This window comes from Lysobacter solisilvae (genome assembly GCF_016613535.2).
GTDB lineage: Bacteria > Pseudomonadota > Gammaproteobacteria > Xanthomonadales > Xanthomonadaceae > Agrilutibacter > Agrilutibacter solisilvae.
On the sequence record NZ_CP071518.1, the window covers coordinates 230,383 to 345,194 of the forward strand.

Annotated in this window: 91 protein-coding genes, 1 tRNA gene, 7 pseudogenes and 4 riboswitches (1 of these 103 running past the window's edge); of the genes and pseudogenes, 36 read left to right on the forward strand and 63 right to left on the reverse strand. The window is 69.7% G+C overall.

The features are described 5' to 3' along the window. Positions 1-98 precede the first annotated feature (98 nt). The 5 genes from I8J32_RS01045 (at position 99) to I8J32_RS01065 (ending at position 6,103) form a co-directional block, all read left to right on the forward strand. Positions 99-1,484 carry an FAD-binding oxidoreductase gene (locus tag I8J32_RS01045; RefSeq protein ID WP_200614244.1) on the forward strand — a complete coding sequence of 462 codons (1,386 nt, stop codon included), beginning with the start codon at positions 99-101 and terminating at the stop codon, positions 1,482-1,484. Positions 1,485-1,714: 230 nt separating this feature from the next. Further along, complete coding sequence (locus I8J32_RS01050; protein ID WP_200614246.1) at positions 1,715-2,707, forward strand: patatin-like phospholipase family protein; 993 nt, start codon at positions 1,715-1,717, stop codon at positions 2,705-2,707. A 252-nt stretch (positions 2,708-2,959) separates the two neighbouring features. After that, a complete protein-coding gene (locus I8J32_RS01055) occupies positions 2,960-3,346 on the forward strand; it encodes a BlaI/MecI/CopY family transcriptional regulator (protein ID WP_200614248.1) in 387 nt (128 codons plus the stop codon). Beyond that, on the forward strand, positions 3,346-4,938 hold the full coding sequence (locus I8J32_RS01060) for a cytochrome c oxidase assembly factor Coa1 family protein (protein ID WP_200614249.1): 1,593 nt from the start codon (positions 3,346-3,348) through the stop codon (positions 4,936-4,938). The genes I8J32_RS01055 and I8J32_RS01060 overlap by 1 nt, the downstream gene beginning before the upstream one ends. Positions 4,939-5,011: 73 nt before the next feature. Next, positions 5,012-6,103 (forward strand): S41 family peptidase, encoded by a 1,092-nt coding sequence (locus I8J32_RS01065; protein WP_200614251.1) that lies wholly within the window; start codon positions 5,012-5,014, stop codon positions 6,101-6,103. Between the two features lie 54 nt (positions 6,104-6,157). Here the strand turns inward: I8J32_RS01065 and I8J32_RS01070 are convergent, their stop codons facing one another. Together I8J32_RS01070 and I8J32_RS01075 are read right to left on the reverse strand one after the other, a co-directional pair. Further along, entirely contained in the window at positions 6,158-7,213 is a 1,056-nt protein-coding gene (locus tag I8J32_RS01070; RefSeq protein ID WP_200614252.1) for an NAD(P)-dependent alcohol dehydrogenase, read from the reverse strand. Between the two features lie 97 nt (positions 7,214-7,310). Then, complete coding sequence (locus tag I8J32_RS01075) at positions 7,311-8,213, reverse strand: LysR family transcriptional regulator (protein WP_200614254.1); 903 nt, start codon at positions 8,211-8,213, stop codon at positions 7,311-7,313. Between the two features lie 189 nt (positions 8,214-8,402). Here I8J32_RS01075 and I8J32_RS01080 point away from each other — a divergent pair, with 189 nt between their 5' ends. Further along, positions 8,403-9,116: a pirin family protein gene (locus tag I8J32_RS01080; RefSeq protein ID WP_200614256.1), complete on the forward strand. Its 714-nt coding sequence runs from the start codon at positions 8,403-8,405 to the stop codon at positions 9,114-9,116. A 55-nt stretch (positions 9,117-9,171) separates the two neighbouring features. Here I8J32_RS01080 and I8J32_RS01085 read toward each other — a convergent pair whose 3' ends face one another. Beyond that, a complete protein-coding gene (locus I8J32_RS01085; protein ID WP_200614258.1) occupies positions 9,172-9,480 on the reverse strand; it encodes a hypothetical protein in 309 nt (102 codons plus the stop codon). Between the two features lie 220 nt (positions 9,481-9,700). Between I8J32_RS01085 and I8J32_RS01090 the strand changes: the two genes are divergently transcribed. Then, positions 9,701-10,633, forward strand: coding sequence for a sensor domain-containing diguanylate cyclase (locus I8J32_RS01090; protein WP_200614260.1), 933 nt, complete (start codon positions 9,701-9,703; stop codon positions 10,631-10,633). A gap of 268 nt (positions 10,634-10,901) precedes the next feature. On the opposite strand, the gene thiL is transcribed toward I8J32_RS01090, so the two are convergent. The 14 genes from thiL to glyA form a co-directional block, all read right to left on the reverse strand. After that, positions 10,902-11,849, reverse strand: a complete 948-nt coding sequence (thiL, locus tag I8J32_RS01095) for a thiamine-phosphate kinase (RefSeq protein WP_200614262.1) — start codon at positions 11,847-11,849, stop codon at positions 10,902-10,904. Between the two features lie 3 nt (positions 11,850-11,852). After that, positions 11,853-12,314 (reverse strand): transcription antitermination factor NusB, encoded by a 462-nt coding sequence (gene nusB / locus I8J32_RS01100; RefSeq protein ID WP_200614263.1) that lies wholly within the window; start codon positions 12,312-12,314, stop codon positions 11,853-11,855. Beyond that, positions 12,311-12,778: a 6,7-dimethyl-8-ribityllumazine synthase gene (ribH, locus tag I8J32_RS01105; protein ID WP_200614264.1), complete on the reverse strand. Its 468-nt coding sequence runs from the start codon at positions 12,776-12,778 to the stop codon at positions 12,311-12,313. The genes nusB and ribH overlap by 4 nt, the downstream gene beginning before the upstream one ends. Before the next feature lie 7 nt (positions 12,779-12,785). Next, positions 12,786-13,697 carry a phytanoyl-CoA dioxygenase family protein gene (locus I8J32_RS01110; protein ID WP_200614265.1) on the reverse strand — a complete coding sequence of 304 codons (912 nt, stop codon included), beginning with the start codon at positions 13,695-13,697 and terminating at the stop codon, positions 12,786-12,788. Positions 13,698-13,914: 217 nt separating this feature from the next. Next, on the reverse strand, positions 13,915-15,045 hold the full coding sequence (gene ribB, locus I8J32_RS01115) for a 3,4-dihydroxy-2-butanone-4-phosphate synthase (RefSeq protein WP_200614267.1): 1,131 nt from the start codon (positions 15,043-15,045) through the stop codon (positions 13,915-13,917). Between the two features lie 38 nt (positions 15,046-15,083). Continuing rightward, positions 15,084-15,686 (reverse strand): riboflavin synthase, encoded by a 603-nt coding sequence (locus I8J32_RS01120; protein ID WP_200614268.1) that lies wholly within the window; start codon positions 15,684-15,686, stop codon positions 15,084-15,086. Positions 15,687-15,832: 146 nt separating this feature from the next. Then, positions 15,833-16,032: riboswitch (FMN riboswitch) on the reverse strand. Positions 16,033-16,230: 198 nt separating this feature from the next. Next, positions 16,231-16,755 carry a hypothetical protein gene (locus I8J32_RS01125; protein ID WP_200614270.1) on the reverse strand — a complete coding sequence of 175 codons (525 nt, stop codon included), beginning with the start codon at positions 16,753-16,755 and terminating at the stop codon, positions 16,231-16,233. A 3-nt stretch (positions 16,756-16,758) separates the two neighbouring features. Beyond that, the gene (locus tag I8J32_RS01130) at positions 16,759-17,823 is read right to left on the reverse strand and encodes a hypothetical protein (RefSeq protein ID WP_200614271.1); all 1,065 of its coding nucleotides are present in this window, start codon (positions 17,821-17,823) and stop codon (positions 16,759-16,761) included. 132 nt (positions 17,824-17,955) lie between these two features. Further along, complete coding sequence (locus I8J32_RS01135) at positions 17,956-18,882, reverse strand: class I SAM-dependent methyltransferase (RefSeq protein ID WP_200614272.1); 927 nt, start codon at positions 18,880-18,882, stop codon at positions 17,956-17,958. A gap of 11 nt (positions 18,883-18,893) precedes the next feature. Beyond that, complete coding sequence (gene ribD, locus I8J32_RS01140) at positions 18,894-19,961, reverse strand: bifunctional diaminohydroxyphosphoribosylaminopyrimidine deaminase/5-amino-6-(5-phosphoribosylamino)uracil reductase RibD (RefSeq protein ID WP_245156380.1); 1,068 nt, start codon at positions 19,959-19,961, stop codon at positions 18,894-18,896. A 62-nt stretch (positions 19,962-20,023) separates the two neighbouring features. Beyond that, positions 20,024-20,224, reverse strand: a complete 201-nt coding sequence (locus I8J32_RS01145) for a hypothetical protein (protein WP_207526717.1) — start codon at positions 20,222-20,224, stop codon at positions 20,024-20,026. Positions 20,225-20,461: 237 nt separating this feature from the next. Then, complete coding sequence (gene nrdR / locus I8J32_RS01150; protein WP_200614274.1) at positions 20,462-20,983, reverse strand: transcriptional regulator NrdR; 522 nt, start codon at positions 20,981-20,983, stop codon at positions 20,462-20,464. Between the two features lie 109 nt (positions 20,984-21,092). Next, positions 21,093-21,509: a hypothetical protein gene (locus I8J32_RS01155; protein WP_200614275.1), complete on the reverse strand. Its 417-nt coding sequence runs from the start codon at positions 21,507-21,509 to the stop codon at positions 21,093-21,095. Between the two features lie 15 nt (positions 21,510-21,524). Next, on the reverse strand, positions 21,525-22,793 hold the full coding sequence (glyA, locus tag I8J32_RS01160) for a serine hydroxymethyltransferase (protein WP_200614276.1): 1,269 nt from the start codon (positions 22,791-22,793) through the stop codon (positions 21,525-21,527). Between the two features lie 326 nt (positions 22,794-23,119). Between glyA and ettA the strand changes: the two are divergent. The 4 genes and pseudogenes from ettA (at position 23,120) to dusB (ending at position 27,383) form a co-directional block, all read left to right on the forward strand. After that, positions 23,120-24,782: pseudogene (ettA, locus tag I8J32_RS01165) on the forward strand (energy-dependent translational throttle protein EttA). A gap of 188 nt (positions 24,783-24,970) precedes the next feature. Next, positions 24,971-25,444, forward strand: coding sequence for a cupin domain-containing protein (locus I8J32_RS01170; protein ID WP_200614278.1), 474 nt, complete (start codon positions 24,971-24,973; stop codon positions 25,442-25,444). Positions 25,445-25,497: 53 nt separating this feature from the next. Beyond that, positions 25,498-26,310 (forward strand): orotidine-5'-phosphate decarboxylase, encoded by an 813-nt coding sequence (pyrF, locus tag I8J32_RS01175; RefSeq protein ID WP_200614279.1) that lies wholly within the window; start codon positions 25,498-25,500, stop codon positions 26,308-26,310. Between the two features lie 74 nt (positions 26,311-26,384). Next, positions 26,385-27,383: a tRNA dihydrouridine synthase DusB gene (dusB, locus tag I8J32_RS01180; protein ID WP_200614281.1), complete on the forward strand. Its 999-nt coding sequence runs from the start codon at positions 26,385-26,387 to the stop codon at positions 27,381-27,383. Positions 27,384-27,422: 39 nt separating this feature from the next. On the opposite strand, the gene I8J32_RS01185 is transcribed toward dusB, so the two are convergent. Beyond that, a complete protein-coding gene (locus I8J32_RS01185) occupies positions 27,423-28,451 on the reverse strand; it encodes a metal-dependent hydrolase (RefSeq protein ID WP_200614282.1) in 1,029 nt (342 codons plus the stop codon). Positions 28,452-29,032: 581 nt separating this feature from the next. On the opposite strand from I8J32_RS01185, the gene metK reads away from it, so the two are divergent. Both metK and ahcY read left to right on the forward strand, forming a co-directional pair. Continuing rightward, the gene (gene metK, locus I8J32_RS01190) at positions 29,033-30,250 is read left to right on the forward strand and encodes a methionine adenosyltransferase (protein WP_200614283.1); all 1,218 of its coding nucleotides are present in this window, start codon (positions 29,033-29,035) and stop codon (positions 30,248-30,250) included. Between the two features lie 264 nt (positions 30,251-30,514). Then, positions 30,515-30,602, forward strand: a riboswitch (S-adenosyl-L-homocysteine riboswitch). A 45-nt stretch (positions 30,603-30,647) separates the two neighbouring features. Further along, the gene (gene ahcY, locus I8J32_RS01195) at positions 30,648-32,093 is read left to right on the forward strand and encodes an adenosylhomocysteinase (protein ID WP_200614284.1); all 1,446 of its coding nucleotides are present in this window, start codon (positions 30,648-30,650) and stop codon (positions 32,091-32,093) included. A 115-nt stretch (positions 32,094-32,208) separates the two neighbouring features. Here the strand turns inward: ahcY and I8J32_RS01200 are convergent, their stop codons facing one another. The 3 genes from I8J32_RS01200 to I8J32_RS01210 all read right to left on the reverse strand — a co-directional run bounded on the left by I8J32_RS01200 (position 32,209) and on the right by I8J32_RS01210 (position 35,030). Continuing rightward, entirely contained in the window at positions 32,209-32,961 is a 753-nt protein-coding gene (locus I8J32_RS01200; RefSeq protein ID WP_200614285.1) for a LytR/AlgR family response regulator transcription factor, read from the reverse strand. Beyond that, positions 32,958-34,007, reverse strand: coding sequence for a sensor histidine kinase (locus tag I8J32_RS01205; RefSeq protein ID WP_245156381.1), 1,050 nt, complete (start codon positions 34,005-34,007; stop codon positions 32,958-32,960). The genes I8J32_RS01200 and I8J32_RS01205 overlap by 4 nt, the downstream gene beginning before the upstream one ends. A 75-nt stretch (positions 34,008-34,082) precedes the next feature. After that, positions 34,083-35,030, reverse strand: coding sequence for an alpha/beta fold hydrolase (locus tag I8J32_RS01210; RefSeq protein WP_200614287.1), 948 nt, complete (start codon positions 35,028-35,030; stop codon positions 34,083-34,085). A 198-nt stretch (positions 35,031-35,228) separates the two neighbouring features. On the opposite strand from I8J32_RS01210, the gene metF reads away from it, so the two are divergent. The 5 genes and pseudogenes from metF (at position 35,229) to I8J32_RS01235 (ending at position 40,331) form a co-directional block, all read left to right on the forward strand. Then, a complete protein-coding gene (metF, locus tag I8J32_RS01215; RefSeq protein ID WP_200614494.1) occupies positions 35,229-36,053 on the forward strand; it encodes a methylenetetrahydrofolate reductase [NAD(P)H] in 825 nt (274 codons plus the stop codon). 109 nt (positions 36,054-36,162) lie between these two features. Next, positions 36,163-36,777, forward strand: coding sequence for a hypothetical protein (locus I8J32_RS01220; RefSeq protein WP_200614288.1), 615 nt, complete (start codon positions 36,163-36,165; stop codon positions 36,775-36,777). Between the two features lie 190 nt (positions 36,778-36,967). Beyond that, positions 36,968-37,633, forward strand: coding sequence for a DUF4124 domain-containing protein (locus tag I8J32_RS01225; protein WP_200614290.1), 666 nt, complete (start codon positions 36,968-36,970; stop codon positions 37,631-37,633). Positions 37,634-37,925: 292 nt separating this feature from the next. Continuing rightward, on the forward strand, positions 37,926-39,197 hold the full coding sequence (locus I8J32_RS01230; protein WP_200614291.1) for a M12 family metallo-peptidase: 1,272 nt from the start codon (positions 37,926-37,928) through the stop codon (positions 39,195-39,197). A 215-nt stretch (positions 39,198-39,412) separates the two neighbouring features. Continuing rightward, positions 39,413-40,331: pseudogene (locus I8J32_RS01235) on the forward strand (branched-chain amino acid transaminase). A 179-nt stretch (positions 40,332-40,510) separates the two neighbouring features. On the opposite strand, the pseudogene I8J32_RS01240 reads toward I8J32_RS01235, so the two are convergent. From I8J32_RS01240 to I8J32_RS01265, 6 genes and pseudogenes are all read right to left on the reverse strand, one after another. Next, positions 40,511-41,840 (reverse strand): annotated as a pseudogene (locus I8J32_RS01240) (sensor histidine kinase). A 142-nt stretch (positions 41,841-41,982) separates the two neighbouring features. Further along, on the reverse strand, positions 41,983-42,663 hold the full coding sequence (locus tag I8J32_RS01245; RefSeq protein ID WP_200614293.1) for a response regulator transcription factor: 681 nt from the start codon (positions 42,661-42,663) through the stop codon (positions 41,983-41,985). 445 nt (positions 42,664-43,108) lie between these two features. Beyond that, complete coding sequence (gene rimK, locus I8J32_RS01250) at positions 43,109-44,026, reverse strand: 30S ribosomal protein S6--L-glutamate ligase (RefSeq protein ID WP_200614294.1); 918 nt, start codon at positions 44,024-44,026, stop codon at positions 43,109-43,111. A gap of 61 nt (positions 44,027-44,087) precedes the next feature. Next, positions 44,088-44,537, reverse strand: a complete 450-nt coding sequence (locus I8J32_RS01255; protein ID WP_200614295.1) for an ATP-dependent zinc protease family protein — start codon at positions 44,535-44,537, stop codon at positions 44,088-44,090. A gap of 168 nt (positions 44,538-44,705) precedes the next feature. Next, positions 44,706-44,779: transfer RNA gene (locus I8J32_RS01260), tRNA-Gly, on the reverse strand. Positions 44,780-44,906: 127 nt separating this feature from the next. Beyond that, positions 44,907-46,748, reverse strand: coding sequence for an autotransporter domain-containing protein (locus tag I8J32_RS01265; RefSeq protein WP_200614296.1), 1,842 nt, complete (start codon positions 46,746-46,748; stop codon positions 44,907-44,909). A gap of 202 nt (positions 46,749-46,950) precedes the next feature. Here I8J32_RS01265 and thiS point away from each other — a divergent pair, with 202 nt between their 5' ends. The 4 genes from thiS to I8J32_RS01285 all read left to right on the forward strand — a co-directional run bounded on the left by thiS (position 46,951) and on the right by I8J32_RS01285 (position 51,165). Further along, a complete protein-coding gene (gene thiS / locus I8J32_RS01270; RefSeq protein WP_200614297.1) occupies positions 46,951-47,148 on the forward strand; it encodes a sulfur carrier protein ThiS in 198 nt (65 codons plus the stop codon). 179 nt (positions 47,149-47,327) lie between these two features. Continuing rightward, positions 47,328-47,416: riboswitch (cyclic di-GMP riboswitch) on the reverse strand. A gap of 236 nt (positions 47,417-47,652) precedes the next feature. Next, entirely contained in the window at positions 47,653-48,480 is an 828-nt protein-coding gene (locus I8J32_RS01275) for a thiazole synthase (RefSeq protein WP_200614298.1), read from the forward strand. After that, on the forward strand, positions 48,480-49,208 hold the full coding sequence (trmB, locus tag I8J32_RS01280) for a tRNA (guanosine(46)-N7)-methyltransferase TrmB (RefSeq protein WP_200614300.1): 729 nt from the start codon (positions 48,480-48,482) through the stop codon (positions 49,206-49,208). The genes I8J32_RS01275 and trmB overlap by 1 nt, the downstream gene beginning before the upstream one ends. A 112-nt stretch (positions 49,209-49,320) precedes the next feature. Continuing rightward, positions 49,321-51,165 (forward strand): SLC13 family permease, encoded by a 1,845-nt coding sequence (locus I8J32_RS01285; RefSeq protein WP_200614301.1) that lies wholly within the window; start codon positions 49,321-49,323, stop codon positions 51,163-51,165. A gap of 728 nt (positions 51,166-51,893) precedes the next feature. Here I8J32_RS01285 and I8J32_RS01290 read toward each other — a convergent pair. Next, positions 51,894-52,226: a Rieske (2Fe-2S) protein gene (locus I8J32_RS01290; protein ID WP_200614304.1), complete on the reverse strand. Its 333-nt coding sequence runs from the start codon at positions 52,224-52,226 to the stop codon at positions 51,894-51,896. Between the two features lie 114 nt (positions 52,227-52,340). On the opposite strand from I8J32_RS01290, the gene I8J32_RS01295 reads away from it, so the two are divergent. The 7 genes and pseudogenes from I8J32_RS01295 (at position 52,341) to I8J32_RS01325 (ending at position 57,152) form a co-directional block, all read left to right on the forward strand. Continuing rightward, the gene (locus I8J32_RS01295; RefSeq protein WP_407060981.1) at positions 52,341-52,670 is read left to right on the forward strand and encodes a hypothetical protein; all 330 of its coding nucleotides are present in this window, start codon (positions 52,341-52,343) and stop codon (positions 52,668-52,670) included. A gap of 3 nt (positions 52,671-52,673) precedes the next feature. Further along, entirely contained in the window at positions 52,674-53,402 is a 729-nt protein-coding gene (locus tag I8J32_RS01300) for a fumarylacetoacetate hydrolase family protein (RefSeq protein WP_200614305.1), read from the forward strand. A 2-nt stretch (positions 53,403-53,404) separates the two neighbouring features. Continuing rightward, on the forward strand, positions 53,405-53,752 hold the full coding sequence (locus tag I8J32_RS01305; protein WP_200614306.1) for a hypothetical protein: 348 nt from the start codon (positions 53,405-53,407) through the stop codon (positions 53,750-53,752). A 461-nt stretch (positions 53,753-54,213) separates the two neighbouring features. Beyond that, a complete protein-coding gene (locus I8J32_RS01310; RefSeq protein ID WP_200614307.1) occupies positions 54,214-54,678 on the forward strand; it encodes a hypothetical protein in 465 nt (154 codons plus the stop codon). Further along, entirely contained in the window at positions 54,675-55,037 is a 363-nt protein-coding gene (locus I8J32_RS01315) for a hypothetical protein (RefSeq protein ID WP_200614309.1), read from the forward strand. The genes I8J32_RS01310 and I8J32_RS01315 overlap by 4 nt, the downstream gene beginning before the upstream one ends. A 106-nt stretch (positions 55,038-55,143) precedes the next feature. Then, on the forward strand, positions 55,144-55,545 hold the full coding sequence (gene mscL, locus I8J32_RS01320) for a large-conductance mechanosensitive channel protein MscL (RefSeq protein WP_200614310.1): 402 nt from the start codon (positions 55,144-55,146) through the stop codon (positions 55,543-55,545). 196 nt (positions 55,546-55,741) lie between these two features. Continuing rightward, positions 55,742-57,152: pseudogene (locus I8J32_RS01325) on the forward strand (M28 family peptidase). 437 nt (positions 57,153-57,589) lie between these two features. On the opposite strand, the gene I8J32_RS01330 reads toward I8J32_RS01325, so the two are convergent. From I8J32_RS01330 to I8J32_RS01340, 3 genes and pseudogenes are all read right to left on the reverse strand, one after another. Next, complete coding sequence (locus tag I8J32_RS01330; protein ID WP_245156465.1) at positions 57,590-58,552, reverse strand: TrmH family RNA methyltransferase; 963 nt, start codon at positions 58,550-58,552, stop codon at positions 57,590-57,592. Positions 58,553-58,774: 222 nt separating this feature from the next. Then, a pseudogene (locus I8J32_RS01335) lies at positions 58,775-61,898 on the reverse strand (efflux RND transporter permease subunit). A gap of 89 nt (positions 61,899-61,987) precedes the next feature. Beyond that, complete coding sequence (locus I8J32_RS01340; protein WP_200614315.1) at positions 61,988-63,043, reverse strand: efflux RND transporter periplasmic adaptor subunit; 1,056 nt, start codon at positions 63,041-63,043, stop codon at positions 61,988-61,990. 163 nt (positions 63,044-63,206) lie between these two features. On the opposite strand from I8J32_RS01340, the gene I8J32_RS01345 reads away from it, so the two are divergent. Further along, positions 63,207-63,737 carry an O-acetyl-ADP-ribose deacetylase gene (locus I8J32_RS01345; RefSeq protein WP_200614316.1) on the forward strand — a complete coding sequence of 177 codons (531 nt, stop codon included), beginning with the start codon at positions 63,207-63,209 and terminating at the stop codon, positions 63,735-63,737. A 107-nt stretch (positions 63,738-63,844) separates the two neighbouring features. On the opposite strand, the gene I8J32_RS01350 is transcribed toward I8J32_RS01345, so the two are convergent. Both I8J32_RS01350 and I8J32_RS01355 read right to left on the reverse strand, forming a co-directional pair. Then, on the reverse strand, positions 63,845-64,855 hold the full coding sequence (locus tag I8J32_RS01350; RefSeq protein ID WP_200614317.1) for a class I fructose-bisphosphate aldolase: 1,011 nt from the start codon (positions 64,853-64,855) through the stop codon (positions 63,845-63,847). A gap of 491 nt (positions 64,856-65,346) precedes the next feature. Continuing rightward, a complete protein-coding gene (locus I8J32_RS01355) occupies positions 65,347-66,486 on the reverse strand; it encodes an OprO/OprP family phosphate-selective porin (RefSeq protein WP_200614318.1) in 1,140 nt (379 codons plus the stop codon). Between the two features lie 236 nt (positions 66,487-66,722). Here I8J32_RS01355 and I8J32_RS01360 point away from each other — a divergent pair, with 236 nt between their 5' ends. After that, positions 66,723-68,099, forward strand: a complete 1,377-nt coding sequence (locus I8J32_RS01360; RefSeq protein WP_200614319.1) for an SH3 domain-containing protein — start codon at positions 66,723-66,725, stop codon at positions 68,097-68,099. A gap of 89 nt (positions 68,100-68,188) precedes the next feature. On the opposite strand, the gene pyk is transcribed toward I8J32_RS01360, so the two are convergent. From pyk to I8J32_RS01375, 3 genes are all read right to left on the reverse strand, one after another. After that, positions 68,189-69,655 (reverse strand): pyruvate kinase, encoded by a 1,467-nt coding sequence (gene pyk, locus I8J32_RS01365; protein WP_200614320.1) that lies wholly within the window; start codon positions 69,653-69,655, stop codon positions 68,189-68,191. An 86-nt stretch (positions 69,656-69,741) separates the two neighbouring features. Continuing rightward, positions 69,742-70,380, reverse strand: coding sequence for an HAD hydrolase-like protein (locus I8J32_RS01370; protein ID WP_200614322.1), 639 nt, complete (start codon positions 70,378-70,380; stop codon positions 69,742-69,744). Between the two features lie 127 nt (positions 70,381-70,507). Beyond that, a complete protein-coding gene (locus I8J32_RS01375) occupies positions 70,508-71,683 on the reverse strand; it encodes a phosphoglycerate kinase (RefSeq protein WP_200614323.1) in 1,176 nt (391 codons plus the stop codon). A 291-nt stretch (positions 71,684-71,974) separates the two neighbouring features. Then, a riboswitch (cobalamin riboswitch) is annotated at positions 71,975-72,133 on the forward strand. A gap of 203 nt (positions 72,134-72,336) precedes the next feature. On the opposite strand from I8J32_RS01375, the gene metE reads away from it, so the two are divergent. Next, positions 72,337-74,655 (forward strand): 5-methyltetrahydropteroyltriglutamate--homocysteine S-methyltransferase, encoded by a 2,319-nt coding sequence (metE, locus tag I8J32_RS01380; RefSeq protein ID WP_200614325.1) that lies wholly within the window; start codon positions 72,337-72,339, stop codon positions 74,653-74,655. Positions 74,656-74,768: 113 nt separating this feature from the next. On the opposite strand, the gene I8J32_RS01385 is transcribed toward metE, so the two are convergent. From I8J32_RS01385 to gap, 3 genes are all read right to left on the reverse strand, one after another. Then, positions 74,769-76,226, reverse strand: coding sequence for a DUF3999 domain-containing protein (locus I8J32_RS01385; RefSeq protein WP_245156382.1), 1,458 nt, complete (start codon positions 76,224-76,226; stop codon positions 74,769-74,771). Then, the gene (locus I8J32_RS01390) at positions 76,223-78,997 is read right to left on the reverse strand and encodes a DUF2339 domain-containing protein (RefSeq protein WP_200614327.1); all 2,775 of its coding nucleotides are present in this window, start codon (positions 78,995-78,997) and stop codon (positions 76,223-76,225) included. The genes I8J32_RS01385 and I8J32_RS01390 overlap by 4 nt, the downstream gene beginning before the upstream one ends. 1,419 nt (positions 78,998-80,416) lie before the next feature. Continuing rightward, complete coding sequence (gap, locus tag I8J32_RS01395; RefSeq protein WP_200614329.1) at positions 80,417-81,421, reverse strand: type I glyceraldehyde-3-phosphate dehydrogenase; 1,005 nt, start codon at positions 81,419-81,421, stop codon at positions 80,417-80,419. Positions 81,422-81,602: 181 nt separating this feature from the next. Here gap and I8J32_RS01400 point away from each other — a divergent pair, with 181 nt between their 5' ends. Both I8J32_RS01400 and I8J32_RS01405 read left to right on the forward strand, forming a co-directional pair. Further along, positions 81,603-82,526: a S1/P1 nuclease gene (locus I8J32_RS01400; protein ID WP_200614330.1), complete on the forward strand. Its 924-nt coding sequence runs from the start codon at positions 81,603-81,605 to the stop codon at positions 82,524-82,526. Continuing rightward, entirely contained in the window at positions 82,523-83,416 is an 894-nt protein-coding gene (locus I8J32_RS01405; protein ID WP_245156383.1) for an MBL fold metallo-hydrolase, read from the forward strand. The genes I8J32_RS01400 and I8J32_RS01405 overlap by 4 nt, the downstream gene beginning before the upstream one ends. A gap of 119 nt (positions 83,417-83,535) precedes the next feature. On the opposite strand, the gene I8J32_RS01410 is transcribed toward I8J32_RS01405, so the two are convergent. The 17 genes and pseudogenes from I8J32_RS01410 to I8J32_RS01490 all read right to left on the reverse strand — a co-directional run bounded on the left by I8J32_RS01410 (position 83,536) and on the right by I8J32_RS01490 (position 103,013). Next, positions 83,536-83,769, reverse strand: a complete 234-nt coding sequence (locus I8J32_RS01410; RefSeq protein WP_207526718.1) for a hypothetical protein — start codon at positions 83,767-83,769, stop codon at positions 83,536-83,538. 429 nt (positions 83,770-84,198) lie between these two features. Next, complete coding sequence (locus I8J32_RS01415; RefSeq protein WP_207526719.1) at positions 84,199-84,636, reverse strand: hypothetical protein; 438 nt, start codon at positions 84,634-84,636, stop codon at positions 84,199-84,201. A 295-nt stretch (positions 84,637-84,931) separates the two neighbouring features. Then, positions 84,932-86,536 carry a TonB family protein gene (locus tag I8J32_RS01420; protein WP_207526720.1) on the reverse strand — a complete coding sequence of 535 codons (1,605 nt, stop codon included), beginning with the start codon at positions 86,534-86,536 and terminating at the stop codon, positions 84,932-84,934. Further along, a complete protein-coding gene (locus tag I8J32_RS01425; protein ID WP_200614334.1) occupies positions 86,523-86,894 on the reverse strand; it encodes a BlaI/MecI/CopY family transcriptional regulator in 372 nt (123 codons plus the stop codon). The genes I8J32_RS01420 and I8J32_RS01425 overlap by 14 nt, the downstream gene beginning before the upstream one ends. A gap of 180 nt (positions 86,895-87,074) precedes the next feature. Next, on the reverse strand, positions 87,075-89,078 hold the full coding sequence (gene tkt, locus I8J32_RS01430) for a transketolase (protein WP_200614335.1): 2,004 nt from the start codon (positions 89,076-89,078) through the stop codon (positions 87,075-87,077). 228 nt (positions 89,079-89,306) lie between these two features. Further along, a pseudogene (locus tag I8J32_RS01435) lies at positions 89,307-90,629 on the reverse strand (dicarboxylate/amino acid:cation symporter). Between the two features lie 195 nt (positions 90,630-90,824). Then, on the reverse strand, positions 90,825-92,552 hold the full coding sequence (locus tag I8J32_RS01440; protein WP_200614337.1) for a BatD family protein: 1,728 nt from the start codon (positions 92,550-92,552) through the stop codon (positions 90,825-90,827). An 11-nt stretch (positions 92,553-92,563) separates the two neighbouring features. Further along, positions 92,564-94,312 carry a VWA domain-containing protein gene (locus I8J32_RS01445; RefSeq protein WP_200614338.1) on the reverse strand — a complete coding sequence of 583 codons (1,749 nt, stop codon included), beginning with the start codon at positions 94,310-94,312 and terminating at the stop codon, positions 92,564-92,566. Beyond that, positions 94,309-95,322, reverse strand: coding sequence for a vWA domain-containing protein (locus I8J32_RS01450; RefSeq protein ID WP_200614339.1), 1,014 nt, complete (start codon positions 95,320-95,322; stop codon positions 94,309-94,311). The genes I8J32_RS01445 and I8J32_RS01450 overlap by 4 nt, the downstream gene beginning before the upstream one ends. Then, on the reverse strand, positions 95,319-95,819 hold the full coding sequence (locus tag I8J32_RS01455) for a DUF4381 family protein (protein ID WP_200614340.1): 501 nt from the start codon (positions 95,817-95,819) through the stop codon (positions 95,319-95,321). Before I8J32_RS01455 ends, I8J32_RS01450 begins: the two co-directional genes overlap by 4 nt. Further along, positions 95,819-96,760 carry a DUF58 domain-containing protein gene (locus I8J32_RS01460; protein ID WP_200614341.1) on the reverse strand — a complete coding sequence of 314 codons (942 nt, stop codon included), beginning with the start codon at positions 96,758-96,760 and terminating at the stop codon, positions 95,819-95,821. The genes I8J32_RS01455 and I8J32_RS01460 overlap by 1 nt, the downstream gene beginning before the upstream one ends. A 2-nt stretch (positions 96,761-96,762) precedes the next feature. Then, positions 96,763-97,776 (reverse strand): AAA family ATPase, encoded by a 1,014-nt coding sequence (locus tag I8J32_RS01465; RefSeq protein ID WP_200614342.1) that lies wholly within the window; start codon positions 97,774-97,776, stop codon positions 96,763-96,765. A gap of 235 nt (positions 97,777-98,011) precedes the next feature. Continuing rightward, positions 98,012-99,790, reverse strand: a complete 1,779-nt coding sequence (locus I8J32_RS01470) for a type IV pilus secretin PilQ (RefSeq protein WP_245156466.1) — start codon at positions 99,788-99,790, stop codon at positions 98,012-98,014. Between the two features lie 170 nt (positions 99,791-99,960). Further along, on the reverse strand, positions 99,961-100,512 hold the full coding sequence (locus I8J32_RS01475; RefSeq protein ID WP_200614345.1) for a pilus assembly protein PilP: 552 nt from the start codon (positions 100,510-100,512) through the stop codon (positions 99,961-99,963). Between the two features lies 1 nt (position 100,513). Then, positions 100,514-101,224: a type IV pilus inner membrane component PilO gene (locus tag I8J32_RS01480; protein WP_200614346.1), complete on the reverse strand. Its 711-nt coding sequence runs from the start codon at positions 101,222-101,224 to the stop codon at positions 100,514-100,516. Continuing rightward, on the reverse strand, positions 101,221-101,955 hold the full coding sequence (locus I8J32_RS01485) for a PilN domain-containing protein (protein WP_200614348.1): 735 nt from the start codon (positions 101,953-101,955) through the stop codon (positions 101,221-101,223). The genes I8J32_RS01480 and I8J32_RS01485 overlap by 4 nt, the downstream gene beginning before the upstream one ends. Next, positions 101,955-103,013: a pilus assembly protein PilM gene (locus tag I8J32_RS01490; protein ID WP_343225245.1), complete on the reverse strand. Its 1,059-nt coding sequence runs from the start codon at positions 103,011-103,013 to the stop codon at positions 101,955-101,957. Before I8J32_RS01490 ends, I8J32_RS01485 begins: the two co-directional genes overlap by 1 nt. A gap of 463 nt (positions 103,014-103,476) precedes the next feature. Between I8J32_RS01490 and I8J32_RS01495 the strand changes: the two genes are divergently transcribed. Next, positions 103,477-106,050: a penicillin-binding protein 1A gene (locus tag I8J32_RS01495; RefSeq protein ID WP_200614351.1), complete on the forward strand. Its 2,574-nt coding sequence runs from the start codon at positions 103,477-103,479 to the stop codon at positions 106,048-106,050. Between the two features lie 206 nt (positions 106,051-106,256). Continuing rightward, positions 106,257-106,922, forward strand: a complete 666-nt coding sequence (locus I8J32_RS01500; RefSeq protein WP_200614352.1) for a hypothetical protein — start codon at positions 106,257-106,259, stop codon at positions 106,920-106,922. Between the two features lie 90 nt (positions 106,923-107,012). On the opposite strand, the gene I8J32_RS01505 is transcribed toward I8J32_RS01500, so the two are convergent. The 7 genes and pseudogenes from I8J32_RS01505 to I8J32_RS01535 form a co-directional block, all read right to left on the reverse strand. Beyond that, entirely contained in the window at positions 107,013-108,317 is a 1,305-nt protein-coding gene (locus I8J32_RS01505) for a citrate synthase (RefSeq protein WP_245156384.1), read from the reverse strand. Between the two features lie 712 nt (positions 108,318-109,029). Beyond that, positions 109,030-109,275, reverse strand: a complete 246-nt coding sequence (locus I8J32_RS01510; RefSeq protein WP_200614355.1) for a type B 50S ribosomal protein L31 — start codon at positions 109,273-109,275, stop codon at positions 109,030-109,032. A 69-nt stretch (positions 109,276-109,344) separates the two neighbouring features. Further along, positions 109,345-110,280, reverse strand: coding sequence for a nucleoside hydrolase (locus I8J32_RS01515; protein ID WP_200614357.1), 936 nt, complete (start codon positions 110,278-110,280; stop codon positions 109,345-109,347). A 7-nt stretch (positions 110,281-110,287) separates the two neighbouring features. Next, the gene (locus tag I8J32_RS01520; protein ID WP_200614359.1) at positions 110,288-110,884 is read right to left on the reverse strand and encodes a DUF4166 domain-containing protein; all 597 of its coding nucleotides are present in this window, start codon (positions 110,882-110,884) and stop codon (positions 110,288-110,290) included. A gap of 3 nt (positions 110,885-110,887) precedes the next feature. Further along, positions 110,888-113,023, reverse strand: a pseudogene (gene recG / locus I8J32_RS01525) (ATP-dependent DNA helicase RecG). A gap of 108 nt (positions 113,024-113,131) precedes the next feature. After that, positions 113,132-113,983, reverse strand: a complete 852-nt coding sequence (locus tag I8J32_RS01530) for a TonB-dependent receptor domain-containing protein (protein WP_207526722.1) — start codon at positions 113,981-113,983, stop codon at positions 113,132-113,134. Positions 113,984-114,059: 76 nt separating this feature from the next. After that, positions 114,060-114,812 carry the 3' end of a TonB-dependent receptor gene (locus I8J32_RS01535; protein ID WP_207526723.1) on the reverse strand. 783 nt of this gene lie beyond the right edge of the window, so only the last 753 of its 1,536 coding nucleotides appear in the window; its start codon lies beyond the right edge, outside the window; its stop codon occupies positions 114,060-114,062.

Genomic DNA, 114,812 nt, shown 5'->3' on the forward strand with positions numbered 1-114,812 from the left:
ACGCCATTGCAGGCATCGGCGGTGTTCGTGCCCGATGTTCCTGCCCGATGTTCGTGCCGGATGTTCGTGCCCGATGCTCAGGCCCGATAATCCCCGCCATGCCCGCCCTCCCCGCCGCACTGGTCCGCGACCTGTCCGCCCTGCTCGGGAATGCCTGGCTGACCGATCCCAGCGAACGGCTGGCCTACGCCTACGACAACTCGCGCCGACAGGCGCTCCCCGATGCGGTGGCCCTGCCATCGACGGCCGAGCACGTGCTCGCCCTGGTCCGCGCCTGCCGTGAACACCGGGTGCCGCTGGTGGCGCGCGGGCGCGGCACCAACACCACCGGGGCCGCGGTGCCGGTCGCGGGCGGACTGGTGGTGTCCTTCGAACGCATGCAGCGCATCGTGGCGATCCGTCCCGGCGACCGCTGCGCCGTCGTAGAGCCGGGCGTGCTCAACGGCGACCTGCAGGCCGCGCTGCGTCCGCACGGCCTGTTCTGGCCGGCCGATCCCACCAGCGCCGCGTACAGCACGATCGGCGGCAATCTCGCCTGCAACGCCGGTGGCCCGCGCGCGGTGAAATACGGCGCCAGCCGCGACAACGTGCTCGCGCTCACCGCCGTCACCGGCGCGGGCGAACTGGTCCACTGCGGCAGCGCGACGACGAAGGGCGCGACCGGTTACGACCTGCAGCGACTGCTGGTGGGCAGCGAGGGCACGCTGGCGCTGATCGTGGAAGCCACGCTTCGACTGACGCCGCTGCCGCCGCAGCGCCGCGTGCTGCGTGCCGTGTACCGCGATGTCGCCAGCGCCGCGCAGGCGGTGGCACGGCTGATGGCCCAACCGGTCACGCCCTCGATGCTGGAGTTCATGGATGCGCACTGCGTTGCGCTCAGCCGCGACGTCGGCGGCGTCGACCTGCCGCGCGAAGCCGGCGCCCTGCTGATGATCGAAGCCGACGGCGACGCGCAGACGCTTGCCCATGCCGTGGAAACGCTGATGGCGGTGGCCGGAGGCGATGGCCTGATCGCCATCGACGACGCGGCCTCTGCCGAGGCCGCCGAACGGCTGTGGGCCGCGCGCAAGGCCCTCTCTCCGGCGCTGCGCACGCTGGCGCCCGGCAAGATCAATGAAGACGTGGTGGTGCCGGTCTCGCGCATTCCCGACCTGGTCGAAGGGGTGCAGGCCCTGGCGGCGGAGTTTGCGTTGCCCATCGTCTGCTTCGGCCACGCCGGCAACGGCAACCTGCACGTGAATCTGCTGTTTGATCCGGCGCAGCCCGACCAGGCCGCGCGCGCGCAGGCGGCCCTGGCCAAGGTGTTCGAGCTCACCCTGGCGCTGGGCGGCACGCTGTCGGGCGAGCACGGCATCGGCCTCGCCAAGCGGGAATTCATGCCGCAGGCGATCGATGCGGCAACGCTGGCGCTGATGCGCCAGGTCAAGGCCGCGTTCGACCCCGACGGCATCCTCAATCCCGGCAAATTGTTGCCCGACGGCTAGGCGCGCGCCTGCGGCGGTTGCGCGGCCTGATCCGACCTCGCGCCAGGCGCGCCGTCGGTAGCCACTTCCGGGAAGGAGTGCGGCCGACCGCAGGCCGGCAGCCGCGCAGCTGAACGCCGCCCCTGCACCGGTGGCGGCCGGCTTTGGAATCCGTGCATGGCGCGAAAAAATGGGCGCGGTCGTGCGGGTATCCTGCGCGCCCCGCCCGCCTCTCTTCCGGTCCCGTCCGCATGTCCGTATTCCGCCGCGCCGTCCTCCTCGCCTCCAGCGTCGTGCTGGCCGCCTGCGCCAGCACCGGGCAGGTGCCGACCGCGGCGGAGGTGGCGCCGATGCCCAAGCCCAGGCCGGTGGCGCCGGTGCGCGTGGGCATCGCGCTGGGCGGCGGCGCGGCCAAGGGCTTCGCGCACATCGGCGTGATCAAGATGCTCGAGGCCAGCGGCATCCAGCCGGTCGTCGTCTCCGGCACCAGCGCCGGCAGCGTGGTCGGCGCGCTCTATGCCAGCGGCATGGACGCCTTCCAGATGCAGAAGACTGCCTTCGCGCTCGATGAAGCGAGCATCCGCGACGTGAGCCTCTTCTCGGGCGGTCTGGTGAAGGGGCAGAAGCTGCAGGATTACGTCAACGAGCTCGTCCGGCAGCGCCCGATCGAGCGCATGAGCAAGCCTTTCGCCGCGGTGGCCACGCAGCTGGAAACCGGCGAACGCACCGTCTTCGTGCGCGGCAATACGGGTCAGGCGGTACGCGCCTCCAGCAGCATCCCCGGCGTGTTCGAGCCGGTGGTGATCGGCAGCCGGCATTTCGTGGACGGCGGCGTGGTCAGCCCGGTGCCGGTCGACGCCGCGCGCCAGCTGGGCGCGGACTTCGTCATTGCCGTGGACATCTCCACCAAGGTCGACGGCCGCAATCCCGGCAGCCTGCTGGGCAACGTGAACCAGTCGATCACGATCATGGGGCAGAAGCTCGGCCAGCAGGAAATGGCGCGCGCCGACATCGTCATCCGGCCCCGGGTCAACGACATCGGCGCGGCCGACTTCGAACAGCGCAACATCGCCATCCTGGAGGGCGAACGTGCCGCGCTGGCGGCGATGCCGCAGATCCGCGCGAAGCTGGCCAAGCTGAAGACGGCGCGCGAGGCGGCCGCCCGCCCGCGCGTCCCGGCACCGGCCAAGGGAGCCTGCAAGGAAGGTCGCCTGGGGCGCCTGCTGGGCCAGGGCTGCGACTGAGCCCCACGCCCGGGTACGGGCGCCGTCCCCGGTCCCACCGGCGGCCTCACCCCCGGGCGGCGCGCGAGGTGCCAGCGCCCGACGAAGGCGGCCGGGCCACCCCGCACCACGCCGCCGGGCCGTTTCCCCTCCCGCCCAGGCTGCTGCCGGACCCGCTGGAACCCAGTTGAACCCGCCCCTGCCGAAGGTTGGGTTGACTGGCTACTAACACCTTAGTACTAATACCTGCGTACACACTCCGGCGCAGGCGACATGACGACTCCCCATCCCACCGAAGGCGAACTGGCCCTCCTGCGCGTGCTGTGGTCCGGCACGGCGCCCATGACGGTGCGCGAGGTCCACGCCGTCCTCTCGCGCGACAAGGACACCGCCTACACGACGGTGCTCAAGATGCTCACGATCATGGCCGACAAGGGCCTGGTGCGCCGCGACGAGTCCGAGCGCAGCCACACCTACGCCGCGGTGCTGGCCGAGCCGGTGGTGCAGAGCAACCTGCTCAGGGACCTGATGCGCCGGGCGTTCTCGGGGTCGGCACTGACCCTGGTGCAGCGCGCGATCGACGACAACGTCGCCACGCCCGAGGAGCTGGACCAGATCTCCACGCTCATCGCCCAGGCCAAGGCCCGGCGGAAGGACTGATGGACGCCCTGGCCACCCTGCAGCTTGGGCTGGCGCCGGCGATGGCCTCGGCGCTGGTGCATTCGCTGTGGCAGCTGGCGTTGCTGGCGGCGGCCGCGTGGCTGGTGCTGGCCTCGATGGCGCGTTCCAGTGCATCGGCACGCCATGTGGTCGCGATGGGTTTCCTTGTGGCGATGGTCGCGGCCCCCGCGCTCACCTTCCTGCGCTTCTGGCAGGAACCGTTCTGGCAGGGACCCGGGCTGGTCGTCGATACCGGCTGGCTGCAGGCGTTCACCGCGCCGCGGCAGGCGGCGGTGGACGGCGGCTTCGTGCAGGAGTCCAACCCCATCGCGGCGCTCTTCACCATCGTCTGGCTCGCCGGGGTCGGCCTGATGCTGCTGCGACGCTTCGGCGGCTGGCGCGTGGTCAGCTCGCTCGAGCGGCTGCCGCACCAGCCGCTGCCGGCGGACTGGCAGCGCCGCGTGGACGCGCTGCGCCATTCACTGCGCATCGGGCGCGAGGTCGCGGTGCGGCTGTCGGCCGATGTCGTCGCGCCGTTCACCGCGCGGCTGCTGCGTCCGGTGGTGTGGCTGCCGCTGACCCTGCTGACCCGGTTGCCGCGCGAACAGGTCGAAGCCCTGATCGCCCATGAACTGGCTCACGTCGCACGCATGGACTGGCTGTGGAACGGCGTGCAGTGCGTGATCGAAGCGCTGCTGTTCTTCCACCCCGCGGCCTGGTGGCTCGGCCGCCGCATCCGGCAGGAACGCGAGCACGCATGTGACGACCTGGCGGTGGCGGCGAGCGGGAACGCCATCGCCCTGGCCGAAGCGCTGGTGACACTCGAGCGCGAGCGGCATTCCATCCCGCAACTGGTCCTGGCTGCCCAAGGAGGCACGCTCATGCAACGCATCACCCGACTACTCACATCACCACCCGTGCAGGGTCGTTCGCGCACGCTGGCCGTCTTCGGCATCGTGCTCACGGCAGGCGCGCTGCTCGCCGTCCAGGTCTTCGCATCGGGCAACTGGAAGCCCGACCTGATCGTGCACGCCAGCACCGATGGCGCGCTGGGCCCGGGCGACTACCGCGAGGTGTCCGCCCATGGCGTCGACGGGGACCGCTACTACCGCGCGTCCGTCGATGCGAACGGAACGCTGAGCGAGGTCTACATGAAGGACCAGCAGCGCCGGCCGATCGATGCCGGTGTGCGCGGCTGGCTGGCCGAAGTGGACCGCATGAGCATTGCACCGCCGCCGCCGCTGCCGCCCCTGCCGCCGCTGCCGCCCGGCGCGCCGGGTGCGCCGCCCGCACCGCCCGCGCCACCCGCCCCGCCCGACATCGCCGACCAGCCCGCGTTCAAGTCGCTGATGCGGCAGGTCGCGGCCGACCCGCGCGTCGTCGCCAGGCTGGGCACGCCCGTGGTGCGCGCGTCCAAGCAGATCGATGGAAACATCTCCATCAGCACCGACGACTCGTCCAAGGGCGATGGCGACGCCGATCTCGACTTCGAACTCGCCGGTCCCAAGGGGCGCGCCAGCGTCCACGTCGAAGCCGAACTGGTCGACGGCGTGTGGTCGATGGCGCCGATCGAGATCGAAGACACGCGCTGAGTTTTTTTGCCCATCAGTACTAAACCGTTAGTAGGTCACCGCGGCGCCGCCGCCCCCAATCGAAAGGAACTCCATGAAACCGCGCACCCTCACGCTCTGCCTCCTGCTGTGCCTGGCGCCGTTCGCCCACGCGCAGCAGCCGCCGCCCGCCGTGCCGATCACCGCCGCCCAGCGCGCCACCGTGATCGAAGGCCTCGCCACGCAGCTGCAGGCGAACTACGTATTTCCGGACGTCGCCGGGCAACTGGCGAAGACGCTCCGCGCACGCAACGCCAGCGGCGCCTACGCGGCCGCCAGCGACAGCCGGGCCTTCTCGGAGCTGTTGTCCACGGACCTTCGCCGCCTGGGCAAGGACGGCCACTTCAACGTCGACTACGACCCGGAATTCCGCGAGCAGCCGCCGGGCAAGCGCCCCCTGCCCAGCAAGGAGGAAATCGAACAGGGACGCCAGCAGTTCGCCAGCCGCGGCTACGGCATCGACAGCCTCGCGCGCCTGCCGGGCAACGTGGGCTACATGGAACTGCGCGGCTTCGGCCCGACCGAACTGGTAGGCGAAGCGCTGTCGGCCGCGATGACGCTGCTGTCCGGCACCGACGCACTGATCCTCGACCTGCGCCGCAACGGCGGCGGCGAACCGGCGACCGTCGCCTACCTGATGAGCCACTTCTTCGCGCCGGGCGACGAACGCCACCTCAACGACATCTACAGCCGCACCGACGACACCACGCGCCAGTACTGGACCGACCCCAGCGTCGGCCCGCGGTACACGAAACCGGTCTACGTGCTGACCTCCAAGCGCACGTTCTCCGGTGGCGAGGAATGCGCGTACGACTTCCAGACCCAGCAGCGCGGCACGCTCGTCGGCGAATCCACCGGCGGCGGCGCCAATCCCGGCGACCCGTACGCCCTGGGCGCCGGCTTCGTTGCCTTCATCCCCAACGGCCGCGCGATCAACCCGGTCACGCACACCAACTGGGAACACGTGGGCGTCAAGCCGGACATCGAAGTGCCGGCCGCGCAGGCCAGGCAGGCGGCGCATGCGGCGATCCTGCGTGGCCTGCTCAAGGAGGCCAAGGACGCCGAGCGCCGGCAGGAGCTGGAGGAAGTGCTGGCCAAGGTGGAAGCCGGCACGGTCGACGCGCCGGTGTACACGCCCAGGCGGTGAAGCACTCGCCCGGGGCCGGTCCAGCGGCTCCGGGCGAAATCCTCCAACCAGACGTCAGCCCGTGGCCAGCGTCGCGTTGTCGATCACGAACCGGTATTTGACGTCGCTGCGCTGCATCCGGTCGTAGGCCTCGTCGATCTTCTGGATCGGGATCATCTCGATCTCCGACACGATGCCGCGCTCGGCGCAGAAGTCCAGCATCTCCTGGGTTTCGGCGATGCCGCCGATCAGCGAGCCGGCGATCGCGCGACGGCCGAAGATCAGCTGCGCCACATTGGGGGCCGGATGCGGATGCTCCGGGACGCCGACCAGGCACATCGTGCCGTCGCGCTTGAGCAGGCGGGTGAAGGCATCCAGGTCATGGCTGGCGGCCACGGTGTTGAGGATGAAGTCGAAGGTGCCGATGTGCTGCTTCATCTGGTCGGCGTCTTTGGAGATCACGACGTCGTCCGCGCCCAGGTCGCGCGCGTCCTGGCGCTTGCTCTCGCTGGTGGTGAACGCCACGGTGTGGGCCCCCATCGCGTGCGCCAGCTTGATGCCCATGTGCCCCAGGCCGCCGATGCCGACGATGCCGACCTTCTTGCCAGGACCGGCTTTCCAGTGGCGCAGCGGCGAATACGTGGTGATGCCCGCACACAGCAGCGGCGCGACGGCCGCGAGCTGGGCTTCGGGATGGCGCACCTTCAGCACGAACTGGTCGTCCACGACGATGCGCTGCGAATAGCCACCCAGCGTGTGCCCGGGAGCATCCTGCGTGGGGCCGTTGTAGGTGCCGACGAAACCGACTTCGCAGTACTGCTCCAGGCCTTCGCCGCAGGCGCGGCAGTGCTTGCAGCTGCCCACCAGGCAGCCGACCGCCACGGTCTCGCCCACCTTGAAGGCCGTGACCCCGGGCCCGACCGCGGTGACGTGCCCGACGATCTCGTGGCCCGGCACGCAGGGGTAGCGCGTGCCGCCCCACTCCGAGCGGACGGTGTGCAGGTCCGAATGGCAGACGCCGCAGAACGCGATCTCGATCTGCACGTCGTGGGCGCCCGGTACGCGGCGCTGGATGTCCATCGGCTCCAGCGGCTTGTCGCCGGCGTGCGCACCGTAGGCTTTCGTATTCATTGCGGGCTCCTGGGTGGGGGATGGCACAGGTTGCAGCAGCATGGTGACGCAGGTCGCCCGGGGCCACCATCACCCCGGTTGATGACCGGCCTGAGACTCAGGGGACCGGCGGCTCGCCGTCGCCCAGTCGCTCGCCGAGGAAGTCGATGAAGCGGCGGGTCTTCTGCGGCAGGCGGCGGGTGGCGGCGTAGAGGGCATTGACCGCGATGGGAGGCGCCTTCCAGTCCTCCAGCACGACCTGCAGCGCGCCACTGCGCAAGGCCTCCTGGACGATGAAGCGCGGCAGCAGGGTGATGCCCATCCCGCCCTCCGCCAGCGCCGCAAGCAGGTCGCCATTGTCGGCCGTGGCCGGGCCGACCGGCTGCACGCGAGCGGTCCTGCCATGCCGGGTCAGCGGCAACGTGACGCTGCCCTGCAGGAGGCCGTAGTTGAGGAAGGCATGCTGGGCGAGGTCGTCGGGCACCTGCGGGGTGCCGCGCGCGCGCAGGTAGGCCGGCGAGGCCACGAACACCCGCTCGGCCGGCATCAGCCGCCGCGCGGCGAGCGTGGAGTCGATGAGGTTGGCGATGCGGATGGTGACGTCGAAACCGCCCTTCACCGGGTCGATGAGCTGGTCGTTGAGCGTCACGTGCACTTCCACCTGCGGGTGCAAGGCATGGAACTGCGGCAGCAGGCGGCCCAGCACGCGGGTTCCGAAAGAGACCGGAGCGTTCACCCGCAGCAGCCCCTCGAGGCGGCCGGCGCCGGTGCGGGCGCGTTCCTCGGCATCGTCGAGCGTGGCCAGCACGTCCTGCGCCGCTTCGAAATACTCCGCGCCCGCCTCGGTGAGGTGCAGGCTGCGCGTGGTGCGCATCAGCAACTGCACGCCCAGCATGTCCTCCAGCGCCTGGATCTGCTTGCTCACCTTGGAGCGCGGCACATCCAGCCGGCGCGCCGCCGCCGCGAAGCCATTGGCGCGCACCGCCTCGACGAAAGCACGCATGCATTCGATGCGGTCCATGAGGCGACTCCCGGGACGGAAGCGCGAATATAGCGCCAGTGCGGCGCCATTGTCCCCCGATCGGAAACAGTCATTCTCCGGCGTCCGGCTATTTCCGGCACCCCGCAATTTCGATACTTCGCTCCGGGCCGCAAGGTCCAGATCGCCGGATCACGCTGACCCGGCCACATCCATATCCAGGAGCCTTCCATGATCACCCTGCGACGCGCCAACGAACGGGGCCATGCCAACCACGGCTGGCTCGACTCCTGGCACAGCTTTTCCTTCGCCAATTACTTCGACCCGGAGCACGTGCAATGGGGCGCCCTGCGCGTGATCAACGAGGACCGCGTGCGCGCCGGTGCCGGCTTCGGCCAGCACGGGCACCGCGACATGGAGATCATCAGCTACGTGCTGGACGGCGCGCTGGCCCACGAGGATTCGCTCGGCAACCGCGCGAGCATCGTGCCCGGCGAAGTGCAGCGCATGAGCGCAGGCACGGGAGTTGTCCACGCCGAGTTCAACCATGACAAGGCCAACACCACGCACTTCCTGCAGATCTGGATCGTGCCGTCGGTCACCGGCGTCGCGCCCTCGTACGAACAGAAGTCCTTTGCGGACAGCGACAAGCGCGGCAGGCTGCGGGTCGTGGTGAGCCCGGATGGGCGCGACGGCTCGGTCACGATCCACCAGGACGCGCTGATGCTGGCCGGGCTGTTCGACGGCGACGAGCACGCGCGCCACGAGTTCGCTGCGGGCCGCCTGGGCTACGTGCATGTGGTCCGCGGGCAGGTCACGGTCAACGGGCAGGCGCTGGTCGCGGGCGACGCACTGCGGCTGCAGGATGAAACCGCGATCACGCTGGACCAGGGGCGCGACGCGGAAGTGCTGGTATTCGACCTGCCGCCGATGCCTTTGCATTGACGGACATCGCGGCGCAGGAACGACTTTCCCCGGTGAACCTGGGGCGCCGGCGGCATCACCCGATCGGGTGGGCCAGGCCTGCGAAAGTCCGGACGTCCCGCACTTCCGTCGCCCCGGGCGGGAGTGCGCGGGCGGCCGCGGCAGTGCTGCGCACCCGGCCGCTGCGGCGACGGGATCTGCCTGCGCTGGGCAACAGATCGTGCTTGCGCATCAGGCAGTGGATGGCCAGCCCGATCACGGCCTCGTCCGCCGGCCCGGCATCGCCCTCGATCTGCCGGCAACGATCGATCAGTCGCGGGATCGCCTCGCGCATGGAGGCGCGGGCGTCGGACAGCTCCCGATCCAGCTCGGCAATCTGCTGCATCAACTCAACCCTGCTGGCCATGGTTCTCCATCGCGACCGGCGCTCCCCGGGATGGGCTTGCATTATTGAACGCAGAGCGGCGCGCGAAGCGGAAACGGGCCCATTCCAGCCACGTTTTTCCGGTCCGGGCCGCTTGCACCTGAAGCGTTCAGCGTGCGCATTTCACGTGCCCGTGGCCCGTCGGCGAGAACCATCGAACCGACATCCACGGAGCGAGCGCATGGACGATCGTGCACTCATGCAGGCCCTGCTGGACACGCCCATCAGGCACGGCATCGTGGTCACCGACCTGCAGGGAAAAATCATTCTCTGGAACCGTGGCGCGGAAGCGATCTTCGGTTACTCCGCACAGGAGATCATCGGCGCGAGCGCCGAGAAGCTTTTCGTGCCGATCGATCGCAGCAACGGCATTCCCGGCCGGGAGATGAGCAAGGCAAGGACGCAGGGTTGCGCGGGAGATTTCCGCTGGCACCTGCGCAAGGACGGCACGACGTTCTGGGGCGACGGAATGATGTATCCGGTCCGCGTGGAGGGCGCCGACATCGGTTACATGAAGGTCCTTCGCGATGCGACCGACCTCAAGCTCAGCCAGGAAGAACACCGGCGCCTGGCATTCGTCGACGTCCTGACCGGCATGCCCAACCGGGCCGAACTGTTCCGGCGGCTGGTCGACATGATGGGTACCGCGCAGCGGCATCGGGAGATGCTGGTGCTGCTGCTGGTGGACCTGGACCATCTCAAGGACGTCAACGATTCGCTCGGCCACGCGGCGGGCGACGCGATGCTGCGCAGCGCCGCCCAGCGCATGCGCGACGTGCTGCGATCCAATGACCTGCTGGCCCGGCTTGGCGGCGACGAGTTCGCCATCCTGCAACCCGGTGCGCAGTCCCTGGACGACGCGGTGGTGGTCGCCGAGAAGCTGCTCGAAGTGCTGGCACAGCCCATGGACATCGGCGGCCGCGAGGTGCAGGTCACCGGGAGCATCGGCATCAGCGCCTATCCCCTCGACGCGGCCACCACCGAGCAGCTGCTGGGCAATGCCGACGTCGCGCTGTACCAGGCCAAGGCGGGCGGCCGCAACCAGTATCGGGTGCATGAGGCCACGATGAAGCACGCGCATACGGCGTCGGCGTCGACGGCTGGGCAGGGATAGGCGCCACCGTTCGGCGCCTCAGTTTCAGACGAGCCGCCATCAGCCACCTGCCTGACAGGCGTTGGCCCGTGTCATCCAGCAGGCGGCATCGAACCGGACTTCATCACCCTGCACGAACGGTTCGAAGGCCTTGCGTGTTCGATGCGTGCGACACGGGATGAGCGCCGATTCGGGGAGCGTGCATGCCACCCGGATCGGTGCGGCGCTGGATTGCGCCACCTGCCGCCGGACGGCGCGTCACACGACTCCAAGACGCCGGCGGCGCCCGTCAGGTGAAGTGCACGTACCCGGTCGTCGTCGGCATCCACGGGCTGCCATCGCCCATGTGCGCGCGCACGCTCGTGCCTTCGACGATGGTGCCGATCATGGTGAGCGGGACGGCACAGGCTTCGGCGACCGAGGCCAGCTGGCTGCGCGCGCTGTGCGGAGCGGTGAAACACAGTTCGTAATCGTCGCCGCCGGTGGCCTGCAATGAATGGCGCCACGCGACGTCGAATCGGTCGCGCAGTGCGTTCGACAGCGGAAGCGCGCTGACGTCGATGCGCGCGCCGACCCGGCTGGCGCGGCAGATGTGGCCCAGGTCGGCCATCAGTCCGTCGGAGATGTCGATCGCCGACGTCGCCACGCCCACGAGGGTCTGGCCGAGGTCGACGCGCGGCGTGGGCCGGTCCAGGCGCAGGCGCAGCGGCGCGGCGACCTGGGCGCCCGAACGCCATTGCGCCAGGGCGCCGGCGGCGTCGCCCAGCGTGCCGCTCACCCAGATCTCGTCGCCGATTTCCGCACCCGATCGAAGCAGCGCCTGGTCCGGAGCGGCATGGCCCACCAGCGTGAGGCTGACCGACAACGGGCCACGCGTGGTATCGCCGCCGATCAGCGCGACCTCGTGCAGGCGCGCGAGTTCGACAAAGCCGTCGAGGAATGAATCCAGCCACGCCATGTCGGCCTGCGGCAGCGACAGGGACAGCGTGCACCAGGCCGGCGTGCCGCCCATCGCGGCAAGATCCGACAGGTTCACCGCCAGCGCTTTCCAGCCGATGTGGGCCGGCAGGGTGTTTTCCGGGAAATGCACGCCGCGGTTGAGCGTGTCGGTGGCCACGAGCAGTTCGCGGCCGGCAGGCACCCGCACGATGGCGGCGTCGTCCCCGATGCCCAGCACGACGTCGTCACGCCTGGCAGCGCGCGCGCGGATGCGTTCGATCAGGTCGAACTCGGACACGGCCTATTTCGTTCGCGCGGACTGCACTTCCACCGCGCGCCACTGCGCCGCCGCGTGGTCGAGCACGCCGTTGACATAGGTGTGGCCGTGCTCGGCCCCGAAGCGCTTGACGGTCTCGATGGCCTCGTTGAGCACCACGCGGTAGGGCACGTCCCGGCGCTGGCGCAGTTCGTAGGCGGCGATGCGCAGCGCAGCGCGTTCGATCGGGTCGACCTGCTCGATGTCTCGGTCCAGGAACGGCTGCAGGGCGTCGTCGAGTTCGTCGCAGTGCTTGTCCACGCCGCTGACGAGGTCCTCGAAGTAGTCCAAGTCCGCCACTTCATGCGCCTGTTCGTGGGCGAACTGCGCGATCACGTCGCGCGCGGTGGCGCCGGACATCTGCCAGGCGTACACGGCCTGCAGCGCGCGGCGGCGCGCGCGCGAGCGGGCGACGGGATCGATGCCATCGTTGCGGCGGCGGTTCATACGAGTTGCTCCAGCAGGTTCGCCATTTCCAATACCACCAATGCGGCTTCCTCGCCCTTGTTGCCATGGCTGCCGCCGGCGCGCGCCTGCGCGTCCTCGAAGCGGTCCACCGCCAGCACGCCGTTGGCCACCGGCAGGCCGTGGTCCAGCGATACGCGCATCAGGCCATTGGAGCAGCCGTCGGCCACCTGTTCGTAATGGCGGGTATCACCGCGCACCACGCAACCCAGCGCGACGATGCCGGCATGGCGGCCCTTGGCGGCCAGCATCGCCGCGGCGACGGGAACCTCCCACGCGCCGGGCACGCGGACGACGTCGAGCGAGCTCTCGTCGACACCGTGCTCGGCGAAGGTACGGCGCGCGCCTGCAACCAGCGCATCGGTGATGCGCGGATTCCAGCGGCTGGCGATGATCGCGAAACGGGCGCCTTGCGGGGCACGCATGTCGCCTTCGAGATGGGGCATGGTGGGGTCAGTCCTGCGGCGGCAGCCGCGCGTCGGGCGGCAGGGGCGGCGCCGGGGATTCACCCAGCCCGGGCACCGCCTGATGGGGCCGGTGCATCCAGAAACCACCCTGGTAGGGGACGATCGTGCACCGCTGGGCGATGCAGTCTTCCTGTGAATAGTAATGGAAGACCACGCTCTTGCGGGTCCGGGCCGGGTCGCGGATGGGGCTGCCGCCGTGCAGCAGGTAGGCGCTCCAGATGAAGACGTCGCCTCGCCGGGCCGGGAAGGTCTCCGGCTGCAGGCCGCGCTGGGCGACCTGCTGGTCCATGTATTCGCGCCAGGCCGGCATCTCGTCCAGCACGAAGTGATGGCTGCCGGTGCTGAACACATACGGCTCGATGCGGTGGCTGCCCGCGAAATACTTCAGCGGCCCCGAGTCGGGGTGACAGTCCTCCAGCGCCACCCAGATCGCCAGCAGGTGGTGGGGCGTACGCGGCGTCATGAACAACGCGTCGACGTGGTCGGTCTGCGCGCTGCCCTGCTCGAAACTGAGCGAATTGCACAGCACCGGAACGCGGCCCAGCAACGCGGTGAGGATCGGCGTGATGCGCTCGTTCAACGCCAGGCGGCGCACGGCCTCCTGCTCGAGGTACAGGTCATTGGTCTTGAAGCGGTGCTTGCTGCGCGCCTCGTCGCTGACGTCGGACAGGCGCAGGCGCTGGCCGGTCACCAGGTCGTCGACGACCACCCGCGGCGCTTTTTCCTCCCAGGCCCGGCGCACAGGCGCTTCGGCGGCAGCCAGTTCGGCTTCGTCGTAAAACCCGGGAAGCACGACGAACCCCTGCTCGTCCCAGGCCTGGCGCAGCTCGGCGTGGGGGTCGGGTACGTCGGGCGCGTCAGCGGCGCGCGGCCATGGCCATCGGAAACTGAAACCCATGCAAGTCACGGTTCGGGGGGTGAGGCCAGTCTAGGGCCGGTGCCCGTGGATGAGTAGCAAGGCCGCACGGGCGGGCGCGCGTCCCGGCGGCGTCCACGGGATGCGGGCAGCGGGACGGTGGGGTGCCGACGCCTGGTGGGGCTCCCGGCGTCCGAGGGCGTCTCCCCACCCTGCCCCGGCTCTCAGATCCTCAGCCGCCCCGAAGCCCCTGCCCGGGTCAGTGCGCCAGCTCCACGTATTCGACGACCTCCAGCCCGAACCCGGCCAACCCCACCTGCCGCCGTGGCGTGCCGATCACGCGCAGCCGGCCCAGGCCCAGGTCGGCCAGGATCTGGCCGCCGGCGCCATTGCGGCGCCACTCGGCCAGGGCATGGCCGCGGCCCGCGGGTGGCGAGGGGTCATGGTCGCCCGGGTCTGCCGGCGGTTGCGCGCGCACGCGCGCCAGCAGTGCGTCGGCGTCCGCGTGCTCGCCCAGCAGGACCAGTGCGCCCGTGCCTTCGCGGGCAATCATCCCCAGCACGTCGCCGACTGCGGGACCGAAGTCCGGGCGGCGCCAGTGCACGGCATCGGCCAGCGGGTTCTGCACGTGCACGCGCACCAGGGTGGGCTGGTCACGCTCGACCTGGCCACGCACCAGCGCGAAGTGCAGCGCGTGGTTGAGGCGATCGCGGTAGCTGACCAGCTCGAACTGGCCGTGCTCGGTCTCGATCGGCCGCGCGTCGACGCGTTCGATGGTGTGTTCGGTCGCCAGGCGATAGCGGATGAGTTCCTCGATCGAGCCCATCTTCAGGCCGTGCTCGCGTGCGAACTGCTCCAGCTCCGGCCGACGCGCCATCGAGCCGTCGGGATTGAGGATCTCCACCAGCACGCCCGCCGGCTCCATGCCCGCCAGCAGCGCCAGGTCGCTGGCCGCCTCGGTGTGTCCGGCGCGGTTGAGCACGCCGCCGGGCTGGGTCATCAGCGGGAAGATGTGGCCGGGCTGGCTCAGGTCGGCGGCCGAAGCGTCGGGCCGCACCGCGGTGCGGACGGTGTGGGCGCGGTCATAGGCGCTGATGCCGGTGGTCACGCCCTCGGCCGCCTCGATCGACACCGTGAAGTTGGTGTGGTGCGGGGAGGTGTTGTCGCGGACCATCGGCGGCAGGCCCAGCTGGCGGCAGCGTTCGCGCGTCAGCGACAGGCAGACCAGGCCGCGCGCATGCGTGACCATGAAGTTGATGTCCTGCGGCCGCACCAGTTCGGCGGCCATGATCAGGTCGCCCTCGTTTTCGCGGTCTTCGTCATCGACGATGACGACCATGCGGCCGGCGCGGATCTCGTCCAGCAGTTCGGGGATCGGGCAGAAGGACATTGGGGGTTCCGGTCTGGGGTTTGAAACGTGGGGGGCGATCAGGTCGCGGAACGGCCAGCGAGCAGCCGCTCGACATAGCGCGCGACCAGGTCGATTTCCAGGTTCACGGCATCGCCCGCGGCGGTGGCGGAGAACGCGGTATGGGCGATCGTGTGCGGGATCAGCGCGACCTCGAAGCCCGCGTCATCGACCGCGTTGACCGTGAGGCTGACGCCGTCGACGCAGATCGATCCCTTCTTGGCGATGTAGCGCAGCAGGTCCGCCGGGGCGCCGAAGCGCCAGCGCTGGGCGCGGGCGTCGTCCTCGATGGCGTGCACCACGCCGACGCCATCGACGTGGCCGCTGACCATGTGTCCGCCGAGGCGGTCGGTCGGTCGCATGGCGCGCTCCAGGTTGACCGGAGCGCCTGGCCGCAGGCGGCCGAGCGTGGTGAGGCCCAGGGTTTCATTCGACGCGTCGGCCTGGAAGGAGTTGTCGTCGAACGCGATCACGGTCAGGCACACACCGTTGACCGCGATGCTTTCGCCCAGCTGCACGGCCTGGAACGGCAAGGCACCGACGTCCACGTGCAGGCGAACGTCGCCCCCGCGCGGTTCCAGTGCGCGCAGGCGGCCGACGCCTTCGATGATGCCGGTGAACATCAGCGCGCCTCCGCGAGGGTGGCGGCCACGATCGACAGGGATGGCTGGAGCATTGGAACGTTTCCCGCGGATGGTCAGCGAAAAACGCCTCCGGGCACGAAGGCAGGCGCACGGCGGACCTCGATGTAGTGAGATCGCCGCGCGCTGGCCGTCTTCTTTCATCCGGACTGTGTGCCACCGGTCGCCAGGGCGACTGGAAGCAGGACCGTCGGCTCCGGCATTGGACCGGATCTGCTGACCCTGCTCCGGGGAGCAGGCGCTCGCGGGCTCGTGCACGCCACCGGTCCGAAACCGAGGCACCGCACCTACCGCCGGTGGGGAATTCCACCCCGCCCTGAAGACGTTACGAATTGTGGCCTGCAGGCAGGCGGACGGCAGTTTACCACCCGGGGCACTGACGGTCGGCCGCCGGCTGGAACGGCGCGTCACGCGGCCACGGGGCTGCACCTGGCGAACGGCAGGCCACCAGGATGCGCACGCCCCCAAAAAACAAGGGACGGGGAGCTGCTCCCCGTCCCTTCGGCCCTCGACCCTGTCGACCGGACTAGCCGGCCTTGGTGCAACCGGCGTTGAGGCGGGCGACGACCTGTTCGGTTGCGTCGGCCAGCGCGCTGGCATACGCCCCGTAGGCCTCGTTCTCCGAGCCCCAGTTGTTCATCGAGGCCAGCTGCGAGCGCACCCGGAAGGGCGCGCCGCCGTCGACGCGCACTTCGTACACGGCCACGGGCACCTTGGTGATGGTGTTCTGCGACAGGTAGAACTGCAGCACGCGCACGTCCACGACGCGGCCGACCTGGGCCGCCATGCCCGCCTGTTCGAACTGCCGGCGTACCGCGCCGGGCACGTCGTCGAAGACGAACATGTGCACGCCCAGGCCGCCGGCCCGTTCGCTCGTGGGACGCGCGTCCACCACCTCATGCAATTGGTGTTCGCAGGCCAGGCGAGCCTCCATCGGGACCACCAGCCGGGACGGATCCACGGCGACGCGATGGACCTTCGGGGTGCACGCGACAAGGCCGGTGCAGGCCACGGCCAGCGCGAGCGATCGCAGCAGCGAAGACGACGCCATGACTTACTGGCCGCTTCCGACGGGGGCGCTGGCGGCTTCGGCCGGCGCGGCAACCGGCGCGGCATTGACCGGCGCCGAAGCGGCGGCCTGCGCATCGGCCGCCGGGGCGGAACCCTCGGCCTGCGCGGGCACCGAGGCCGGAGCAGCAGCGGCGGTCGAGGAAGCCGGAGCAACCGCGGCAGGCGCGCTCAGGGCGGCGACCGCGGCTGCATCGAGCGTGCGCACGCCATAGAACTGCTGCAGGCGGCCCGAACCGGAACGGATCCACACCCAGCCTTCACCCTGCTGGATCTGGCGACCGGCTACCTTGCGACCATTGACCTCCACGAACGGCGCCTTCTTGACCGGCTTGCTGGTCCACTGGCTACGCCCAGCGGCGGAGAAGTCGTGCACCAGCATGTCGGTGGTCTGCTGGATGCCCTGGTCGAGCAGGGTCGACAGGCCCGTGCGGCCCATTCCGGCCCAGCGCTGCGACATCTCCTCCTTGCCCTCCGAGGCCGTCATCGGGAACTCGAAACGGTAGTTGCGGTTGAACAGGACCTGGGTCTTGTACTTGCCGTTGGACTTGCGCGTGCGCTCGACCAGCGAAGTGGCCAGCGAAACGGTCATCTGCTGGAAATCATTGGTGACCGCGTAACGGGGAACCAGCACCAGCGCCTGCATGGTCGCCGGAGCGGCGTTGGCTTCGGCGGCGTCCCAGACCGACTGGCGGACGGTGATCCGCGGGTTGGGCGAAATGCCCTCGGACGCGAGCTTGGCGCGCACGGCGGCTTCGATGCGTTCGTTGAAGTGGTACTCGACCAGCTGGTCGCGCATGGCGGTCACGCGCTGTTCGGCGTTGGTGGCCTGCGCGTTCTGCACGGCGCCGCCAATCAGCGCGCCGATCAGGCCGAACTGCATGCCCACGGCCATGGCGGTGGCGGGCACCTCGACGGCAAGTTCGTGCTGGGTGAGGATCAGCTCGACCGGCAGCTCCTGGGCCACCGGCGAGGGGATGGCGGGCGCCTTGGCGGCGGCGTTGAAGCACAGCGAAGCCAACCCGAGGGTCAGGCAGATTCGACGAAACATGTTTTCCCCTGTTTTGTAGTACTGAGCCGGGAGCCCGGCGTGCGCGATGGCGCGGTGCATTGTCGCGGGCCAACCCGCGCTGGCAAAAGGGGCCGCTGAGGTGCTAGGCGGGCAGACCCTGTTCAGCCAGGGCTAGCCGGGTTCCGGCGGCCCGGCCCGGTCCGGCTTGCGACGCAGGTGCAGGAACAGGGGCCAGCGGATCGTCCGGACCCGCTCCGGCGCTCCCCATTCGAGCGCGAGGGCCGGGGCGTGCGTCGCGAGCAGGTCCTGCCCAGTGGTCTCGCCGTAGCGGGCCACCGCGGACATGCTGGCCAGGTAGCGCAGGAAATGGGCGAAGGTCCATTGCGCCTCCAGGCACAGCGCAGGCGCCTCCAGGGCAGGAAACGGCCATTGGAAGTCGGCATACGCGCGGTCGACCAGCGCGCGCTCGGCCGGCCAGTGCGGGTGGATGCGGGCGCGGAAATCGCCGATTGCCTCGTCCATGCCGTCAGGCGTCAGGAAATCACCGTAGCCCCAGGCGGCCAGCACACCGCTGGGCGCCAGGACGCGCGCGCACTCGGCGAAGAACGCCGCGCGGTCGAACCAGTGCAGCGCCTGGGCGACCGCGACCAGTTTCACGCTGCCGTCGGCCAGCGAGGTGTGTTCAGCGGGCTCCACGGCGACGGTCACACGGGCGCAGGGACCGGCGTCCGGTTCCCTCGTCGCGACCGGCAGCGTGTGCAGGGGGTCGCCGTGGAAGAAGGCACCGCCCTGGCCGCGGGGGACGGAGGACGACGACAATTCCACGCCCGGCCCCACCTCTTCGGGTATCCCCGGGTCGTGCGGGGCGGCCCAATGGCGGGCGATCTGCTGCGCGCTGGCATCGGTCGCGTGCACGTGTGCGAACCGGGCCGCCAATCCGCGCGTGGCCTGTCCGCTGCCGCAGCCCGGTTCCCACACCTGCCCGCTGGCCGCGACGTGCGCGGCGATCGCATCGAACAGCGCGTCGGGATACTCGGGACGCGCGGCGGCGTAGGCGTCGGCGACGCCGGAAAAATGGTCCTTGAAGCCGGTGCCCATCGCGACCCGGGTCAGGCCGACGGCGCCTGGGGTTGCAGCAGCAGCCGGACGTCGTCGCCGATGCGGCGGGTGTCGACGATCTGCACGTTCAGGCGCTGGGTCATCTCATCGATGTGCAGGCCGTCGAACAGCGGACGCGCGCGGTCGCCCAGCAGCACGGGCGCAACGTACAGCAGGATCTCGTCGACAAGATGGGCCGCCAGGAAGGCGCCGGCCAGCGTCGCGCCGGCTTCCACCTGCACTTCGTTGATCTCGCGCTGGGCGAGCAGGCGCAGCACCGCGTCGAGGTCGAATCGTCCTTCGTGTACGGGCGCCACCGCGGTCTGCGCGGCCATGCCTCGGGGCGGCTTGGCATCGGGGGCGTGCAGGTAGAGCGTGGGGGCGCCGCCTTCACGCACGCGGCCCCGCGCCACGGTGGCCAGGCCCGGATCGAGCACCACGCGCATCGGCGGCTCGAACGCGGTGTCGTCTTCGAAACGGACGGTCAGGCTGGGGTCGTCGATCAGCACCGTGCCGGCGCCGGTGAGGATCGCCCCGGCGCGTGCGCGCCAGCGGTGCACGTCCAGACGCGAGGCCTCGCCGCTGATCCACTTCGATTCGCCACTGGCCAACGCGCTGCGACCGTCCAGGCTGGTGGCGAGCTTGATGCGCAGCCAGGGCCGCCCGCGTTCGAGGCGCGAAAGCCAGCCCCGATTGAGCGCGCGCGCCTGCGACTGCATCAGCCCGCTTTCGACCCGGATGCCTGCGGCTTCGAGCTTCGCGAATCCCTCGCCGTCGACCTGGATGAAGGGGTCGCGCATCGCGGCGACCACGCGCGCCACGCCGGCCTGGATCAGCGCATCGGCGCAGGGCCCGGTGCGGCCCGTGTGCGCGCAAGGCTCCAGCGTCACGTAGGCCGTCGCACCACGCGACTGTCCACCCGCCGCAGCGAGCGCATTGACTTCGGCATGCGGCTCACCCGCGCGGACGTGGAATCCCTCGCCCACCACCACCTCACCCTGGGTCAGCACGCAGCCGACCATGGGATTGGGCCGCGTGGTGTAGGCGCCCTTCTCCGCCAGGCGCAAGGCGCGCGCCATCATGGCGTGGTCGAAGCTGGAGAAGGACGGCGCGGGTGTCGAAACGTCGGGGGGGTGCGGGATCAGTCACGGGTATAGCGTCCTCGTTCGGCGCCGTCGTCCCAGGGCCAGGCGGGGATCAGGTCCGCGCCGTCGGTCCGCAGCTTCAGCTGCTGGAACTTCATCGCCTCGTAACCCGGCGGTGCCAGGAATTCCTCGGTCTCCAGCAGCACGTCGGCCCCTTCGTAGCGCCAGCGGCCACGCGCCGCCAAGGTCAAGCGCACCGTAGGTGAAGTACCACTGGAACGTGCCCTGCTCCGTCAGCAGCAGCTCCGAACCGGTTTCCATCACGCCCTGCAGGTAGTAATGGCCGGCGCGGGCCGCATCAGCAGCTGGCGCTGCGATGCTCGTCGCTGCAGGCGCAGGCGGCACGGGTGCTGCTGGCCGGGGCTTGTCGTGCGCGGCCGTGGCCGCGGCGGCCAACGCCAGGGCCAGCGCCGCTGCCACTGGAGCGCGCGCGTTCACCGCCGGCGCCTCTTCCCGGTGTCGGCTTCCTCGTCCAGCAACGTCAACTGGCCTTCGGTGGGCGGCGTCTCGTGCTCGAGCCGGTCGAGCACTTCGCGGAAGTCCGCCACGTCCTCGAACGCGCGATACACCGAAGCGAAGCGCACGTAGGCCACGTGGTCCAGCTTGCGCAGCTCGGCCATCACGAACTCGCCGACGCGTCGCGAATCCAGCTCGCGCTCGGCGGTCATCCGCAGGTGATGGACCACCGCGCGCACCGCGGTCTCGATCTGTTCCTCGGATACCGGCCGCTTCTGCAGCGCGCGATCGAAGCCCGAGCGCAGCTTGCGCGCATCGAAAGCCTCGCGCCGCCCGTCGCTCTTCACGATGACTGGCAGCTTGAGTTCGACGGTTTCCAGCGTGCTGAAGCGTTCGCCACAGGCTTCACAGACGCGGCGCCTGCGGATCGTGGCGCCATCGTCGGACACCCGCGAGTCGATCACGCGGGTGTCGGTGTGCTGGCAGAACGGACAATGCATGGGGGCACCGGGCCGGGGATCCTGGCTGGATTGTAGGCAGGTCCGGAGGCGGCGTCGCCCTTGGTCACGGTTCGACGCCGGGCAGAGGCGTTTGAACGGGCAAGTCAGGTCACTTGCGGAACTTCAACCAGAGCAGGTGGAGGCTGGGCAGCAGCAGCAGGGCCGGCGTTCCCATCCATCGACTGGCGGCGGACGGATCGACCAGCGGTGCCAGGAAGACCAGCGCAACCGCCATTCCTGCCAGCAAACCCAGCCACCAGTGCAAGGGCGTGAGCCGCAGGGCACCGTGTCCTTGCACCACATACGTGCCCGAGAGGACGCACCACGAGGCTATTCCGCCACCTCCCGCAACCACCATCAACCAGACGAAGAAGGTCGGGCCCGGGGTCTGCGGCAGGTCGGCCAGGCTTACCCATCCCAACATCGAACCGAGAATGACACCGGGCACGGCTACGAGCAGCGCAGGCAGTCCGAAGGCGACCGCCTCCAGCACATACACCCAACGCTCGATACCGGCCCGGCTCATCGGGTCAGCGGTTGATCAGCCGTAAACCGGGAACGTCCGGCACTGTTCCGTGACCAGGCCACGCACGCGGTCGAGGACCGCCTCGTCCTTCGGGTTGTCCAGCACGTCGCAGATCCACTCGGCCAGCGCGACGCAGTCGGCTTCCTGGTAGCCGCGGGTGGTGACCGCCGGGGTACCGATGCGCAGGCCGGAGGTGACGAAGGGCTTCTGTGGATCGTTGGGCACGGCGTTCTTGTTGACGGTGATGTGCGCCTTGCCCAGCGCGGCTTCCGCGTCCTTGCCGGTGATGCCCTTGCCGATCATGTCGACCAGCATCAGGTGGTTCTGCGTACCGCCGGAGACGATCTTGTAGCCGCGGGCAATGATGGTCTTCGCCATGGCCTGCGCGTTCTTCACCACCTGCGCCTGGTAGGCCTTGAACTCGGGGGCAAGCGCTTCCTTGAAGGCCACGGCCTTGGCCGCGATCACGTGCATCAGCGGGCCGCCCTGGATGCCAGGGAAGACGATCGACTGCATCTTCTTCTCGATCTCCTCGGCCGCATCGCCCATCGCGGCGCGGCTGGCGACGATGATGCCGCCACGCGGGCCGCGCAGGGTCTTGTGCGTGGTGGAAGTGACCACGTGGGCGTGCGGGACCGGGTTCGGATAGACGCCGGCCGCGATCAGGCCGGCGACGTGGGCCATGTCGACGAACAGGTACGCGCCGACCTTGTCGGCGATGGCACGGAAGCGCGCCCAGTCCACCACCTGGGAATAGGCGGAGAAACCGGCCACGACCATCTTCGGCTTGTGCTCCAGGGCCAGGCGTTCGACTTCGTCGTAGTCGATCAGGCCCCGGTCGTCGACGCCGTACTGCACGGCGTTCATCAGCTTGCCCGAGATGTTGACCTTGGCGCCGTGGGTCAGGTGGCCGCCGTGGGCCAGCGACATGCCCAGAATCGTGTCGCCCGGGTTTAGCAGCGCGAAGTACACGGCCTGGTTGGCCTGCGAGCCCGAATGCGGCTGCACGTTCGCGTAGTCCGCACCGAACAGCTGCTTGCAGCGATCGATCGCCAGCTGCTCGGCGATGTCGACGAATTCGCAGCCGCCGTAATACCGCTTGCCCGGATAGCCTTCGGCGTACTTGTTGGTGAGCTGGCTGCCCTGGGCTTCCATCACCCGCGGGCTGGCGTAGTTCTCCGAGGCGATCAGCTCGACGTGGTCTTCCTGGCGGCGGGTCTCGTCGGCGATGGCCTGGGCGAGTTCGGGGTCAAAACCTTCGATACGGGCGTCACGCGGGAACATCGGAACTCCAGCGGTGGGGGGATGGGGAGGGAAGGCCAAGTTTAGCGGGCAATCGCGGCCCGGCCCGCCCGCCCAACGAACCGTCATGAGCGAGGGCCTTCCTGGGCCCGGGGGCTTTCGTGAGCCCGGGCCCTCATGAGCTGGGGCCGTGGGTCCGGGGCATGACGAGCCCGGCAGCCGGGTTCAGGCCGCCGCGCCGCCTGCGCCCGCTATAATGTCGCGATCCCGATGACCCTCCGGCCCCTGCCGCGCGCAGGCCGCCGCCGTTTGCCCCCCGGGTGCCCCGCGCGCCGCGCGCGTCGGCGCCACGTTCGACCGGAGCTTCCATGCAATACATCTACACCATGAACGGCGTCAGCAAGACCGTGCCGCCGAAGCGCCAGATCATCAAGGACATCTCGCTCTCCTTCTTTCCGGGCGCGAAGATCGGCCTGCTCGGCCTGAACGGCGCCGGCAAGTCGACGGTGCTGCGGATCATGGCCGGCGTCGACCAGGATTTCGTGGGCGAGGCCCGCCCGCAGCCCGGCATCAAGGTCGGCTACCTGGCGCAGGAACCGCAGCTGGATCCGGAACATACGGTTCGGCAGGCGGTGGAAGTCGGCCCTGGGCGAGATCATCAACGCGCAGGCCGCGCTGGACGCCGTGTACGCGGCGTATGCCGAGGAAGGCGCCGATTTCGACAAGCTGGCCGCCGAGCAGCAGCGGCTGGAGGCCATTCTGGCCGCCGGCGACGCGCACACGCTGGAAAACCAGCTGGAAGTGGCGGCTGACGCGCTGCGCCTGCCGCCGTGGGACGCCGTGATTGGCAAGCTCTCCGGCGGCGAGAAGCGCCGCGTCGCGCTCTGCCAGCTGCTGCTGCAGAAGCCCGACATGCTGCTGCTCGACGAACCGACCAACCACCTGGACGCCGAGTCGGTGGAGTGGCTGGAACAGTTCCTGGCGCGCTACACGGGCACCGTGGTGGCCGTGACCCACGATCGCTACTTCCTCGACAACGCCGCCGAGTGGATCCTCGAACTCGACCGCGGCCGCGGCATTCCGTGGAAGGGCAACTACACCGACTGGCTGGTGCAGAAGGACGAGCGCCTGAAGCAGGAAGAAGGCCAGGAGAAGGCGCGCCAGAAGGCCATCCAGAAGGAGCTCGAGTGGTCCCGCCAGAACGCCAAGGGCGGTCGCTCCAAGGGCAAGGCGCGCCTGGCGCGCATCGAGGAGCTGCAGTCGGTCGACTACCAGCGGCGCCAGGAAACCAACGAGATCTTCATCCCGCCGGGCGAACGCCTGGGCAACAAGGTCATCGAGTTCAAGAACGTGTCGAAGAAGTTCGGCGATCGCCTGCTGATCGACGACCTCAGCTTCTCCGTCCCCCCGGGCGCGATCGTCGGCATCATCGGCCCCAACGGCGCCGGCAAGTCGACGCTGTTCAAGATGATCATCGGCAAGGAAAAGCCCGACACCGGCACGATCGAAACCGGGCAGACGGTGAAACTGGCCTATGTCGACCAGAGTCGTGAAGCCCTGACCGGCAACCACAACGTGTTCCAGGAAGTCTCCGGCGGCCTGGACATCCTCAACATCAACGGCATCGAGATCCAGTCGCGCGCTTACATCGGCCGCTTCAACTTCAAGGGCCAGGACCAGCAGAAGATGGTCGGCTCGCTGTCCGGCGGTGAGCGTGGCCGCCTGCACATGGCCAAGACCCTGTTGCAGGGCGGCAACGTGCTGCTGCTCGACGAACCGTCCAACGACCTGGACATCGAAACCCTGCGTGCGCTGGAAGACGCGCTGCTGGAGTTCCCCGGCAACACCTTCGTCATCTCGCATGACCGGTGGTTCCTGGACCGCATCGCCACGCACATCCTCGCCTTCGAGGGCGACTCGCACGTGGAGTTCTTCCAGGGCAACTATCGCGAATACGAGGAAGACAAGAAGCGCCGCATGGGCGTGGAAGGCGCGGCGCCTCACCGCCTGAGGTTCAAGGCGCTCAAGTGACGATCTGGCCCGTGCCCGCGCAAGCGGGCACGGCGTTGCCAGATCGTCATCCCCGCATCCTTCAAGCGGGGATCCAGGGACGTTGCTCCTTGCGGTTGCGGTTGCGGTTGCGGTTGAAGATCAACGCCCATGGGTTCCCGCCTGCGCGGGAATGACAATCAAGAGCCCAGTTCGAGACCGGACGGATCATGACCCCACCCCGCCCCACCGCCCTCTCCCCGGATGAACTCGTCCCACGCATCGGCTCCGGCTACCCCGAGCCCTTCGCGCAACGCGTCGCCGCACGCGAGAAGCGCGCCCTGGGCGACGCCTTCGGCCTGACCGGCTTCGGCGTGAACCTCAGCCGCCTGCCACCGGGGTGCGCCTCGGCGCTGCGGCACAGCCACCTGCATGAGGACGAATTCGTCTACGTGCTCCAGGGCACGCCGACGCTGGTCACCGACGCGGGCGAAACCCCGCTGGCACCTGGCATGTGCGCGGGCTTCCCGGCAGGCTCCGGCGACGGCCACCACCTGGTCAACCGCAGCGATGCCGACGTGCTCTACCTCGAGGTTGGCGACCGCCAGCCGGAAGAGGCGGTGGATTATCCGGACGACGACCTGGTCGGCCGAACGGTCGACGGCAGCTGGCGCTACTTCCACAAGGACGGCCAGCCGTACTGAACGGCCGGCCGTCAGCGACACGCGCACCCACACACGACAACACGAGGCACCCGATGACCTTCATGCAGGCACTGCGCGCACGCTGGAACGACGCCGCCACCCTGGTCTGCGTCGGCCTCGATCCCGAGCCCGCCAGGTTCCCCGCGCACTTCGCCGCCGATCCCGACGCGGTGTTCAACTTCTGCCGCGCGATCGTCGATGCCACCGCGCCGTACGTGTGCAGCTTCAAGCCGCAGATTGCCCACTTCGCGGCACTGGGCGCGGAAGACGCGCTGGCGCGCCTGATCGCCCATGTCCACGCCATGCATCCTGGCATCCCCGTGATCCTGGACAGCAAGCGCGGCGACATTGGCAGCACGGCTCAGCACTACGCTTCCGAAGCTTTCGACCGTTACCTCGCCGATGCCGTCACCGCCAACCCGTACCTGGGCCGCGACTCGGTGCAGCCGTTCCTGGACCGCGCCGACCGCGGCGTGGTGGTGCTGTGCCGCACGTCCAACCCGGGCGCCGGGGACCTGCAGGACCTGCTGGTGGCTGGACAGCCGCTGTACCAGCACGTGGCCGCCAAGGTGGCCAACGAGTGGAACACGCACGGCAACTGCGCCCTCGTCGTGGGTGCGACCTGGCCGGAGCAACTGCGCGAAGTGCGCGCCATCGTTGGTGACCTGCCCTTCCTGGTGCCTGGCGTGGGCGCGCAGGGCGGCGACGTGGCGGCAGTCGTCGGCAACGCGAAGACCGCTGACGGCACGGGCCTGATCGTCAGCTCGTCACGTGCGATCCTCTACGCCTCGCGCGGCGACGATTTCGCGCAGGCCGCGGCCGATGCGGCCCGTGCGCTGCGCGACGAGATCAACCGCTACCGCTAGGCGCCGGCGCCCTGGGGCTCCGATGCGTCCCCGGCCGCATCGCGCCGACAGGAACGCGCCGGTAGAATCGCCACATGCAGATCGGCGCCTACAGCCTCGCCCCGCGCGTGATCCTGGCTCCCATGGCCGGCGTCACCGACAAGCCTTTCCGCGTGCTGTGCAAGCGACTGGGCGCGGGGCTGTGCGTGTCGGAGATGACCACCAGCGATCCGCGCTTCTGGAACACCAGCAAGTCGCTGCACCGGATGGACCACGATGGCGAGCCGGCGCCGATCAGCGTGCAGATCGCCGGCACCGTGCCGGAGGTGATGGCCCACGCGGCCCGTTACAACGTGGAGCACGGCGCCCAGATCATCGACATCAACATGGGCTGCCCGGCCAAGAAGGTATGCAATGCCTGGGCGGGATCGGCGCTGATGCGCGACGAACCGCTGGTGGCGCGCATCCTGTCGGCGGTCGTGCAGGCGGTCGACGTGCCGGTGACGTTGAAGATCCGCACCGGCTGGGACCATGACCAGCGCAACGCGCCGCTGATCGCGCGCATTGCCGAGGACGCAGGCATTGCCGCGCTCGCCGTGCACGGCCGCACGCGCGACCAGCAGTACACCGGCATGGCCGAGTACGACACCATTGCGGCGATCAAGGCGGCGCTGTCGATCCCGGTGATCGCCAACGGAGACATCGACTCGCCCGCCAAGGCGGCCTACGTGCTGCGCCACACCGGCGCAGACGCGGTCATGGTTGGCCGCGCCGCGCAGGGCCGGCCATGGATCTTCCGCGAAATCGCCCACCACCTGGCCACCGGCGACTACCTGCCGGAACCTTCGCTCGGAGAGATCCGCGAGATCCTGCTCGGTCACCTGCGGCACCTCCACGCCTTTTACGGCGAACGCGCCGGCGTGCGCATCGCGCGCAAGCACCTGGGTTGGTATGCGAAGGACCGGCCTGAAAACGCCGCATTCCGCGCGGTGGTGAACCAGGCCGAGACGGCAGACGCACAACTGGCGCTGACCGGCGCGTATTTCGACGCCCTGGTGGCGGGCGTGCGTCCACAGATGCCCGAAGCAGCCTGAGGCCACGCCGCCGCGGCTTTTCCCACACTGCCCGCGGGTTCACTCCGCCGCGGCACGACGCGGCACAGCCGGCTCGCGCCAGATCCGCCGCCACATGTCCTTCAACCGCCCGCTGGCTTCCCACGGCCAGCGCAACTGCTGCACCGGCACCTCGCGCCAGGCCTGCGCCTGCCGCGCGGCCACGACGAAGCGGAAGCTGTAGTCCGGCTCCAGGCCCATGCGGATGTCCGACAGGACCAGTTGCCCGTCGTGTTCGTGGGCCTTCATGAAGCCGCGATTGAACCAGGCCAGGCGCTGCACCGCGCGATAGTCGCCGACGGCGGCCAGGGCCTGCACGTCGGACTGGAAGCGGGCGAATCGCATCTCCCCCCGGTCGGCGACGAGCGAGCGCTGTCCTTCGACGAAGCCTTCGGGCGTCATCGCGACCACGCGCCACAGCAACAGGTTGAACGGCATCGGCGCGGACATCCGTGGGGCGTCTGGCAGGCCCATGGCCACCAGCGCGTGGTCGGCCGCGCGCTCGACCTGCCACTTGGCCCCCAGCGACAGCGCCAGGTACAGCGCCGCCGTCGACACCCCCACGTGCAATGCACGGCTGCCCAAGGGCCGCTCCCGCGCGAACCAGGCGAACAGGCAGGCCGCCATCAGGATCAGGGTGAACACCGGATCGATGATGAAGATGCTGGACAGCGCCACCGGCGGCAGCGGCAACGGCCAGAACAGCTGCGTCCCGTAGGTGGTGAACGCGTCGACCAGCGGATGGGCGAGCAGCGTGGCCTGGAAAAGCCAGAACCAGCGCCGGGGAAACTGCGCCACGCGCCCGCCGCGCCGTTTGAAGAAGGCCCACAGCGCCCAGCCCAGCAGCGGCAGCAGGAACACCGAATGGGTGAGGCCGCGATGCCAGAGCAGGCGGTCGAGCGGATCGTCGGCGAGCAGCAGGGGCAGGACGTCCACGTCTGGCAGCGAGTTGATCAGGGCGCCGGCCATCAGTGCGGCGCGACGGTGCTGCGCGGGGGCGATGGCGGCGGCGATCGCGCCGCCGAGGAACAGATGGGTGATGGAATCCACGGGGCCACGTGCGAGGGAGGATTCAGGGCTTATGGAGGCCGGCGCGTGGGGATGCAAGTCGGCGGTCTAGCTGCGAGCACCCGATCGGGGGGCGCTGCACCGCGGCCTGGGATGGGCGCGAATGCGTTGTTAGTAGCAGGAGCGACACGCGCCGGTCTTTGGCCCTCCCCCGCCATGGCACGTGTTCGTTCCTGTTCCAGACCGGGCTCTGTCCCGCCAGACCCGGATGCGAAACCCGTCCCGACGGGGCGCGAAACGACACCCCCCGTTTCGTGACCCCGCGGCGACGGGCAAGCGCAGGTCGGAGCCCCGCGCAACCGACAGCGCGGCGTCGCACCTGCCGCGGCAGCTTTTTACCCACTCCCCGTGAGCCTCCACTGAGGCATTTGCCTGCGCCCGTCCCGACGCGGCAGGGCCGCCGCCAAGGCCTACAGCCCAGCCAGCGGGGCGCTTTCGCCCGTTCAGGCAGGTTCCGTACTTCACGGAAAGGGGCACAATGCCCCGGCACGATGCACGGGCCGGACCGACGCGCTATCATGGTCGGCCATCTTTTCATCCGAATTGAAGGATAGACCCCAGACATGTCCACCAGCTACCTCTTCACCTCCGAATCCGTCTCCGAAGGCCATCCGGACAAGATCGCCGACCAGATCTCCGACGCCGTCCTCGACGCGATCCTCGCGCAGGACAAGCGCGCCCGCGTGGCCTGCGAGACGCTGGTGAAGACCGGCGCGGCCATCGTCGCCGGCGAAGTGACCACCACCGCCTGGGTCGACATCGAAGGCCTGGCGCGCAAGGTCATCAACGACATCGGCTACGACAATTCCGACGTCGGCTTCGACGGCCACACCTGCGCCATCATCAACATGCTCGGCAAGCAGTCGCCCGACATCAACCAGGGCGTCGACCGCAAGAAGCCGGAAGAACAGGGCGCTGGCGACCAGGGCCTGATGTTCGGCTACGCGTGCAACGAAGCGCCCGAGTTCATGCCGGCGCCGCTGTACTACAGCCACCGCCTGGTCGAACAGCAGGCCAAGGTGCGCAAGAGCGGCAAGCTGGCATGGCTGCGCCCGGACGCCAAGTCGCAGGTCACCCTGCGCTATGAAGGCAACAAGATCCTCGGCCTCGATGCGGTGGTCCTGTCGACCCAGCACGACGAGGACATCAAGCAGAAGGACCTGATCGAAGCGGTGCGCGAGAACATCCTGCGCCCGGTGCTGCCGAAGAAGTGGCTGGACGCGCTGGCCAAGAACAAGGTGCACATCAATCCGACCGGCAAGTTCGTGATCGGTGGCCCGGTGGGCGACTGCGGCCTGACCGGCCGCAAGATCATCGTCGACAGCTACGGCGGCATGGCCCGCCACGGTGGCGGCGCGTTCTCGGGCAAGGATCCGTCGAAGGTCGACCGCTCCGCCGCCTACGCCGCGCGTTACGTGGCCAAGAACATCGTCGCCGCGGGCCTGGCGGACAAGTGCGAAGTGCAGGTCTCCTACGCCATCGGCGTGGCCGACCCGACTTCGATCTCGGTCACCACCTTCGGCACCGGCCACATCAGTGACGACAAGATCGAGAAGCTGATCCGCAAGCACTTCGACCTGCGTCCGTACGGCATCACGAAGATGCTCGACCTGCTGCACCCGATCTACCAGCCGACCGCCAGCTACGGCCACTTCGGCCGCAAGCCCAAGGAAGTCACCTACACCGACGGCGCCGGCAAGAAGCAGAAGGCGACCGCCTTCTCGTGGGAAAAGACCGACCGCGCCGAGGCGCTGCGCAAGGACGCCGGGCTGAAGAAGTAAGCCGGACTCCCTGGTGACGAAAACGGGCCGCTGATGCGGCCCGTTTTCTTTTGCGGGGACTGGGGCGCGCTCGTCCGATGATCTCGATCACGCGTGTGAATGCCCGTTCCCAGACGCGCGGATGCATGCCGTGGGTCCCGGGATCGGCTTTTCCCGCTGGCTGAACATGGAAATGCACCGGCCAGGCTAAACAGTCACCCCATGGCACGACCCGGCGCGTCCGCCGTAGTGGGCTGGACCGGCGCGGGCCGCTACAATGGCGCTCCCACCGAGGGGCGCTGCATGCCGGTCCGCACAGGACGTCCGGCTCAGGCTCGGGGGGCCTTACAGATCAGAACGGCGCCCGTTAATGCGAGTCCCCGCACGCGCGGCCCGACTCCCAACAACGGAGCAACACATGAACGCTGTCGCAAAACCCGCCGCTACCAGGCAGTTCTCCACCGAGGGCGACTACAAGGTTGCCGACATCTCCCTGGCCGACTGGGGCCGCAAGGAGATCGACATCGCCGAGCAGGAAATGCCTGGCCTGATGTCCATCCGCAAGAAGTACGCCGCCGCGCAGTCGCTGAAGGGCGTTCGCGTCACCGGTTCGCTGCACATGACCATCCAGACCGCCGTCCTGATCGAGACGCTGCGCGACCTGGGCGCCGACGTGCGCTGGGCCTCGTGCAACATCTTCTCGACCCAGGACCACGCCGCCGCCGCGATCGCCGCCAGCGGTACGCCGGTGTTCGCCTGGAAGGGCGAGTCGCTGGAGGAGTACTGGGACTGCACGCTCGACGCGCTGACCTTCCCGGGCAACAAGGGCCCGCAGCTGGTCGTCGATGACGGCGGCGACGTCACCCTGCTGATCCACAAGGGCTTCGAGCTCGAGAACGGTTCGGACTGGGTCAACACCCCGTCGGGCAACCACGAGGAGCAGGTGATCAAGAACCTGCTCAAGCGCGTCCACGCCGAGCGTCCGGGCTTCTTCGCCGGCGTCGTCAAGGACTGGAAGGGCGTCTCGGAAGAAACCACCACCGGCGTGCACCGCCTCTACCAGCTGGCCGAACAGGGCAAGCTGCTGGTGCCGGCCATCAACGTCAACGACTCGGTCACCAAGAGCAAGTTCGACAACCTGTACGGCTGCCGCGAGTCGCTGGCCGACGGCCTCAAGCGCGCGATGGACGTGATGCTGGCCGGCAAGGTCGCCGTGGTCTGCGGCTACGGCGACGTGGGCAAGGGCTCGGCCCACTCCCTGCGTGCCTACGGCGCGCGCGTGGTGGTCACCGAGATCGACCCCATCAACGCCCTGCAGGCGGCAATGGAAGGCTTCGAGGTCAACACGGTCGAGTCCACGCTGGGCCGCGGTGACATCTACGTCACCACCACCGGCAACAAGGACGTGCTCACGCTCGAGCACATGCAGCAGATGAAGGACCAGGCCATCGTCTGCAACATCGGCCACTTCGACAACGAGATCCAGGTCGACCGCCTTGCCGCCTCGGGTGCCAAGCACCTGAACATCAAGCCGCAGGTGGACAAGTACACCTTCGCCGGCGGCAACTGCATCTACCTGCTGGCCGAAGGCCGCCTGGTGAACCTGGGCTGCGCCACGGGCCATCCGAGCTTCGTGATGTCCAACTCGTTCTCCAACCAGACGCTCGCGCAGCTGGACCTGTGGGCGAACAAGGACAGCTACGAGGCCAAGGTCTACATCCTGCCCAAGAAGCTGGACGAGGAAGTGGCCCGCCTGCACCTGGAGAAGATCGGCGTGAAGCTGACCACCCTGACGCAGGACCAGGCCGACTACCTGGGCGTCAGCGTGGACGGCCCGTACAAGCCGGAGCACTACCGCTACTGATGGCCCTCACGGCCCTGGCTTGACGGCCACGGCCAGCCACATGAAAACGGGCGCTTCGGCGCCCGTTTTCGTTTCCGGGCGACACGCGCGGTGTCGCCCTTCGAGCGGGGTTGCGCTACAGCGCAAGCCGCTCGCGCAGTTCCTTGGCCTGCCGGCGCGAGACTTCCACTTCCTGCCCGTCCTTGAGCGTCAGCAGGTAGCCCTCGCCCACCGCCAGGTCGATCGCCTTGATCATGCGCAGGTTCACCAGCGTGTTGCGGTTGGCGCGGAAGAACAGCGCAGGATCCAGGCGCGCCTCCAGCGCGCTGAGGCTGCGCGCGATCATCGCCTTCTGGTCGCGGAACCACACGCTGGCGTAGTTGCCGTCGACGACGATGCGGCTGACCTCGCCCAAGCTCACGAACCAGCAGCGTTCGCCGTCGCGCAGGAACACCTGGTCGCCCGGGCCGAGCGGTCCGCGGGGCTGCGCATCCGGCGCAGGCGACCGCCCACGCTGGACCACGCGCTCGCGCACGCGGGCCAGCGCCTCGGCCAGCCGCGCCGGCGCCACCGGCTTGAGCAGGTAATCCAGCGCGTTGGCCGCGAAGGCCTGCAGTGCGTACTGGTCGTAGGCGGTGGTGAAGACGACCGGCGGCGCGCTTTCGAGCTTGTCGAGCACATCGAAGCCGGTGCCCGATGGCATCTGGATGTCGAGCAGCACCAGGTCCGGCTGCAGGCGTTCGATCGCCTCCACGGCCGCGGGCACGTCGTCGGCCTCGCCCACGATGTCGACGTCGCCATGGGCCGCGAGCAGCGTGCGCAACTCCTGCCGCGCCAGGCGGGTGTCGTCGACGATCAGTACGCGCATGGCCGGGGCTGGCACGCTCATCGGACGCCCCCCTGCGGGATCTCCAGCCTGGCCCGGACGCGCGCGCCCTCCTGGATCAGGGCGAAACGGCCCGGCGCCTCGCCGCGCGCGAGCCGCGTGCGCAGGTAGGCCAGGCCGACTCCGTGGCCGGTGTCGTGCTGGCCCAAGTGGCCGGGGTTGCCCACTTCGACCACCAGGCGATGGTCGTCGCGGCGCGCCGAGAGCGTCAGCGTGCCACCGCCGGGCGTCAGCGCGATGCCATGCTTGATCGCGTTCTCCACCAGCAGCTGCAGCATCATCGGCGGCACCTGCGCGTCGAGCGCGGCATCGTCGACGTCGCGCTCCACGCGAAGGCGTTCCTCGTAATGCACGGCTTCGACCGCGAGGTAGTCGTCGACCACCGCCAGTTCCTCGCCCAGCGGCACCGTTTCGCGCTGGCTGTGCTCCAGCGCGTGGCGCAGGATCCCCGACAGCCGGGTGATCAGTTCGCGCGCACGCTCGGTGTCCTCGTTGATCAGCGCGCGTGCGTTGTTCAATGCGTTGAACACGAAGTGCGGGTTCAGCCGCGCGCGCAGGGCATCGAGTTCGAGCGCATTGCGCTGCGCCTCCGCGCGCAGGCGCGCCATCTCGCTCTGGCGGCGGTGCCGCAGCAGGTGCCAGCCCGCCCAGCTCGCCGTCCACAGGCCCAGGATGATCGCGACCTGGGCGCTGTACATGGCCATCGCATGCAGCCCGTAAGGATCACCCGGCATCGGGATGATCCCGGCGAGCCCGCACAGCACCAGCCCCAGGCGAGCGCCGCCCTGCACCAGGAAGGACCCCAGGGCGATCGCCCCTGCCAGCCGCAGCAAAAGGGGGGCGGCGGCCAGGGCGAACCAGCCGCGACGCAGGGCACGGGTGCGCAAGGCGCAGGTGACGATCCAGAAGCAGGCGGCCAGTCCCGCGGCCAGGCACCACACCGTCGCCGGCAGCGGGCCCATCACCGAGAAGCTCAGCAGGATGAGCCCGCCATAGGCCAGGCTGGGCAGCAGGTTGAGCAGGGCGAAGCGCAGGTCGGTGCGGGTCATCGGCAAGGACATCCGGGGGCGAAGCGGAACGTGACACGACGACGGCCGGTATGGACCGGCCGTCATCGAGGCATCTCAGTGGGTTTGCGTCCCCAGGAACTCATGCACCTGGGCCTGCAGCCACTGCGGATCGTCCCACATCAGGAAATGGTAACCGGCCTGGCTCATCTCGATGCGCACACCCGGCAGCGCGGCGTACTGGGTGCGGAAGATCGCGGCGGTGGATTCCAGCGTCGAACCGAACGGCGCGTAGGCGGCCCAGGAGCCCAGCACCAGCGTGGGCGTGCGCAGCTGCGCCAGCTCGGCGCGCAGGTCGGTCACCATCATGGCGTGCATGGCCTCGGCGGTCGTCGAGCGGTCGCTCGCCCTGCCCCAGTCCGTGATCTTCTGCGTGTGGGCCGCGTCGTGCACCATGCCGCGGGCGGTGGCTGCGATGCCCTGCTCGTAGGCCGCGGCATCCTGGGCCAGCATCTGCGCCCGCATGGCGTCGGCCATCGGCCGCGCGGTGGCTGCCGTGGTCGCCGGATCGCGCAGCGCCGGGAAGAAGGGCAAGGAGTCGACGATGACGAGGCGTTCGAACGCCGCCGGCTGCTTGAGCGCCATCTGCAGTGCGAGCACGCCGCCCAGGCTGTGGCCTACGACCACGGGCCGCTCCAGGCCCCGGTCGGCCACGTAGGCCAGCAGGCGATCGCGCATGTCGGCCAGGAAGTCGCCCTGCCGGTCGGGTGCGGCGGCGCGGCCGGCAAAGCCCGGCAGGTGCACGAGGTGGCATTGCACGCGCTGCGCCTGCAGGGCGGCGCAGGTGTCGCGCCAGGTATCGGCGCCACTGTTGAGACCGGGGATCATCAGCACGGGCCGGCCCTGGCCGATGACTTCGACCTGCACGTCCCGGAACTGGCTGACGCTGGCGGCGGCCTCCCCGCCCCAGCCGGCGGCCGCAACCAGGCCGACGATGAACGTCGCGATGGACCACCGGTAGGCGGCGGCGATGAGGCGTTGGGCGATGGGACGCGGGCTGGTCATTGCGGGCTCCGTGCAGCAGTGGGTGTGGACGTAGATTCCGGGCCTCTCGCCGCGCGCGGGGACGAAAAATGAGGAACGGCGGCTGTCCGCCCGGGAGCGGCGTCGGGGCAGGACGAGCGGCTCTGGCCGATCTGCCTTCAATCCATCGCGATGAAGCGATATGATCCGGGCACGCCCAACGCGGACCGATGCATGTCCCTGCCTCCGATCAGTTTCGAGTTCTATCCGCCCAAGACCGACGAACAGCGCACCCAGCTCGACAAGACCGCGGCCCGGTTGTCCCGGCTGTCGCCGCAATACGTGTCGTGCACCTTCGGCGCCGGCGGCTCGACGCTGTCGTATACGCCCGAAACGGTCGAACGGCTCTATCGGACGCACGGCCTGGATGCCGCCCCGCACATCTCCTGCGTCGGCGGGACCCGCGCAGAACTGAGCGAACTGATCGCCAAGTACAAGGAGATGGGTTGCCGGCGCGTCGTCGCGCTGCGCGGCGACCTGCCCTCGGGCATGGGCCATCCGGGCGAGTTCCGCTACGCCTGCGACCTGGTGGAGTTCATCCGCCGCGAGCACGACGGCTTCTTCCACATCGAAGTGGCCGCGTATCCCGAATGCCATCCCCAGGCCGACGATGCGCTGGCCGACCTCCGGCATTTCAAGCGCAAGGTCGATGCCGGCGCCAACGGCGCGATCACGCAGTACTTCTACAACGCCGACGCGTACTTCCGCTTCGTCGAGGACGCACGCCGGCTGGGCATCGACGTGCCGATCGTGCCCGGCGTGATGCCGATCTCCAACTTCACCCAGCTGCGACGTTTCTCGGAAACCTGCGGCGCCGAGATCCCGCGCTGGATCGGCAAGCGCATGCAGGCATTCGGTGACGATGCCGAGGCCGTGCGCGACTTCGCAAGCGACCTTGTCGCGGCGTTGTGCCAACGCCTCGTGGACGGCGGCGCACCCGGTTTGCATTTCTACACACTTAATCTTTCCAAACCGACGCTGAGCGTATTGAGCCGATTGCAGTGATTGGCGCAGTCATGTTCGGAGCCGATTAAGTTTCGAGTGTATTTCACACATCGCGTTGACTGCGCGGTGCGGACCATGCGTGCGTGTCCACCACCACGCTGCATTCGCCATGAAACCCCTCGCAATCGTCGCTGCCGCCGCCGGACTGCTCGTCACCAGTTTCTCCACGGTCGCCACTTCCGAAGGGATCCAGCGCTGCCAGACCACCGACGGAACCTCGATCTACAGCGACAAGGCCTGTGGCAATTTCGGTGCCCGGCCTTCGCCGATGTCGGGCGAACTGCTAACGCGGCTGGCGCGGGCCGATGCATCGTCGACGTCGACCAGCACGCTCGCCATGCGCGATGCTTCCGAACTGATCCCCGAACCCGTGCCAGCACGCCGCTCGCTGTCGGGCGGCTGCGCGCGCAGTCCGCGCCAACTGTCGGCCGACCTCGTGGGCGCGTTCGCCCTGGGTGACGTCAATCGCATCGCCGAGAGCTATTACTGGACCGGCATGCAGCACCGCCAGGCGATGGGCGTCATGGAGAGACTCGAGCACCTGTCGTCCAAGCCCCTGTCCGAGGCGAAGTTCCTCGCGGCGTGGGTCGGCTCGGGCGATACCGCCGCCGATGAGATCCCCGCCGATTCCGGGCTGATGCAGCTGGTGTTCGCCGGTGACGGCATGCGCGTGGTCGATGTGCAGGTGCGTCGCTACTCGGGGTGCTACTTCATCCGCATGTGAGTCCCCGGCGCGACGAGCGCCGCCACTGGTTGCGCACGGCCTCGTCTCCAATGCGCGCAAGCTGCCATCGGGCAGGCCGGTTCCGCCGGGCACCACCTCCGATGAATCCCCCCAGCGGCCCGCGGACCTGCGCGGCCGTTCTGCGCACTGCGTGCTTTGCCCGGCCAGCCCTCCGGCGTAGGCTGCGGTCATGACCCTGCGTGCCACTGCCCCGCTTGTGCTGCTGTCGCTGTCCCTGGGCCTGCTGACCACCTCGGCGGCGAAGGCGGAAGTGCGTCGCTGCGAGACCCCGTCGGGCCAGACCGTCTTCACCGACCGCAAGTGCACCGACATCGGCGCGACGCAGCGCGTTCCCAACGTTGCCGGCAACACGCCAGCGCGCATGTACCGCGGCGGCTGCGCCCGCAACCTGCAGGACCTGGTGTTCGAGATCACCACCGCGATCGACGCGAAAGACGCCAACCGCCTGGCCGGCGTGTATCACTGGGCCGGCATGTCGGGCACCGCCGGCTACCAGGTGTGGTCCCGGCTCGACACCATCGCGCGCCGACCACTGGTGGACATCGTGCCGGTCATGCCGTCCGCGCCGCCGGTATCCATCCCGCTGCCGCCCCCGCCCGCCGAATCCGCCGCCGCCCCAGCGGATCCGCTGTCCTATTCGTCTCCGGACGCACCGGCTCCCGCCGCGCCCGTGACCACGAATTCCGCGCCCGACCCGCAGCTCTACCCGCAGACCACCATCCGCCGCGCTCCCGTCGCGCTGCGCCTGGAGCAGACGCTGGGCGCCACTGCGACGCCGGCCCGCACGGTGTTCGGCCTGGTCCGCCACTTCGGCTGCTGGTGGGTGCGCCTGTAGGTCTGTTCCGACGATCCATGCCGGCGCGGCCATCCGCGGCGGATCGATCACATCGGCAGTTCACCGCTGCAGGCTCCGGCAGGCCGCCACTTCTGCATCCCCGCGAACCAGGTCGGCCCTGACACGCGGGCGGCGCTTCGTCGACCTGACTGGTTCATCCCCGTTGCGTACCGGCGCGGATTGATGCGATGCCGCGTGCACTTGGCCGCGTCCGCCGCGACTCTCCTCGATCGTGCGCCGCAAGGCGTCGCTGCGCCGGCCCGGCGTAGTCCACCTGAGGAACTTCGAGCCCATGACCCGATCGCTTCCCCTCGTCGCCGGCATCGCCGGTCTCCTGCTGGCCACCAGCGCTGCCGCCGCCGGCAAACCGCTGTTCGTCGGTGTCAACGCCAAGGCCGACGCACGCAACGACCGCGCCCTGCAGACCCTGCTCGCCAACCCCAGCACGCGCGAGGTCAAGCTCCTGCGCGCCGACGCCAGCGCCACGCAGTCCGCGCAGGTCGAACTGATGCTCGGTGGCCGCAAGCTCACCGTCGACCGTTCGCGCAGCGAGCGCACCCCGACGGGCAGCGACGTGTGGTACGGCCGTGTCCAGCACGCCAAGTCGACCCGCTACGCGCCGCGCGAGACGGCCGCCGACCCGCTCAACGACGTCGTCCTGGTCCGCCGCGGCAACGCGATCACCGGCACCGCGCGCGTGGACGGCAAGCTGTACCGCATCCGCCCGATGCCCAGCGGCGCGACCGCCGTGGTCGAGGTCGATGAGAACCGCATGCCCAAGGACCATCCGGTCGACGCCTACCGCCAGATATTCGACGCGGCGATGCGCAAGGCGGTCAGCGCCAAGGGGAAGCCCTGCCGCACCAACTGCGGTGGCGGCGGCACGCCGGTCGATCCGGGCCCGACGCAGACCATCCGCGTGATGGTGGTCGCGACCAACGACGCCATCGCCGCGTACGGCGGCGACATGCAGGCGCTGGTCGAACTGGCGGTGGCCGAGTCCAACCAGGGCTACGTCAATTCGAACATCGGCATCAACATGGTGCTGGCCAACTACTCCACCACCACCTATGCCACCGCGGGCATGAGCACCGACCTGAGCCGCTTCCGCGGCACCAGTGACGGTTACATGGACACCGTCCACGCCACGCGCGATGCCAATGCCGCGGACGTGGGCATGCTGGTGGCCAACGACGCCTCGGCCTGCGGCCTGGCCTCGGGTATCGGCTCCACCGCCGCCACCGCGTTTGCGACGGCGTACTGGGACTGCATCACGGGCTACTACAGCTTCGCCCACGAGATCGGTCACCTGCAGTCGGCGCGCCACGACCCGGCCAACGATCCGACCACCTCGCCGTACGCCTACGGCCACGGCTACCAGGCACCGGGCAACGCCTGGCGCACGGTCATGGCCTACAACTGCACCGGCGCCGGCTGCCCGCGCATCAACTACTGGTCCAACCCGTCGGTAACCTACGGCGGCGTGCCGATGGGCACCTACGACAAGAGCCACAACCAGCGCGTGCTGGTCCAGACCAAGGCAACGATCGCCGGCTTCCGCTGATCCCATCTGTCGATGACACCAGGGCCGCGCGGGCAACCGCGCGGCCCTGTTGTTTCCGGGCACCGGAAGGCGCCGCCGTCGCGGCAAGGGCCGACCAAGGGCTGCACGCGGCCGGGACAGGCGGACATGGCCGGACGGAATACCCCGCCGGCCGGCCCCGCTCCGGGTGGGGCGCTAAACTAGTGGTCTTTTCGTCCCCCACCCGAGCATTGACGATGGCCATGCAATACCCCGAATGGATCTGGCACAACGGCGCGATCAAGCGCTGGGCCGAAGCGACCACCCACGTCATGGCGCACGTCGTGCACTACGGCTCCTCCGTTTTCGAGGGTATCCGCAGCTACCAGACTCCGGACGGCCCGGTGATCTTCCGCCTCACCGACCACAACAAGCGCCTGTTCGCCTCGGCCAAGATCTACGACATGGCCATCCCGTACTCGGTGGACGACATCAACGCCGCCTGCCGCGAAGTGATCCGCGCCAACGACAACACCACCGACTACCTGCGTCCGGTCGCGTACCGGGGCCTGGGCGGGTTCGGGTTGTCGGCCGACACACCGGTGGAAGTGGCGGTCGCGACCTGGAAGATGGGCCAGTACCTGGGCGCGAGCGTCGTCGAGCAGGGCATCGATGCCTGCGTGTCGAGCTGGCAGCGCTTCGCCCCCAACACGCTGCCGGCCGGCGCCAAGGCCGGCGGCAATTACCTGTCGGGCCAGCTGGTCGCGCGCGAGGCACGTCGCCTGGGCTTCGGCGAAGGCATCGCGCTGGCCTCCACCGGCCTGCTCAGCGAGGGCGCGGGCGAGAACCTGTTCCCTGGTCTTCGACGGCGCGCTGCACACCTCGCCGGTGAGCGCCGCGCTGCTCAACGGCCTGACCCGCAACACCATCATCACCCTGGCCCAGGACGCTGGCCTCAAGGTCGTCGAACGCGACCTGCCGCGCGAATACCTCTACCTGTGCGACGAGCTGTTCATGTGCGGCACGGCGGCGGAAATCACCCCGATCCGCTCGGTCGACGGCCGCCAGGTCGGCACCGGCAAGCCCGGTCCGGTCACGCGCCAGATCCAGGAACTGTTCTTCGGCCTGTTCGACGGCTCCACCAAGGACACCTACGGCTGGCTCGAGCGCCTGTAACCGGGCGGCGCTTCGTTGACCCCGCGGTTGCCGCGTGGTCAACCCCATGCAGCCGTGCAGCACGCAGCCGTGCAGCACGCCGTCGCCCGGTTCGCGCTTGTCCAATGGCTCGCGGGACGACGATGCGTTCGCCGACGCTTCCCGGCAGGCAGAGGACGGCCTGCCGAGGCGCCGCGCCGTCAGATGGTGGTGCGCGATCCGAAGGTGAGGATCGCCACCACGCCGCGGTCTTCCCCCGGGCCGCACGCGCACGTCCCAGCCGTAGAGTTCGCACAGGCGGCGCACGATCGACAGGCCGATGCCGCCGCCCTGGGAATGGCCCGCATGGGTGCCGCGATAGCCGCGTTCGAACAGGCGCGCGGCGTCCTCGGCGCTCAGGCCCGGGCCGGAGTCCACGACTTCCACCGCCTGCGGATGCAGGCGGACGATGACCTCGCCGCTGGGCGTGTACTTCACGGCATTGCCGATCAGGTTGCCCAGCGCCACGGCGACGGCGGCCTCGGGGGCGTCCACCACCAGCCCGCGTTCGCCTTCGATCGACAGCGTGAGCGGCTTGCCCGCGAGCTGCGCGCGATGACCGTCCAGCAACTGCTCGCCGACCTTGCCCACGTCGGTGGCGCCATGGCCCCGTTCGTTGCGCGACAGCAGCAGCAGCGCACTGATCAGGTCGGTGCACTGCTGCTCGGCGCGCTGGATGCGCAGCAGGCGCGCACGGGTCTTCTCGTCCAGCTCGGGCCGGGAGAGCAGCAACTCCACCGCGCCGCGGATGACCGCCAGCGGGGTGCGCAGTTCGTGGCTGACGTCGGCGTTGAACTCACGGTCGCGCTGGACGACGTGGGTGAGCCGCTCGGCGTAGTCGTCCAGCGCCTCGGCCAGCTGGCCCACCTCGTCGTCGGGAAAGTGCGAGGCCAGCGCCTCGGGTTCGGCGTGGCGGCCGGACTCCTTCAGGCGGTTGGCCAGTTCCGACACCGGGCTCATCACGCGCTTGGCCGCCCACAGGCCCACGACCAGCGACAGCAGGGTGAACAGGATCACCGAGGCGTACACCGCACGGTTGAACTGCTCCTCGCCGCGCATCGTCTGGCTCATGTCGTAGGCCAGGAAGAACCACGCCTGCGGCGTCTTGCGCACGGCCAGTTTGTAGTTGAGCGGCTGGCCGACCTCGTCGGTACCGGTGATGCCGTGGATGCCGTCTGGAAGGTCGTACCACTCGGGGCGGTTGATACGCACGGAGTCGAACTTGTCAGGCGTGTAGGCGAAGGCGCGTACTTGCCTGAACGCGAATTCCGGGTTGCCAGGATCGCGCGCGAACGCCTCGGCGTAGGCGTTGATGTTGCGGTTCATCACGTCCTCGACCAGCGCGTTCTCCACCCGCGACCGGGTCCAGTTGGTCGCGTAGGCGAACAGCGCGGTCAGCCCGAAGCCGAGCAGGACGAAGGCCAGGATGATGCGGCTGCGCAGCTGCCGGCGGAAACGCGTCTTGTGCGCGGGGCGGGTGTCCGGCGGCATCGGGGATTCGGCGGGGCGCCGCGGCGCGGTCAATGACATGGGCGCGATGCTGTCATGAAGCAGGGGGTCGCGTCGCCGTCCGGCGCCGGGCGCCGGTAGTGCAGCCCGGGCCGGGGAGCAGGCGGCGGCCCGGGCGCGCGGATCAGCTGCCCTCGGGCGGCGCGATCCGGTAGCCGATGCCGTGGCGGGTCTGGATCAGGGGAATCTCGAAGGGCTTGTCGACCACGGCGCGCAGCCCATGGATATGCACGCGCAGCGAGTCCGAATCGGGCAGTTCCTCGCCCCAGACGCGCGTTTCCAGTTCCTGCCGCGTGACCACCGCCGGCGAGGCTTCCATCAGCGCCTGCAGGATCTTCAGTGCGGTGGGGTTGAGCTGCAGCAGCTTGCCCTGGCGGCGCACTTCCAGCGTGTCCAGGTTGTACTCGAGGTCGGCGGTGGTGAGCACCCGCGTCTGCACGCCGCGGCCCCGGCGCGCCAGGGCGTTGAGGCGGACCTCGACCTCCTGCAGGGCGAAGGGCTTGATGAGGTAGTCGTCGGCGCCCGAATCGAAGCCGGCCAGCTTGTTGTCGAGCGAGTCGCGGGCGGTCAGCACCAGCACGGGGGTCTGCTTGCGCGCTTCGTTGCGCAGCTTGCGGCAGACCTCCAGGCCGTCCAGGCCCGGCAGGTTCAGGTCCAGCACGATCGCATCGAAGTCGTGGACGACGGCCAGGTGCAGCCCGGTGATGCCGTCGGCGGCGAAGTCCACCGTGTGGCCGCGGTCTTCTAGGAAGTCGCCGAGGTTGGCGGCAATGTCCTGGTTGTCTTCGATGACGAGGATGCGCATGTGTCCGTCCTGTTGATGAGGCTTCGACCGCACGGGGGCGGCCGGGTTCGCGATCCGCGCTTGCGGCGGGCGGCGGCGGTGAGTTGTCGCCGAAATTAACAAATCCGATGCAAACGGTGTCATCACTGCCCCCTACGGGTGCTGGCGGCGCGCCTGCGAGGAGCGCCGGCCGGAAGTGCCGACCAGGAGTGCCGGTCAAATCTCCGGGCAAAGAAAAGCCCGGATGCGGGGCCTCCGCATCCGGGCCAATAAGGGTGTTGCCCCGATTACCGTCACCACTGCGACCGACTGCTGACGAGGAAGCGGCAGGGATTCCGGTCCGCTCAGGCTACGCCTCCCGGGACTGAAAAGTCCGTTAAAAACGCGTTGAGGGGCGAAGGAAATTCGCCAGGCCGGGGCCGGCTGGGCGCCAACGTTTAACAATTATGTGATTGATTTAAAAAGACTAATGCCGCAGGGCTACCCGGGCGGTCCGGCGTGTCCGACGGGGCGGGAAGCGGCTGGCGATGTGCTGGATGATCGACCCGGCCACGTCCACCCGGCTGGCCGCCTCGATCCCCTCCAGACCCGGCGAGGCATTGACCTCGAGCACCAGCGGACCGCGCTCGGAACGGATCAGATCGACGCCCGCGATCCCCAATCCGACGACCTGCGCGGCGCGGATGGCGACTTCCTGCTCCATGGCCGAAGGCTTGATGCCCTTCGCACTTCCCCCGCGATGCAGGTTGGAACGGAAATCGCCCGAGGGCGCCTGCCGCCGCATCGCCGCCACCACCCGATCGCCGACCACGAAACAGCGCAGGTCCGCGCCCTTGGCCTCGGCGACGAACTCCTGGACCAGGAAATTGGCGTACAGGCCACGCAGGGCCTCGATGACGCTGCGCGAGGCCGAAGGCTTCTCGGTCAGCATCACGCCGGCGCCCTGGGTGCCTTCGTTGAGCTTGATCACGTGCGGCGGCGGACCGAGCATCGCCAGCAGGTCCTGGGTGTCGTCCGGGTTGTCGCCGAACACCGTCACCGGCAGGCCGATGCCTTCAGCGGCCAGCACCTGGTGGCAGCGCAGCTTGTCGCGCGCGATCAGCACCGCGTCGGACGGGTTGGGGGTGTAGCTGCCCATCAGCTCGAACTGGCGCAACACCGCCGAACCGTAGCGCGTGATCGAGGCGCCCACGCGCGGGATCACCGCGTCGTACTCGCCGATGGTCATGCCCTTGTAGTGCATGCCGAAGCCTTCGCTGGTGATGCGCATGTAGCAGCGCAGCGGGTCGAGCACGCGCACCGTGTGGCCCTGCTCGCGCGCGGCCTCGACCAGGCGGCGGGTGGAATAGAGCTTGCTGTTGCGCGAAAGGATCGCAAGTTTCATGGGGGAGATTCGGTAGGCGGGGGAACGGTTCGCGCCGGAGTGCGTCGCGGCCGGACAGGGATTACGCCGTGGCCGCGCGTCGGCGGCCGTGAAGGAAGGAGCGGGCGGGGTCGACGACGAACACGCGCGCCATCGCCGTCCGGCCCAGCAGCATCGGGAACAGCATGGCCTGCCGGTCGGACAGGTTTATTTCGATCTCGCGTTCGATGCCGGCCAGCCGCAGCGGCGTGCGCAGGAAGATGCGCCGGGTACGGTGCCCTCCTGAATCGGTCACCTCGCGCTCGTCGAAGATCGGTGCGGACGCTTCCAGGCCGCCTTCGCCGCCGTGCAGGCCGTTGCTCAGGGCAAAGCCCACCCAGGGCGCCCCACCCTCGCTGAAACGCCACTGGCGGTCCACGTGCAGGGCCGAGGTGCGCGCACCCGAATCGATCTTGGCGCGGACCGACAGGCCCAGCCCCGGAAGGGAGGCCCATTCGCGCCAGCCAAGCACGATGCGTTCACGGTGCGCCATTGCCGCCAAGTCACCACCAGGAAACGACCACCAGAGCGGAAAGGAAAGACGGCGGTCGGCCTTTTCGGCACCGCCGTCGCAGGTGTCGTGCCGGCGCGGGCGCAGGTCACGGGAAGACGGTGCGCCAGGTAGCCGGCGGACGTGCCGTCCGCGCCGGGGCGCAATGCATGGAGCGGGTGATGGGAATCGAACCCACGCTATCGGCTTGGGAAGCCGAAGTTCTACCATTGAACTACACCCGCGCTGCGGAAAGTCTATGCCCGCGCGGCGCGTGTTGGCAACGCGGGGGTCGCGGATAAGACGAAGGGCCCATTGGGCCCTTCGCGTCGTGCAAGTGAACCGGCGCGGTTGCGCCGGCCGGGTGAGGGGTCAGAAGGCTGAACCCAGCTGCAGGAAGACGGTGGAGTTGTTGCCGTTCTTCTGCGCGGCGGTGACCATCGCGCCGACGTTGGCGTTCAGGCCGAACACCTGCGTGCGCACGCCGAAGGTCAGCGTGGCGTAGTCGTCGTCAAACCACACGCCCGGCACGGCGTACGGCGCGGTGCCCGGCAGCGACTGCGACTGCGCCCAGGCCTGGCTCGCCGCGTCCTCGAACTCGCGGTCGTAGGTCAGGCGTGCATACGGACGCACGTGCTCGTTGATGACCGTGTGCGCCTGCCAGCCCACCGAGGCGATGAGCGAGTCGAAGTTCTGCTCGGGGAAGGCCAGCGAAGTGGACAGCGTCGGGTCGCTCTCGGAGAAGCCGTCGATCTCGATGCGCTGTGCCAGCACCGAGGCCACCGGGCCGTGGCGCAGCGGGGACTCGCCGGCGTTGAACTCGAAGCCGGCGTTGACGCCGATGCTCAGGTTGTCGCCGTTGGCCGAGCCGTGGTGGGTGCGGCTGGCCTGGCCGAGCTGGACGCTGCGATCGGTGTCGAAGTCCAGCTGGGCGTAGCTGATCTGCGCCGAGACGTTCGCGTGCTCGCCGTACCAGCCCGCGAAGCCACCCAGGGCCAGTTCCTGCTGGTCGAAGCTGCCACCGCGATGGCCCCAGTCCAGGTCCTGCTGGCCGTAGCCGCCGAACGCGCCCCAGACGAAGTTGTCGTTCGACCAGTCGACGCCGCCGACGATGGACGGACCGGCGCCGTCATACAGGTTGCCGTCGTCGTAGCGCTGGAAATCGCCGCCCACGTCGACCCACCAGCCCAGCTTGCCCTCGTCGCCCGACAGGTTGTCGACGTGCATGGCCACGCGCTCGGCACGCGAACGGCCGGTCATCGCGGCCGAATTGGGCAGCACGGCGATCTGGCGCGGCGCTTCGAGCACCGACACCGCGTACGAGGCGATGATCGAGTGCGCTTCCGTGCTCGGATGCACGCCGTCGGCGAACGCCCGGCCGCTGCCGGTGCTCACGCAGGTCAGCGAGGTCCCGGTGCAGGCCGGGATCACCGCGCTGTTGAAGCCGTAGGCGCCCGGATCGGCGCTGATCTCGCGCAGCAGGTGGTAGGTATCGAGCGGGATGACGCGCAGGTTGTTGGCGGACAGGCCGCCGAACAGCGTCTGGTTGTAGCCGTCGACGAGCTGGGTGATGCCGGCCGAACCGGCCGGGCCCTGCGACACGCCGAAGGGCGTCAGGCCCACGTCGGGCATGGTCGGGACCAGGATGTACTGCGCGCCTGCATTGGTGAGGGTGGCCACCAGGCCGACCTGCGCCTGCGCCGAAGCCAGGAACTGCGCCGGGGTGATCGCGCCGCCGAGGGCGAAGAACAGATCGTTGGCGCCGCCCCACACGGTGAACAGGGCATTGGGGTCGGCACGGCCATTGTTGCGGGCCAGGTACGCGTTGACCTGCGTGGTCAGCGACGGGGCGAACTGGGTCGGGATCTGCGGCGGGTAGCCGGGGCCCGGCACGATCGTCGCGCCGCCGGCGGCGAAGTTGGTGCCGTCAGCCGGGGTGATGACGCCGGTGGCGTGCAGGTTCCAGGCCGAGTCGGCGTTGGTGCCGTAGAAGTCGGCCAGGTACTCCGACCACACCAGGCCCGGGTTGGTGGTGAAGCGGCCGGTCAGCGCGGCGCTGGGGTTGCCACTGAATTCAACCAGGAAGGGCCGGTAGAAGCCCGAGTCGGTGAGGCTGTCGCCGAAGAACACCGTCTCCGAATAGGTCTGCGCGAAAGCGGGGACCGATGCCAGCGCCAGAGCGGCGGCGAGCAGGCGGCGGACGGGCTTGTTCATGCGTGGGTCTCCCTGGGGTGTCTGGTGTTCCGGCACCGCGGCGCCTGGAGGCATACGCGGCCGGATGGAGGCGGCAGGAAACCACGCCGCCGATTCATGCACAAGGGGCGAAGGCCCTGCGCGCGCTGGCTCGCAATAGCCCGCACTGGCCGCGCCGTAGCCGCGCACTGGCCGCGCACGGGGCCAGCGGGGACAATGGCGCATGGATATCGTGATCAACGGGCAGGCCCAAGACGTGGCCGCCACGACCGTACTGGAACTGCTGCAGGCCCAGGGCCTGGCCGGGCGCCGCGTCGCGGTGGAGGTCAACGGGGAGATCGTGCCGCGCAGCCAGCACGGTGAATGCGCCCTGGCGCCGGGCGACCGGGTGGAGATCGTGCACGCGCTGGGCGGCGGCTGACGGATCGGCGGGCTGGAAGGATCAGCGGCGCGGCGGGAAAAAATCCGCAGCGCGGGCCGGCGGGGGAGAGAGGCCCACCGGGCCGCACTGCGCATCTGACCCTCGGACGCGGGAGGCTGCACTTCCCTTCCCGCGTGACCATCCCTCACCCCCTCACAACGCACGACCGCCACCGCCGGTAAGGCAACCTGGCTGTCGCGGGCGGAGGGAGGCGCCCGGACCCTGGGCTTTGCGGCCCCGGCTCGCGCCGGGTGTGCTCTTTGCGTACCCGCGCGGTGGAAGCCGTGCGTGACCGCCGGAGGGAGTCCGGCTGCCAATCAGGCCAACGGCGAGGACGCCGCGCGGCGGCCACGCGACCGCGAAGCCACATGACCGCGTCAGGCCACATGACCGCGAGGCCCATGATCGCGAGGCCGGACCGCGAGGCCCCACCGCGAGGCCCGTGACCGCGAGTCCGATGACCACGCGCCCCGCCCGGCGCCGCGCGCGCGTTAAAATCCCGCCATGACCTCTCCCCTCTACGCTCCGCCCGCGGACCCGCTGGTCATCGCGGGCCAGGTTTATGGCTCCCGCCTGCTCACCGGCACCGGCAAGTTCAAGGATCTGGACGAAACCCGCCGCGCCACCGAGGCCGCCGGCGCCCGCATCGTCACCGTGGCCATCCGCCGCACCAACATCGGCCAGAACCCCGGCGAGCCCAACCTGCTCGACGTCCTCCCGCCCGACCGCTACACCCTGCTGCCCAACACCGCCGGCTGCTACACGGCCGACGACGCGGTGCGCACCTGCCGCCTGGCGCGCGAACTGCTCGACGGCCACCGGCTGGTGAAACTGGAAGTGCTCGGCGACCAGAAGACGCTCTACCCCGACGTCGTGCAGACGCTGGCCGCCGCCGAGATCCTGGTCAAGGACGGCTTCGACGTCATGGTCTACACCAGCGACGACCCGATCCTGTGCAAGCGCCTGGAGGAGATCGGCTGCGTCGCCGTGATGCCGCTGGCCGCGCCGATCGGCTCGGGCCTGGGCGTGCAGAACCGCTACAACCTGATGGAGATCGTCGAGAACGCGCGCGTGCCGATCATCGTCGACGCCGGCGTGGGCACCGCCTCGGACGCGTCCATCGCCATGGAACTGGGCTGCGACGGCGTGCTGATGAACACCGCCATCGCCGGCGCGAAGGATCCGGTGCTGATGGCCCACGCGATGAAGCTGGCCGTCGAGGCCGGGCGCGCGGCCTTCCGCGCCGGACGCATTCCACGCAAGCGCTACGCCAGCGCGTCCTCGCCCGTGGACGGGCTGGTCGGCGGTACTGACGCATCCCACTCAAGCTGATGGCGGACCAGGAACAGAAGAAGGCCCCGCCCAAGCCCTTCACCATCGAGGAAGGCCACCGCCGCGTGCGCAGCTTCGTGCTGCGGCAGGGCCGCTTCACCCCCGCGCAGCAACGCGCCTTCGACGAACTGTGGCCGCGCTTCGGCCTGGACTACACCGGTACGCCGCGCGATTTCGACGCCGCGTTCGGGCGCCACGCGCCGCGCGTGCTGGAGATCGGCTTCGGCAACGGCGAGGCCCTGCGCTTCGCCGCCCAGCACGACCACGCCCGCGACCTGATCGGCATCGAAGTGCACGCACCCGGCGTGGGTCGCCTGCTCAATGCACTGGCCCAGGACGGCAGCGACCACGTGCGCCTGTACCACCACGACGCGGTCGAAGTGCTCACCCACGAGATCGCCGACGGCGCCCTCGACGAGATCCGGATCTATTTCCCCGATCCGTGGCACAAGAAGCGTCACAACAAGCGCCGCCTGGTGCAGCCGGAGTTCGCCAATCTGCTGGTGCGCAAGCTCGCGCCGGGCGGACGCTTGCACCTTGCCACCGATTGGCACGACTATGCCGAGCAGATGTGGGACGTGCTTGACGCCACCGCGGGCCTGGTCAACCGCGCCGGACCGCGCGGCTCCGTGCCCCGCCCCGAGTGGCGGCCGCAGACGCATTTCGAGACGCGTGGCCAGAAGCTCGGCCATGGCGTGTGGGACCTGCTGTACGACAAGCCCGGCTGACCGGCCACCGGCGCGCGAGGGCTGAGCGCGCGCGCCGCACCGGAATCGCCGACCCCGCGCAGCCCGCTGCGCGCGTTACGAGAACCAGCGCCAGAGCACCCGATCCCACTGCATGGATACCGCCCTCCCGCTCACCACCGACATGAAGCTCGTGCTCGGGCTGGTGGTGTTCACGATGGTGATGTTCCTGTTCGAGCGGATCCGCGCCGACGTGGTCGCGCTGGTGGTGCTGGTGCTGCTGGGCCTCGCCGGCCTGGTCGAACCCGAACTGCTGTTCAACGGCTTCTCGGGCAACGCGGTGATCAGCATCGTCGCCACGATGATCCTGGGCGCGGGCCTGGACCGCACCGGCGCCCTCAACCGCCTGGCCGGCTGGCTGCTGCGACGCGCCAACGGCGTGGAACAGCGATTGCTGCTGTACACCACGGCCGTCGCCGGCCTCAATTCCTCCTTCATGCAGAACCCGTCGGTGATGGCGCTGTACATGCCCGTCGCCTCGCGCCTGTCCTCGCGCACGGGCCTGTCGCTGCCGCGCCTGCTGCTGCCCATCGCCGCGGCGATCGTGATGGGCGGCGCGCTGACGATGGTCGGCAACTCGCCGCTGATGCTGCTCAACGACCTGCTGGTCGCGGCCAACGCCAACCTGCCCTCCGGCGCGGCCACGATCGAGCCGCTGAAGATGTTCGCGCCACTGCCCATCGGCCTGGTGCTGGTCGGGGCGAGCCTGGCGTACTTCCACTATTTCGGCGACCGCCGCCTGCGCGACAAGGAAGACGAAGGCCCCGGCGCCACGCCCGCGCGCACGCAGAGCTACTTCGCCAAGACCTACGGCATCGACGGCGACGTGTACGAGCTCACCGTCAGCGCCGACAGCCCGCTGGTGGGCATGTCGCTGGGCGAGGCCGAGGCCCTGCGCGGCGCGCCGCTGCTGCTGGCCCTGAAGACCGGCGACGAGTCGCGACTGGCGCCGCCGGCCGACGCCCGCATCTGGGTGGGCAGCGTCCTGGGCGCCATGGGCGACAAGCAGGTGGTCGCCGACTTCGCGCAGAACAACTTCCTGCGCCTGAGCGCGCGGCTGCGCAACTTCGCCGACCTGTTCAACCCCAGCCGCGCGGGCATCTCCGAGGCGGTGGTGCCGCCGACCTCGAAGTTCCTGGGCAAGAACGCGGCCGACCTGGGCCTGCGCAAGAACCTGGGCCTGAGCCTGCTGGCGGTGAACCGCGACAAGCAGGTGCTGCGCGAGGACCTGCGCAACATCATCCTGCGCTCGGGCGACATGCTGGTGCTGCACAGCATCTGGACCGACCTGGCCGAAGCCTCGCAGAGCAAGGACCTGGTGGTGGTCACCGACTACCCCAAGGGCGAACAGCGCCCGCACAAGCTCAAGATCGCGCTGGCGATCTTCACCGTGGCGATGCTGCTGGCCCTGTCCTCGCGGCTGCCGGTGTCGATCGCGCTGATGACCGGCGTGGCCGGCATGCTGATCGCCGGCGTGCTGCACATCGACGAGGCCTACGCGGCGATCAACTGGCGCACGGTGTTCTTGATGGCCTGCCTGATCCCGCTGGGCTGGGCGATGGACTCCAGCGGAGCCGCGGCGTGGGTGGCCGGCCACAGCCTGGAGCAGCTGCCACGCGGCACGCCGATCTGGATGCTGGAGATCCTGGTGGGCGTGCTCACCACCGCGTTCTCGCTGGTCATCAGCCACGTGGGCGCGACGATCGTCGTGGTGCCATTGGCGATCAACCTGGCGCTCGCGGCCGAGGGCAATCCCACGGCGTTCGCGCTGATCGTCGCGCTGTCGGCGTCGAACAACTTCATGACCGCGTCCAATCCGGTCATCTCGATGGTCACCGGCCCGGCGGGCTACACCGCGCGCGATCTGTGGCGCATCGGTGGACCGCTGTCGATCATCTATACGATCGTGATCGTGGCGATGGTGGAGTTGATGTTCTGATTGCTTAGCGCCTTCCCCCGCTCCGCGGGGGAAGGTTGGGATGGGGGGCGACGATCGCCGCGCCCTCAACCCAGGCCGCGCGGTCCATTGAGAAGCCGGACCACCGTCGAGGCGACGGCGGATCAAGACCCGCCCTATGCGCCGTGTCTTGCGTTTGCGGTTGCGGTTGCTCCCACGCATACCAACATCCAGCTTCAACCGTAGACCCGGAGGGCGGCCGGCATGGATGCCGGACGTTTTTTGCCGCGCCATGGATGGCGCGTTGGAAAATCCCGGCGTCGATGATGCGGCCGGTTAGAGTTGGACGTATCCGCACTTTCTTGGTTACTTTCTTGATGAGCGCCGTTGGCGCTCACCCCTTCGGGGCCGGCTCCGCCGTTCGCACTTCGTGCGTGTGCGAGCAAAGAAAGTAACCCGCCGCAAGGCGAGGCGCTTTTCGACAGCGAAGCTGGTCAAGCCTTTGAACTGGCCTGTCCACTCTTTTGCATTTGAACTTGAGAGGCACAGTGTGCGGCGTGGGTTGAGGGCGCCGCGATCGTTGGCCCCCATCCCAACCTTCCCCCGCGCAGCGGGGGAAGGGGCTGATGCGCGGCGATCGTCGGCCCCCCATCCCAACCGTCCCGGCCAGCAGGCACAGCCTGCTGGCGTTCGATGACGCGCGGACCAGTGGTCCGCAAACGCGTCCTCTCAACCCCCGCGAAGCGGGGGAAGGGGCTGATCCGCGCCAATCACTCCGCCAAATACACCCCACCATCCCGCACTTCCACCGCCACCGCACGCAACGACGCTCCACGACACGGCCCCGCCACGCATTCACCGCGCGACAGTTCAAAACTCGCCCCATGCGCCGCGCACACCAGCAGGCCTTCCTTCGTGCGCAGGAACTGCCCTGGCGCGTAATCCAGCCGGCGACCCGCGTGCGGACAGATGTTGAGCCAGGCCTGCACGGCCTCGCCGCGGCGATACAGCAGCAGGGATTCGGCGTCGCCGTCGAGCGTCGCCTCGTGTTCGGCAAACCCGCCGTCCTCGATTCTGTCAAGCGGCAGCAACAGCGTGCTCATATGCGCCAACCTGCCAAACCGGTCTCATTGCTTAACGGAGTTCTCACACTCTGCCCTGTAGCCCGACCGATACTGCGTGCCCGGTCCTCATGCCGGATTGTGTCATCACAGGGGATGTCAGTCGAAATGTTTGCCCACGCCTTCCGCTTCGAGCCGTTCAAGACCGGTGCCTTCCAGGCCCGGATGCGCAGCACCTTCGCGCCGCGCAAGCCGCGCCATCGCGTGCTGCGTATGGTGTTCGGTTTGATCGGCGTGGCGCTGCTCGCGCTGCTGGTGATGTTCGGCCTGTTCGTCGGCGCGGCCATGATCGCCACCGGCATCGCCTACAAGCTGTGGAAGCAGCGCGGCAAGCCTGTCGCGCGCGTCGACGCGCGCCGCGGCGCACTCGACGGTGAATACCGCGTGGTCGGCAGCTCCGCCGCTGCATCGCTCCCGCTGCGCTGACACATGGGCGACGTCATTGCCGCACATGCGGCGCCGCGCGTTCCGGTGCGTGGCGCCGGCCTGGCCGCTGACAGCGCCTTCCCCGTCCACCGCATCTACTGTGTCGGCCGCAACTTCGCCGACCACGCGCGCGAGATGGGCGCCACCGCCCCGACCTCGGCCGCCGATCGCGGCCAGCCGACCTTCTTCCTCAAGCCCGCCGACAGCCTGGTGACCGACGGCGTCGTGCCGTATCCGCCGGGCACGAACGACCTGCACCACGAAGTCGAACTCGTTGTCGCGCTGGGCCGCGACGCGCCGGCCGGCGTGCTTGCGCGCGAGGACGCGATGGCGCTGGTGTACGGCTACGCCGTCGGCCTGGACCTCACCCGCCGCGACCTGCAGGCCGCGGCCAAGGCCAGGAGCCTGCCCTGGGATACCGGCAAGTCCTTCGACCACGCCGCGCCCATCGGCGCCATCGTGCCGGCGGCGGAACTGGGCGAACTCGGCGGCCGCACGCTGTCGCTGCAGGTCAACGGCGCCACGCGCCAGTCGGCATCGCTCCACGACCTGATCTGGTCGGTGCCCGACATCCTCCACGAACTCTCGCGCCTCTACGCGCTGCGCGCCGGCGACCTGGTCTTCATGGGCACGCCCGCGGGCGTGTCGGCGCTGCAGGTGGGCGACGTGTTCGAAGCGCGCCTGGACGACGTGCTGTCGCTGTCCGGCCGCATCGCCCCACCCGTCGCCTGACCATGGCCGCCACCACCGCCGAAGCGGCGCCGCAGCGTCGCTGGCTCGTCGCCGGCGGCTGGGGCCTGGCCATCGCCCTGCTGGCCCGCGTGGCGATGCTGGCCTGGAGCGCCCCGCACTCCGTGCTGCTGTTCCTGTTTCCACTGCCCGCCTGGCACGTGCCGGTGGCAGGCGTGCTCGGCCTGGTGACGGGCCTGTGCGTGTTCTTCCGCTGGCGACGCCCGGGCCGCAGGGCCGTCGTCATCGCCATGGCCATGCTGATCCTGGCGCTCGTGGCGCACCGGCTGATCTTCGACGTGGATCTGGTCAACGGCTGGTGGCCGGGGTTCTGGACGCAGGGGCAGGGTTGAGCCCAGTACCTGGCTGGGTGCTCGAATCCAGTTTTTGTCTTCCCGAATCCAATTCCGGTCTTCCCGAATACTGCTTTGGTCTTCGCGAATCCAATTTCGGTCCTCCCGAATCCAATTCCAGCCTTCCCGAAGCCTGCAGAGGATTCCCGAAGACCGAATCGGTCTTCGGGAAGGCAAATTCCGGATTCCGGAAGACGAAATCTGGATTCGCGAATCCTGTTTCGGGCTTCCGGAATCCGTGACGGCTTGCGGGAGTGCTCCACAGCCTTCCAGAGTCCTCCCCAGCCTTCCGGAGTCCTCCCCAGCCTTCCGGAGTTCTCCCCAGCCTTCCGGAGTGCTTCCGGCCCTTCGGGAATCCTCCCCAGCCTTCCGGCAAGGACTCCAGCCTGCTGGGATGCTCCCACCCGCGGGAAGTCCGTCCCCATTTGCTAGGCTGCGGGCAACGACCGGGAGCCGAGCCGATGGACCGCGACCCCTATGCCGCACCGGACAGCGGCCCCCCTCCCCAGGCGCTTGCCGCGGCGGCGCCTGCGTTCACCCCGCTGCTGCTGCGCGCCATGCTGGCCACGATCGGCGGGCTGCTGGTCGGCGGTCTGTTGCTGGTCGCGGCGATGGTCGCCTACAGCGCGATGGGGCCGGCACAGGGCCAACCGGTCGACGACCCGGTCCTCCTGGGTTTCTTCGCCGTGCTGATCGGCGGCCTGCCGCTGCTGCTGGTCGGCGCGCCCGGGTACGCGTTGCTCGTGCGCTGGGGTCGCGCCAGCGTGCCCAGCGTGGCGCTGCTCGGCGCCGCACCCGGATTGATGTTGCGGGCGCTCGGCGTGCCCGCCGGGCTGGTGCTCATGGTCCTCGGCGTCGTCGTGGCCCTGGCCGCGCATGCGCTGTTCCGGTGGCAGGCCCACCGCGCGAAGGGGAAATCGGCATGAAGACCACGCATCACGTGCTGGCGTTGCTGCTCGCCGCTGCCTGGCCGGGCGCGGCGTGGGCCAGCTGGACACTGGACTTCGGTGTCGGCGGCTACTGCATCGAGATGGAAGTCGGCGACGACGCCGCGCCGGTCGTCGGCCGCGTGCGCTTCTTCGCGCCGGGCGACAGCACCGGGATTCCGCTGCGGCCGCAGGACGTCCGCGTGGATGCGTTCGACGTCGACCGGCGCCAGCTGCACCTGGAGCACAAGGGTTCCGGCGCCGGCGCGCCGGCCTTCGACCTGCGCGTGGACGGCGAAAGCGGCGTGCTCGAGATCGACGGCCAGCAGCTGCCCGCGCCGTTCGACTGGCAGATGTAGCACGCGCTCCAGCGCGTGGACCGGGCCGCTTGCCGGCCCCTGCGGCGACCGGAGTAGAGTGACCGCGACCCGCCCCGCGGCGGCCACCCCCGATGGGAGCACCCCGATGAGCCTGATCTCGGAATTCCGCGAATTCGTCCTGCGCGGCAACGTCATCGACCTGGCCGTCGCCGTCGTCATCGGCGCCGCCTTCGGCAAGATCATCACCGCGCTGGTCGACGGCATCGTCATGCCGGTGATCAGCATGCTCACCGGCGGGGTCAGCGTGGCGGACTGGAAGTTCGTGATCACGCCGGCGCAACTGGATGCAGCCGGCAAGCAGGTCGCCGCCGAAGTCGCGATCCGCTACGGCATGTTCTTCCAGACCGTCATCGACTTCGTGCTGATCGCGCTGGTGATCTTCATGGTGCTCAAGGCCTACAACCGGATGCGTGCGGCGCCCGTCGCGGCGCTGCCGCCGGAAGACGTCCTGCTGCTGCGCGAGATCCGCGACAGCCTGCGCAAGTAGGCCACCCAGGGTCCCGCGCGGCCCGGCATCCCAAACGCCACGTTCGGCAAGCCACAAGCGTGGCTGCGGCCTGTCGCCAAAAATCCTCATCGCAGGCGTGACCGTGCGCGCGCCGCAAGCGGGCCCGGCGCGGGTAAGCTCGCCGCTTCCTTTTCTAGCCGGGACCCGGAAACCATCATGCGTATCGCGCCGGTCGTTGCTACCTCCGTGCTGTTGGCAGGTTCGTTGTTCGCCGGTTCGCCGCACGCGGCGGCGCCCCGCGCCCACGCGCATCCCGCAGGCCGCGATCGATGCCTCGCAGCAGCTGCGCGAACGCGCGCTGGACAGCCGCCTGGCCTACGAGATCGTGGCGTCGCTGACCAGCGAAGTCGGCCCGCGCATGGCCGGCAGCGAGGCCGACGCGCGCGCGGTGGCCTGGGCGCAGGCGAAGTTCAAGGCGCTGGGCTTCGACAAGGTGTGGCTGGAGGAAGTGCGCTTTCCCAAGTGGGAACGGCGCAGCGAACACGCGGCGATCGTGGGCCACTACGCGCAGCCGCTCACCATCGCCGCGCTGGGCGGCAGCCCGGGCGGTACGGCGCAGGGCGAGGTCGTGCGCTTCGCGGACCCTGGCCGCGCTCGAAGCCGTCCCGGCCGGCTCGCTGGCCGGCAAGATCGCCTTCATCGACAACGTCATGGAGCGCGCGCGTGACGGCGCGGGTTATGGCACGGCCTCGCGCATCCGCTCGCGCGGCCCGTCCGCGGCGATCCGTGCCGGCGCCTCGGCCTACCTGATGCGCTCGGCCGGCACGGACTGGCACCGCAATGCCCACACCGGCATCACCCGCTTCGATGAAGGCCTCACGCCGATCCCGTCGGCGGCGTTGTCCAATCCCGACGCCAGCCAGCTCGCGCGCCTGCTCGCGCTGGGCCCGGTCACGGTGCGCGTCGCGCTGGACTGCGGCTGGGATGGCGAGGCGGTGTCGTACAACGTGATCGGCGACATCCGCGGCGCGAAGAAGCCGGGCGAGATCGTGCTGATCGGTGGTCACCTGGATTCCTGGGACCAGGGCACCGGCGCGATCGACGACGGCGCGGGCGTCGGCCTGACCATGGCGGCCGGCGCGCTGATCGGGCAGATGAAGAAGCGCCCGGACCGCACCGTCCGCGTGGTCGCCTTCGCCAACGAGGAACAGGGCCTGCTCGGCGGCAAGGCCTACGCGCTCAAGCACGCCGACGAGATCACCCGCCACGTGATCGCCGCCGAGAGCGACTTCGGCGCCGGCCGCATCTATGCCTTCCGCAGCGGCGCGCCCGAGCGCGCGCAGGGCGCGATCGCGCAGATCGTGCAGGCGCTGGCACCGCTGGGCATCGAGCACAGCCCGACCGAGGGCGGGCCGGGGCCGGACATCAGTCCCTTCGCCGAGAAGGGCATGGCCTGGGCCGCCCTGCGCCAGGACGGCTCGGACTACTTCGATTTCCACCACACGCCCGACGACACGCTGGACAAGATCGACCCGGCGGCGCTGGCGCAGAACGTCGCGGCGTATGCGGTGTTCGCGTACCTGGCGGCGAGCGCGCAAGGCGATTTCGGGAGTGAGGCGAAGGCGGTTGTGACGCCGGATGAGTGAGGGGGGATGCCTCCCTTCCCCGCGTAGCGGGGAAGGAGCTGATCGACGCGATCGTCGGCCCCCATCCCAACCGTCCCGGCCAGCAGGCACAGCCTGCTGGCGTTCGATGACGCGCGGACCAGTGGTCCGCAACGCGTCCTCTCACCCCCCGCGAAGCGGGGGAAGGAGCTGATTCGCGGCGATCTGTTGCCCCGATCCCAACCTTCCCGGCCAGCAGGCACAGCCTGCTGGCGTTCGATGACGCGCGGACCCGTGGTCCGCAAACGCGTCCTCTCACCCCCCGCGAAGCGGGGGAAGGAGCTGATCGACGCGATCGTCGGCCCCCATCCCAACCGTCCCGGCCAGCAGGCACAGCCTGCTGGCGTGATGACGCGCGGACCCGTGGTCCGCAAGCGCGTCCTCTCACCCCCCGCGGAGCGGGGGAAGGGGCTGATCCTCTACCGGTGTCGCCAGCGCGCCAGCAGCACGGCCGTCGCCGCGGCGACGTTGAGGCTTTCCACCGCGCCGCTGCCGGGGATGGAGATGCGCATGTCGCAGGCCTGCGCCAGGTCGCGGTCCATGCCCTCGCCTTCGGCGCCGATGACGTAGACCACGCGTTCGGGCAGGTCGGCGGTGAACACGTCGCGGCCGCCGTGGACCAGCGTGGCGGCCAGGGTGAAGCCGGCGCTGCGCAGCTGCGCGATCGCGTTGTCGGAGCGGCCCAGCCGGACCAGCGGGACGATTTCCGCGCCGCCTTCGGCCACGCGGGCGGCCGCGCCGGACAAGGCGAGCGGCGAATGCTTGGGCAGCAGCACGGCGCTCACGCCGAAATGCGCGGCCGAGCGCAGGATCGCGCCGAAGTTGTGCGGGTTGCCCACGCCATCGAGCCACAGCGCGCACTGCGGACCGGCCGGCAGGTCGCGCAGCCACGGTGACAGCGTCTGCGGTTCCTCGCGCAGCACGTCGGCCACCAGGCCCTCGTGGTGCGTGCTCGCGGCGAGGCGGTCGAGGTCGGCTTCCTCCGCCACCCGGTAACCGACGCGATGGGCGACGCACCATTTCAGCATCGGCTGCACGGCGGGGATGCGCGACTCCAGCAGATAGAGCTTGCGGATCGCCTCGGGGCGGCGGGAGAACACCGCGTTGACGGCGTTCAGGCCGTACAGGCGCAACTCGGTCTGGCGGTGGGTGCGCGCGGCGTGCGCCGCCTCGTCGCCCGGCTCCTCGTGCCGCGCGTCGTGGCGCGGCTCATGCCGCGCGTCGTCGCCATGGGCGTCGTAAGGACGCGCATCGCGTGCACGCGGTTCGTACGGGCGCGCGTGCTGGCGGGAACGCGGGTCGTGCGGACGGGCCTGCGGCGGGCGGCTGGCGTACGGCCGCCCGGCATCCGGACGGCCCTCGCCACGCCGCGTGTCGTCCACGCGCGGTGTGCGTTGCGCCTCGCGGTGTTCGGGGGCCTGCGGTCGGGCGTCCTCGCGCGGCGGGCGAGCACCCGAAGGACTGGAATCACGGCGCGGGCCCCAGGGGTTGCCGCCGCCGGTGCTGCCGCCACCGCCGGGCGGGCGGCCGGGCGGTCTGGAACGATGTTCGGTCATGCGGACAAGCTTACGCCCAATCCCCCGCAGCCCGGCCGTGCAGCGGTATCAGGCGTGGCCGCCGGCCTGCGGCGTGGCCGCTTCCAGCTTGTCCAGTTCGTGCGCCACGGCCTCGGGCGAGCGCGTGTACGGCGCCAGCAGCGTGTAGAACACCGGCACCACGAACAGCGACAGCAGGGTGGAGAACGACACGCCGAAGATCACCACGACGCCAATGGTGGCGCGGCTGGCCGACCCAGGCCCACCGGCGAGCACCAGCGGCAACGCGCCGACGACGGTGGCGATCGACGTCATCAGGATCGGCCGCAGGCGCACCGCGCTGGCTTGGATGATGGCATCGCCCACCTTGCGTCCCTCGTCGCGCAGCTGGTTGGCGAACTCGACGATCAGGATGCCGTTCTTCGCCGCCAGGCCCACCAGCATCACGATGCCGATCTGCGAGAACAGGTTCAGCGTGCCGCCGAACGCCCACAGGCCCAGCAGCGCGCCCAGCACGCCCAGCGGCACCGTCAGCATGATCACGAAGGGGTGGATGAAGCTCTCGAACTGCGCGGCCAGCACCAGGTACACCACCAGCAGCGCGAGGGCGAAGGTGACCAGCACCGCGCCGCCAGCGGCCTGGTATTCGCGCGACTCGCCCTTCCAGTCCACCTGCGCCTGCTCGGGCAGTTCCTCGGCCACGGCCTGCTGCAGCCAGGTGATCGCGTCGCCCATCCGGTAGCCCGGCGCCAGGCCCGCGCTGATGGTGATCGCGCGCAGGCGGTTGAAGCGGTTGAGGCTGCCGGGCTCGGCCATCTCCTGCAGCGTCACCAGGTTCGACAGCGGCACCAGCGCGCCACCGTGCGTGCGCACCTGGATCGCGGCCAGGTCTTCGGGTGTCCCGCGGGTGAGGCGGCTGGACTGCACGATCACGTCGTACTCCTCGCCACCGCGCACGAAAGTGGTCACGCGCCGCGCACCCATCATCGATTCCAGCGTGCGGCCGATCTCGCCCACGCTGACGCCCAGGTCGGCGGCGCGCTGGCGGTCGATCTGCACGCGCATCTGCGGCCGGGTTTCCTTGTAGTCCGAATCCGCGCCGGTCAGGCCCGGGTTCTGCTCGATGCGGGCCAGCAGCTTGTCGCGCCACTGCGCCAGCTGCGCGTAGTCGGGCCCGCCCAGCACGATCTGCACGGGCTGGCCGCGGGTGCGCACCAGGCCGCCGGTGACCTGCGCCGAGACGCGCACGCCCGGCAGCTGGCGCAGTTCGCGCTGCAGCTGCTCGGCGACCTCGGGCGTGGCCGCGTCGCGTTCGCGCCAGTCGCGCAGGAACACGCTGATGCGGCCGTTGTGCATGTCCTCGCTGGCGCCGAACGCGCCGGGCACGCGCGAGCTGGCGCGCTCGATCGGGCCGTCCCCGACGTGCTTCATCACGATCTTCTCGGCCTGGGCGACCTGCTCCACCGTGTAGTCGAAGCCCGCGCCCTCGGGCCCGTTGAACATCAGGAAGAACACGCCGCGGTCCTCGGCCGGCGCCAGTTCGGAAGGCACCAGCTTGAGCAGCCCCGCGCTGAGCACCAGCGCACCGAGCATCAGCGCGCCGAACAGCCACGGACGGCCGATGCTGCGCCCGAGCAGGCCGCGGTAGCGTCCGCTCACCCACTCCAGGCCCGCGTTGACCCGGCGCGTGAGCGGGTTGGATTTCTCCTCGCTGTGCGGCCGCACCAGCTTGGACGACATCATCGGCGTGAGCGTCAGCGCGACGAAGGCCGAGATCGCCACCGCGCCGGCCAGCGCGACCGACAGTTCGCGGAACAGCCGTCCCGTGTTGCCTTCCATGAAGCCGATCGGCAGGAACACCGCCACCAGCACCGCGGTGGTCGCGATCACCGCGAAGGCCACCTGGCGCGTGCCGCGGCGCGCGGCCACCAGGCGCGGTTCGCCCAGGGTCGGCGCGGCGCTGGATGTTTTCCAGCACGACGATGGCGTCGTCGACCACCAGCCCGATGCACAGCACCAGCGCCAGCAGGGTGAGCAGGTTGATCGAATAGCCGAACGCGTAGAGCGGGATGAAGGCGGCGATCAGGCACACCGGCACGGTCACCGCGGGGATCATGGCCGCGCGCGCGCTGCCCAGGAACAGCCAGATCACCAGCAGCACCAGCACGATGGCTTCGGCCAGCGTGTGATACACGCGCTCCACCGCCGATTCGATGAACAAGGTGGTGTCGAAGGCGACGAAGATCTTCGTGCCCGCCGGCAGCGTCGGCTGGATGCGTTCGGCTTCGGCCCGCGCGGCGCGGGCGACGTCCAGGCTGTTGGCGGTGGAGGTCTTGATCACGCCCAGGCCGACGTTCTGCTCGCCGTTGCTGCGGTAGTAGCTGCGGCGTTCGGCGGAGGCCAGCTCCACCTTGGCCACGTCGCCCAGGCGCACCACGTAGCCGTCCGCGCCCTTGCGCAGCGGGATCTGCGCGAAGTCCTCGGGCTTCTCGAAATTGCGCGCCACGCGCAGGGTGAAGTCGCGCGTCTCCGACTCGATGCGGCCGGCCGGCAGTTCCACGTTCTCGGCGCGCAGCGCGGCTTCCACGTCGCCGACGGTGACGCCGCGCGCGGCCAGCTCGTCGCGGTCCAGCCAGACGCGCATCGCGTAGCGCTGCTGGCCGCCGATGCGCACCTGGGCGACGCCGTCGATGCTGGACAGGCGGTCGACGATGTAGCGCTCGGCGTAGTCGGACAGCTGCAGCGTGTCCATGTTCGTGCTGCTCATGTTGAGCCACACGATCACTTCGGCGTCGGATTCGACCTTCTCCACTTGCGGCGGATCGGCCTCTTCGGGCAGCCGGCTCTGCACGCGGCTGACCGCCGAACGCACGTCGTTGGCCGCCGCCTCGATGTCGCGGCTGAGGTGGAACTCGATGCTGATGTTCGCGCGGCCGTTGCTGCTGCGCGACTCGATGGTGTTGATGCCCTCGATGCCGGCCAGTGCGTCTTCCAGGATCTGGGTGACGCGGGTCTCCACCACCGCCGCCGACGCGCCCGGGTAGGTCACTTCCACGCCGACCACCGGCGGATCGATCGCCGGCAACTCGCGCAGCGTGAGGCGCGAGAAGGCCATCACGCCCAGCACGATCAGCAGCAGGCTGAGCACGGTGGCGAAGACGGGGCGCTTGATGGAGGTGTCGGAGAGATTCATCGCTCAGCCTTGGTTCGGTCACGCCGCGCCAACGGCGGCGGCGCATGGGCCGGACGGCGCGCCCGCGGGCGGCGTCGCGCGGTCGCTGCCTATCTGCCCGCGGTGCCCGGGCCCTGGCCGGCCTCGACCACATTGCTGCCCGGCCGCAGCTTGCCGGTGCCGTCGACCACGATGCGGTCGCCGGCCTTGAGCCCTTCCAGGATCTCGGCCTTGCCGTCGCGGCGTGCGCCGGTGGTGACCGCGGCGCGCTGCGCACTGCCATCGGCATCGACGCGGAACACGAAGGATTCGGTGCCCACCTGCACCACGGCGATCTCCGGCACCAGCAGCGCCTGGCGCTCGGGCCGCTGCAGGTCGATCTCCAGCAGCATGCCCGGCCGCAGCGCGCGGTCCTCGTTGGGGAAATCGGCGCGCACGGTCACCGCGCGGGTGGCCTCGTCGATGCGCGCATCCACGATGCTGACCACACCCTCGAAGCGGCGGCCGGGCCAGGCCTGGCTGCGGCCGTTCACGTGCAGGCCCGGCGCGACGTGCGACAGCAGCGTCTCGGGCACGGGGAAATCGACGAAAACGCGCGCGGTGTCGTCGAGCGTCGCGATCGCGGTGCCCGGCGTCACCAGCGCACCGGGGCTGACCTGGCGGATGCCGAGCACGCCGGCGAAGGGCGCACGGATCACGCGGTCACTCAATTGCGCGCGGATCTGCGAGACACGCGCGTTGGCGGCGTCGCGCATGGCGCGCTGGGTGTCGAGCGCGGCGCGGGCGATCAGCTGTTGGCGGGCCAGTTCGTCCTGGCGGTTGAACAGGCGGGCCGCTTCCTCGGCGGCGGCCTGCGCTTCGACCAGCGCGGCCTGCTGGGCCTGGCCGCCCAGGGTCACCAGCGGGGCGCCCTTGGCGACCACGTCGCCACTGTCGAAGTGCACGGCCTGGACCAGCTCGCTCACCTTGGCGGTCAAGGTGATCGATTCACGGGCATGCACGGTGCCCAGCGCCTGCACGCTGTCGTTCCACGCCTGCGGACGCACGACCTGCAGCGTCACCGGCACCGGCCGGTCGCCACCCTCGCCACCCTTGGTCGCGGCGTCGCGACCGCAGGCCGCGAGCAGCAGGGTGAATGCGATGATGGCCGCCGTGGCTGGGCGCATGCCCCTGTGCGAAACCATGCCCCTCTCCGAAACCGTCAATCCCCGGATTCTACGGGCCCGGAGATGACGGCCGGATGGGCCAATGGTGTTGCCGGTTCGCGTTGTGCTGGATTGGGGCCGTAATTGCGGCAGAATCGGCAAAGATCGCAGGGGGTTTGCACCAGTGGACATCGAGATCCTCCAGGCCGACATCACCGCGCTCGCGGTGGATGCCATCGTCAACGCGGCCAACTCCGCCCTGTGCGGCGGCGGAGGCGTGGACGGCGCGATCCATCGCGCCGCCGGGCCGGGCCTGCTGGCCGAATGCCGCGCCTTGCCGGAGATCGAACCGGAAGTGCGCTGCCCCACCGGCCAGGCACGCATCACCCGCGGCTGCCGGCTGCACGCACGCCACGTGATCCACACCGTCGGCCCGGTGTGGGGTGGCGGCCACGACGGCGAAGCCGACCTGCTCGCCAGCTGCTACCGCGAATCGCTGCGGCTGGCCGAGGACAACAACATCGACTCGATCGCCTTCCCGGCGATCAGCTGCGGCGTGTACGGCTACCCGGTCGAGTCGGCCGCGCCGGTGGCGGTGGCGACGCTGCGCGAATGGGCGCAGACCCACGAGCGCCCCCGCCGCGTGATCCTGTGCTGCTACGACGCGCGCACCACCACGGTGTTCCGCGAGGCGCTGGGGAACGGCGGGGACTAGGCGGCGGCGCGTGCTGCGCGATGGCAGCGGTCCGCAACGAGCGACACCCCAAAACAAAGACGCCGGCCCCAGGGCCGGCGTCTGCTGTTGCGAGAGGGCGTGGTCGCTTACGCGGCCGACTTCCACTGGCCCAGCGCGGCCAGGCCGTTGTCCTTGGCGCGGGCGAACACGGTCTTCTGCGCGGCGGCGAAGTTGTTCACCAGGTCCTGCGACCACAGCTTGAGCGCGGCGGCCTGCATGGCGCGGCCGTAGGAGAACGACAGCGGCCACGGGTTGGGACCCATCTGGTTCATGGCGTTGAGGTGCGCGGTGGCGTCCTCGTCGGACTGGCCGCCCGACAGGAACACGATGCCCGGCAGGATCGCCGGCACGGTCGACTTCAGGCACTGCAGCGTGGCGGCGGCGACTTCCTCGATGCTGACCTTCTCGCCGCTGGTGGTGCCCGGGACGACCATCGAAGCCTTGAGGATGGTGCCTTCCAGCACGACGTTCTGCTCGACCAGCGAGGCGAACAGCGAACGCAGGACGACCTCGGTCACCTGGAAGCATTCGTCGATGTCGTGGCTGCCGTCCATGATAACTTCCGGCTCGACCATCGGCACCAGGCCCTGCTCCTGGCACAGCGCGGCGTAGCGGGCCAGCGCGTGGCTGTTGGCGTCGATGCAGGTGCCGGTGGGGATGTCCTCGCCGATGTTGATCACCGCACGCCACTTGCAGAAGCGGGCGCCGAGCTTGTAGTACTCCTCCAGGCGGGCGCGCAGGCCGTCGAGGCCTTCGGTCACCACTTCGCCCGGGAAACCGGCCAGGTTGTGCGTGCCCTTGTCGACCTTGATGCCCGGGATCATGCCGTTGTCGGACATGTACTTGGCGAACGGCACGCCGTCGCTGGTGGACTGGCGGATCGTTTCGTCGAACATGATCGCGCCGGAGATGTACTGGTTGAGGTTCGGCGTGGTCAGCAGCAGTTCGCGGTAACGGCGACGGTTCTCTTCCGAGTTCTCGATGCCCACGCCGGCGAAACGCTTGGCGATGGTGGCGGTGGATTCGTCGATCGCGATGATGCCCTTGCCGGCGGCGACCATGGCCTGGGCGGTTTCGGCAAGCTGTTCGATGCTCATGGAGAGAGTCCTGGGGGCCTGGGGAAACGCCAATTATAGCCCGCGCCGCCGGGGGCCCCGCTCCGGCGGGAAGGCCGCGGGGGCTGGGTTTAACCCTTCAGGTGCGGGGCCGCGGCCCGTGGTCGAGTAGCCCGGGGCTTTCAACAGCGAAGCTGGTCAAGCGAAGCGAATTCGGGAGACTTGCCCCAGATCGGGCCGGAGAGCCCCGGGTGCGCTGCGCTTACCCGGGCTACGGTCGCTGCAGGCGGTCATCCTCCGCGGGCCGTCAGTTTCTTCAGGCCGTCATCCCCGCGAAGGCGGGAAGTGCCTTTCAACAGCGTAGCTGGTCATCCAAGGACGTTGCTTGGGCCTACCAATCGCTCTTGCCGCGTATCCCGCTTCAAGGCCAGGTTCTTGGATCCCCGCCTTCGCGGGGATGACGGTTTTCTCGGGTTCGCAGCGCGCTGCGGCGCGTTCAACGCCATCGCGGCTGATGGTTGCCGGTGGCGCGGTTAGAACGCCAGCTGCGCCCGGAACTCGAACACGTCCGGCGACAGCGCCACGCCGCGACGGTCGCTGTCGACGTGGATGTAGTTCGCCTGGAACTTGAAGAACCGGGTCAGGTACCAGTTCGCGCCCAGGGTCCAGTCGCGCTGGCGGCCGCCCGCGCTGGCGCCGTCGTCCAGGTCGAGGTCGGAATAGCGCAGGCCCACCTCGACCGCGCCCGCCGCGCGCGAGGGCTTCGGGTTGCCGAAGGCGCCGGCCTTGTAGGGCCGGACTTCACCCGTCACCACCCAGGCGGTCTGCAGGTAGCCGCCGCGGGCGCGGTAGTCGCCGCCGGCGTCCAGCTCGACATCGGCCTCCAGCCACTCGGCCTGGCTCAGCCACGGGCCGCGCTGCCAGGCGCCTTCCAGGCCGATGCGGTCGATGGAATCCCCGGCCAGGCTGCCGCTGTCGACCAGGCGCACGTCGGTGATGCCCGCCTCCGGCCGCGTGCGGATGCGGTAGGCGCCGTCGTCGCGGTCCTCGCGCGAGGCCGACAGGCCCAGGTGCAGCACCTCCTGCGCGCTGTTGCGGGGCGTGAACACGGCACGGCCGCCCACGCTGTGGCCCTCGTTGAGTCCGTTGAGGTCGCCCCCGGCGAAATAGCCCAGGTTGAAGCGCCAGGCTGCATTGGGCGCGAAGGTCCAGTCGGCGCCGATGCGGCGGCCCTGGTAGACCGCGTTCACCGGGGCGGCGCGTTCCAGGAACACGGTCCCCGCCGAGGACGTCGCCGCCTCGTCCATGCCCACCGGCGTCTTGAACTGGCCCAGGCGGAACTCATGCGCCTTGCCGGCGTTGAACTTGAAGTAGTTGTCGATCCACACCTCGCCGGCGAAGTCGTAGCCCACCAGCGCCTCGAAGGCGCCCGGCTTGCGGATGAAGGCGCTCAGTTCCTCCCGGCGCCAGTCGTGCGCGTCCTCGAAGCGGTGCACGCCGCTGTCGAGCCGGTCGTTGCCGAACTCGTTCCAGTCGTACTGGAAGGCGGCCTTGAGGCCGTATTCCCAGCCGTCGCCGAACTTCCATTGGGTGGGAATGTCGTTGACGCCACCGGCGAACGCGGGCGGGGCAAGGGCGAGCAGCAGGACGGCGGCGAGGCGGGAGCGCTTCATGGGGAATCCGGTCGGGGTGGGGATCTGAGGCCGGCGCGCGCCGGCCGGCGCGGGGGCGTGGAACGATACTGATCTTACGAAGGCCACGGAGGGAATGACGGCGATCAAGAGCATGAGGTTCTGCCTGTTCCGACATGTCCCGGGGCGGGCCACCGCATGGCCGGGCCGCTGCATTGCGGGCGTGCGGCAAACGCCCTAGCCTGCCGGTGTTCCACTGCGACAAGGACCGTTTCGCCATGGCTGCACTCCGCGTCACCCTGATCGCCCTGCTGACCGTCGGCGTCGCGCTGGCCGGCCTGGTGGCGCCCGGCGCGCCGGCCTGGGCCCAGGCGTCGGGGAAGGCCGCCGACAAGGCCGCCAAGGCAGCGGATGCGGCCTGCGCGGCCCAGCCGGCGCCGTCCCGGCAATACGTCGCCACGACGTCCGCGCGGCTGCGCCGATCGCCGCGCGCCGATGCCGCGACGGTCGCCACGCTGCCCATCGGCACGGCGCTGCAGGTCGAATGCCGGGTCTCGGGCTGGGCCCGCGCGGGCAGTGGCGACCCGCCGGCCACGGGGTGGGTGCGCGAGGACCTGCTGCAGGCGGACATGCCCACGCTCGAGGCACTGATCTCGGCCCATGGCCGCGCGAAGGCCGGCGAACGCAAGGCGCTGGCCGAGCGCGCCGTGGCGCTGGCGCCGTTCGATGCGCGCAGCCACCAGCTGATGATCGAGACGCTCGCCGCGCGCCGCGACCGCAAGGGCGCACAGCAGGCCAGCGCCCTGCGCGACCGCATGGTCAACCCGAAGGGCGAACAGCTGGGCAAGGAGCCGTGGACGCTGTTTGCCGTCGAGGACGGCATGGTCAATGCGGTCGCGATCATCGAGGGCCCCGATCGCTTCCGCGACGCCTCGACGTGGACGCCGCCGGGCACCCGCGGTGCGCCCGATACCTCACCGTTCCTGTTGCCCTGGCGCGGCCTCCACTTCTATCGCCGCGGCGGCGCCGACGGCGTGGTGCAGGTGCTGCAGGCGCCTGCGGCCGAAGCGATCGGCTTCTTCTCGCCGGTGCGGCACCCGCCGGCCACGGCGCGCGAGGCCACGCTGCAGGGCCTGGCGAGCAACCGGGTCGTGACTTCGGCCGAAGCGCCGGTGGCCGCGGCCCCCAGCCGCTCCGAACGCAGCCACCTGGACCGTGCGCTGCGCGCGGCGCTCAAGCGCGAACGGGTGCCGGCCAAAGCCATCAGCGCCCTGTTCGCGGCCGGCCCGAACGACGAACGCGGCGGCGTGGAGCGCCACGTGCTGGCCGCCAGCGGCAAGCCCATCCTGCTGATCACGGCGAACTGGCGCCTGCCGGCCCCCGCCGCCGACCAGGAACCGCCGCTGCTGGACGCCGTGCTGCTGATGGAGGCCGATGGCAAGGGCAACTACAAGGTGACCCATCGCCTGGTGCAGAAGACCGTCGGCGACGCCATCGCGCACCACGACTTCGTCGACCAGCTGGACCTGGACCAGGACGGCGTCGCCGAGCTGGTGTTCCGCGTGGGCCACTACGAAGGCCACGACTACGAGATCTGGCGCTGCGACGGCGAGGCGTGGAAGACGGTGTTCCAGGGCGCCTATACGGGCGTGTAGGCCACGGTCCCGTGCGGTCCGTGTCACGTCGTCCCTGACGACCTCCTGCGTGTCGGCCCTGCGCGTGAGCGCTTATCCGCGCGGGCCGATCACAGCTCCCCGAGCCCTTCCGCGCGACCGCCCTCGCCCACCTGCAGCAGGCGCAGGGTGTTGGTGGCGCCGTGGTGCTCCATGTGGTCGCCGCTGGTGAAGATGACGCGGTCGCCGTGTTCCAGGCGGCCGGCATCGAACAGCTGTTTGATGGACTGCCGCGCGGCCTCGCGCGAGGCCATGCCGCGGCTGTCGAAATCCACCGGGAACACGTCGCGCATCATCGCCATGCGCCGGCGCGCGCCGTCGTGGCGCGACAGGCCGAAGATCGGCACGGAGGAACGGAAGCGCGAAAGGAACCGCGCCGTGCCGCCGGATTCGGTCGCCGCCAGGATCGCGCGCACGCCGATGTGCTCGGACAGGAACATGGTCGCCATCGCGATGGCCTGGTCGGCGCGTTCCAGGTTGCGCGGCGCCTTCTCGAAATCGGTGTCCGCCTCGAACTGGCGCTCGGCGCCCAGGCAGATGCGCGCCATCGCCTCGACGGCCTTGAGCGGGTACTTCCCGGCCGCGGATTCCTGCGACAGCATCACCGCGTCGGTACCGTCGATGACCGAATTGGCGACGTCCAGCACTTCGGCGCGGGTGGGAATCGGGCTTTCTACCATCGACTGCAGCATCTGCGTGGCGGTGATCACCACGCGACCGCCTTCCAGCGCCTCGCGGATGATCTTCTTCTGCAGGCCGGGCAGCTCGGCATCGCCGATCTCCACGCCCAGGTCGCCGCGCGCGACCATCACCACGTCGCTGGCCTGGACGATCTCGCGCAGGTTCTCGATCGCCTCGGCGCGTTCGATCTTGGACACCAGCGCGGCATCGCTGCCGGCGGCGCGCGCGATGCGGCGGGCCTCGTCCATGTCGGCCGCGTTGCGGCAGAACGAGACGGCGATGAAGTCCGCGCCCAGGTCGGCCGCGACCTGGATCAGTTCGCGATCGCGCTGCGTCAGCGCACCCAGCGACAGGCCGCCGCCCTGCTTGTTCAGGCCCTTGCGGTCGGACAGCGCGCCATCGTTGAGAACGGTGGTGACGATGCGCGGCCCATCGACCTGCTCCACGCGCAGCTGCATCATGCCGTCGTCCAGCAGCAGCACGTCGCCCGGAATGACGTCGCCCGGCAGCCCGAGATAGCTCACGCCGACTTCCTGCTCGGTGCCCGGCGGCGCGGTTTCGCTGGCGAGCAGGTCGAAGCGCTCGCCCGCCACCAGCTGCACCTTGCCCTGGGCGAACTTCTCGATGCGGATCTTCGGGCCGGGCAGGTCGACCAGGATCCCGACTTCCCGGCCCACCTTGTGCGCGGCTTCGCGCAACGCCTGCGCGCGCGCGACCTGCGCGGCGGGATCGCCGTGCGAGAAGTTGAGGCGGACAACGTCCACGCCGGCACGGAGGATGGCCTCCATCACGCCCGGCGCGTCGGTGGCCGGGCCCAGCGTGGCGAGGATCTTGGTGCGGCGCGATTGGTTCTGCATGGTGGCGTGCGCTGGCTGGATTGAATCACCGAACGCTAGCACAGGCCGGATACACGACAACCGGCCGTGGTGCAGTGAATACGAAGTCAGGCCGCCAGCAGCACCGGCAATTCGTCCGGCCGCGACGCGAGTTGCGCCGCGCCGGCATGGCGCAGCTCATCCGCGCCGCCAAAGCCCCACAGCACGCCGACATTGCGCATCCCGTGGTGGAGCGCGCCTTCGATGTCCATGCGGCGGTCGCCGATCATCCAGCAATCGGCCGGCGCGACGTCGAGCCGGCGCAGGGCCTCGGCGATGAGTTCGGGCTTGTGGCTGCGGCTGCCGTCCACGGTGGCGCCGACGACATCGACGAAGCGATGGCCGAAGGGCAGGTGTTCGGCGATCCTGCGGGCGTGCGGCTCGTTCTTCGCCGTCACCACGGCCAGCCGGTGGCCGGCCGCGTGCAGGGCCTCGATCGCCGCGCCGATGCCGTCGTAGATGCGGTGCTCGGCCCAGCCGTGGGTCTCGAAGCGGTCGCGGTAATGCAGCACGGCCTCTTCGACCTTCGCCTCGTCGCGCAGCAGCGGCGCGAAGCTGGTGCGCAGCGACGGACCGATCCAGGCGCGCAGTTCGTCCGCGCCGGGGACCTGCAGCCCCATCTGCGTGAGCGCGTGCGCCACGCAGCGGGTGATGCCGACCTCCGAGTCGATCAGCGTGCCGTCCATGTCGAAGAAGATCGTGGGCATGGGTTCCCTGTTTTTTTTCGAGCGGGTGGAGCGAGGAAGGCGATACGGGCGCTTCATTGTCCTCGGCCGCGGGCGCGGCCCGGACATGCCGGTTACTTCACCTCAGTCCCGGGCCGGATGCTTCACTTCAGTCCCGGGCCTCCAGCGCCGACACCGCCGGCAGTGCCTTGCCTTCCAGGAATTCCAGGAACGCGCCGCCGCCGGTGGAGATGTAGGACACGTCCTGCTCGATGCCGTACTTGTCCACGGCCGCCAGGGTGTCGCCGCCGCCGGCGATGGAGAACGCCTTCGACGCGGCGATCGCCTGCGCCAGCGCCCTGGTGCCTTCGCCGAAGGCATCGAACTCGAACACGCCGACCGGGCCGTTCCAGACCACCGTGCCGGCGTCCTTGATCATCTGCGCATAGCGCGCGGCGGTCTGCGGGCCGATGTCGAGGATCATGTCGTCGGCGGTGACCGCGTCGACGGCCTTGACGGTGGCCGGCGCATCGGCGGCGAAGGCCGGGGCGACCACCACGTCGGTGGGCACGGGGATCTCTGCGCCGCGGGCGCGGGCGTCGGCCATGATCTTCTTGGCGGTGTCGAGGAGGTCCATTTCCACCAGCGACTTGCCCACGTTGTGGCCCATCGCGGCGATGAAGGTGTTGGCGATGCCACCACCGACGATCAACTGGTCGACCTTGCCCACCAGCGACGCGAGCAGTTCCAGCTTCGTGCTCACCTTGGACCCGGCGACGATCGCCAGCAACGGCCGCGCCGGGTTGTCCAGGGCCTTGGCCAGCGCATCGAGTTCGGCCATCAGCAGCGGACCACCGGCGGCTACCGCGGCGTGGCGGATCACGCCATGCGTGGAGGCCTGGGCGCGATGCGCGGTGCCGAAGGCGTCCATGACGAACACGTCGCACAGGGCGGCGTATTTCCTGGACAGCGTCTCGTCGTCCTTGCCCTCGCCCGGGTTCATGCGGCAGTTCTCCAGCAGCACGAGCTGGCCGGGCTTCACTTCGAAGCCGCCATCCACCCAGTCGCGCACCAGCGGCACCTCGAAGCCGAGCAGCTCACCCAGGCGCTGCGCCACCGGGGCCAGCGAGTCCTCCTGCGTCCACACGCCTTCCTTCGGGCGGCCCAGGTGCGACATCACCATGACCGCCGCGCCCTGCTCCAGCGCGCGCCGCAGGGTCGGCAGCGACGCGGTCAGGCGCTGGTCGGAGGTGACCTTGCCCGCCGCGACCGGCACGTTGAGGTCCTGGCGGATCAGCACGCGCTTGCCGGCGAGGTCGAGGTCGGTCATGCGGACGATGGACATGGAACTCCTGGGGCCGTGGGGGCGGGCGAAAAAAGGGGGCACATTGTCGGTGGGGCGGGCGGGGGATTCAAACGCGACGGCACGGGGAGCGGGATTCCGCCAGGGCCCCACGGCGGTCCGCTCTGCCGGCAGGGATCTCCTTCCAGCGCGTTCCGCCGAAGTCCCCTGCCCGCTTTTCATCATTTGACTTGCCCCGGGGCCGCCCTTACGGTCCCCCGGTCGAGGTGATCATCTCCTCATTGCGATAGAGAGATGTGACAAGCGACCGCCGGGCAGCCGGTGGTTCGCCAGAGGGAATCCGGTGCGGCGCCCCGTGCGTCCATTCCGGAGCTGCCCCGCAGCGGTGTTGGAAACGACCGCCGTCTCAAGCACTGGGCGCAAGCCCGGGAAGCGACGGCCAGTAGGAGGTCCGGGCGTGTCCGCCGGGCCGTGTCCTCAGCCCGAAGACCTGCCCCGACCGGAAGCTCGCTTCCGTCCGACTCCCGGCACGCCGGTGCGCGATCGATTGAACGATCGATCGCGTCCGCAGGCGGCCGGTTCGCCCGCGGGGGCGAAGGTCGAACACCGTCGCCGTCATCGGTTCCTGCCCCACCGGGCGGGCGAGGTGTGCCTTCGTTGCCCTGCGTCTTGCCCATGCAACGCAGGAGATCACCATGCAGCAGTCGCAATCGCACTCGCACTTCCCGTCGACGGACGCCGCGCGCCCGCTCGTCACCCACCTCGGCTTTCCGCGCATCGGCGCACGCCGCGAGCTCAAGCAGGCGTTGGAGGCGTTCTGGAGCGGCGAAACCAGCGCCGGAGCCCTGCAGGACACCGCTTCGGCGCTGCGCCAGCGTCACTGGCAGCTGGCGCGCGAGGCCGGCGCCGACGTCGTGCCGTGCAACGACTTCACCCTGTACGACCACGTGCTCGACACGGCGGTGCTGTTCGATGCCATCCCGCCCTCGCACCGGGCGCTGTGCGAGGCCGATCCGCTGGCCGGGTATTTCGCCCTCGCGCGCGGCCTCCAGCGCGACGGCCACGACCTGCGCGCGCTGGAAATGACCAAGTGGTTCGACACCAACTACCACTACCTGGTCCCCGAGTTCGCAGCCGACCAGACCTTTACCCTGCGCGCCGGCAAGCCGCTGGCCGAACTGGCGCATGCGCGCGCGCTGGGACTGGAAGCCCGGCCCGTGCTGCTGGGCCCGGTGTCCTTCCTCAAGCTGGGCAAGCGCAGCGACGGCGGATGCCCGCTTGAACTGCTCGACGCGCTGCTGCCCGCCTACGCGCAGCTGCTCGAACAGCTCCGGCGCGCGGGCGCGCCATGGGTGCAGATCGACGAGCCCTGCCTGGTGCTCGACCTCACGCCGCAGGAACAGGCCGCCTATCGCCGCGCGTTCGCGGCGCTGGCGCAGGCGGACGCGCCGCAGCTGCTGCTGGCGACGTATTTCGGCGCGCTGGGCGACAACACCGCGCTGGTCGCATCGCTGCCGGTGCAGGGCCTGCACGTCGACCTGGTGCGCGCGCCGGGACAGCTGGAGACCGTGCTCGCGGCGGTACCCGAGCGAGTTGCGCTCAGCCTGGGCGTCGTCGATGGCCGCAACATCTGGCGCGCGGATCTGGACGCGGCCGTGGAGCTGGTCAAGCGCGCGGGAGCGCGGGCCCGATGGATCGCGCCCTCATGCTCGCTGCTGCACGTTCCGGTGGACCTGCAGCTGGAACGCAAGCTGCCCGACCGCCTGCGCGGCTGGATGGCGTATGCACGGCAGAAGCTGGAGGAACTGCGCGTACTGGCCGACGCGCTGGGCGGCGACGAAGCGGCCCGTGAGGCGCTGGACATCGCCGGCCGCGCGCGCGTGGCGCGGCTGCTGTCGCCGATGCTGCGCAATCCGCGGGTGCGCGAACGCGTGGAAGCGGTGACGCCCGACCAGTCGCGCCGGCTTTCCCCGTATCCGCAGCGCGCGCCACTGCAGGCGCAGCGGCTGCAGCTGCCGACGTTTCCCACCACCACGATCGGTTCCTTCCCGCAGACCGGGGCCGTGCGCCAGGCGCGCGCCGACCACCGCGCCGGACGCATCGACGATGGTGCCTACCGCGCGTTCCTGGAAGCCGAGACGGATCGCTGCCTGCTCGAACAGGAAGCCCTGGGCCTGGACGTGCTGGTGCACGGCGAGTTCGAGCGCAACGACATGGTGGAGTATTTCGGCGAGCAGCTGGAGGGCTTCGCCTTCACCGGCCATGGCTGGGTGCAGAGCTACGGCTCGCGCTGCGTGAAGCCGCCGGTGCTGTTCGGCGACGTCTGGCGCCCGGCGGACATGACGGTGGCGTGGGCGCGCTACGCGCAGTCGCGCACGCGCAAGCCGGTGAAGGGGATGCTCACCGGCCCGGTGACGATCCTGCAGTGGTCGTTCGTGCGCGACGACCAGTCCCGCGCGCAGACCTGCCGGCAGATCGCGCTGGCGCTGCGCGAGGAGGTGCTGGCGCTGGAAGCGGCTGGGGTGGGCATCATCCAGATCGACGAGCCGGCGCTGCGCGAAGGCCTGCCGCTGCGGCGCGGCGACTGGGCGGCGTACCTGGACTGGGCCGGTGAATGCTTCCGCCTGGCGGCCAATGGCGTGGGCGACGCGACGCAGATCCACACCCACATGTGCTACGCGCAGTTCAACGACATCATCGAGTCGGTGGCGCAGCTGGACGCCGACGTGATCTCGATCGAGACCTCGCGCTCGCGGATGGAACTGCTCGACGCTTTCGCGCGTTACCGCTACCCCAACGGGATTGGCCCGGGCGTGTACGACATCCATTCCCCGCGCGTGCCCTGCGCGCAGGAGATGCGCGAGCTGCTGGACAAGGCGCTGGACGTCGTGCCGTCCATGCAGCTGTGGGTCAATCCGGATTGCGGGTTGAAGACCCGCGGGTGGCCCGAAGTGCGCGATGCGCTGCGGGCAATGGTGCAGGCGGCGCAGGGATTGCGCGAGGCCGTGGCCTAGCCCGCATGCGTGGGGTGCAGGCGTGCCGCACGCGGCGCGCCTGCATGCCCGCCCGGATCAGATCAATTCAGATGTGATCAGATCAGATCAGATCAGATCAGATCACATCGGGATCAGGGAGAAGGATCGGGTTCTGGCATGGTTTCGGACCCGGGCGGGGCGGGCGCGGCGCCCACCTGCCCCGGCGGACGCGCGACGCGCAGCAGCGTCACCGCGAAGCCCGCGATCACCAGCGCGCCCAGTCCGAGCACGCTCCACAGCAGCCAGGTCTTCCAGTCCCGCTGAGGGGTCACCGCCGCGTCGCCCGCGAGCGGCACGGAGGCTCCCAGGTAAGCCGGGGCCGGCTGCCAGTCCTTGCCAAGACGCTTGCGCAGGTCCGCCACCAGTCGCGCGATCGGCGAGTCCGCGCGCGCGGCGCGCGTGCTGCCCGCGGCCAGCGCGAACGGCGGCGCCCCCTGGGCCAGGAAGACGACCACTTCCGGGCGGTAGCCCAGGCGCAGCGTCGGTGTTTCCAGCACCGGCGCGCTCGCGCGCAGGCGCCAATGGCGATCGCGCACGCGGGCGTCGAGCACGCGGGCGGGAGACTGACCGCCCGTGCCTACCTGGCCCGTGCCTACCTGGTACGCCATCCACGGACCGGCGCGCAGCTGCCAGGCCGCGTCGGCGTCGTCGCGGCTCTCCAGCCGCCATTCGACGGCGTGGTTGCCGGGCATCGCCACGTCCACCCACTGCACGGGAAAGCGGCCGGGCAACTCGAAGGAAAACTCGCGGCCCTCGCCGACGCCGCGCAGCTCCAGCCAGCTGGGCGCCGGCTGCGCGCGCGCGGCGGCGAGTTCGGCCTGCACACCGGTGATCGTGAGCGGCTGCGCGGCGCTGTCCGGCGTCAGGCGCAGGTAGCGCGCCTTCTGGTAGTGCGGCAGCAGTCCGTACAGTTCGATGCGCCGGTGCAGCAGCCGCCGGTCCTCGCGTTGCAGGTCGACCAGACGGCCACGCGTGGCCAATGGCTGCCAGTGTTCGAGGTCGTCGCTGGCTTCCACGCTGTAGCCCAGGTCGAGCGCGTCGACCGGTTGCCAGTGCAGTTCCAGGGCGACGATCGCCTCGCGCACGCGGCTGACATCGATCAGCACCGCGCTGCGCGGCAACGCCGCCACCGCGGTGTCGGTGATGCGTGCTTCCACGCGCCGCAGTCGGCCGTCGGTGTCGGCCTGGCTCACCAGTTCCCAGCCCTGCCCGGCCGCGCCACCGGGCGTGGCGGGCAGCGCGAACCACGGCAGATCGATGCGGGCCGGCGGCCTGGCCAGCGGTTCTTCCGGGATGAAGACATCAGCGGCGACGGCCTGGCCGTCGTGGTTGACCACCACCACGTCGCGCAGCGCGCGGTCGCGCGCCTGCCGGTACACGGCCTCGTCCAGGGTGATCCGGTACGCGCCGGCGTCGTCACGGCCCAGCGTGAGCGGCCACTGGCGTGCGTAGTCGTCGCGCACCGCGGCCGACACCGCCAGCGGGACCAGCGTCAACAGAATCCAGAAGCGCTTCATGCGTCCTTCCCCAGGGTTCGAGCGCGTGCTCATGCGGTTTCCTGCAGCGGATGCGCGGGCGGCGCCGGTGGCGTGCGTCCGTCGTCGGTGCCGGTGTCGGCGTCCGCACGCGGCGGCGCGGGCGCGAAGTAGCCCACGGCGGTGCACAGCAGGCCGTAGGCGATGAACGACGCGATGCCGAGCAGGTTGCCCAGGTGCGTGCGGTCCACCAGCACCAGTTTGGCCAGCACCACGCCCATCAGCAGCGCCCCGGCGAGCCACAGGCCACGCTGGCGTCGGCGCGAGCCGATGATCCAGCCCAGCACGCCCAGCACGCTCCACACGATGGTCAGGCTGGTCTGCACCAGGCTCTGGCCCGCCATGCCGCCGTTCCACGCCACGCCGCCCCAGTGGTGGGTGGCGCGCAGCGTGATCACCGTGACCAGCGCGAACGCGGCGGCGGCGATCAGCGGAATGCGCAGGCGTGCCAGGTCCTCGGGTGCGCCGGGCGACGCCAGCCAGCGCAGCAGCAGCGCCAGCACGGCCACCTGGGCCAGGTCCAGCGGATTGAGCAGCGGCAACCACGGCAGTGGTTCGCTCTGGCCCGGGGCGAACATCGCCGCCGCCGCGCCCAGCAGCAGGGCGAGCAGGATCGAGCCCTGCAGCGGCGCCCGCCATTGCGCGAAACGCGCGCCCATCGGCGCGCCCGCGAGCGTGGGTCGCCACTGCAGCAGCGCCGCGACGGCCAGCCATGGCAGGCCGAATGCCGCGATGCGCCAGCCATCGCCGAGCCGGGCCGCCTGCGTCAGGTCCAGCGCATAGATCGCCAGCACCAGCGGCCAGGTCCACAGCCAGGCCGCGTGGGCGACGGCCGGTGCGTGGCCTTCGTCCTCGCGCAGGCAGCGCAGGCTGCGCCAGCCGAGCGCGGCGAACGCCAGCCAGGCCAGCCCGCCGAGTTCACGGAAGGGATGGTCGTGCGCCGTCCACTGGACCAGGGCCAGCACGGGCGCGGCGACGAAGCCCAGCGCCGCGGTCCAGGCCAGCGCCGGCGCGCGCAGGCGACGCGACGCCTCCGCCGCGAGCCATGCCGTGGCCGTCAGGAAGATCAGCGTGGCATCGACCTGCATGGGTTCGTCGACGAAGCGCACGATCTCGGTGATGCCATTGCCCAGCCACCACGCCAGGCCCCACAGGTAATAGGGCAGCGCCGGCGCGCGCGTGCCGTCGTCGCGGCGCCAGTAGCTCCAGGCGCTGGCCAGGCCGGCGAGCGAGATCAGCAACGCGCCCATGAAGCGCGCGTTGGCGACCGCCTGCAGCGGGTCGTGCGAGTGCTCCACGCCCAGCGCGAAACTGCCGGCCGCCAGCACCTGCATCAGCAGGCCCGACAGCTGCGGCAGGCGACGTCGCTGGCGCAGGCCCAGCCAGGCCAGCGCGGCACCTTCGAGCGCGAACACGCTCGCGGTGGCCTGGGCCGACAGCGCCAGTGGCACGGCCAGGGTCGCGAAGCCCACCGCGAGCACCGCGTAGGCGGTGAGCAGCGGCGCGTAGTGGTCGCGTCCGCGCAGCAGCGCGGCCAGGCCGGCATACAGCGCGCCCAGTCCCAGCGCGCAGAAGGCCAGCGGCATGCGCGCGCCGTCTGCGCCGAAGGTGCCGTGCATGAGGCCGGCCTCCAGCGCGAAGGCCACCAGCGGCGTGCCGAACACCAGGCAGCCGTCGACCAGGTCGCGCCGGCCGGCCGCGCGTCGACGCGCGTACAGCAGCGGGAGCAGCAGGTAAAAGCCGAAGAACAGCGCCAGGAACGGCTGCGTGGTGTCGAACTTGTCGGGCGCGTAGCTCCACGCGCCCCACAGCGCGCCGATGCCGAAGGTGAAGGCAAAGCCCAGCAGGTTCAGCGCGCGCCACGGCCGGAACCAGGCAATGCCCAGGATCGCGGCATCGAGGATCGCGTAGTAGCCGAACAGCGCCACGTGGTTGCCGCTGCCGGTCGACAGCCAGAGCGGCGCAAGGAAGCCCGCCAGGCTGGCCAGCAGAGCCAGTGCGAGCGCGTTCTGCAGCACCGCCAGCACACCGGCGCCGGCGACGATCGCCACGCTCAGGCCGAACGCGGCCGGGGCGGGCAACAGGTGGTAGAGCTTGAAGGCCGCGAACACCACCAGCAGCAGGACACCGACCGCGCCGCCCTGCAGGCTGAGGGCGAAACTCCGGCGCGACTGGCGCTGGCGCCAGCCGAACACCAGGCCGGCCACCGCGGCCAGCGACACGCCGGCCAGGCGCAGTTCGATGGGCAGGGTGAACCAGCCCTGGTCGCTCGCGTACTTGAGCAGCGCGGCGACGCCGGCGAACAGCACCAGCATGCCGACCTTCACCGGCACGTTGCCTTCGGTGAACCAGTGGCGCACGGCGCGCGCGATGACGACCACCGGATCGGGCGACGAACGCGGCGGACGCGGCGACGGGATGCGAGGCAGGGCGGCGGCCGGGCGCGGGGGCAGAGGCGGCGGCGTCGCCATGGCCGGCTCGGGGCGCGGCGGCGTGGGGACGGGCCCGGGTGGGGCGGCGGCCGCAGGCGGCTGGCTGGCCTGGTATTCGGCAGGCTGGGCGCGCGGCGGCGCGGCGGCCGCGGGCGGCGCCTGCTCGCGCATCAAGTCCGCCAGAGTCGGTTCGGACGGCACGGCCTGCGGTTCGCGGGCCCCGTGCAGCTGGGCTACTTCCTCTTCCAGCAACTCCAGGCGGTGGCGCAGCCCGCTGATCTTCACCAGCGCCACGACCACCAGCACCGGCACGGCCAGGACAGCCAGCACCAGCAATACGAACAGTCCTTCCATTGCGCCATGTCCCCGGTTTGGCTGGGGGCAACGGTACACCAGACGGTCGCGGACTTTGCGGAGTCAGGCGGCGCCCCCGGCCGGGCCCAAGTGTCCCCATCCTCACCTTTCCCAGCCAGGCGGCGTCGACTCCCTCCCCCGCTTCGCGGGGGAGGGCTGGGGTTGGGGGCGACGGTCGCGGCGCATCTGAAGCGGAGGCGACTTTCGCTTGTCTCAACTACGCGGCGATCGTTTCCCCCATCCCAACCTTCCCCCGCCAAGCGGGGGAAGGGGCCCAAGCGCCCCCATCCCAACCTTCCCCTGCGGAGCGGGGGAAGGGGCCGCGCTTTGTCTCCCTCCCCCGCTTCGCGGGGGAGGGCTGGGGTGGGGGGCGACGGTCGCGGCGCATTTGAAGCGGAGGCGACTTTCGCTTGTCTCAACTACGCGGCGATCGTTTCCCCCATCCCAACCTTCCCCCGCCAAGCGGGGGAAGGAGCCCAAGCGCCCCCATCCCAACCTTCGCCCGCGGAGCGGGGGAAGGGGCCGCGCCTTGTCTCCCTTCCCCGCTTCGCGGGGGAGGGCTGGGGTGGGGGGCGACGGTCGCGGCGCATTTGAAGCGGAGGCGACTTTCGCTTGTCTCAAGTTACGCGGCGATCGTTTCCCCCATCCCAACCTTCCCCCGCCAAGCGGGGGAAGGGGCCAAAGCGCCCCCATCCCAACCTTCCCCCGCCAAGCGGGGGAAGGGGCCAAAGCGCCCCCATCCCAACCTTCCCCCGGAGCGGGAGAAGGGGCCGCGCTTTGACTCCCTCCCCCGCTTCGCGGGGGAGGGGTGGGGTTGGGGGCGACGGTCGCGGCGCATCTGAAACGGAGGCGACTTTCGCTTGTCTCAAGTTACGCGGCGATCGTTTCCCCCATCCCAACCTTCCCCCGCCAAGCGGGGGAAGGGGCCAAAGCGCCCCCATCCCAACCCGCGGAGTGGGGAAAGGGGGTTGGGGATAAGTGCTCCGCCGTCGGGGATAAGTGCTCGGGGCGCCGAGCAATCTGCTCGGCCTGCCGAACCCGGAGCTCGGGGCGCCGCAATAAATGCTCGGGCCGCCGAGCTCGAAGCTCGGACCGCCGAGTCCGGAGCTCGGACCGTCGAGCTCGAAGCTCGGACCGCCGGGCCCGGAGCTCGGGCCGCCGAGCAGATTGCTCGGGGCGCGGCCTGAATTGCTCGGCGCCCCGCCCTTTTTGCTCGGCACGCCGAGCACTTATCCCCACCGGCCGAGCACTTATCCCCACCGGCCGAGCACTTATCCCCACCGGCCGAGCACTTATCCCCACGACCGGATTTCCGGCCGTCTTCGCCGGTCCCACCCCGCTGAAACGACAAAGGCCCCGCTCGCGCGGGGCCCTTGCGTGACTTCGAGACCGGATTCGAAAACTTCGAATCGCAGCGGCTTACTTGCCCGCGACGACCTTGACCATTTCCAGGCACTTGTTCGAGTAGCCCCACTCGTTGTCGTACCAGCTCACCAGCTTGACGAAGGTGCCGTCCAGGGCGATGCCGGCCTCGGCATCGAACACCGAGGTGCAGGTCTCGCCGACGAAGTCGGTGGCGACCACCTTGTCTTCGGTGTAGCCCAGCACGCCCTTGAGCGCGCCCTGCGACTGCGCCTTCATCTCGGCGCAGATCTCGGCGTAGGTGGCCGGCTTCTCGAGCTCGACGGTGAGGTCGACCACCGACACGTCGGAGGTCGGCACGCGGAAGGCCATGCCGGTGAGCTTCTTGTTGAGTTCCGGGATCACCACGCCCACGGCCTTGGCCGCGCCCGTCGACGACGGGATGATGTTCTCCAGGATGCCGCGGCCGCCGCGCCAGTCCTTGTTGGACGGGCCGTCGACGGTCTTCTGCGTCGCCGTGGCGGCGTGCACGGTGGTCATCAGGCCGCGCTTGATGCCCCACTTGTCGTTGACGACCTTGGCGATCGGCGCCAGGCAGTTGGTGGTGCACGATGCGTTGGAGATGATCGCCTCGCCGTTGTACTTGGCGTGGTTGACGCCGTAGACGAACATCGGCGTGTCGTCCTTCGACGGCGCCGACAGCACGACCTTCTTCGCGCCGGCGTCCAGGTGCTTCTGCGCGGTGGCCTTGTCCAGGAACAGGCCGGTGGATTCGATGACGACTTCCGCGCCGACTTCGTCCCACTTCAGGTTGGCCGGGTCGCGTTCCTGGGTCAGGCGGATCTTCTTGCCGTTGACGGTCAGGGTGTTGCCCTCGACGCTCACGTCGGCCTTGAAACGGCCATGCACGGAGTCGTAGCGCAGCATGTAGGCCAGGTATTCGGGCTCGAGCAGGTCGTTGATCGCGACGATCTCGATGTCGTCGCCGAAGTTCTGCACGGCCGAACGCAGCACGTTGCGGCCGATGCGGCCGAAGCCATTGATGCCTACCTTGATCGCCATTTCGCGGGGACTCCTGGGGATGGAAATTGAACGGGGACTGGACCGGGGCGGCAGGAGGCCCTCCGTGACTGCCAACCGACCCGAAAGCCCGCTATTTTAGCCCCTCCCCCGCCCCCCCGCACTTTGGCGGGGCGAGCCCCGCTTCCGCCCCCGCCCCGACTCCGAGCCCTGCATGCGCGCTATGCCCCGCCGATTCCCCGATCGCCTCGTTTCCGCGGGCCGGCCGCGCAGCTCCAGGCGGCTGCGCGCGGCGCTCCTGCTGCTGCCGGCCCTGCTGTTGCTGGCCCTGGCCGCGCCGGTCGCGGCCTGGAGCGCGCTGGGGCACAAGCTGGTGGGCGCCCTGGCGCAGCGCCACCTGACGCCGGCGGCGCAGCGCGAGGTCGACCGGCTGCTGGCCGGCGAGCCCGACCCGACGCTGGCGGGCGTGGCGACCTGGGCCGATACCCTGCGCGACCGCGATCCGGCCCGCTTCAAGGCGACCAGCCGCTGGCATTACGTCAAGTTCGACGACGGCGGGTGCCAGTACGCGCAGGCGCGCCAATGTCCCGATGGCCAGTGCGTGGTCGGCGCGATCCAGGCCCAGCAGGCCATCCTGGCCGACCGCGGCCAGCCGGACGAGGCCCGCCGCGACGCGCTGAAGTTCCTGGTCCATTTCGTCGGCGACGCGCACCAGCCGCTGCATGCCAGTGCCCTGGAGGACAAGGGCGGCAACGACTACCAGGTGAGCCTGGCCACGCGCATGGAGCCCGAAGCCTATGCGCGCAACCGCTACACCGACGGGGTGATGGGCACCAACCTGCATTCGGTGTGGGATTACTACGTGCTCGGCGAGGCCGGGCTCAGCCTGGAGGACTATGCCGCCAAGCTCGATGCCAGGCCGTGGCCGCCGCGCCGCGAACCGCTGTCGGCGCCTGACTGGGCCGCCGAGTCCTGCCGGCTGGTGGATTCCGAACGGCTGTATCCGACCCGGCGCGGCAAGCCCGTCCACGCCTTCGCGGGCGCGGACTATTCGCTCAAGCACCGCGCGCTGGCCGAACGCCGCATCCGCGAGGCCGGATACCGCCTGGCGGAGCTGCTGAACCAGACGCTGGCGCAGACCCCATGAACGCATCCGTGCAGCCGCAGGTCCATGCCTTCCACCACGCCGACACCGGCACGTGGAGTTATGTCGTCGCCGATCCGTCGACATGGCAGGCCGCGATCATCGACCCGGTGCTGGATTTCGACGCGAAGTCCGGCCGCACCTCGGACACCTTCGCGCGCCAGCTGCTCGCCTGCGTGCGCGAGCACGGCCTGCAGGTGCGCTGGCTGCTGGAAACACACGCGCACGCCGACCACCTGTCGGCGGCGCAATGGCTCAGCGCGCAGTTGCCGGACGCCATGGTCGCCATCGGCCAGGGCATCCGCGAAGTGCAGCGCACCTTCGCCCCGGTGTTCGACCTCGAGGATCGCCTGGCCACGCCGCACGCCTCGTTCGACTGCCTGTTCGGCGACGACGACACGTTTGGCGTCGGTGCGATCAAGGCCATCGCCATCCCCGTGCCCGGCCACACGCGCGACAGCCTGGCCTACCTGATCGGCGATGCGCTGTTTACCGGCGACTCGCTGTTCATGCCCGACGCCGGCACGGCACGCTGCGATTTTCCCGGCGGTGATGCGGCCATGCTGTACCGGTCGATCCAGCGCCTGTTCCAGCTGCCGGACGACACCCGCGTGTTCGTCTGCCACGACTACGGCATCAAGGCCGACGACACCCGCCCCGGCCGCGAGCCGCGCGGGGAAACCACCATCGGCGAACAGAAGCGCGCCAACATCCACGTGCATGAAGGGGTGAGCGAAGCCGAGTACGTCGCCCTGCGGGAGGCGCGCGACGCGACGCTCGCCGTGCCGGCGCTGATCCTGCCCGCGCTGCAGGTCAACCTGCGCGCCGGCGCCCTGCCCGATCGTGCGCCCAACGGCATCCGCTACCTGCGCATCCCGCTCGACCAGTTCTGACGCGCCGGCGCGGCCAAATCTGCAAGGGATTGCGGCGCGGCGCGACACGGCGGCGCCGCGAATGTGCATCGGGACCGGCGGAGCTCCGTGCCGCTGCAGCCTTGCCGGAACTGGCCGCTTCAGGACGCTCCGCGGGCGGCATCGTCGCGCCTGCGCCGGCTGCGGCGGCGGTAGCCGATGCTGTCACGCAGCTCCTCCAGTCCGTCCTGCTTGCCGGCCCCTTCGAGCACGCTGTAGCCGACCAGCGAGGCCATGATCACGTAGTTGCCGAGCATCAGCCGCGTGTCCTGCGCCCGCTCGCCCAGCCGGTGCAGACGCTGCAGGCGGGGGCGCAGGATGTCGAGCGTGCGCATGTCCTCGTTCGCCTGCGCGAGGTCGGACGCGACTCCCCTGTCCCAGGTGCGGATTGAGCAGCAGCCGCATCAGCGTCTGCCGGCAGAACTTCTCCGTGTCCTCGCCCATCTCGTTCATGCCCTCGCGCTCGCGCGGGTCCAGGGAGATGAGCATGAAGAGGTTGGTTTCCAGCGCTTCCAGGGCGGTGTCGATCGCGGCCAGTTCGGCGGCGGTGATGCGCAGGGAGTCGGGTGCCTTGTCCATGGCGGTCCTCGTGAAGTCGGTTGTCGTATGCGATCCATGGCCCGGTCCAGCCGGGGCCGTTCGCACGGGTGTGTCGCGCAGTGGGCGCGGCACGATTGTGCCAGAGCCCGCGGCCGCGACAGGCGGCCCCCTGTCCCGGGGGGCCGGGTCAGCGCGGCCGGTCGTCGTGCCCTGCCCGGCGCGCCCTACTTGAACATCAGCTCGCGCAGCAGCTCCGAACCCATGATCGTGCGCATCGATTTGCGCTTGCCGGAGGCTTCGTCCTGCTCCTTGTAGTTCATCTTGGTCACCTTGGCGGTGATCGGATCGAACTTGGCCTCCGAATCGTCGAGCGCGGCCATGTTGGGATACATGACGACCAGATACAGGTCCGCGTCGTCGGCGTCGTGCGGGCGCGCGGCCAGGACGTGGTAGTCCAGCACCAGGCCTGCGGTCTTGGCTTCCTCCTCGACCTTCCGCCAGGTCGTGTTGAGGAATGCCATGTAGTTCTCGAACTGGCCGTCCTCCAGCTTCACCGAGGTGACTTCCACCACCGGCCCGTCCTTGTAGGGACGCTCCTGCGCGTGGACGATCGAAACGCCTGCCAGCAGCAGGGCCGCACACCATGCACATGCACTTTTCATGGGAAGTCTCCGCATGACCCGAGGGCCGCGCGGTCTGTTCCGGCGGCACGGCATTCGACGATGCCGCATCCGGGACAACGCCTTGCGAGGCGCGCGCCCGGTCAGCGTGGCGCTGACCCGATCAGGGGGAAGGCAGCGTGCACGCGGGAGTGCATGCTGGTTGGCCTTGTCCGCCGCCGGCGCTTCCGACTACCGGGGTGCCGCCACGAACGGACACGGCGCCTCGCGGGCGCCGTGTCGGTATTTGGCACGGTGCGGCCGCGCATGGAACGCGGCGCGGACCGTCGCCGCAGCGTCAGGCCTGTCCCTTGCCGCTGCCGCCATTGGGATTGCGGTGTTCGAAGCGCACCGGCACCTGCACGCGGCCGGCGACCGGCTTGCCGTCCTCGATCAACGGATTGAAGCGCCACTTCCACGCCGCTTGCGTCGCCGCATCGTCGAACACGCCGGCGGGCTCGGAACTGGCCACCGATACGGCGGTGACCTTGCCGGTCGCATCCAGCGCGACCTCGAGGACCACGGTGCCGTCGATCTTCTGCGCCAGCGCCTCGCGCGGATAGCTCGGGGCCGGCAGGTTCTCGACGCTTTCGGACTTCGCCGCACTGCGCACCGGCGCCACCTGGGTGCCGTGCTTCTCGTCGAGCACGCCCATGGCCGGCGTCGCGTCGCCCCACACCGTCACGTCGAGCTCGATGCCCTTGAAGGAACCGCCGACCGCGGTGGCGTCCTCGCCGATCTGGATGCGGCCCGGCACGCCGGGCTTCATCGCGATCTTGGGCGCGGACATCTGCTGGCCATCGCGGGTGATCACGGCTTCGAACATGTGCAGGCCGTCCTGGGTGGGCGCGACCTGCGCGGTCACCAGCCACTTGTGGCCGTTCACCGCTTGGCGCAGCACGAAGGGCGTGTTGGGCGCGGCGACCTTGGTGGCGGTGACCGCGTCCGCGTCGTCGATGCGCAGTGAGGTCTCCACGCGCAGCTGGCCCGCGGGCACCGGTCGCGCGGCGTCGGCCGGTTGCGCCGCCCAGGCGGCGTAGCCGCAGGCCAGCGCGAGGGCGACCACGCAGGTCGCGCCGGCGAGCAGGCGACGGGTGGATGGCATGGGTCGGTTGAGCATGGCGATTCTCTCCTTGAGCGGATGGCTGAAACCCCAGTGACATCCCAGCGGCAGCGGTTGGCTGGCCAGCTGGGTCTTGAGCATGGCCTCGCCATAGCGGCGGCGGGCCTGCGGATGGCGGGCGATGACGCGCTGGTCGCAGGCCAGTTCCTGGTCCTGCCGGAACCTGCGCGCGGCCCAGTGCAGCAGCGGGTTGAACCAGAACGCGCAGCGCAGCAGCGCGACCACGGCGTTGATGGCCAGGTCGCCATGGGCGATGTGCGAGCGTTCGTGCGACTGCAGCAGCGCGCGCTCGTGGGCGTCGTAGCGGCCGTCGAAATCGGCGGGCACGACGATCCGCGGCGCCCACAGCCCGACGGCCGCCGGCAGCCCCTCCATCGAACGCGCCTGGTGCATGCCGTCCTCGCGCAGCCGCAACTCCCCCAGGCCGCGCCGGAACGCGCGCTGCTGGCGGGCGAAGGCGACCACGGTGGCGGCCAGGCCCAGGCCCCATGCGAGCAGCACCAGGAACGGCCAGTCGGTCGCCGTGCGGCCGGCGTCGACCAGCACGCGCGGCGTCACGTCGACGACGAAGGCGCGCACCGGCGCGGGCACCGGCGCGCGCTCCGCGGCCGGCAGCAGGCCGGCCAGCAACGCCACCGGGACGATCCACCACGCGGCGTAGGCGATGCCGGCGCCGCCGAGCCGGCGCAGGGGCGCGCGCAGGGCCAGTGCCAGCAACGTGGCGGCGCTCACCGCCACCGTGGCTTCCAGCAGCGCGCGCAGGAATTCAGCGGCGCTCATCGTCGAGCTCCTCCAGCAGGCGGCGCAGCTCGGCGATGTCCTTGCGGCTGAGCTTGCGGTGCTGGCTGAAATGCGCCACCAGCGGCGCGACGCGGCCACCGAACATGCGCTCGAGCAGCCCCTGGCTTTCTTCCAGCATCCAGTCCTCGCGCTTGAGCAGGGGCGAGTACAGGTAGCGTCGCCCTTCCTTTTCCGCCGCCACCGCGCCCTTGTTGAGCAGGCGGTTCAGCAGGGTCTTGATGGTCGCTTCCTGCCATTGCCGGCTCTGGGCGAGCGCGGCGACGACGTCCTCGGCGCCGAGCGGATGCTCGCGCCACAGGACTTCCATCACGGCGGATTCGGCTTCGCTGATCTGCATCGTTTACATCCGTAATCTTTTCTTCAGATTACGCCTGTAATCGACGATGTCAAGCGGTCCGGGATGGGCAGACAACGGTGGCCTCGGAACCGCGGGATGTCCGGCCGCCACAGCAGCAACGCCAAACAGAAACGGCGCCCGCAGGCGCCGTTTCCAGGGTCACGCGTTCCGGCGCGCCGGTCAGGCCAAGCCGCGCGCAGCCTCCACGACCTTCTCGACGGTGAAGCCGAAGTGCGGGAACAGCTTCTCGGCCGGGGCGCTGGCGCCGTAGCTGTCGATGCCGATCACCGCGCCGTCCAGGCCGACGTACTTGTGCCAGAAGCCGGTGACGCCGGCTTCGATCGCCACGCGCCGGCGCACGCCGCGCGGCAGCACGGACTCGCGGTAGTCCGCGTCCTGGCGGTCGAACACGTCGGTGGACGGCATCGACACGACGCGGACCTTTTCACCCAGCTGCTCGGCGGCCTGCATGGCCAGGCCCACTTCCGAACCGGTCGCGATCAGGATCACTTCCGGCGCGCCGACCGCGTCCTTCAGCACGTAGCCGCCGCGCTCGATGTCGGCCACCTGCTGCGCGTCGCGCGCCTGGTGGGGCAGGTTCTGGCGCGAGAAGATCAGGCAGCTCGGGCCGTTGTAGCGCTCGATCGCCTTCTTCCAGCACACCGCCGATTCCACCGCGTCGCACGGGCGCCAGACGTCGTTGCCGGGGATGTAGCGCAGCGAGGCGAGGTGCTCGATCGGCTGGTGGGTCGGACCGTCCTCGCCCAGGCCGATGGAGTCATGCGTGTACACGTGGATCGCATGCGCGCCCATCAGCGCGCTCATGCGCACGGCGTTGCGCGCGTAGTCGCTGAAGACCAGGAAGGTGGCGTCGTACGGGATGAAGCACTCGTGCAGCCCCAGGCCGTTGCTGATCGCCGTCATCGCGAACTCGCGCACGCCGAAGTAGATGTAGTTGGCGTTCGGATCGTCGGTGGCGACCGACTTGCTGCCCTTCCACAGCGTCAGATTGGAGTGCGCCAGGTCGGCGGAGCCGCCGATGAGCTCGGGCAGCAGCGGCGCGAAGGCTTCGATCGCCATCTGCGAGGCCTTGCGCGAGGCGACCACCGGGCCCTCGGCCTGCAGCCTGGCGATGTACGCATCGGCGGCTTCGATGAAGCCGGCCGGCAGCTCGTTGCGCGAGCGGCGGGTCAGCTCGCCGGCCAGGTCCGGATGCGCCTGGGCGTAACGGTCGAACAGCTCGTTCCACTGCGCCTCGCGCTGCGCGCCGCGCTCGTTGGCGCGCCAGGCCTCGGCGATGGACTGCGGCAGTTCGAACGGCGCGTGCGGCCAGTTCAGCGCCTCGCGCGTGGCGAGGACTTCGTCCTTGCCCAGCGGCGCGCCGTGGCTGGATTCCTTGCCCGCCTTGGCGGGGGAACCGAAGCCGATGGTCGTGCGGCAGCACACCAGCGTGGGCTTGTCGGTCGAGCGCAGCGCGGTGTCGATCGCGGTGCGGATCTCGTGCGCGTCGTGGCCATCGACGGCGCGCACGACGTTCCAGCCATAGGCCTCGAAGCGCGCCGGTGTGTCGTCGGTGAACCAGCCATCGGTGTTGCCGTCGATGGAGATGTGGTTGTCATCCCAGAACGCGACCAGCTTGTTCAGGCCCCAGGTGCCAGCCAGCGAAGCGGCCTCATGCGAGATGCCTTCCATCAGGCAGCCGTCGCCCATGAACACGTAGGTGTGGTGGTCGACGATCTCCAGGCCATCGCGGTTGAAGCGCTGGGCGAGCAGCTTTTCGGCGAGCGCCATGCCCACGGCATTGGCGAAGCCCTGGCCGAGCGGACCGGTCGTGGTCTCCACGCCCGGGGTCATGAAGTTCTCGGGATGGCCGGGGGTCTTGGACTCGAGCTGGCGGAAGTTGCGCAGGTCGTCGGTGCTGATGTCGTAACCGGCCAGGTGCAGCAGGGCGTACTGCAGCATCGATCCGTGGCCGTTGGAGAGGATGAAACGGTCGCGGTTGAACCAGCCCGGGTTGTCCGGGCTGTGGCGCAGGTAGTCGTTCCACAGCACTTCGGCGATGTCGGCCATGCCCATGGGCATGCCGGGATGGCCGGAATTGGCGGCCTGGACCGCGTCGATGGCGAGGAAACGGATCGCGTTGGCGAGATCGCGGCGAGCGGGCTTATCGGCGGGCGTCGGCATGGCAGGCGGCTGGGGACTCAGGCGGGGAGAAGGGGCGGGCCCGGACTTGTCCAAGACAGGGAACCCCTGTCGGGCCGACGCAAGGCGGGCATTGTCCCACGAAGGCGGGGCCGGGGCGCCCTCCAAAGGGCGGGGCTCGACCCGCCGCCGGAGGATCCCACGGTCGGCCCCCGACCGCCTGGCGCGCGCATGGGCGCCACCGGGGCCAACGACGGCGTCCGGGCCGCCTTACGCCTGCGCGGGTGCCCCGACCGGCAGGTCCGCGGGCTCGCCCCTGGACACCATGGCCGCGATCGCCAGGTCGCCGGTGACGTTGAGCGTGGTCCGGCACATATCCAGGAAGTGGTTCACGCCCAGGATCAGGCCGATGCCTTCGGCCGGGACGTTGACCATCGCGCAGATCAGGGCCACCACCGGGAGCGAACCCGAGGGCACGCCGGCCGTGCCGATGCCGCCCAGGATGCAGACGAACATCACCATCACCTGCTGCGCCAGGGTGAGGTCGACGCCGAAGAACTGGGCCAGGAAGATCACCGTCACGCCCTCGAACAGCGCCGTGCCGTTCTGGTTGGCGGTGGCACCCACGGTCAGCACGAAGCGCGAGATGCGCCGCGGCAGGTGCAGCTTCTCTTCGGCCACGCGCAGCGAGGTCGGCAGCGTGGCGTTGCTCGAAGCGGTGGAGAACGCCAGCAGCATGGCCTCCTGCACGCCACGGAAGAAGGCCAGGGGCGACCAGCCGCTGAGCTTGAGCGCGATCGAGTAGCTCACGAACAGGTGCAGCGCCAGGGCGAGCACGACGACGCCGACGTAGGCGCCCAGCTGGATCAGCAGTTCGACGCCGAATACGACGGCCATGTTGAACATCAGGCAGGCCACCGCATACGGCGCCAGGCGGATGACGAATCCGATCAGCGTCATCGACGCATCGAACAGGCCCTGGATGCCGCGCGTCAGCGTGTCGGTGGCTTCGTTGCGGGTCGTGACCAGCCCGATGCCCAGCATGAGGGCGAAGAACATCACCGACAGGATGGTGTCGTTGCTGCCCGCGGCCTTCACGATGTTGTTGGGGATGATCCCCAGCAGCATGTCGATGCCCTGGGCTGTTCCTTGGCGGCGCTGACGACCCCGCGCGCGCTCTCCGCGTTCTCGCTCAGCAGCCTCAGCGCCAGTGATTCCTCCACCCCGGCGCCCGGCTGGAACAGGTTCACCAGGACCAGGCCCAGGACCACGGCGAGCGCCGACATCAGCACGGTGTAGAACAAGGTCCGCCAGCCGACGCGGCCGAACGAGCGGATGTCGCCCATTTCCGACACGCCGATCACCAGCGCCGAGAACAGCAGCGGGATCACCAGCATGAAGATCAGGTTGAGGAAGATCGTCTTGGCCGGCAGGGTGATGTAGGTCATCACCGCCTTCACCCACGACGCGTCCGGGCCCACCGTGTAGTGGGCGAGCATGCCGGCCAGCAGGCCGACCAGGGAACCCGATCAGCATCTTCCAGTGCAGTGGAAGCTTCCTGCGGGCGGGCGTCGCGGTGCCGGATGGGGTCATTGGTCTGGGCTCGTGCAGGTCGAGGGAGCTTAACAAAGCCGCCGTGGATCGGGTTCGGCGGCGGCGCGTTGCTGGCGATCGGTGCCGGCGCTTTCGATCGCGGTCGCGTGCGGGCGGTCGCCGTGCACGCGCATGTGCGGCAGCGCTGGCGCGGACAGGTGCTTGCCGACGCCCGGTGGCGCGTCGGCGGAAACTTCAGCCGGTGGGATAGAGCGGCGGCAGGAGCGAGGGCGCATTGACGACCGGCGCATGCCAGCGCGGACCGCGTGCGAAGGCCTCGCGGAGCAGGCGGCGTGCGCCCACTCCGTCGCCATCGCCCCAGCGTGCGCGCTGCAGGGCGTCCACCGCATCGCGCTGGGACGCGTCGGCCAGGCGCGCGCGCACGTCGTCGACATCGCGGGCCGGGGGACTGGCCATCGCGCACAGGGCCTGGGCGACGTCGCCCAGGTCACCGGTGTCCAGCGCCTGCCGCAGGTCCGCCGTGGCGGTCCCGGACGCGGCGGGCAGCGGCGCGCGGTCCGTGCGCGCAGCCGCCGGGGCGTGGGCGGCGGCGCGACGGTGCAGCCCCCACACCAGCGTGAACAACCACAGGGCCGCGAACAGCAGTGTCGCCAGGATCCAGCCGCGATTGCCGCCGATGGAATCGGCCGCGCCAGGCGACGCGCCCTCCCCGCGCAATGAGTCGAGCGCGCGCGCCGCCCGACCCGGCGCGGGCGTGGCGGCGGCGGGTGCGCCCGCGGACGCAGCCACCTGCCAGCTCATCGGCGGCAACGTGGCCTGGCGGCGCGCGCCGGCGACGACGTCCCACCAGGGCATCGTCAGGCCCGACAAGGTGATCGAACCGCTGCGCGAAGGCACCAGCGAGAAGCGCCGCAGCAGCTTCACCTGCGGCCGCCCGTCGCGGAAGGTCTCGTCGGCCTGCACCGGCTCGGCGAAGACCTGGACGCCCTCGATCGGCGGCAACTGGAGTTCGGGCATCTGCGCGGCGCTGGCGCCGTCGGCCACCACTTCGATGGTCAGTGCGCCTGCGCTGCCCACGCGCAGGTCCTGCGGCGTGCCCGCGTAGCGCAGGCGCAGGTTGCGCAGGGGCAGCCAGGGCTGGGGCGCGTTGGCCGGCGCCGGCAGCACGCGCAACCGGGTGGCGGGCGCCTGCGCGCTCAGCGATGCGCCACGCCCGCCGAACAGGTCGTCGAACAGGCCGCCTGTCCCGCGACCTTCGAACGTCGCGCCCGGGATGACGATCTCGCCGCTGCGTTCCGGAATCAGCTGGTAGCGGCGCTCGACGACCTCGTAGCGGCGACCGTTGATGACGCGCGAATAGCGCGCGTCCTCGCCCACCTGCTGCAGCGACGCACCATCGGGCGAGGCCTGGGTGAGCTGGCCGGAAATCAGCGGGGCGGCCGAGTACAGCCGGACCACCCAGCCGACGGCCTGCTGCACGTACGGATCGCGGTCGTCGGGTTCGCCACGAATGAAGACATCGTCGTCGCCGGTGGCCTGGGCGATCGTGTCGACGATCGTGTCGGTGATCGTGCCCGCCATGCCGGCGGACGCGGACTGCACCGACAGGGCCAGTTCGGACGTGCGGCCGCTGCCGCCCACGCGCAGCGCGGGCACCACCACATTGCCGGCGCGGCGCGGCCGCAGCGCGACGGCAAACAGCGTCTGCTGGCGCATGCGCCCGTTGACCGATTCCAGGCGGGCCCGGCTGCTGTACCCGCTGAGGTCGAAATCGCGCGCCAACGGTGCGTAGTCGGGCGCGCCGCCATCGTCGGACTGGATGTTGAGCGTGACTGTCTCGCCGAGCCGTATCTGGTCGCGATCCAGCCATGCGCGCTGGGCCTGCGCGGAAACCGGCAGCAGCGCCATCACCAGCAGCGCGAGCAGTGCGGCGACGACGGGACGCGCGCGGAATGAAGGCATGGATGCGGTCGTCATGGAGCCCTGCCCTGTGCCTGTCGGCGTTCGTATTCCAGCCGGAACTTGGTGCGCAGCAGGCCGCCCGGATCATCCGGCACGCGGCGCAACCACGCCTCGTTGGCCAGCCGGCGTTCGCGGTCCTGCGCGGTTTCGGTGCGCGCGGGGTCCTTCGCGTCGGCACCCTTCCCCTTGCCCTGCTGCAGCGCGCGCTGCATGCGCTCGCGCTGCGCGCGATCGGCGGCGCGCTGGGCGGTGTCGTCCGCGTTCGCCGGCGGGGACGCGGGTGGGGACTTCGCGGGCTGCCGGGCGTCGGGCGGGGATTGCCTGCGTTCGTCCGGCTCGCCCTCGCCCTTGCCTGCCGATGTGCGCGCGTCTTTTTGACCGGGTTGCCCGGGTTGCTGGCCGCGCTGGCCTTGCCCCTGCTGCCCGGCGCCGCTGCCCTCTCCCTCCGATTTGCGCTTCATCAACGCCATCACTGCGCCCTTGTTGGCCAGCGCGTCGGGCATGCCCGGCTGGCGGGCCAGGGCCTGGTCGTAGGCGGCGATGGCCTCCGGATACGCGCCGGCCTTGGCCAGCGCATTGCCGCGGTTGTATTGCGCGGTCGCATCCTTGAGCGAAGCGTAGCGCTGCTCCGCTTCGTCGTAGTCCCCGCGCCGGTAGGCCTGGTTGCCTTTCTCGAGCTGCGCATGCGCGGCCTGGTCGGCGCGCCGCCACAAGCCCTGCGCGTGCGCGGGCATCCACGGCAGGCAGAGGCCGGCCAGCAGCACCAGCGCGACCCCGCTGCGGCGGCGGAACGCGAACAGCGCCAGCAGCATCAGCGGCGGCAACAGCCAGTAGCCTTCGTCCTGCCAGGCCATTCCATTGCGTCCGTCTTTTCCGCGTCCGTCGAACTGCGTGGTCGCCTGCAGCACGCCCAGCGTTTCCAGGTCGGCGACATCCGCGGTCAACGTCGCGTAAGCGCCACCGCCGGCGCTGGCCAGGCGCTGCAGGACGTCGGCCTCCAGCCGTGCATGCCCCAGCGCACCTTCCGCCGTGGGAAACGGCGCGCCTTCCGCGGTACCCAGCCCCAGCGCGCCTACGCGGAAACCGGCACCCGCCGCCTTGCGCGCGGCATCGATCGCGGCGGGCTCCACCTGCCCGGTCATGAGCACGATGTCGCCGCTGCTGGCCCCGGCGCGTTCGAGCAGCGCGACGGCATGCTCGATGGCGCGATCGCCGCGCATCCCGTCCACGGGCATGATTTCGGGATCCAGTGCATCCAGGAACAGCGCGACGTTGGCCGCGTCGTCGGTCAGCGGCGCGACGGTGAAAGCGTCACCGGCATAGACGACCAGCGCGACAGGGCCGCCGTTGCGTGCCTGCAGCAGGGTGGCCAGTTTCGCGCGGGCCTGCGCCAGTCGCGATGGCGGCAGGTCGCCGGCGCGCATCGTGCCCGACAGATCGAGTGCGACCACCAGTGGCCGCCGGCTTTCCCACAGCGGTTGCGCGGACTGCCGCCAGCTGGGTCCGGCCAGCGCAAGCACCGCCAGCACGTACGCGAACACGGCCAGCACCAGGCCGGCTCGGCTGCGGCGGTTGGCGCCGGGTTCGATCAGATGCGCGAGCAGATGCGGGTCGACCAGCTGGCGCCATGCGCTGCGCGATTGCCAGCGGCGGCGCCACCACAACACCAGCACAGGCAACGCCAGCAGTGCCCACAGCCATTGGGGCCGCAGCAGGTGCAGCCATTGCACGGAATCACGCAGTGCGGCCAGGTCGTTCATGCGCGCCGCCCCCGCCATGCAAAGGCCAGCAGCGCGAGCACGAAGGCCGCACCCAGCGGCCAGGGATAGCGTTCCAGGCGCGGCCGCAACGCCTTGCCCGGGCGTCTGATCGGTTCCATGCGGTCGATCTGGGCGTAGATGCCTGCCAGTTCGTTGGTATCGCGCGCACGGAAGCTCTTGCCGCCGGTGAGTTCGGCCACGCGCTGGAGGGTGGCTTCGTCGATCTCGTCCCCCGCGCCCGGCATCGGCAGCCGGAAGCCGAACAGCGACAGCGAGCCTTCGCCGCCGAACGCGATCGTGTGCACGCGCACACCTTCGCTGCGCGCCAGCTCGGCGGCTTTCAGCGGGTCGAGGATGCCGGCGGTGTTGACGCCGTCGGTGAGCAGGATCAGCACGCGCTGCTCGGCCGGCTGCGAGCGCAGGCGCTTGACCGCCAATGCGATGGCATCGCCGATGGCGGTCTCCTGCCCGGCCAGGCCGACCACGCTGTCGTCGAGCTGCTCGCGCACCGATTCGCGATCCAGCGTGAGCGGCGTCAGCGCGTAGGCGCGGCGGCCGAACACGAGCAGCGCCACGCGGTCGCCGTCGCGACGGGAGAGGAAATCGGCGATCACCGCCTTGGCGGCGGTGAGGCGGTCGACGGCGCGGGAACCCAGCTCCATGTCGATCTCGCTCATGCTGCCCGACAGATCCAGCGCCAGCATCAGGTCGCGCCCCACGCGCGGGGGCTGCACCGGGTCACCCAGCACCTGCGGACGCGCAGCCGCCAGGCACAGCGCCGCCCACGCCAGCCAGGCGAGCCATCCCGGGCCTGCGCCGCGGACACCGCGGGAGGCGCCTTGCGCGACCGGGTCCAGGCGATGGCCGTACGGCACGCGCAGCGCGGGCGAGGACTGGCGCGCAGGCGGCAGCGCCCAGCGCAGCAGCAGCGGCAGTGGCAACGCGAGCAGTGCAATCGGCCAGGCGAGCATTTCCATCGCGGCCTGCCACTGGGCCAACCACGCGTTCATGCGCGGCGCATCCAGGTGAGGAAGCGCTCGCGCGCGAGCGTGCGCAGCGCGGCGACCTCGTCGGCTGGCAGTTCGCGGCGATACCCGCCTTCCAGCAGCAGGCGGCCCGGGCCCCGACTGAAGCGACCATGCTCAGGACGGACATGATCAGCACGGCTTTGATTGGAGCGGCGCCTGTCATCGCTCCCATCCAGGAACGCCAGCCAGGCCTCGCCTTCCAGGAGGTCCGCGCCACTGTCGCGGCGACGGGCCGCACGGCGCAGCAGTTCCGACATCGCCGCCACCTGCGCCGGCAGCGTGTCCGCGGCGGCAACCGCGTCATCGAACAGGGCCTGGATCATGCGTTCGCGCCGGCGGCGTCGGCGTCGCCACCATGCCAGCGCCAGCGCCGCCAGCGCGAGGACGGCCAGCAACAGCCACCAGCCCGGTGCCGGCGGCCACAACGGCGGCGCCGGCGGCTGGTGGATGTCGCGCAGCACGAGCGTGGGATCGGCCATCAGGCCACCAGCGGTCGCGATCGACCGAGCAGTGACAGCCAGGACTCGCTCGGCGCGTCGCTCGCCAGCGCCTGGATGCGGACGCCCCGGGAGGGAAGCATGTCGATGGCGGCCTGCACCGGTTGTACGAACTCCCGCTGCCAGCGTTGGTGCTGCGCGGCGCTGGCCAGATCGAGCTCGACGCGCCGTCCGCCACTGAGGAACGGCAGCGCGGCAGCGGGTGGCGAGACTTCCAGTGGATCGGTCATCAACAGCACGATGACTTCATGGTGCTGCGCGAGCGCGGGCCAGCGGCGGTCCGGGATCGACGCGATGCTCTGCGGGTCAGCCAGCACCACCAGCCGCGAACCGGGACGCAGCAGGCGCTGCGCGTGGTCGAGCGCAACCGCCAGGCCCAGGTCATCCGCAGGCGCGGCGGCATACCAGCGCACCAGCGCGTCGAGCACTCGCAAGGCGCCGCGGGCGCCGGCCGCGGGCGTGATCGGTGCCTCGCGCGTGGTGCCGCGCAAGGTCGCGACGCGATCACCGTCGCGGATGGCGGACCATGCCGCGATGGCGCCGGCGCGGGCGGCCTGCACGGACTTGAAGCGCACGCGCGTACCGAAGTACAGCGCGGGCGCGGTGTCGGCGACGATCAGGGTCAGCCGTTCCCGCTCGGCCTGGAAGAGTTTGGTGTGGGCCCGCCCGGTGCGCGCGGTGAGCCGCCAGTCGATATGGCGCGCGTCGTCGCTGTGGGTGTACTCGCGCGATTCGGCGTACTCCATGCCGCGGCCGCGCAGGGGTGACAGTGCGTGCCCCGCCACGCCGTGGCGGCCGTGGCGGGCCGCATGCCGGCCGGTCACCACGGCGCGCAGGCCCACCAGTTCGCGCAGGGAGGGCGTGACGCCGTCGGTCGCCGGACCGGCCGCTGCACTGCGATCGCCTGGCTCCGTTGCAGCCATGCTCAGGGCAGCGGCACGCGCCGCAGCAGTTCGGCGACCAGGCGATCGCCGTCCCAGCCTTCGGCGGTGGCCTCGTAACTGGGCAGGATGCGGTGGCGCAGCACGTCCGGGGCGATCGCGCGCACGTCGTCGGGCGTGACGAAGTCGCGGCCGGCCAGCCACGCGTGCGCGCGGGCGCAGCGCTCCAGCGCAATCGAGCCGCGCGGGCTCGCGCCCCACGCGATGCGGCGTGCCAGCGCTCCGTCGTAGGGCGCGGCGTCGCGCGAGGCGAGTACGAGTTCGATCAGGTAGCGCTCCACCGCGGGCGCGACATGCAGTTGAAGCACCGCCTCGCGCGCGGCGAACACCTGGTCCAGGCGGATGCGCGTTGGCTGCGCCACGGGCGCGTGCAGGGTCTGCCGGGCCCGCTCGCGCGCCAGGCGCAGGATCTGCGCTTCGGCCGCGGCTTCGGGATAGCCGATGCGCACGTGCATCAGGAAGCGGTCGAGCTGGGCTTCGGGCAGCGGAAACGTGCCCTCCTGCTCGATCGGGTTCTGCGTTGCCATCACCAGGAACAGCGCAGGCAGCGGATAGGTGTGCCGGCCGACGGTGACCTGGCGCTCACCCATGGCCTCCAGCAGGGCCGACTGGACCTTCGCCGGGGCGCGATTGATCTCGTCGGCCAGCAGCAGTGGATGGAAGATCGGGCCGGGCTGGAACTCGAAGCGGCCATCCTGCGGCCGCCACACCTCGGTGCCGGTGAGGTCCGCCGGCAGCAGGTCGGGCGTGAACTGGACGCGCGCGAAGTCCGCTTCCAGGCGCTCGGCCAGCGCGCGGATCGCGCTGGTCTTGGCCAGGCCGGGCGCGCCCTCCACCAGCAGGTGGCCATCGGCGAGCAACGCGATCAGCAGGCGCTCGATGAGGGCGGCCTGACCGACGATCTGCTCCGACAGCGCGACGCGCAGCTGCGCGAAGGCCTCATGCAGCGTACCCGCGCCCGCGGGCAAGGGGGGTGGATTGACGGGGATGGCGTCCATCGCGATCTCGTGGCCGTGCAGGGCGGCCCTTCATGGGATTCTGACCCAAGAATAGCGGCCGGGTTCACGACGCCGCGTGGAGGCTTCAGCCGCGTGACAGGCGCCCATGCCCGATCGCGAGCTCCACGTGGACGCCGGCCTCCGGCACGCCCCGCGGCATCACGCCGGCGACACATCCCCACAAATGCAAACGGGGGCCCGAAGGCCCCCGTCCGTCACTGCATGTGCGCGGCGATCAGCGCTGCGCGACCTGCAGGACCTTGGGCGTCACGAAGATGAGCAGTTCGGCCTTCTCGCGGTTCTTGCCCTTCTTCTTGAACAGGTTGCCCAGGAAGGGGATGTCGCCGAGGAAAGGAACCTTCGCGATGTCGTTGCGATCGCGGAACTCATACACGCCGCCGATCACGACGGTCTGGCCGTCCTCGATCAGCACCGCCGTGTTCACTTCGCGCTTGTTGATCAGCGGCACGCTGCCGATCGACGCGTCGACGAAGCCTTCGATCTCGTCCTTCTTGACGTTCATGTTCAGGAACACACGGCCGTCGTTGGTGATGGTCGGCGTGACCTTCATCTCGAGCAGCACGTCCTTGAACTGCACCGTCTGCTGCAGCAGGCCGCCGGCGGTCGAGTTGCCGGTCGTCGTCACGTAGCCGACTTCCTGGCCCTGGCGGATGACCGCTTCGCGCTGGTTGCTGGTGACCACTCGCGGGTTGGAAATCACTTCGCCGCGGCCTTCTTCCTGCATCGCCGACAGCTCGATATCGAGCGCGTAACCGGCGTTGAGGATCTGCAGGGCCACCGAACCGGCCGGATTGGCGACGGCGAGGTTGCTCATCGCACCCTTGAACAGCTCGAAGCCCGGGGTGCCTTCGATCGCGTTGGTCACGACGCTGTCGCGGGTGGCGTCGTTGTTCTCGATCGTGTCGTTGAAGTAGTACTTGCCGTCCTTGGTGCCGGCGATGCCGAAGCGGGCACCGACTTCACGGGCGAACGTGTCGGTGGCGATGACGATGCGGGCCTCGATGATCACCTGGTCGACCGGACGGTCGATCACGCGAACCAGTTCGCGCAGTTGGGCGACCTTCTTCGGGATGTCGCTGATCATCAGCGTGTTGGTGCGAGCGTCCGCCACGAGCCGGCCGCGCGGCGAGAGAAAGCCGTTCTCGCGGTTGCTGTCGTTGCCGGCGCCGCCGCCCTCGCCACCCTGGTTGCCGCCGATGCCCTTGGCCTCGGTCAGCGCTTTGAAGATGGCGTCGGCGTTGTGATAGTTGATCTGGATGTATTCGGTCACCAGGTCGACGCGGTTGTCGAGCGCGATGCGCGCGTCTTCCTTGTCCTGTTCGAACTTGGCGATTTCAGACTGCGGTGCGACCCAGACGACGTTGCCGCTGCGACGCTTGTCCAGGCCCTTGGCCTGCATGACGATGTCCAGCGCCTGGTCCCACGGCACGTTGACCAGCCGGAGGGTCACGTTGCCCTGCACGGTGTCCGCGGCCACGATGTTCAGGCCGGACTCCTCGGCGATCAGCTGCAGGACGGTGCGAACCGGAACGTCCTCGAAGTTGAACGTGACCGGACGACCGGTGTACGGGCGCGCAGCGGCGGCCGTGGAGGTCGTGGCGCCGACGGCGCGGTTGCTGCTGGTGGCGCCGGTCGCGTTGGCCCGCGGCAGGATCTCGACGATGTAGTCGCGGCCGCTCTGGTACGCCATGGACTCGTAGCCGCCCGCGGTGTTCAGCACCAGCTGGGTGCCGGTGCCGGCCGAGCGGGCCTCGATGCGCTGCACCGGGGTGGCGAAGTCGGTGACGTTGAGCGGCTTCTGCAGGTGTGCGGGAAGCTGGGCGTTGGCCACGTTGATCGTGACCGTCGAACCGGTGCTGCGCAGGTCCGGAACCGCACCGTCGCCGCTGAACCGAAGGATCAGCTTGCCGGCGCCGGCTTCGCCGCGCTTGAAGTCGATGTTGGCCACCGAGATCGTGCCTGGCAGCTGCTTGGCCGGGTCGTTACTCGGCATCGGCGCGGCGGCAGGAGCCACTTGCGCGATGAAGGTCGGCGTGAAACTGCCTCCCTCGGACGGGGGCGCGGCGTGAACCGCGCTGTACCCGGCGAGCAGGCCGATTGCGAGGCCGATGCCGGCGCGCTTGGAGCGTGTGGCGTTGAAAACGGTCATCGTGTATCCCCCAATCAATTATCTTCTAATGCGACCGACGCTGGACGTTCCAGCCAGCCACCCGCGCCATCCGGCACCAGTTCCACCAGTTCGATACGGTCTTCGAACACACCCGTGACGCGACCGTCGCTCTGGCCCATGTAATTGCCTGCGCGCACCCGGTAGGTCACCTTGTCGGGCGCCAGCACCAGGCCGATGACTCCACCCCCACTGCCCAGCGTGCCGACCATGTCCAGGCTGTCGAGCGGGAACTGCTCGAGCGTCTGCTTGCGGCGCTGGCGGTCAGGACGCGGACCGCCGCCCGAACCGTCGTCGGTGAACGCGTTGCTGAAGGGGTCGCGCAGCGTGTGCGCGGTGTATTCGAATGTCTCGAACTGCTGCATCACCGGCAGTGGTTCGAGCGGCGGGGCCGGCTTGGCCTTCACTTCGGCGACGAAGCTTTCCAGGTTGGGGGCGTCCCCAGGCTGGCTGGTGATGCCCCGCGCGCAACCGGTCAACGCCAGCGCGAGGGCCAGGCCCAGCGCCAGGCGCGCCGACGGGAGGATTCCGTGATTACGTCCACGCATCTCAGGTTCCCCCCTGCTTCGGAGCGGGCGGCGTGGCGGTGCCACCCTTGCCCGCAGCTTCTGCGGCCGCTGCTTCCTGAGCCGCCACTTCCTCTTCGTCCAGGTAACGGTAGGTTTTCACCGTACCGGCCAGTTCGAGCGGGCTGTTGGGCGTGATCGGAATGGCCTTGTTGTTCCGGTCCTTGTTGCGTGGCTGCAGCTGGATGTCGTGCATGGTCATGATGACCACGCGCGGCAGCGTGGCCACGCCGCTGACGAAACCGCCGAACTGGTGGTAGGTCCCCACCATGCGCAGCGCGATCGGCTTCTCGGCGTAGAACTCCTTGGGCACTTCCGGACCAGGCTGGAAGAGCTCGTTGGTGATGCCGGTGGCCAGTGCGGTCTGCGAGATGTCCACGATCAGGTCGGGCATTTCGGTCTTGCTGGGCAGCTGGCGGAGCATCTGCTTGAGCTGCTCTTCCATCTGCGCCAGCTGCTGCTTGAGCGGCTCCAGGTTGGAGGCCCGGCCCTGCTTGGTTTCAAACTCCTCGCGAAGCTCGGATTCCGTCTTTTCCAGGGTCTGCAGCTCGCGCAGCTTGTCGCGCACGAAGAAGAACCAGCTCAGGCCGATGATCAGCAGCGCGATGATGACGCACAGGCCGATCTTCGCCTGCTGCGGCCACGCGCCGATGTTGTTGATGTCGAGGTCCCGCAGCGAGATTTTCTTGCTCACGACGAGGCTCCTTGAGTCGCGGAAGCCGCGGATGGGGCGGGAGGTGTGGTGTTGGCCGGAGCCGGAGCCGGAGCGGGAGCCGGAGCCGGGCTGCCGGGCGCGGCCGGGGCGGTACCCGCCGGAGCCGTGCCAGCCGGGGCCGCGGCCGGTGCGTCAGGCACGCCGTCGCCGTCCTCGTCCTTGGGCGCGTTCGGGTTGGCCAGCTTCACCGAGAGCTTGAACTCGTTCGGCAGCGCCCGGTCCTCACCCTTGGCCTCGATGATCGACAGGTCCGGATTGGTCATCCAGCCCGAGCTTTCGAGGTTGCGCATGTAGGTACTGACGCGGGCGTTGGACTGCGCGCGGCCTTCCAGGGTCAGCGTTTCCTGGTCCTGCTTGATGGAGGTCAGGATCACGCCGTCGGGAATGGTGCGGACCAGCGAGTCGAACAGGTGGACCATCTGCGAGCGGTTGGCCTGCAGCTTCTCGATGATTTCCTTGCGGGCGAGGAGCTTGGCCTTCTTCTCGTCCAGCAGCTTGATCTCGTCGATCTGCCGCTGGACCTGCTCGATCTGCGTGGTCAGATAGGCGTTGCGTTCCTTCTGCCCGCTGATCTGGCTGTTGTAGTAACCGACCATCAGGACGGCAATCAGCACGGCGCCCATCGCGGAAAGGCCGAGCAGGATGCCGAACTCCTTCTGCCGCTGCTTGCGGCGTTCGGCACGCCAGGGGAGGAGGTTGATCCGTGCCATCAGTCGAAGCTCCTCAGGGCCAGGCCGCAGGCAATCATCAGGGCGGGCGCGTCCTGCGCCAGCGCGTGCGCCTGCACGCGCGGACCGAGCGTCATGTGGGCCAGCGGGTTGGCCACCAGGGTGGGCACGCCCAGCTGCTCCTCGACCATCTGCGCGATGCCCGGGATGGCCGCGTTGCCGCCGGCCAGGACGATCTGGTCGACCCGGTTGAATTCACTGCCGGCATAGAAGAACTGCAACAGTCGGCTGACCTGCTGGACCATCGCTTCCTTGAACGGCTCCAGCACTTCGTTGGCGTAACTCTCGGGCAGGCCGCCCTGGCGCTTGGCCAGTCCGGCTTCCTCGTAGCTGAGCCCGTAGCGCCGCATGACCTCGTCGGTCAGCTGCTTGCCGCCGAATACCTGTTCGCGGCTGTACAGGCTGCGGCCCGTACGCAGGACATTGAGCGTGGTCATCGTCGCGCCGGAGTCGATCAGCGCGGTCAGGCCGTCGCGCGGCCCGCTGAGCTGGTTGGCCAGCAGCGAGAAGGCGTTCTCGATCGCGAAGGCCTCCACGTCCATGACCCGCGGGGTGAGCCCGCCGATCTCGAGCGCGGAGGACCGCAGCTCCACGTTCTCCGACCGCGAGGCGGCCAGCAGGACCTGGAGCGTGCCGGGATTGTTCGGCATGGGACCCAGCACCTCGAAATCGAGGTTCACTTCCTCGATCGGGTACGGGACGTAGTTGACCGCTTCCAGTTCAACCTGGGATTCCAGGTCGTCCTCGTCGAGATCGGCTGGCATCGGGATCACTTTGGTGATCACCGAGGACCCCGCGACCGCTGCCGCGGCGAACTTGACCTTGGTCCCCGAGCGGTTGACCGCGCGCCGGATGGCCTCGCCCACCGCCTCGACCTCGACGATGTTCTTTTCGACCACCGCATTGGGCGGCAGCGGCTCGACCGCGTAGTGCTCCACCCGGTAGCGGTCGCCCGCACGGGAGAGCTGCAACAGCTTGACGGCCGTCGAGCTGATGTCCACGCCGACGAGGGCCGGCTGGCTTTTTGTGACTATCCCCACGATTTTTCTCCCCATGCCACAAGCGCTTACGCGCAATTCGTGTGGCCCCGCCTTAAATATCGGACTTTTAACGGGCTGGCAACACCCCGGTGACACGAATTGCCAAACCAGACCGCTTTTGAGCACCCAACGGGGAACTCAGGGTCGAGCGGCCGCCGGCCTCATACCCCACCCGGACCCCCGCCCCACCCCAACCACCCCAACACCTTGACTGGCCCCTGCACCGTCCCGCCCGGGGCCGACCCCGCAGCAGTCTGAGACATGCGACGGACACGATCGGGACCAGAACGGGAGACCGGGGCCCGGACTGCGCAGACCGCGCCGTCCGCCCCCCCGGCACGCGGCTCCGGTGCGGAACCGCATCGACGCTGCGGGTTCCATACGTACCGGGGCGCTCACTCGCCTCCTCTATACTCCTCGCCCACAACACCCGCAATCCTCGCTGCACAGGAATCCTGCTTTGATGCCCCGTTTGAGACGCTTGCTGCGCTGGACGCTTATTGCGGTTGCCAGTGTGGCCCTGCTTGGCGCCATTGCGCTGGGCATTCTGTACTACCTGATCGCGCCGAAACTGCCGGACGTCGAGACCCTGCGTGCTGTCGAACTGCAGGAGCCGATGTACGTCTACGCGCGCGAAGGCAGCCTGATCGGCCTGTTCGGCGAGACCCGCCGCTATCCCAGCGACATCAAGGAAGTGCCGCTGCGGCTCAAGCAGGCCTTCCTTGCGGCCGAGGACGCGCGGTTCTACCAGCACCATGGCGTCGACTACAAAGGCATCGCGCGTGCCGTCTGGCTGCTGGCCACCACCAGCGACAAGCGCGTGCCGGGCGGGTCGACCATCACCCAGCAGGTCGCACGCCAGTTCTTCCTCAGCCAGGAATACAGCTACAAGCGCAAGCTGGCCGAGATCCTGCTGGCAATGCGCATCGAGCGCGAGCTGAGCAAGGACGAGATCTTCGAGCTGTATCTGAACAAGAGCTTCTTCGGCCACCGTTCCTACGGCGTGGCCGCCGCGGCGGAGTTCTACTACGGCAAGAAGCTCGGCGAACTGACCCTGGACGAGATGGCGTCGCTGGCGGCGATCCCGAAATTCCCGTCCACCGCCAACCCGCTCAGCAACCCGGTCCGCGCCAAGGAACGCCGCGACGTCTACATCCTGGAGCGGATGGCGCAGCTCAAGTACGTCACCCACGCCGAGGCCGACGCGGCCAAGGCCGCGCCCATGCACGCCTCGCCGCACGAGCGGCCGATCGAGGTCTACGCGCCCTACGTCGCCGAGATGGTCCGCCAGGAGATGGTGGCCCGCTATGGCGCCGAGGCGCTGACCAAGGGTTACCACGTCATCACCACCATCGACCCGGTCCTGCAGACCGCCGCGGATGCGGCGGTGCGCGACGGCCTGCGCGTCTACGACAAGCGACACGGCTGGCACGGCGTCGAGGAACACTTCGACCTGGCCACGGGCGAGGATCCGGCCATCACCCGTGGCCGCATGCGCGACATCCCGCCGCAGGCCGGCCTGCTGCCTGCGGTGGTGCTCGCCACCGATGGCGGCAAGGCCTCGGTGATGCTGCGCGACGGCACGACGGTCGACTTCGCGGCCTCGCAGGGCTGGGGCGGCCGCAGTCCGGGCAGCCTGGTCAAGCGCGGCGACCTGGTCCGCGTGCGCCTGGTCGAGAAGAAGGCCGACAAGGACGCCAAGGACGCCAAGGCCGCTCTCGCGGCCGCCGCCGCGTCCGACGCCGCACCCCAGTACGAGTTGGACCAGCTGCCGCAGGCGCAGTCGGCGCTGGTCTCCCTGGAAGCATCCACCGGCGCCCTGCGTGCGCTGTCGGGTGGTTTCAGCTTCGCTGGCAACAAGTTCAATCGCGCCACCCAGGCCCGTCGCCAGCCCGGCTCCAGCTTCAAGCCCTTCCTGTACGCGGCCTCGTTCGAGCGCGGGTTCAATCCGGCATCGATCGTGCTCGACGCACCGGTGGTCTTCCAGGATCGCCGCGGGCACATGTGGCGTCCGCAGAACGACTCGGGCAACTTCGCCGGCCCGATGCGCCTGCGCGAGGCGATGGTGCAGTCGCGCAACCTGGTGTCGGTGCGCCTGCTCGACGCGATCGGCGTGGACTTCGCCCGCAAGTACATCAGCCACCTGGGCTTCGAGGAGAAAGAACTTCCGCCGAACCTGTCGATGTCGCTGGGCACCGCTTCGCTCACGCCGATCTCGGTCGCGCGCGGCTTCGCGGCGTTCGCCAACGGCGGCTTCCGCATCACGCCGTGGTTCATCGACGAAGTGCGCGATCGCGACGGCGCGGTGATCTTCAAGGAAAAGCCGCCTACCGCCTGCCCGGGCTGCGCGCTGGCGGGCACCGCCGGCCAGCCGGTGCAGACCACGGCCTCGACAGTCGTCGATGGTTTCGACCTCGGACCTGGCGCCGACGCCGCCGCCAGCCAAGCCAAGCCCGGCAAGGGCGGCAAGGACAACAAGGACAGCAAGGACAAGGCCGCCGAAGCCGCCAAGCCCAAGCCGCTCAAGGCCGTACCGGCGGACATGGTGGTGGCGCCCAAGGCGATGGACGGGCGCATTTCCTACCAGATCACTTCGATGCTGCGCGACGTCGTCCAGCGTGGCACGGGCACTGCGGCCAAGGTGCTCGGCCGCGAGGACGTCGGCGGCAAGACCGGCTCGACGAACGACCACCGCGACGCCTGGTTCTCGGGCTTCGGCGGGCCGTACGTGACCACCGTCTGGGTCGGCCGCGACGACTTCAAGTCGCTGGGCTACCGCGAGTACGGCGGCAAGGCCGCGCTGCCGATCTGGATCGACTACATGCGCGTGGCACTCAAGGACCAGCCGCTGGCGATCAACGAGCCGCCCGATGGCATGGTCAAGGTGTCGGTAGGCGCCAACGGCAGCCTGCTGCCCGAGGGCAGCGGCGGCGTGGTCGAATGGGTCAAGGCCGAAGACCTGGATCGCATGGAGACGTCGGTCGACTACGGACCGGAAGAGTCGACGCCGGCCGAGGAATCGTTCGACATCTTCTGATGCCGGAGCGGCCGGGATCCACGAGGATTCCGGCCGCAGACCCCGGGGCGGAGCCGCTGGAACCCCGCGCCGCCGGCGCGGCCGCGGCAAGGCCCTGAGGCGGCGATGCCGGGTTCACTTCGCCCGTGATAGCGTCTGTTCCTGCCGGCGCTCGCCGGCCGCGGCGGAGTGCTTCGCCGTCGTCGTGCCAGCCGCGGAGGACGTTCATGCGCCACGCCCGACAGCACGCCCACCTGCACGCCCAGACCCGCACCAACGAACGCCGGCGCAGCCTGGCGCATGAAGCGGCGCGCCTGATGGCCGAGGGTGGCGTCCGCGACTACCACCAGGCCAAGCTCAAGGCCGCCCAGCGGCTGGGCATCTTCGACGACGCATCGTTGCCGCGGAACCGCGAGATCGAGGACGCCCTGCGCGAATACCAGCGGCTGTTCCAGCGCGAGAACGTTGGCGAGCTGCGCCAGCGCCGCGAGGCCGCGCTGCGCGCCCTGGAATTCTTCGCGCCATTCGACCCGCGCCTGGTCGGCCCGGTGCTGGAAGGCACCGCCGATTCACGCACGCCGGTGAGCCTGCACCTGCACACGGACGACCCCGAGGCCGCGCACCGTTTCCTGGACCAGCAGGGCATTCCGGCCGAATCGCGCAACCGCCGGGTCCGGCTGGACCGCGAGCGCAGCCAGGATGTGCCCGTCTGGGTGTTCGCGGCCGAGGAACTGTCCTTCGACCTCACCGTCCTGCCGCACGACGTGTTGCGCCAGGCGCCGCTGTCCAACGTCGACGAGAAGCCGATGAAGCGCGCTTCGCTGCCACAGCTGCGCCAGTTGCTGGCCGACGAGGAAATCGAAGCTTACGTGGGGACAGCTCCGCCAAGCTGATGCCCGGCGGCTTTCCCGTCCAGCCCGGTAGCCCGGAAACGAAAACGCCCCGCGATGCGGGGCGTTTCCATGACTGCCGGTGACAGGCGATCAGCGGCGGTCGATGCCGACGTAATCGCGCGTGGGTGCACCCGTGTAGATCTGGCGCGGACGGCCGATCTTGTTTTCCGGATCGTCCTGCTGTTCCAGCCAGTGCGCCACCCAGCCGGCGGTGCGCGCGATGGCGAACATGACGGTGAACATCTCCACCGGAATGCCCAGCGCCTTGTAGATGATGCCCGAGTAGAAATCGACGTTCGGGTACAGCTTGCGCGAGACGAAGTAGTCGTCCTTCAGCGCGGCCTCTTCGAGCTTCATCGCCACGTCCAGCAGAGGGTCGTTGATGCCCAGGCTGCCCAGCACGTCGTGGGTCATCTTGCGGACGAGCGCGGCGCGCGGATCGTAGTTCTTGTAGACGCGGTGGCCGAAGCCCATCAGGCGGAAGCCCGATTCCTTGTCCTTGGCCTTGTCGACGGCGGACTTCACGTTCTCCGGGCGGCCGATCTCGGCCAGCATCTTCAACACGGCCTCGTTGGCGCCGCCGTGGGCGGGACCCCACAAGGCCGCCACGCCGGCGGCCAGGCACGCGTAGGGATTGGCACCGGTGGAGCCGACCATGCGCACGGTCGAGGTGGAGGCGTTCTGCTCGTGGTCGGCGTGCAGGATGAAGAGCAGGTCCATCGCCTTGGCGGCGACCGGGCTGAGCTCCAGCGGCTCGCTCGGCACTTCCTTCATCATGTGCAGGAAGCGCGTGGTGTACTCGAGGTTGTTCTTCGGGTACCGGATCGGCCAGCCGATCGAATAACGATGGCAGGCGGCGGCGATCGTGGGCACCTTGGCGATCAGGCGGATCGCGGCCAGTCGACGCTGCACCGGATCTTCCAGATCCAGGTCGTTGTGGTAGAAGCTGGCCATCGAGCCCAGCATGCCCACCAGCATGGCCATGGGGTGCGCGTCGTGGCGGAACCCGTACAGGAACGTGCGGAAGGCCTCGTGCATCATCGTGTGATGCGTGACCTCGTGCTCGAAGCTGTCGAATTCGGCGGCGTTGGGCAGCTCGCCGTTCATGAGCAGGTACGCCACTTCCAGGAAGCTGGAGTTCTGCGCGAGCTGCTCGATCGGGTAACCGCGGTAGAGCAGCACGCCGGCGTCGCCATCGATGTAGGTAATGGCCGAGCGGCAGCTGGCGGTGGCGGTGAATCCGTTGTCGTAGGTGAAGCAGCCGGTTTCCTTCGGCAGCTTGCCCACATCGATGCACGGCGCGCCCAGCACGGGGTGGTGAACGGGCAGACTGACGGTCTTGTCGCCCGCGGTCACGGTGACCTGGTCAAGGCCGGACTTGGTGGACTCGGTCACGCAAAGCTCCTGAAAAAAGCACGCCACAGGGAGGGCCGCGACGTGGTGGGAGAACATCTGGAGGATTCGCGGTGCGCCGCCGCGACATGCGAATTATCGCATAAGCGTTCGGGCACGCAGCCTGGTTTGCAGGTCGCGGCGCCCCACGCGAATAGAGCGACTGCTCCAAAAAACGCCGTGCGGCCAACCATCTCCAGCAGGCGCGCAGCCGCATTGCTGGCCTGCTACGGACCGGGAAGCCGCGGCCCTGCGTTGATGCGCCCCGGCGCATGGGCCGTCCGCCCCACCTGGGAGTTGCCGCCGCCCACGGCAGGTGGCGCGGCGATTGCCGAGCCGGCAAACGACGACGGCCGCCGGACGGCGGCCGTTGAGGACCATCCGGGCGTGCAGGTCAGGTCCGGGGCGGAGCAGCCGTGATGATGGCGAGGTCGAGCCGCACTGACCGACCGGGATCACTCAGGGACTAGCGCTTGCTGCGCTGTACCGGGAGACCGCATCCCGTGTCGCTGCGTAATGGCGAGGGGGCGGCCAGGGTGCCGCGGTCTGCCGGGTGGGCGGCCCGATGGCCGTACCGGCACGCAAACGACAACGGCCGCCTGACGGCAGCCGTTGAGGACCATCCGAACCGGAGCGCGCGGGTCGCGAAGGCGACTCGGTGCGGACGGCCGTGGATGGCGTGGGCGATCCGCGCGGATGCGCGGACCGACCGGGATCACTTCTGGGAGTAGCGCTTGCGGAACTTGTCCACGCGGCCGCCGGTATCCATGATCTTGTGCTTGCCCGTGTAGAACGGGTGCGACGCGGACGAGATGTCCAGCTTGATCAGCGGGTATTCGTTGCCGTCTTCCCACTTGATCGATTCCTTGCTGCCAAGGGTCGAGCGGGTGAGGAACGCGAACTCGGTGGTCACGTCCTGGAAAACGACTTCGCGGTATTCGGGATGGATGCCGGCTTTCATGGCAACGCACCAATTCGTTCGGGAAAGCGGAGCAGTATAGCGGCCCCTTCCGGCGGGGGCAAGTCGAATTCAAGCCGCCGTCAGGGCCGCCTGGATGAGGGCCTCGAACCGGGCCTGGTCGTAGCGCATCAGGATGCGGACGTGGTCCGGCCGACCCTCCTCGCGCCGCCAGTCGACCACGGTCGCGCCGCGGGCATGCCGGCCCTGCAGTTCCACGGCCAGGGCCCGCTCTTCGACCTCCAGCGCCGCTTGGGGGTCCAGCGCATACGCCATGGCCAGGCCGTCGGCCGATTGCCAGTGCGAACCGCGCCGCTCGCCGGCCCAGGCCCGCGTCTGGCGGGAAATGGCTTCGTAGAAGCGCGCCCGGGGCGCGTCGGCGGCCAGCCAGGCGTTGACGTGCGTGTGCGCCAGGCCGTGGGCGAGCGTGGCTTCCCAGTCGCACAGGTCGATCATCGGGAAGGCCTCGAACACAAGGTGGGCGGCCTCCGGATCGAAGGCGATGTTGAACTCGGCGGCCGCCGTGATGTTGCCGTGGGCGGTAACCGCGCCGCCCATCACCACGCAGCGCGCCACGCGCGAGGGCAGCGTCGGATCCAGCTTGAGCGCGAGCGCAAGATTCGTCAGCGGACCCAGCGCCACCAGCAGCAGTCGCCCGGCATGCTCGTGCGAGAGCCGCAGGATGGCCAGTGCGGCGTGTTCGGCCTCGGCCTGGCGGGTGGCCGGTTCATAACCCGTGTCGCCGAACCCGTCGCGGCCGTGCACGTAGGCGGCGTCGCGCGCCGGATGCAGCAGGGGCGCGGCGCAGCCGGCGAACACCGGCGTGTCCACGCCCGCGACCTCGCACAGCTTGAGCGCGTTGGCGACGGTGTGGACCAGACCCACGTTGCCCGCGGCGATCGTCAGCCCGACCACTTCGTGGCGCGGGTCGTTGAAGGCCATGAGCAGGGCCAGCGCGTCGTCCACGCCAGGGTCGGTATCGATCAGCAGCGGGATGCGGGGATTCATGCCGCCATTATGCCGCCGCGACGCCATTGGACGCGGCGGCCGCGCCAACGCGATGCAGGACGCCCTCATAGCGCAGGAGCGTGCCCAGCCCCGGCCAGGCGACGCCGACCTCGAAGCAATAGCGGCCACTGGAATCGATGCGCTTGCATGCGCGCATGCGCGGACGCAGCAGCGCGGGCAACGGCAGCGGCCCGATCCGGGCAGCTTGAAGCTGCCAACACCATCCGCCCCCTGCCTGGATCGACACCGCCAGTTGCAGACGGATGGCACCGGTCTGCTCGATCCAGTGCCCACCGGGAAAATGGCCGACCGGAAGGAACACTGAGCACCGCTCGCTGCCATCGTCGAACGCACGTCCCCAGCGCATGCCGTCGGGCCCGTGGCTCACCCGCACGCGCATTGTGGCCTCGCGGCGATCCAGTGGGAGGCCCAGCCCGCGCGCGAGACGACGCCCGAACAGCCCGGCCAGGCCGCGGCCCAGGGTGATGCGCGCGGGGCCCTCGAGACACCCGCCTTCGCGATGCAGCGCCCGCAGCGCCGGATGCAGGCGGCCCAGATCCGGGCCGAACCAGGCGGCGGCGCTCGTGACCGGCCGGACGGCCATCGGTCAGGCCGACGCGTAGCGCGCGGCGCCACCGACCCAGCGCGCGACGATGCGCTCGGCCAGTACGGGCGCCTGCTCGAGCAGGCGCGCACCGACCTCGTGCACCAGCGGGAGCAGGTCGGCGTCGCGGGCGAGGTCGGCCACGCGGAACCCGGCCAGGCCAGTCTGCCGCGTGCCCAGCAGTTCACCAGGGACCGCGCAGTTCCAGGTCCTTTTCCGCGATGACGAAACCATCGTTGGTCTCGCGCATCGTTTCCAGCCGCTCCCGCGCCAGCTGCGACAAGGGCGACTGATACAGCAGCACGCAGCTGGAAGCCGCACTGCCCCGCCCCACCCGGCCCCGCAGCTGGTGCAGCTGCGCCAGCCCCAGCCGCTCGGCGTTCTCGATGATCATCAGCGATGCGTTGGGCACGTCGACGCCGACCTCGATCACGGTCGTGGCCACCAGCAGGTCGATCGCGCCGTCCTTGAAGGCGCGCATGGTGGACTGCTTCTCCGCGCCCTTCATGCGGCCATGGACGAGGCCGACTCGCACACCGGCCAGCTGCCGGGACAGGTCCTCGAACGTGGTCTGCGCCGCCTGCGCCACGACTTCGTCGGAGTCGTCGATCAGCGTGCACACCCAGTAGGCCTGCCGCCCCTGGGCGCAGGCCTCGCGGATGCGCTCGACCAGTTCCGGGCGCCGCTGGCCGCTCAACGCGACGGTGTGGACCGGGGTACGGCCCGGCGGCAGCTCGTCGATGGCCGAAACGTCGAGGTCGGCATAGGCGGCCATCGCCAGGGTGCGGGGGGATCGGTGTGGCCGTCATCACCAGCTGGTGCGGCACGACCGCCGCCGCGCCCACCGTTCCACCGGCGCCCTTGTCGCGCAGCGCGAGCCGCTGGTGCACGCCGAAGCGGTGCTGTTCGTCGACGATGGCCAGGGCGAGATCATTGAAGGCCACGCCTTTCTGCATGAGCGCGTGCGTGCCGACGACCACCTGGGCCTCGCCGCTGGCGACCGCTTCAAGCGCGCGAGTTCGGGCCTTGCCGGTCACCTTGCCCGCGAGCCAGGCGACGCGCACGTCCAGCGGTTCCAGCCAGACGCGCAGGTTGTTGAGGTGCTGCTCGGCGAGCAGTTCGGTCGGCGCCATCAGCGCCGCCTGCCGGCCCGCGTCGACGGCGTGCATTGCGGCCAGGGCGGCGACGACGGTCTTGCCGCTGCCCACGTCGCCCTGCACCAGCCGCAGCATCGGCGAGGGCCGCGCCAGGGTCCGCACGGATCTGCTCGTACACGCGCTGCTGCGCGCCGGTGAGCGCGAACGGCAACGCCCGGCGCAGGCGGGCGGCGAGCGCGGTGGCCGGCAGTGCGTGCGCGGCATGCGCCTGCTGGGCCAGCCGCTGCCGGCGCAGGCTCAGGTGATGGGCCAGCAGTTCCTCCAGCGCCAGTCGCCGCTGCGCGGGGTGGCGACCGGCCAGCAGCGCGGCAATGTCGTCGCCGGCCTGCGGACGATGCACCGTCAGCAGCGCCTGGCGCAGCAGTGGCAGGCGCAATGATTCGCGCAGTTCCGCCGGCAGCAGCTCCAGCACGTCGTCGCCGGGCAGCCGGTCCAGGGCCAGGCCGATCAGCCGTCGCAGTGAAGCCGGGCCGACGCCTTCGACCGCCGGGTAGACCGGGTCCAGCGCCTCGCCCAGTCCCTCCGCGGCCGCGTCATCGAGGATGCGGTAGCTGGGGTGCACGATCTCCAGGCCATGCTGCCCGGGCCGCGGCGTGCCGTAGCAGCGCACACGGGCGCCCGGCGTGAACTGCGCCACCTGCGTGGCGCGGAAATGGAAGAAGCGCAGCACCACGGTGGCGTGCGAATCGTCGCCGACCGCCACGCGCAGCATCGGGCGATACCGGAAGCCCCGTTCGACGGCTTCCACGCGCCCCTCCACCTGTGCCGCCACGCCCGGCTGCAGCAGGCGGATCGGCGTCAGGCTGGTGCGGTCCTCGTACTGGCGGGGCAGATGCAGCCACAGATCCTGCAACGTCGACAGGCCGCGTGCGGCCAGCTTCTCGGCCACGCTCGGACCGACGCCACGCAGGGTGCTGATGGCTTGCTGGTTGAGGTCGACGGCGGGGCGCGGCGCCGTTCCGCCGCGCGTTGGGTTCGGCATCGGCACAGGATGCCGGGAATGCGCGCCGAGCAAAACCCCAGGGCGCAGGCAGATTGCGGAAAGAGCGGGGCGGTGCCGAGGGAGGGGTGTCCCGGCACCGCCGCCGCGTCAGTACTGCACGGTGACTTCGAAGCCGTAGGTGCGCGGCTCGGTCACGCCGGCCCCGACCACGCCCAGCACGTCCTTGCCGTAGGTGTTCAGGCTCGTGACATAGCGGTTGTCGAACACGTTGTTGCCGTACACGGCCCAGCCCCAATGCCCGCGCGGCGAGGTCCAGCCCAGGCGCACGTCGGTGCGCTGCTGCGACTCGCCGATGTCCAGGGCTTCGTTGACGCCGCAGTTGCCCTGCAGGTTCGAGCCCTCGTTGCAGCGCTGCTCGCCGCGGTAGGCATGGCGCGCGGCCAGGCGCAGGTCGCCGTGGTTGCCCAGGTCGAACACGTAGCTGGCGCCGAGCGAGGCAGTCAGCTTCGGCTCGCCGGTGGGCTCGCCGGCGAGGTCGAGTCCTTCCTGGGTTACGTAGTTCTTGTAGGTGGAATCGATCCACTCCATCTGGAAATCGAAGCCAAAGGCGTCGGTCACCTGCCAGCGGGTGTCGAAGTCCACGCCCCAGGCTTCCAGGTCGCTGGTGTCGATCACGAAGCGCGGGATGTCGCTGGGGTTGGTCGGATCCGGATCGATCAGCACCACGGCCTGGCGGTTGTCGTAGTTGTAGTAGAACACCGACGCGTTGTAGGACAGCCGGTTGTCGAAGGCCTGCTTGATGCCGGTTTCGAAGTTCCACACGTCCTCGTTGTCGAAGGCCGGCCCGATCTGCAGCGCGTTGTAGCCGCCGGCCTTGTAGCCCTTGGCCAGCGAGGCGAACACCATGGCGTCGTCGCTGAGGTGGTAGTCGACGACGAAGCGCGGGCTGAAGTCGCTCCAGCTGGCGCTGTCGCGCACCATCACGCCCTTGTTGGCCATCGCCGGCGGATCGATGAAGGCGACGTCGAAGGTCAGCGCGTCGCGGGTGAGCGGAATGCCGTTGGCGTTGAGCAGGTCAAAGAACCCGATCGCGTCCCAGGAGTGCCAGCTGCGCGTCCAGTCCGTCGGCGGTTCGGTGGTCGTTGAGCCAGCTGAAGTCCTTCTGGTCGTGTGTGTAGCGCATGCCGACGGTGAAGTTAAGCCTGTCGGTGGCGTGCCAGATGACGTCGCCGAAGGCGGCGTACGCGGTCGTTTCCAGGGTGTTCTGGAACTGCTCGTTCCAGCTCTGCCCCATCAGGTTCACCGGGATGCCGAACATCTGCGCCAGCCCGCTGGTGAGGCCGAACAGCCCCTCGGGAGGCGCCAAGCCCATGTTCCGGGCGATGTTGTCGACCGTGTCGGTGTTGGTGTTGACCTCGCTGGTCTGCTCGGCCTCTTCGTTGAAGTAGCTCACGCCCGCCACCCAGTCGAAGCGCTCGGTCGCGCCGGCGAACTTGAACTCCTGGTAGAAGCTCTCGTTGCTCTCGGTGTTGGTCGAGTCGATGTACAGGTCGAAGCGGTTCGTGCCGTCTTCCTCCACCTGGTTGAGCGAGTCGTACTGGCGCCAGGACGTCGTCGACGTCATCGTGCTCCAGCCGAAGCTGTGGTCCAGGATCAGCGACACGCCGTCGAAGGTGCGCCATTCGGCGCTGACGTCCGTGTCGCTGAAGGTCTGCAGGTGACGCGGATCCTGGTAGGCATCCTCGTCGGCCGGCGCCTGCGGAATGCCCGGAAAGGCGGGCAGCGGCACGACACCGGTGGTGGGGCGGCCGTTCTGGTCCAGGCTCTC

Bases quoted from the DNA above. Each gene is read 5' to 3' on its own strand.
- I8J32_RS01135 (WP_200614272.1), bottom strand. From the start codon at position 18,882: ATGGGCACCGGCTTCAAGGACCATTTTTCCGGCGTCGCCGACGCCTAC.
- ribD (WP_245156380.1), bottom strand. From the start codon at position 19,961: ATGGCGCGCGCCTTGCGCCTGGCGGAGAAGGGCGCCTACACCACGCGG.
- I8J32_RS01520 (WP_200614359.1), bottom strand. From the start codon at position 110,884: ATGGCCGTCCGGCCGGTCACGAGCGCCGCCGCCTGGTTCGGCCCGGAT.
- dusB (WP_200614281.1), top strand. From the start codon at position 26,385: ATGCAGATCGGCGCCTACAGCCTCGCCCCGCGCGTGATCCTGGCTCCC.
- nusB (WP_200614263.1), bottom strand. From the start codon at position 12,314: ATGAACCGCCGCCGCAACGATGGCATCGATCCCGTCGCCCGCTCGCGC.
- I8J32_RS01420 (WP_207526720.1), bottom strand. From the start codon at position 86,536: ATGAGCGCCGCTGAATTCCTGCGCGCGCTGCTGGAAGCCACGGTGGCG.
- I8J32_RS01530 (WP_207526722.1), bottom strand. From the start codon at position 113,983: ATGGCCAACAAGGGCGTGATGGTGCGCGACAGCGCCAGCTGGAGCGAC.
- mscL (WP_200614310.1), top strand. From the start codon at position 55,144: ATGAGCCTGATCTCGGAATTCCGCGAATTCGTCCTGCGCGGCAACGTC.
- I8J32_RS01130 (WP_200614271.1), bottom strand. From the start codon at position 17,823: ATGTTTCGTCGAATCTGCCTGACCCTCGGGTTGGCTTCGCTGTGCTTC.
- nrdR (WP_200614274.1), bottom strand. From the start codon at position 20,983: ATGCATTGTCCGTTCTGCCAGCACACCGACACCCGCGTGATCGACTCG.
- metE (WP_200614325.1), top strand. From the start codon at position 72,337: ATGCAGCAGTCGCAATCGCACTCGCACTTCCCGTCGACGGACGCCGCG.
- I8J32_RS01225 (WP_200614290.1), top strand. From the start codon at position 36,968: ATGACCCTGCGTGCCACTGCCCCGCTTGTGCTGCTGTCGCTGTCCCTG.
- I8J32_RS01425 (WP_200614334.1), bottom strand. From the start codon at position 86,894: ATGCAGATCAGCGAAGCCGAATCCGCCGTGATGGAAGTCCTGTGGCGC.
- ribB (WP_200614267.1), bottom strand. From the start codon at position 15,045: ATGTCCTTCTGCCCGATCCCCGAACTGCTGGACGAGATCCGCGCCGGC.
- I8J32_RS01495 (WP_200614351.1), top strand. From the start codon at position 103,477: ATGCCCCGTTTGAGACGCTTGCTGCGCTGGACGCTTATTGCGGTTGCC.
- I8J32_RS01050 (WP_200614246.1), top strand. From the start codon at position 1,715: ATGTCCGTATTCCGCCGCGCCGTCCTCCTCGCCTCCAGCGTCGTGCTG.
- I8J32_RS01460 (WP_200614341.1), bottom strand. From the start codon at position 96,760: ATGGCTGCAACGGAGCCAGGCGATCGCAGTGCAGCGGCCGGTCCGGCG.
- I8J32_RS01245 (WP_200614293.1), bottom strand. From the start codon at position 42,663: ATGCGCATCCTCGTCATCGAAGACAACCAGGACATTGCCGCCAACCTC.
- tkt (WP_200614335.1), bottom strand. From the start codon at position 89,078: ATGCCGACGCCCGCCGATAAGCCCGCTCGCCGCGATCTCGCCAACGCG.
- I8J32_RS01440 (WP_200614337.1), bottom strand. From the start codon at position 92,552: ATGCCTTCATTCCGCGCGCGTCCCGTCGTCGCCGCACTGCTCGCGCTG.
- I8J32_RS01515 (WP_200614357.1), bottom strand. From the start codon at position 110,280: ATGAATCCCCGCATCCCGCTGCTGATCGATACCGACCCTGGCGTGGAC.
- metK (WP_200614283.1), top strand. From the start codon at position 29,033: ATGTCCACCAGCTACCTCTTCACCTCCGAATCCGTCTCCGAAGGCCAT.
- pyk (WP_200614320.1), bottom strand. From the start codon at position 69,655: ATGCAGAACCAATCGCGCCGCACCAAGATCCTCGCCACGCTGGGCCCG.
- trmB (WP_200614300.1), top strand. From the start codon at position 48,480: ATGGCGGACCAGGAACAGAAGAAGGCCCCGCCCAAGCCCTTCACCATC.
- I8J32_RS01350 (WP_200614317.1), bottom strand. From the start codon at position 64,855: ATGAGCATCGAACAGCTTGCCGAAACCGCCCAGGCCATGGTCGCCGCC.
- I8J32_RS01455 (WP_200614340.1), bottom strand. From the start codon at position 95,819: ATGGCCGATCCCACGCTCGTGCTGCGCGACATCCACCAGCCGCCGGCG.
- I8J32_RS01410 (WP_207526718.1), bottom strand. From the start codon at position 83,769: ATGCGCACGCTCGACATCCTGCGCCCCCGCCTGCAGCGTCTGCACCGG.
- rimK (WP_200614294.1), bottom strand. From the start codon at position 44,026: ATGAAACTTGCGATCCTTTCGCGCAACAGCAAGCTCTATTCCACCCGC.
- I8J32_RS01405 (WP_245156383.1), top strand. From the start codon at position 82,523: ATGAACGCATCCGTGCAGCCGCAGGTCCATGCCTTCCACCACGCCGAC.
- gap (WP_200614329.1), bottom strand. From the start codon at position 81,421: ATGGCGATCAAGGTAGGCATCAATGGCTTCGGCCGCATCGGCCGCAAC.
- I8J32_RS01465 (WP_200614342.1), bottom strand. From the start codon at position 97,776: ATGGACGCCATCCCCGTCAATCCACCCCCCTTGCCCGCGGGCGCGGGT.
- I8J32_RS01285 (WP_200614301.1), top strand. From the start codon at position 49,321: ATGGATACCGCCCTCCCGCTCACCACCGACATGAAGCTCGTGCTCGGG.
- I8J32_RS01220 (WP_200614288.1), top strand. From the start codon at position 36,163: ATGAAACCCCTCGCAATCGTCGCTGCCGCCGCCGGACTGCTCGTCACC.
- I8J32_RS01445 (WP_200614338.1), bottom strand. From the start codon at position 94,312: ATGAACGACCTGGCCGCACTGCGTGATTCCGTGCAATGGCTGCACCTG.
- I8J32_RS01390 (WP_200614327.1), bottom strand. From the start codon at position 78,997: ATGGAAGGACTGTTCGTATTGCTGGTGCTGGCTGTCCTGGCCGTGCCG.
- glyA (WP_200614276.1), bottom strand. From the start codon at position 22,793: ATGTTCCCGCGTGACGCCCGTATCGAAGGTTTTGACCCCGAACTCGCC.
- I8J32_RS01295 (WP_407060981.1), top strand. From the start codon at position 52,341: ATGTCAGTCGAAATGTTTGCCCACGCCTTCCGCTTCGAGCCGTTCAAG.
- I8J32_RS01210 (WP_200614287.1), bottom strand. From the start codon at position 35,030: ATGACCAGCCCGCGTCCCATCGCCCAACGCCTCATCGCCGCCGCCTAC.
- I8J32_RS01085 (WP_200614258.1), bottom strand. From the start codon at position 9,480: ATGCAGCAGATTGCCGAGCTGGATCGGGAGCTGTCCGACGCCCGCGCC.
- I8J32_RS01060 (WP_200614249.1), top strand. From the start codon at position 3,346: ATGGACGCCCTGGCCACCCTGCAGCTTGGGCTGGCGCCGGCGATGGCC.
- I8J32_RS01065 (WP_200614251.1), top strand. From the start codon at position 5,012: ATGAAACCGCGCACCCTCACGCTCTGCCTCCTGCTGTGCCTGGCGCCG.
- I8J32_RS01470 (WP_245156466.1), bottom strand. From the start codon at position 99,790: ATGCCGAGTAACGACCCGGCCAAGCAGCTGCCAGGCACGATCTCGGTG.
- I8J32_RS01450 (WP_200614339.1), bottom strand. From the start codon at position 95,322: ATGAACGCGTGGTTGGCCCAGTGGCAGGCCGCGATGGAAATGCTCGCC.
- I8J32_RS01200 (WP_200614285.1), bottom strand. From the start codon at position 32,961: ATGAGCGTGCCAGCCCCGGCCATGCGCGTACTGATCGTCGACGACACC.
- I8J32_RS01205 (WP_245156381.1), bottom strand. From the start codon at position 34,007: ATGACCCGCACCGACCTGCGCTTCGCCCTGCTCAACCTGCTGCCCAGC.
- I8J32_RS01155 (WP_200614275.1), bottom strand. From the start codon at position 21,509: ATGAGCCGGGCCGGTATCGAGCGTTGGGTGTATGTGCTGGAGGCGGTC.
- I8J32_RS01360 (WP_200614319.1), top strand. From the start codon at position 66,723: ATGGCTGCACTCCGCGTCACCCTGATCGCCCTGCTGACCGTCGGCGTC.
- I8J32_RS01355 (WP_200614318.1), bottom strand. From the start codon at position 66,486: ATGAAGCGCTCCCGCCTCGCCGCCGTCCTGCTGCTCGCCCTTGCCCCG.
- I8J32_RS01290 (WP_200614304.1), bottom strand. From the start codon at position 52,226: ATGAGCACGCTGTTGCTGCCGCTTGACAGAATCGAGGACGGCGGGTTT.
- I8J32_RS01315 (WP_200614309.1), top strand. From the start codon at position 54,675: ATGAAGACCACGCATCACGTGCTGGCGTTGCTGCTCGCCGCTGCCTGG.
- I8J32_RS01265 (WP_200614296.1), bottom strand. From the start codon at position 46,748: ATGAACAAGCCCGTCCGCCGCCTGCTCGCCGCCGCTCTGGCGCTGGCA.
- I8J32_RS01375 (WP_200614323.1), bottom strand. From the start codon at position 71,683: ATGTCCATCGTCCGCATGACCGACCTCGACCTCGCCGGCAAGCGCGTG.
- I8J32_RS01070 (WP_200614252.1), bottom strand. From the start codon at position 7,213: ATGAATACGAAAGCCTACGGTGCGCACGCCGGCGACAAGCCGCTGGAG.
- I8J32_RS01500 (WP_200614352.1), top strand. From the start codon at position 106,257: ATGCGCCACGCCCGACAGCACGCCCACCTGCACGCCCAGACCCGCACC.
- I8J32_RS01485 (WP_200614348.1), bottom strand. From the start codon at position 101,955: ATGGCACGGATCAACCTCCTCCCCTGGCGTGCCGAACGCCGCAAGCAG.
- pyrF (WP_200614279.1), top strand. From the start codon at position 25,498: ATGACCTTCATGCAGGCACTGCGCGCACGCTGGAACGACGCCGCCACC.
- ahcY (WP_200614284.1), top strand. From the start codon at position 30,648: ATGAACGCTGTCGCAAAACCCGCCGCTACCAGGCAGTTCTCCACCGAG.
- I8J32_RS01340 (WP_200614315.1), bottom strand. From the start codon at position 63,043: ATGCGCCCAGCCACGGCGGCCATCATCGCATTCACCCTGCTGCTCGCG.
- I8J32_RS01400 (WP_200614330.1), top strand. From the start codon at position 81,603: ATGCCCCGCCGATTCCCCGATCGCCTCGTTTCCGCGGGCCGGCCGCGC.
- I8J32_RS01305 (WP_200614306.1), top strand. From the start codon at position 53,405: ATGGCCGCCACCACCGCCGAAGCGGCGCCGCAGCGTCGCTGGCTCGTC.
- I8J32_RS01055 (WP_200614248.1), top strand. From the start codon at position 2,960: ATGACGACTCCCCATCCCACCGAAGGCGAACTGGCCCTCCTGCGCGTG.
- I8J32_RS01475 (WP_200614345.1), bottom strand. From the start codon at position 100,512: ATGCGTGGACGTAATCACGGAATCCTCCCGTCGGCGCGCCTGGCGCTG.
- I8J32_RS01310 (WP_200614307.1), top strand. From the start codon at position 54,214: ATGGACCGCGACCCCTATGCCGCACCGGACAGCGGCCCCCCTCCCCAG.
- I8J32_RS01045 (WP_200614244.1), top strand. From the start codon at position 99: ATGCCCGCCCTCCCCGCCGCACTGGTCCGCGACCTGTCCGCCCTGCTC.
- I8J32_RS01170 (WP_200614278.1), top strand. From the start codon at position 24,971: ATGACCCCACCCCGCCCCACCGCCCTCTCCCCGGATGAACTCGTCCCA.
- I8J32_RS01510 (WP_200614355.1), bottom strand. From the start codon at position 109,275: ATGAAAGCCGGCATCCATCCCGAATACCGCGAAGTCGTTTTCCAGGAC.
- I8J32_RS01125 (WP_200614270.1), bottom strand. From the start codon at position 16,755: ATGGCGTCGTCTTCGCTGCTGCGATCGCTCGCGCTGGCCGTGGCCTGC.
- I8J32_RS01080 (WP_200614256.1), top strand. From the start codon at position 8,403: ATGATCACCCTGCGACGCGCCAACGAACGGGGCCATGCCAACCACGGC.
- I8J32_RS01255 (WP_200614295.1), bottom strand. From the start codon at position 44,537: ATGGCGCACCGTGAACGCATCGTGCTTGGCTGGCGCGAATGGGCCTCC.
- ribH (WP_200614264.1), bottom strand. From the start codon at position 12,778: ATGCCCCATCTCGAAGGCGACATGCGTGCCCCGCAAGGCGCCCGTTTC.
- I8J32_RS01230 (WP_200614291.1), top strand. From the start codon at position 37,926: ATGACCCGATCGCTTCCCCTCGTCGCCGGCATCGCCGGTCTCCTGCTG.
- I8J32_RS01110 (WP_200614265.1), bottom strand. From the start codon at position 13,697: ATGGGTTTCAGTTTCCGATGGCCATGGCCGCGCGCCGCTGACGCGCCC.
- I8J32_RS01275 (WP_200614298.1), top strand. From the start codon at position 47,653: ATGACCTCTCCCCTCTACGCTCCGCCCGCGGACCCGCTGGTCATCGCG.
- I8J32_RS01385 (WP_245156382.1), bottom strand. From the start codon at position 76,226: ATGAGCACGCGCTCGAACCCTGGGGAAGGACGCATGAAGCGCTTCTGG.
- I8J32_RS01120 (WP_200614268.1), bottom strand. From the start codon at position 15,686: ATGTTCACCGGCATCATCGAAGGCGTCGGCCGCCTGCGCGCACTGGAA.
- I8J32_RS01090 (WP_200614260.1), top strand. From the start codon at position 9,701: ATGGACGATCGTGCACTCATGCAGGCCCTGCTGGACACGCCCATCAGG.
- I8J32_RS01075 (WP_200614254.1), bottom strand. From the start codon at position 8,213: ATGGACCGCATCGAATGCATGCGTGCTTTCGTCGAGGCGGTGCGCGCC.
- I8J32_RS01300 (WP_200614305.1), top strand. From the start codon at position 52,674: ATGGGCGACGTCATTGCCGCACATGCGGCGCCGCGCGTTCCGGTGCGT.
- I8J32_RS01370 (WP_200614322.1), bottom strand. From the start codon at position 70,380: ATGCCCACGATCTTCTTCGACATGGACGGCACGCTGATCGACTCGGAG.
- I8J32_RS01415 (WP_207526719.1), bottom strand. From the start codon at position 84,636: ATGAAAAGTGCATGTGCATGGTGTGCGGCCCTGCTGCTGGCAGGCGTT.
- thiS (WP_200614297.1), top strand. From the start codon at position 46,951: ATGGATATCGTGATCAACGGGCAGGCCCAAGACGTGGCCGCCACGACC.